108 protein-coding genes and 1 pseudogene (2 of these 109 cut by a window edge) are annotated in these 113217 nt (G+C 73.1%); 45 read left to right on the forward strand and 64 right to left on the reverse strand.

Annotation, left to right across the window (positions count from 1 at the left end; translation table 11 throughout):
- Both PH191_RS21280 and PH191_RS21285 read right to left on the reverse strand, forming a co-directional pair.
- On the reverse strand, positions 1-112 hold the beginning of the coding sequence (locus PH191_RS21280; RefSeq protein ID WP_274196629.1) for a hypothetical protein. 416 nt of this gene lie to the left of the window's left edge; the window shows 112 of its 528 coding nt (coding positions 1-112); the start codon lies at positions 110-112; its stop codon lies off the left edge, out of view.
- A 176-nt stretch (positions 113-288) separates the two neighbouring features.
- Positions 289-1671 carry a diacylglycerol/lipid kinase family protein gene (locus PH191_RS21285; protein ID WP_274196630.1) on the reverse strand — a complete coding sequence of 461 codons (1383 nt, stop codon included), beginning with the start codon at positions 1669-1671 and terminating at the stop codon, positions 289-291.
- A gap of 253 nt (positions 1672-1924) precedes the next feature.
- Here PH191_RS21285 and PH191_RS21290 point away from each other — a divergent pair, with 253 nt between their 5' ends.
- Both PH191_RS21290 and PH191_RS21295 read left to right on the forward strand, forming a co-directional pair.
- Positions 1925-2389 carry a DUF7144 family membrane protein gene (locus PH191_RS21290; protein ID WP_274196631.1) on the forward strand — a complete coding sequence of 155 codons (465 nt, stop codon included), beginning with the start codon at positions 1925-1927 and terminating at the stop codon, positions 2387-2389.
- Between the two features lie 25 nt (positions 2390-2414).
- On the forward strand, positions 2415-4037 hold the full coding sequence (locus tag PH191_RS21295; protein ID WP_274196632.1) for an alpha/beta hydrolase: 1623 nt from the start codon (positions 2415-2417) through the stop codon (positions 4035-4037).
- Positions 4038-4044: 7 nt separating this feature from the next.
- Here PH191_RS21295 and PH191_RS21300 read toward each other — a convergent pair whose 3' ends face one another.
- Positions 4045-5640 (reverse strand): MFS transporter, encoded by a 1596-nt coding sequence (locus PH191_RS21300; protein WP_274196633.1) that lies wholly within the window; start codon positions 5638-5640, stop codon positions 4045-4047.
- A 128-nt stretch (positions 5641-5768) separates the two neighbouring features.
- Between PH191_RS21300 and PH191_RS21305 the strand changes: the two genes are divergently transcribed.
- Together PH191_RS21305 and PH191_RS21310 are read left to right on the forward strand one after the other, a co-directional pair.
- Positions 5769-6242, forward strand: a complete 474-nt coding sequence (locus PH191_RS21305) for a DUF7144 family membrane protein (RefSeq protein ID WP_274196634.1) — start codon at positions 5769-5771, stop codon at positions 6240-6242.
- 26 nt (positions 6243-6268) lie between these two features.
- Positions 6269-8044 carry a BCCT family transporter gene (locus tag PH191_RS21310; protein WP_420791834.1) on the forward strand — a complete coding sequence of 592 codons (1776 nt, stop codon included), beginning with the start codon at positions 6269-6271 and terminating at the stop codon, positions 8042-8044.
- Between the two features lie 20 nt (positions 8045-8064).
- On the opposite strand, the gene PH191_RS21315 is transcribed toward PH191_RS21310, so the two are convergent.
- Both PH191_RS21315 and PH191_RS21320 read right to left on the reverse strand, forming a co-directional pair.
- Positions 8065-8883 (reverse strand): M48 family metallopeptidase, encoded by an 819-nt coding sequence (locus tag PH191_RS21315; protein WP_274196635.1) that lies wholly within the window; start codon positions 8881-8883, stop codon positions 8065-8067.
- A 278-nt stretch (positions 8884-9161) separates the two neighbouring features.
- Positions 9162-9368: a hypothetical protein gene (locus PH191_RS21320; RefSeq protein WP_274196636.1), complete on the reverse strand. Its 207-nt coding sequence runs from the start codon at positions 9366-9368 to the stop codon at positions 9162-9164.
- 293 nt (positions 9369-9661) lie between these two features.
- Here PH191_RS21320 and PH191_RS21325 point away from each other — a divergent pair, with 293 nt between their 5' ends.
- On the forward strand, positions 9662-12274 hold the full coding sequence (locus PH191_RS21325) for a winged helix-turn-helix domain-containing protein (RefSeq protein ID WP_274196637.1): 2613 nt from the start codon (positions 9662-9664) through the stop codon (positions 12272-12274).
- An 82-nt stretch (positions 12275-12356) separates the two neighbouring features.
- Here the strand turns inward: PH191_RS21325 and PH191_RS21330 are convergent, their stop codons facing one another.
- Positions 12357-12599, reverse strand: a complete 243-nt coding sequence (locus tag PH191_RS21330) for a hypothetical protein (RefSeq protein ID WP_274196638.1) — start codon at positions 12597-12599, stop codon at positions 12357-12359.
- Between the two features lie 286 nt (positions 12600-12885).
- Here PH191_RS21330 and PH191_RS21335 point away from each other — a divergent pair, with 286 nt between their 5' ends.
- The 3 genes from PH191_RS21335 to PH191_RS21345 all read left to right on the forward strand — a co-directional run bounded on the left by PH191_RS21335 (position 12886) and on the right by PH191_RS21345 (position 14570).
- Complete coding sequence (locus PH191_RS21335; RefSeq protein ID WP_274196639.1) at positions 12886-13317, forward strand: DUF7144 family membrane protein; 432 nt, start codon at positions 12886-12888, stop codon at positions 13315-13317.
- Positions 13318-13442: 125 nt separating this feature from the next.
- On the forward strand, positions 13443-13925 hold the full coding sequence (locus PH191_RS21340; protein ID WP_274196640.1) for a DUF1269 domain-containing protein: 483 nt from the start codon (positions 13443-13445) through the stop codon (positions 13923-13925).
- Between the two features lie 168 nt (positions 13926-14093).
- The gene (locus PH191_RS21345) at positions 14094-14570 is read left to right on the forward strand and encodes an ATP-binding protein (protein ID WP_274196641.1); all 477 of its coding nucleotides are present in this window, start codon (positions 14094-14096) and stop codon (positions 14568-14570) included.
- Positions 14571-14599: 29 nt separating this feature from the next.
- On the opposite strand, the gene gvpO is transcribed toward PH191_RS21345, so the two are convergent.
- Both gvpO and PH191_RS21355 read right to left on the reverse strand, forming a co-directional pair.
- A complete protein-coding gene (gvpO, locus tag PH191_RS21350) occupies positions 14600-14872 on the reverse strand; it encodes a gas vesicle protein GvpO (RefSeq protein WP_274196642.1) in 273 nt (90 codons plus the stop codon).
- A 76-nt stretch (positions 14873-14948) separates the two neighbouring features.
- Positions 14949-15341 carry a DUF5997 family protein gene (locus PH191_RS21355; protein WP_274196643.1) on the reverse strand — a complete coding sequence of 131 codons (393 nt, stop codon included), beginning with the start codon at positions 15339-15341 and terminating at the stop codon, positions 14949-14951.
- Between the two features lie 42 nt (positions 15342-15383).
- On the opposite strand from PH191_RS21355, the gene PH191_RS21360 reads away from it, so the two are divergent.
- Both PH191_RS21360 and PH191_RS21365 read left to right on the forward strand, forming a co-directional pair.
- Entirely contained in the window at positions 15384-16085 is a 702-nt protein-coding gene (locus PH191_RS21360; protein ID WP_274196644.1) for a LysR family substrate-binding domain-containing protein, read from the forward strand.
- A 49-nt stretch (positions 16086-16134) separates the two neighbouring features.
- On the forward strand, positions 16135-16614 hold the full coding sequence (locus PH191_RS21365) for a cupin domain-containing protein (RefSeq protein WP_274196645.1): 480 nt from the start codon (positions 16135-16137) through the stop codon (positions 16612-16614).
- Positions 16615-16641: 27 nt separating this feature from the next.
- Here PH191_RS21365 and PH191_RS21370 read toward each other — a convergent pair whose 3' ends face one another.
- Positions 16642-17499: an MBL fold metallo-hydrolase gene (locus PH191_RS21370; protein WP_274196646.1), complete on the reverse strand. Its 858-nt coding sequence runs from the start codon at positions 17497-17499 to the stop codon at positions 16642-16644.
- A gap of 149 nt (positions 17500-17648) precedes the next feature.
- On the opposite strand from PH191_RS21370, the gene PH191_RS21375 reads away from it, so the two are divergent.
- Positions 17649-18623, forward strand: a complete 975-nt coding sequence (locus PH191_RS21375; protein WP_274196647.1) for an AraC family transcriptional regulator — start codon at positions 17649-17651, stop codon at positions 18621-18623.
- Positions 18624-19287: 664 nt separating this feature from the next.
- Here the strand turns inward: PH191_RS21375 and PH191_RS21380 are convergent.
- From PH191_RS21380 to PH191_RS21390, 3 genes are read right to left on the reverse strand one after another with little or no spacing between them, the layout of a single operon-like run.
- Positions 19288-19662, reverse strand: coding sequence for a hypothetical protein (locus tag PH191_RS21380; protein WP_274196648.1), 375 nt, complete (start codon positions 19660-19662; stop codon positions 19288-19290).
- 47 nt (positions 19663-19709) lie between these two features.
- Positions 19710-20879, reverse strand: a complete 1170-nt coding sequence (locus tag PH191_RS21385) for a zinc-dependent alcohol dehydrogenase (RefSeq protein WP_274196649.1) — start codon at positions 20877-20879, stop codon at positions 19710-19712.
- A gap of 20 nt (positions 20880-20899) precedes the next feature.
- Positions 20900-21763, reverse strand: a complete 864-nt coding sequence (locus tag PH191_RS21390; protein WP_274196650.1) for an SRPBCC family protein — start codon at positions 21761-21763, stop codon at positions 20900-20902.
- Positions 21764-22211: 448 nt separating this feature from the next.
- On the opposite strand from PH191_RS21390, the gene PH191_RS21395 reads away from it, so the two are divergent.
- Together PH191_RS21395 and PH191_RS21400 are read left to right on the forward strand one after the other, a co-directional pair.
- Positions 22212-22970 (forward strand): ANTAR domain-containing protein, encoded by a 759-nt coding sequence (locus tag PH191_RS21395; protein ID WP_274196651.1) that lies wholly within the window; start codon positions 22212-22214, stop codon positions 22968-22970.
- 108 nt (positions 22971-23078) lie between these two features.
- Positions 23079-24536 carry a PucR family transcriptional regulator gene (locus PH191_RS21400; RefSeq protein WP_274196652.1) on the forward strand — a complete coding sequence of 486 codons (1458 nt, stop codon included), beginning with the start codon at positions 23079-23081 and terminating at the stop codon, positions 24534-24536.
- 21 nt (positions 24537-24557) lie between these two features.
- Here PH191_RS21400 and PH191_RS21405 read toward each other — a convergent pair whose 3' ends face one another.
- The 5 genes from PH191_RS21405 to PH191_RS21425 form a co-directional block, all read right to left on the reverse strand.
- Positions 24558-25730, reverse strand: a complete 1173-nt coding sequence (locus tag PH191_RS21405) for a zinc-dependent alcohol dehydrogenase (protein WP_274196653.1) — start codon at positions 25728-25730, stop codon at positions 24558-24560.
- On the reverse strand, positions 25727-26176 hold the full coding sequence (locus PH191_RS21410) for a hypothetical protein (protein WP_274196654.1): 450 nt from the start codon (positions 26174-26176) through the stop codon (positions 25727-25729). The genes PH191_RS21405 and PH191_RS21410 overlap by 4 nt, the downstream gene beginning before the upstream one ends.
- Before the next feature lie 17 nt (positions 26177-26193).
- Complete coding sequence (locus PH191_RS21415; RefSeq protein ID WP_274196655.1) at positions 26194-27342, reverse strand: glutathione-independent formaldehyde dehydrogenase; 1149 nt, start codon at positions 27340-27342, stop codon at positions 26194-26196.
- 39 nt (positions 27343-27381) lie between these two features.
- Complete coding sequence (locus tag PH191_RS21420; protein WP_274196656.1) at positions 27382-27942, reverse strand: type 1 glutamine amidotransferase domain-containing protein; 561 nt, start codon at positions 27940-27942, stop codon at positions 27382-27384.
- Between the two features lie 457 nt (positions 27943-28399).
- On the reverse strand, positions 28400-28666 hold the full coding sequence (locus PH191_RS21425; protein ID WP_274196657.1) for a GlsB/YeaQ/YmgE family stress response membrane protein: 267 nt from the start codon (positions 28664-28666) through the stop codon (positions 28400-28402).
- A 442-nt stretch (positions 28667-29108) separates the two neighbouring features.
- Here PH191_RS21425 and PH191_RS21430 point away from each other — a divergent pair, with 442 nt between their 5' ends.
- On the forward strand, positions 29109-29246 hold the full coding sequence (locus PH191_RS21430) for a hypothetical protein (protein WP_274196658.1): 138 nt from the start codon (positions 29109-29111) through the stop codon (positions 29244-29246).
- A 125-nt stretch (positions 29247-29371) separates the two neighbouring features.
- On the opposite strand, the gene PH191_RS21435 is transcribed toward PH191_RS21430, so the two are convergent.
- A complete protein-coding gene (locus PH191_RS21435) occupies positions 29372-29782 on the reverse strand; it encodes an ester cyclase (RefSeq protein WP_274196659.1) in 411 nt (136 codons plus the stop codon).
- A gap of 151 nt (positions 29783-29933) precedes the next feature.
- Between PH191_RS21435 and PH191_RS21440 the strand changes: the two genes are divergently transcribed.
- Complete coding sequence (locus PH191_RS21440; RefSeq protein ID WP_274196660.1) at positions 29934-30287, forward strand: ArsR/SmtB family transcription factor; 354 nt, start codon at positions 29934-29936, stop codon at positions 30285-30287.
- The gene (locus PH191_RS21445; protein WP_274196661.1) at positions 30259-30717 is read left to right on the forward strand and encodes an SRPBCC family protein; all 459 of its coding nucleotides are present in this window, start codon (positions 30259-30261) and stop codon (positions 30715-30717) included. Before PH191_RS21440 ends, PH191_RS21445 begins: the two co-directional genes overlap by 29 nt.
- A gap of 229 nt (positions 30718-30946) precedes the next feature.
- Here PH191_RS21445 and xylA read toward each other — a convergent pair whose 3' ends face one another.
- Positions 30947-32131 carry a xylose isomerase gene (gene xylA, locus PH191_RS21450; RefSeq protein WP_274196662.1) on the reverse strand — a complete coding sequence of 395 codons (1185 nt, stop codon included), beginning with the start codon at positions 32129-32131 and terminating at the stop codon, positions 30947-30949.
- A 130-nt stretch (positions 32132-32261) separates the two neighbouring features.
- Here xylA and PH191_RS21455 point away from each other — a divergent pair, with 130 nt between their 5' ends.
- The gene (locus PH191_RS21455; RefSeq protein WP_274196663.1) at positions 32262-33386 is read left to right on the forward strand and encodes a class II histone deacetylase; all 1125 of its coding nucleotides are present in this window, start codon (positions 32262-32264) and stop codon (positions 33384-33386) included.
- Between the two features lie 12 nt (positions 33387-33398).
- Here the strand turns inward: PH191_RS21455 and PH191_RS21460 are convergent, their stop codons facing one another.
- Complete coding sequence (locus PH191_RS21460; protein WP_274196664.1) at positions 33399-33848, reverse strand: SRPBCC family protein; 450 nt, start codon at positions 33846-33848, stop codon at positions 33399-33401.
- Between the two features lie 186 nt (positions 33849-34034).
- Here PH191_RS21460 and PH191_RS21465 point away from each other — a divergent pair, with 186 nt between their 5' ends.
- On the forward strand, positions 34035-35207 hold the full coding sequence (locus PH191_RS21465) for a hypothetical protein (RefSeq protein WP_274196665.1): 1173 nt from the start codon (positions 34035-34037) through the stop codon (positions 35205-35207).
- A gap of 238 nt (positions 35208-35445) precedes the next feature.
- On the opposite strand, the gene PH191_RS21470 is transcribed toward PH191_RS21465, so the two are convergent.
- A complete protein-coding gene (locus tag PH191_RS21470) occupies positions 35446-36576 on the reverse strand; it encodes a nitroreductase/quinone reductase family protein (RefSeq protein ID WP_274196666.1) in 1131 nt (376 codons plus the stop codon).
- A gap of 62 nt (positions 36577-36638) precedes the next feature.
- On the reverse strand, positions 36639-38036 hold the full coding sequence (locus PH191_RS21475) for an FAD-dependent monooxygenase (protein WP_274196667.1): 1398 nt from the start codon (positions 38034-38036) through the stop codon (positions 36639-36641).
- 88 nt (positions 38037-38124) lie between these two features.
- On the opposite strand from PH191_RS21475, the gene PH191_RS21480 reads away from it, so the two are divergent.
- Positions 38125-38739 carry a TetR/AcrR family transcriptional regulator gene (locus PH191_RS21480; RefSeq protein ID WP_274196668.1) on the forward strand — a complete coding sequence of 205 codons (615 nt, stop codon included), beginning with the start codon at positions 38125-38127 and terminating at the stop codon, positions 38737-38739.
- Between the two features lie 57 nt (positions 38740-38796).
- Here PH191_RS21480 and PH191_RS21485 read toward each other — a convergent pair whose 3' ends face one another.
- Positions 38797-39150 (reverse strand): DoxX family protein, encoded by a 354-nt coding sequence (locus tag PH191_RS21485; protein WP_274196669.1) that lies wholly within the window; start codon positions 39148-39150, stop codon positions 38797-38799.
- Between the two features lie 78 nt (positions 39151-39228).
- Here PH191_RS21485 and PH191_RS21490 point away from each other — a divergent pair, with 78 nt between their 5' ends.
- On the forward strand, positions 39229-39870 hold the full coding sequence (locus PH191_RS21490; RefSeq protein WP_274196670.1) for a TetR/AcrR family transcriptional regulator: 642 nt from the start codon (positions 39229-39231) through the stop codon (positions 39868-39870).
- Between the two features lie 45 nt (positions 39871-39915).
- Here the strand turns inward: PH191_RS21490 and PH191_RS21495 are convergent, their stop codons facing one another.
- Positions 39916-40401, reverse strand: coding sequence for a cupin domain-containing protein (locus PH191_RS21495; protein ID WP_274196671.1), 486 nt, complete (start codon positions 40399-40401; stop codon positions 39916-39918).
- Positions 40402-40448: 47 nt separating this feature from the next.
- Here PH191_RS21495 and PH191_RS21500 point away from each other — a divergent pair, with 47 nt between their 5' ends.
- Positions 40449-40931, forward strand: coding sequence for a MarR family winged helix-turn-helix transcriptional regulator (locus PH191_RS21500; protein ID WP_274196672.1), 483 nt, complete (start codon positions 40449-40451; stop codon positions 40929-40931).
- A gap of 73 nt (positions 40932-41004) precedes the next feature.
- Here the strand turns inward: PH191_RS21500 and PH191_RS21505 are convergent, their stop codons facing one another.
- Positions 41005-43656, reverse strand: a complete 2652-nt coding sequence (locus PH191_RS21505; protein ID WP_274196673.1) for an ATP-binding protein — start codon at positions 43654-43656, stop codon at positions 41005-41007.
- Positions 43657-43796: 140 nt separating this feature from the next.
- On the opposite strand from PH191_RS21505, the gene PH191_RS21510 reads away from it, so the two are divergent.
- Positions 43797-45515: a DUF6777 domain-containing protein gene (locus tag PH191_RS21510; protein WP_274196674.1), complete on the forward strand. Its 1719-nt coding sequence runs from the start codon at positions 43797-43799 to the stop codon at positions 45513-45515.
- Between the two features lie 77 nt (positions 45516-45592).
- Here the strand turns inward: PH191_RS21510 and PH191_RS21515 are convergent, their stop codons facing one another.
- The 6 genes from PH191_RS21515 to PH191_RS21540 form a co-directional block, all read right to left on the reverse strand.
- Complete coding sequence (locus tag PH191_RS21515; RefSeq protein ID WP_274196675.1) at positions 45593-46366, reverse strand: alpha/beta fold hydrolase; 774 nt, start codon at positions 46364-46366, stop codon at positions 45593-45595.
- Positions 46367-46430: 64 nt separating this feature from the next.
- Positions 46431-47267, reverse strand: a complete 837-nt coding sequence (locus tag PH191_RS21520) for a CPBP family intramembrane glutamic endopeptidase (RefSeq protein ID WP_274196676.1) — start codon at positions 47265-47267, stop codon at positions 46431-46433.
- A 204-nt stretch (positions 47268-47471) separates the two neighbouring features.
- A complete protein-coding gene (locus tag PH191_RS21525; protein WP_274196677.1) occupies positions 47472-47885 on the reverse strand; it encodes a DUF6640 family protein in 414 nt (137 codons plus the stop codon).
- A gap of 26 nt (positions 47886-47911) precedes the next feature.
- Positions 47912-48526, reverse strand: coding sequence for a TetR family transcriptional regulator (locus PH191_RS21530; RefSeq protein WP_274196678.1), 615 nt, complete (start codon positions 48524-48526; stop codon positions 47912-47914).
- 158 nt (positions 48527-48684) lie between these two features.
- Positions 48685-50073, reverse strand: a complete 1389-nt coding sequence (locus PH191_RS21535) for an MFS transporter (protein WP_274196679.1) — start codon at positions 50071-50073, stop codon at positions 48685-48687.
- A 91-nt stretch (positions 50074-50164) separates the two neighbouring features.
- Positions 50165-51379, reverse strand: coding sequence for an epoxide hydrolase family protein (locus PH191_RS21540; protein ID WP_274196680.1), 1215 nt, complete (start codon positions 51377-51379; stop codon positions 50165-50167).
- Between the two features lie 672 nt (positions 51380-52051).
- Here PH191_RS21540 and PH191_RS21545 point away from each other — a divergent pair.
- From PH191_RS21545 to PH191_RS21565, 5 genes are all read left to right on the forward strand, one after another.
- Entirely contained in the window at positions 52052-52282 is a 231-nt protein-coding gene (locus tag PH191_RS21545; protein ID WP_274196681.1) for a putative signal transducing protein, read from the forward strand.
- Positions 52283-52350: 68 nt separating this feature from the next.
- Positions 52351-53553, forward strand: a complete 1203-nt coding sequence (locus tag PH191_RS21550) for an epoxide hydrolase family protein (RefSeq protein WP_274196682.1) — start codon at positions 52351-52353, stop codon at positions 53551-53553.
- On the forward strand, positions 53550-54530 hold the full coding sequence (locus tag PH191_RS21555) for a thioredoxin family protein (protein WP_274196683.1): 981 nt from the start codon (positions 53550-53552) through the stop codon (positions 54528-54530). Before PH191_RS21550 ends, PH191_RS21555 begins: the two co-directional genes overlap by 4 nt.
- Before the next feature lie 332 nt (positions 54531-54862).
- The gene (locus PH191_RS21560; protein WP_274196684.1) at positions 54863-55726 is read left to right on the forward strand and encodes an alpha/beta hydrolase; all 864 of its coding nucleotides are present in this window, start codon (positions 54863-54865) and stop codon (positions 55724-55726) included.
- Between the two features lie 22 nt (positions 55727-55748).
- On the forward strand, positions 55749-56531 hold the full coding sequence (locus PH191_RS21565; RefSeq protein WP_274196752.1) for an SDR family NAD(P)-dependent oxidoreductase: 783 nt from the start codon (positions 55749-55751) through the stop codon (positions 56529-56531).
- A gap of 24 nt (positions 56532-56555) precedes the next feature.
- On the opposite strand, the gene PH191_RS21570 is transcribed toward PH191_RS21565, so the two are convergent.
- A complete protein-coding gene (locus PH191_RS21570) occupies positions 56556-56852 on the reverse strand; it encodes a hypothetical protein (protein ID WP_274196685.1) in 297 nt (98 codons plus the stop codon).
- 185 nt (positions 56853-57037) lie between these two features.
- On the opposite strand from PH191_RS21570, the gene PH191_RS21575 reads away from it, so the two are divergent.
- Positions 57038-57802, forward strand: coding sequence for an SDR family oxidoreductase (locus PH191_RS21575; RefSeq protein WP_274196686.1), 765 nt, complete (start codon positions 57038-57040; stop codon positions 57800-57802).
- Between the two features lie 17 nt (positions 57803-57819).
- On the opposite strand, the gene PH191_RS21580 is transcribed toward PH191_RS21575, so the two are convergent.
- Positions 57820-58434, reverse strand: a complete 615-nt coding sequence (locus tag PH191_RS21580) for a dihydrofolate reductase family protein (RefSeq protein ID WP_274196687.1) — start codon at positions 58432-58434, stop codon at positions 57820-57822.
- Positions 58435-58552: 118 nt separating this feature from the next.
- Entirely contained in the window at positions 58553-59770 is a 1218-nt protein-coding gene (locus PH191_RS21585) for an FAD-dependent monooxygenase (protein WP_274196753.1), read from the reverse strand.
- A gap of 475 nt (positions 59771-60245) precedes the next feature.
- On the opposite strand from PH191_RS21585, the gene PH191_RS21590 reads away from it, so the two are divergent.
- Both PH191_RS21590 and PH191_RS21595 read left to right on the forward strand, forming a co-directional pair.
- Complete coding sequence (locus PH191_RS21590; RefSeq protein WP_274196688.1) at positions 60246-60503, forward strand: PASTA domain-containing protein; 258 nt, start codon at positions 60246-60248, stop codon at positions 60501-60503.
- A 56-nt stretch (positions 60504-60559) separates the two neighbouring features.
- Positions 60560-60829, forward strand: a complete 270-nt coding sequence (locus tag PH191_RS21595) for a DUF2277 domain-containing protein (protein ID WP_274192013.1) — start codon at positions 60560-60562, stop codon at positions 60827-60829.
- A 16-nt stretch (positions 60830-60845) separates the two neighbouring features.
- On the opposite strand, the gene PH191_RS21600 is transcribed toward PH191_RS21595, so the two are convergent.
- Together PH191_RS21600 and PH191_RS21605 are read right to left on the reverse strand one after the other, a co-directional pair.
- Positions 60846-61934: an SEC-C domain-containing protein gene (locus PH191_RS21600; protein ID WP_274196689.1), complete on the reverse strand. Its 1089-nt coding sequence runs from the start codon at positions 61932-61934 to the stop codon at positions 60846-60848.
- Between the two features lie 37 nt (positions 61935-61971).
- Positions 61972-62799, reverse strand: coding sequence for an SCO6745 family protein (locus PH191_RS21605; protein ID WP_274196690.1), 828 nt, complete (start codon positions 62797-62799; stop codon positions 61972-61974).
- Between the two features lie 195 nt (positions 62800-62994).
- On the opposite strand from PH191_RS21605, the gene PH191_RS21610 reads away from it, so the two are divergent.
- The gene (locus tag PH191_RS21610; RefSeq protein ID WP_274196754.1) at positions 62995-63897 is read left to right on the forward strand and encodes a slipin family protein; all 903 of its coding nucleotides are present in this window, start codon (positions 62995-62997) and stop codon (positions 63895-63897) included.
- 10 nt (positions 63898-63907) lie between these two features.
- Here PH191_RS21610 and PH191_RS21615 read toward each other — a convergent pair whose 3' ends face one another.
- The 3 genes from PH191_RS21615 to hrpB form a co-directional block, all read right to left on the reverse strand.
- Positions 63908-65518, reverse strand: coding sequence for an AMP-binding protein (locus tag PH191_RS21615; RefSeq protein ID WP_274196691.1), 1611 nt, complete (start codon positions 65516-65518; stop codon positions 63908-63910).
- 1450 nt (positions 65519-66968) lie between these two features.
- Complete coding sequence (locus tag PH191_RS21620; protein ID WP_274196692.1) at positions 66969-68435, reverse strand: protein kinase domain-containing protein; 1467 nt, start codon at positions 68433-68435, stop codon at positions 66969-66971.
- Positions 68436-68557: 122 nt separating this feature from the next.
- Entirely contained in the window at positions 68558-71011 is a 2454-nt protein-coding gene (gene hrpB / locus PH191_RS21625; RefSeq protein ID WP_274196693.1) for an ATP-dependent helicase HrpB, read from the reverse strand.
- 102 nt (positions 71012-71113) lie between these two features.
- Here hrpB and PH191_RS21630 point away from each other — a divergent pair, with 102 nt between their 5' ends.
- Positions 71114-72418, forward strand: a complete 1305-nt coding sequence (locus PH191_RS21630) for a hypothetical protein (protein ID WP_274196694.1) — start codon at positions 71114-71116, stop codon at positions 72416-72418.
- On the opposite strand, the gene PH191_RS21635 is transcribed toward PH191_RS21630, so the two are convergent.
- Positions 72404-74812 (reverse strand): DUF1254 domain-containing protein, encoded by a 2409-nt coding sequence (locus tag PH191_RS21635; RefSeq protein WP_274196695.1) that lies wholly within the window; start codon positions 74810-74812, stop codon positions 72404-72406. The two genes, PH191_RS21630 and PH191_RS21635, sit on opposite strands and share 15 nt — an antisense overlap.
- 132 nt (positions 74813-74944) lie before the next feature.
- Here PH191_RS21635 and PH191_RS21640 point away from each other — a divergent pair, with 132 nt between their 5' ends.
- Together PH191_RS21640 and PH191_RS21645 are read left to right on the forward strand one after the other, a co-directional pair.
- Positions 74945-76414: a linalool dehydratase/isomerase domain-containing protein gene (locus tag PH191_RS21640; protein ID WP_274196696.1), complete on the forward strand. Its 1470-nt coding sequence runs from the start codon at positions 74945-74947 to the stop codon at positions 76412-76414.
- Positions 76411-76932: an SCO family protein gene (locus PH191_RS21645; RefSeq protein WP_274196697.1), complete on the forward strand. Its 522-nt coding sequence runs from the start codon at positions 76411-76413 to the stop codon at positions 76930-76932. The genes PH191_RS21640 and PH191_RS21645 overlap by 4 nt, the downstream gene beginning before the upstream one ends.
- Positions 76933-76937: 5 nt before the next feature.
- On the opposite strand, the gene PH191_RS21650 is transcribed toward PH191_RS21645, so the two are convergent.
- From PH191_RS21650 to PH191_RS21660, 3 genes are all read right to left on the reverse strand, one after another.
- On the reverse strand, positions 76938-77498 hold the full coding sequence (locus PH191_RS21650) for a TetR/AcrR family transcriptional regulator (RefSeq protein WP_274196698.1): 561 nt from the start codon (positions 77496-77498) through the stop codon (positions 76938-76940).
- Between the two features lie 9 nt (positions 77499-77507).
- Positions 77508-79079, reverse strand: coding sequence for an FAD-dependent monooxygenase (locus PH191_RS21655; protein WP_274196699.1), 1572 nt, complete (start codon positions 79077-79079; stop codon positions 77508-77510).
- Between the two features lie 132 nt (positions 79080-79211).
- On the reverse strand, positions 79212-79991 hold the full coding sequence (locus PH191_RS21660; protein WP_274196700.1) for a bestrophin-like domain: 780 nt from the start codon (positions 79989-79991) through the stop codon (positions 79212-79214).
- A 245-nt stretch (positions 79992-80236) separates the two neighbouring features.
- Between PH191_RS21660 and PH191_RS21665 the strand changes: the two genes are divergently transcribed.
- The gene (locus PH191_RS21665; protein ID WP_274196701.1) at positions 80237-81694 is read left to right on the forward strand and encodes an APC family permease; all 1458 of its coding nucleotides are present in this window, start codon (positions 80237-80239) and stop codon (positions 81692-81694) included.
- Here the strand turns inward: PH191_RS21665 and PH191_RS21670 are convergent.
- Positions 81660-82526 (reverse strand): helix-turn-helix transcriptional regulator, encoded by an 867-nt coding sequence (locus PH191_RS21670; protein ID WP_274196702.1) that lies wholly within the window; start codon positions 82524-82526, stop codon positions 81660-81662. The two genes, PH191_RS21665 and PH191_RS21670, sit on opposite strands and share 35 nt — an antisense overlap.
- Positions 82527-82758: 232 nt before the next feature.
- On the opposite strand from PH191_RS21670, the pseudogene PH191_RS21675 reads away from it, so the two are divergent.
- Positions 82759-83004, forward strand: a pseudogene (locus tag PH191_RS21675) (polyphosphate kinase 2); the annotation flags it as partial.
- Between the two features lie 134 nt (positions 83005-83138).
- Here the strand turns inward: PH191_RS21675 and PH191_RS21680 are convergent.
- Together PH191_RS21680 and PH191_RS21685 are read right to left on the reverse strand one after the other, a co-directional pair.
- A complete protein-coding gene (locus PH191_RS21680) occupies positions 83139-83795 on the reverse strand; it encodes a hypothetical protein (protein ID WP_274196703.1) in 657 nt (218 codons plus the stop codon).
- Positions 83792-85255, reverse strand: coding sequence for an Nramp family divalent metal transporter (locus tag PH191_RS21685; protein ID WP_274196704.1), 1464 nt, complete (start codon positions 85253-85255; stop codon positions 83792-83794). The genes PH191_RS21680 and PH191_RS21685 overlap by 4 nt, the downstream gene beginning before the upstream one ends.
- A 94-nt stretch (positions 85256-85349) precedes the next feature.
- Here PH191_RS21685 and PH191_RS21690 point away from each other — a divergent pair, with 94 nt between their 5' ends.
- The gene (locus tag PH191_RS21690) at positions 85350-86048 is read left to right on the forward strand and encodes a GntR family transcriptional regulator (protein ID WP_274196705.1); all 699 of its coding nucleotides are present in this window, start codon (positions 85350-85352) and stop codon (positions 86046-86048) included.
- A 14-nt stretch (positions 86049-86062) separates the two neighbouring features.
- Here the strand turns inward: PH191_RS21690 and PH191_RS21695 are convergent, their stop codons facing one another.
- The 6 genes from PH191_RS21695 to PH191_RS21720 form a co-directional block, all read right to left on the reverse strand.
- The gene (locus tag PH191_RS21695; protein ID WP_274196706.1) at positions 86063-86824 is read right to left on the reverse strand and encodes a dihydrodipicolinate synthase family protein; all 762 of its coding nucleotides are present in this window, start codon (positions 86822-86824) and stop codon (positions 86063-86065) included.
- A gap of 26 nt (positions 86825-86850) precedes the next feature.
- Positions 86851-88557 (reverse strand): IlvD/Edd family dehydratase, encoded by a 1707-nt coding sequence (locus PH191_RS21700; protein ID WP_274196707.1) that lies wholly within the window; start codon positions 88555-88557, stop codon positions 86851-86853.
- On the reverse strand, positions 88554-89258 hold the full coding sequence (locus PH191_RS21705; protein ID WP_274196708.1) for a FadR/GntR family transcriptional regulator: 705 nt from the start codon (positions 89256-89258) through the stop codon (positions 88554-88556). The genes PH191_RS21700 and PH191_RS21705 overlap by 4 nt, the downstream gene beginning before the upstream one ends.
- The gene (locus PH191_RS21710) at positions 89245-90558 is read right to left on the reverse strand and encodes an enolase C-terminal domain-like protein (RefSeq protein WP_274196709.1); all 1314 of its coding nucleotides are present in this window, start codon (positions 90556-90558) and stop codon (positions 89245-89247) included. The genes PH191_RS21705 and PH191_RS21710 overlap by 14 nt, the downstream gene beginning before the upstream one ends.
- 92 nt (positions 90559-90650) lie before the next feature.
- Positions 90651-92012, reverse strand: a complete 1362-nt coding sequence (fucP, locus tag PH191_RS21715; protein ID WP_274196710.1) for an L-fucose:H+ symporter permease — start codon at positions 92010-92012, stop codon at positions 90651-90653.
- Between the two features lie 112 nt (positions 92013-92124).
- Positions 92125-93681: an acetolactate synthase large subunit gene (locus tag PH191_RS21720; RefSeq protein ID WP_274196711.1), complete on the reverse strand. Its 1557-nt coding sequence runs from the start codon at positions 93679-93681 to the stop codon at positions 92125-92127.
- Between the two features lie 238 nt (positions 93682-93919).
- Here PH191_RS21720 and PH191_RS21725 point away from each other — a divergent pair, with 238 nt between their 5' ends.
- On the forward strand, positions 93920-95566 hold the full coding sequence (locus PH191_RS21725; RefSeq protein WP_274196712.1) for a flavin-containing monooxygenase: 1647 nt from the start codon (positions 93920-93922) through the stop codon (positions 95564-95566).
- 25 nt (positions 95567-95591) lie between these two features.
- On the opposite strand, the gene PH191_RS21730 is transcribed toward PH191_RS21725, so the two are convergent.
- Positions 95592-96392, reverse strand: a complete 801-nt coding sequence (locus PH191_RS21730; protein WP_274196713.1) for an SDR family NAD(P)-dependent oxidoreductase — start codon at positions 96390-96392, stop codon at positions 95592-95594.
- A gap of 107 nt (positions 96393-96499) precedes the next feature.
- On the opposite strand from PH191_RS21730, the gene PH191_RS21735 reads away from it, so the two are divergent.
- Positions 96500-97882, forward strand: coding sequence for an HNH endonuclease signature motif containing protein (locus tag PH191_RS21735; protein WP_274196714.1), 1383 nt, complete (start codon positions 96500-96502; stop codon positions 97880-97882).
- A 34-nt stretch (positions 97883-97916) separates the two neighbouring features.
- Positions 97917-99833: a S9 family peptidase gene (locus PH191_RS21740; RefSeq protein WP_274196715.1), complete on the forward strand. Its 1917-nt coding sequence runs from the start codon at positions 97917-97919 to the stop codon at positions 99831-99833.
- 11 nt (positions 99834-99844) lie between these two features.
- On the opposite strand, the gene PH191_RS21745 is transcribed toward PH191_RS21740, so the two are convergent.
- The 5 genes from PH191_RS21745 to map form a co-directional block, all read right to left on the reverse strand.
- Positions 99845-100504, reverse strand: coding sequence for a SanA/YdcF family protein (locus PH191_RS21745; protein ID WP_274196716.1), 660 nt, complete (start codon positions 100502-100504; stop codon positions 99845-99847).
- 142 nt (positions 100505-100646) lie between these two features.
- Complete coding sequence (locus PH191_RS21750) at positions 100647-101858, reverse strand: RNA polymerase sigma factor (protein WP_274196717.1); 1212 nt, start codon at positions 101856-101858, stop codon at positions 100647-100649.
- Between the two features lie 18 nt (positions 101859-101876).
- On the reverse strand, positions 101877-102212 hold the full coding sequence (locus PH191_RS21755; RefSeq protein WP_274196718.1) for a YciI family protein: 336 nt from the start codon (positions 102210-102212) through the stop codon (positions 101877-101879).
- A gap of 54 nt (positions 102213-102266) precedes the next feature.
- Entirely contained in the window at positions 102267-102695 is a 429-nt protein-coding gene (locus PH191_RS21760) for a DUF6069 family protein (protein ID WP_274196719.1), read from the reverse strand.
- Positions 102696-102817: 122 nt separating this feature from the next.
- Complete coding sequence (map, locus tag PH191_RS21765) at positions 102818-103609, reverse strand: type I methionyl aminopeptidase (protein ID WP_274196720.1); 792 nt, start codon at positions 103607-103609, stop codon at positions 102818-102820.
- 48 nt (positions 103610-103657) lie between these two features.
- Between map and PH191_RS21770 the strand changes: the two genes are divergently transcribed.
- The 3 genes from PH191_RS21770 (at position 103658) to PH191_RS21780 (ending at position 105028) form a co-directional block, all read left to right on the forward strand.
- Positions 103658-103927, forward strand: a complete 270-nt coding sequence (locus PH191_RS21770; RefSeq protein WP_274196721.1) for a helix-turn-helix domain-containing protein — start codon at positions 103658-103660, stop codon at positions 103925-103927.
- 121 nt (positions 103928-104048) lie between these two features.
- Positions 104049-104258 carry an ANTAR domain-containing protein gene (locus PH191_RS21775; RefSeq protein ID WP_274196722.1) on the forward strand — a complete coding sequence of 70 codons (210 nt, stop codon included), beginning with the start codon at positions 104049-104051 and terminating at the stop codon, positions 104256-104258.
- A gap of 23 nt (positions 104259-104281) precedes the next feature.
- Positions 104282-105028, forward strand: coding sequence for a GAF and ANTAR domain-containing protein (locus tag PH191_RS21780; RefSeq protein WP_274196723.1), 747 nt, complete (start codon positions 104282-104284; stop codon positions 105026-105028).
- Positions 105029-105172: 144 nt separating this feature from the next.
- On the opposite strand, the gene PH191_RS21785 is transcribed toward PH191_RS21780, so the two are convergent.
- The 3 genes from PH191_RS21785 to PH191_RS21795 all read right to left on the reverse strand — a co-directional run bounded on the left by PH191_RS21785 (position 105173) and on the right by PH191_RS21795 (position 108071).
- On the reverse strand, positions 105173-105943 hold the full coding sequence (locus PH191_RS21785; protein ID WP_274196724.1) for an N-acyl homoserine lactonase family protein: 771 nt from the start codon (positions 105941-105943) through the stop codon (positions 105173-105175).
- Complete coding sequence (locus PH191_RS21790) at positions 105940-107295, reverse strand: MFS transporter (protein ID WP_274196725.1); 1356 nt, start codon at positions 107293-107295, stop codon at positions 105940-105942. The genes PH191_RS21785 and PH191_RS21790 overlap by 4 nt, the downstream gene beginning before the upstream one ends.
- A gap of 89 nt (positions 107296-107384) precedes the next feature.
- Positions 107385-108071 carry a TetR/AcrR family transcriptional regulator gene (locus PH191_RS21795; RefSeq protein ID WP_274196726.1) on the reverse strand — a complete coding sequence of 229 codons (687 nt, stop codon included), beginning with the start codon at positions 108069-108071 and terminating at the stop codon, positions 107385-107387.
- A 100-nt stretch (positions 108072-108171) separates the two neighbouring features.
- Between PH191_RS21795 and PH191_RS21800 the strand changes: the two genes are divergently transcribed.
- Positions 108172-109083: a shikimate dehydrogenase gene (locus tag PH191_RS21800; protein ID WP_274196727.1), complete on the forward strand. Its 912-nt coding sequence runs from the start codon at positions 108172-108174 to the stop codon at positions 109081-109083.
- Complete coding sequence (locus PH191_RS21805) at positions 109073-110914, forward strand: sugar phosphate isomerase/epimerase and 4-hydroxyphenylpyruvate domain-containing protein (protein WP_274196728.1); 1842 nt, start codon at positions 109073-109075, stop codon at positions 110912-110914. The genes PH191_RS21800 and PH191_RS21805 overlap by 11 nt, the downstream gene beginning before the upstream one ends.
- Here the strand turns inward: PH191_RS21805 and PH191_RS21810 are convergent.
- From PH191_RS21810 to PH191_RS21820, 3 genes are all read right to left on the reverse strand, one after another.
- Complete coding sequence (locus PH191_RS21810) at positions 110901-111491, reverse strand: DUF3159 domain-containing protein (protein ID WP_274196729.1); 591 nt, start codon at positions 111489-111491, stop codon at positions 110901-110903. The genes PH191_RS21805 and PH191_RS21810 overlap by 14 nt on opposite strands.
- 3 nt (positions 111492-111494) lie before the next feature.
- Positions 111495-111623, reverse strand: coding sequence for a hypothetical protein (locus tag PH191_RS21815; RefSeq protein WP_274196730.1), 129 nt, complete (start codon positions 111621-111623; stop codon positions 111495-111497).
- Between the two features lie 136 nt (positions 111624-111759).
- Positions 111760-113217 carry the 3' portion of a PP2C family protein-serine/threonine phosphatase gene (locus PH191_RS21820; RefSeq protein ID WP_274196731.1) on the reverse strand. The gene runs 144 nt beyond the window's last position, so the window shows 1458 of its 1602 coding nt (coding positions 145-1602); the start codon falls outside the window, past its right edge; its stop codon occupies positions 111760-111762.

Genomic DNA, 113217 nt, shown 5'->3' on the forward strand with positions numbered 1-113217 from the left:
ACATGGCGAAGATCGACCCGGTCAGGGTCGCGCGGAGCTTGGCCCGGGCGTGGGGGCCGAGATCGCCGTGGCCCCCCGTCGCGGTGCCCGATCCGTCCGGGGCGACTGCCATCGGTGCTCCTCCCACCTTCGTCCCGCTCGCGTGCCCGGTCCGTCAGGTGAAGGCCTGCCGAGTGGCCGTGGACGTCGCGGTGGGCGTGACCTCGATCAGCCTGCGTCGGACGGGGCCGCCCGACCTCACCCGCGATGTATGAGGCGCAGGAGTCGTGGAGCGCCGACAGCCTGCCGCTACGCGACGCCGCGCGTCCTGTCGGACGGATACCCGGCCGCTCGACGGAACAGCTCGACGGACGCCGCGCCGGGTCTCGGAAGTGGTGCTCTGGCCGCTGCTCCGCGGGACTCCCGCGGAACCCGGACGCGGAGGGCGCCGGCCATCGACCGGAAACGCAAGGGCGGTGCGAGCCGCAGCGCCTCCCCGTCCACCCCCACCGCGATGAGCTCGTCCCCGGAGTCGACCACGAGCTCCTCCGTGCTCCATTGCCGGAATCCTCGGTGACGGCTGAGGTCGCCGCGCGCCTCGGCCGCGAGCAGGGCGGACACGTCGGCGGTGCTGTCGAGGGTGAGCGTGACGACCCCGAGCACCCCCTCGTCGAGGCGCGCCCTCGTGCCGAAGCCGCTGAACCGTTCGACGCGGTAGACGTTGTTCGAGACCAGGAGCAGATCGGTGTCGATCTCCCGGTCCGGCTCCTCGGGGTCGAGACGCAGGCCGAGGCCGCGGGCGTCCGGTCCGAGCAGATCCGGCAGCATCTGCGCCGCTGTGCGGATCTTCGCGTTCCGGTACGAGTCAGCCTGGACGACCGTCGCGTAGATCCCCAGCGAGGCGTTGTTGACGAAGACCCGATCGTTCACGCAGGCGAGGTCGACACGCCCTTCGGCAGCGTCGCCGAAGGCGTCGAGGGCGCCGACCACGTCATCGCGGTCGAGCCCGAGGTCCAGCGCGAAGTGGTTCCGGGTCCCGGCGGGAACACAGACCATCGCCACCCCGTGCCTCTGGGCCACCTCGGCGATCAGGGCCTGCGAGCCGTCGCCGCCGGCCATACCGAGCACGTCGGCCCCCTGGGCGACAGCTCGCTCGGCCAGCGCTCGCAGGTCGTCGCCCGGTTGCAGCATGATCGGGGTGATGCCTCGGGCGTGGGCTTCGTTCTCGAGGTCGAACCGGACGACCCGACCGCCCCCGGAGCGGGGGTTCATCAGCAGCACCCCGCGCGCGGCCGGTCCGACCGGCCCGGTCGCGAAGGAGGGCGCCTGCTCGACGTCGTGCAGCGCCACTCGGGCTGCGGCCAGCGAAGCCACCACCAGCACGATCACTCCGAGGACCCGCCACAGGGCGTGGAGGTCGAACAGGAGTACCCCGCTGATCAGTGCAACGGCGGCGATCGCGCCGGCGACGTACCGCCGGACCCCGCGATGGACCACCGCGTCCCACCCGGCCAGGGTCGCGAGGACGACCGCCGCCAGGACGAGCGGGAGCCTCACCGGTTCACGGACGAGACCGGCCACCGCGATCGCCGCGGCCCCCAGCGCGGCCGCCAACGACGCCCCGGCGGCACACCGCGTCCGCAGGGGGACCTCATCCGATCCCGCGGTCTGGGGCTCCCCCGTACCGCCCATCCGCGGTCGTCCTCTCGCGTCGTCCGGCCTCGGCACGTGAACCGGGAGCCTCGTGACCTCCCGGTCCCGGTCAGGATCGCGAGAACCGAACGGCGTGGGCTCGCCCGCAGGAGGTGAGGCGGACATCCGCCTCGTCGGTGCCGGGCCCGGTCGCCGGCCCGGGACCTCATCCGCCGCAGGTGACGCGCCGATCCAGGAGCGGCAGGACCCTGATCACACCAATGGCAGCGTCCGTGCATCCGAGGAGCCCGCGGTGACCGATCAACAGACTCCGACCGGACGATCGACCCACTCCCGCGCCACGCACGGCAGATCCCCGTCCGGTCTCTCGGACGCATGGACCGGCTGGGTCCACTTCGGCGGCGTCCTCATGATCGTGGTCGGCGCGTTCGCCGTGATCGAAGGCGTCATCGCCCTCCTCCTGCCCACGACCTACGTGGCCACCAACGAGCTCGTGCTGACCGTCACCTTCGCCGGCTGGGGCTGGCTCCACATCGTTCTCGGTGCTCTCGTCCTGGCCGTCGGTGCGAGCCTCGTGCGCGAGGAGGTGCCCTCCTGGGCGCGCGGCACCGCCATCGTGCTGGTCGCACTCAGCACCGTCGTCCAGCTCGCGTGGCTGCCCGCCTATCCGATCTGGTCCGTCGTGATGATCGTGCTCGACGTGCTGATCATCGGCGCGCTCGCCGCGACCGGGGACCCGGCCGCCCGGTCGCGCTGAGCCCCGACCCACGACGAAGGATGCCGTGCGCCGGCCCACGCTCCTCACGCTGACCCTTCCCGGCTGCTGGGGCGCGCTGATCCTCAGCTGCTTGTCGTTCACGCCGTCCCTCCTTCCCCGCGGCGGGATCGTCCAGGGTCTGGTGTGGGGCATCGGTGCCGTCATCGGCTACGGCCTGGGAACGCTCGCCGCCTGGATCTGGCGGGCCTTCGCCGATCGCGACCCACGGCGACCGAGGCACCGTGCCTGGCTCGTCCTCGGGGTCGTGGCGGGTCTCCTGCTCGCGGTGTCGTTCGCGCTCGGGCAGTACTGGCAGTCGGAGATCCGCGAGCTCGTCGGGGTCACCGACCACGACGTCGTCCTCGTGGTCGCGTCGCCGTTCGTCGCTGCGATCACGTTCGTCCTGCTCCTCCTGCTCGGGCGAGGACTCCGCGGTCTGTACCGGTGGTGGGCGAGCCTGTTCCGCCGATGGATCGGGCGGCGGGCCGCCGACGCCGTGGGCTGGATCGTCGCCGTCGGGCTGGCCTACCTGGTCGTCAGCGGTCTGCTCCTCGGCGGGTTCGTCGACGCCGCCAACGCGACGTTCTCCCTGCGGAACGGCACCACGTCGGAGGGGACCGACCGACCCGCGAGCAGCGTGCGCTCGGGCGGCCCCGATTCGCTGGTGCCCTGGGATTCACTCGGTCAGCAGGGGCGGGACTTCACGGGCCTCGGCCCGACGATCAGCGACATCCAGGGGTGGACCGCCGGGCCGGCTCTCGAGCCCGTCCGCACCTATGCGGGCCTCGACTCCGCCCCCGATGCCGAGACGCGCGCGAGTCTCGCGGTCCGGGACCTGGAGCGGGCCGGCGGCTTCCAGCGCAGGAACCTGGTGGTGGTCACCACCACCGGCAGCGGGTGGGTCGACCCCGCGCTCGTCGACTCGGTCGAGTACCTCAGCGGCGGCGACTCCGCGACCGTGGCGCTCCAGTACTCCTACCTGCCGTCGTGGATGTCGTACCTGGTCGACCAGTCCAAGGCCCGCGAGGCCGGCCGTGCCCTCTTCGACGCGGTGTACGGGAGGTGGTCGACCCTGCCCCCGGACCGGCGACCCCGGCTCTTCGTCGCCGGGGAGAGTCTCGGATCGTTCGGGGCCGAGACGGCGTTCAGCGGTGAGTACGACATGGCCAACCGCACCTCCGGCATCGTGTTCGCGGGGCCGCCCAATTTCAACAGCTTGTTCCGCGAGTTCACCGATCACCGCGAGCCGGGCAGCCCCGAGGTGGCGCCGGTGTACCGGGACGGCCGGGTCGTGCGGTTCACGAACGACCCGGAGGTGGCCATTCCACCGGAGGGTGCCTGGCCCCGGAGCCGGGTGCTCTACATGATGAATCCGTCGGATCCCATCGTCTGGTGGAGTCCGCGGCTCGCGCTGCACCGGCCCGACTGGATTCGTGAGCCGCCCGGTGACGACGTGCTCCCGGGCATGATCTGGATTCCGTTCGTGACGTTCTGGCAGGTGACCGCCGATCTGCCGTTCGCCGTCGATCCGCCGGGAGGTCACGGGCACCACTACACCTCCGCCTACGTCGACGGGTGGTACACCGTCATGCAACCGGCCGACGTGACGCCGGACGAGCTGGCGGAGCTGCGCGCACGCATCGGCTGAGGCGCGGTCAACCGAGGGCCGTCTCGGCGGCCCCGCTCTGTTCGGGGTCACGCAGCCGCGTCATCGGGAACGACAGCAGCAGACCGAGCACGCCCGCCACGAGCGGGACGAGCAGGGCGGCCTGCAGCGCGGGCGGCCGCGCCACCGTGTTGATCCGGAGCACCTCCTCGCGCGCCGCGGGAGGCTCGTCGGCGAGGAGCGCTCCGAGGCCGGTATTGCTCATCACCTCGGCGTCGTGCTCCAGCGCCGCGGCGACGCGTTCCTGGTCGCCGGGCGCGAGCACCGAGCTGGCGCGCGCCTCGGCGGTGAACGTCGTCGCGAGCGTGGCCAGCATGACGGCGCCCGCGAGCGCCAGGCCGAGCGAGAGCCCGAACGAGCCCGCGGCGGAGTTGACCCCGGCGGCCTCGCTCGCGCGCTCCTCGGACATCGGTCCGAGCGTGTAGGCGTTCAGCTGAGAGACGAGCAGTCCGAAGCCGGCACCCACGAGCGCGAGCGGGAGGATGAGCGCCCAGCCGAAATCCGCGCGCGGCACGGTCGCGATGAGGACGGCGTTGCCGATCACGAGGAGCAGGAAGCCGACCCGGATCACCGTGGCCGGGCGTCGACGTCCCGCTCGCCGCCCCGCGACCAGGGCCACCGCGAACATCGTCAGCGACAGCGGCGCGAGCGAGAGGCCGGCGAGCAGGGCGCTGTACTCGAGGACCATCTGCAGATAGATCGGCAGCGCGATCATCGTGCCGCCGAGGGCGGTCTGCTGGAGCAACTGGGCGGAGATCCCCAGGCGGAACCACGGGGACTCGAAGAGCCCGGCGTCGAGCAGCGCGGCCCGGCCACGACGGCGACAGCGGATCAGCCAGACGGCGAGCAGGCCGAGCGCGACCACACCGGTGACGACGAGGGCACCGACGGCCTCGCCGCCCTCCTGCCAGACGAGGATGCCCAGCACGACGCTGCCCATCCCGACCACCGAGAGCACCGACCCGAGGACGTCCACGCGACGCGGGCCGAGGTAGGGCACGTCGTGCACCAGGCGCAGGCCGCAGAGCACGGCGCCGATGATGAGCACCTCGAGGGCGAAGCCGAGCCGCCACGACAGGAACGTCGTGATGAACCCGCCGAGGAGTGGGCCGACCGCCGCGGCGATGGCGGCCGCTGCCCCGACCAGTGCGTAGGCCTGCTTGCGCTCGGCGCCGGCGAAGTTCCCGTGAATCAGCGACTGCATGGCGGGCAGCAGCAACGCCGCGCCGAGCCCGCCGATGACGGCCCAGAAGATGATGATCGCCGTGAGGCCCTGCGCCAGGGTCATCGCCACGGCTCCCGTCGCATAACCCAGGAGGCCGAGCACATAGGCCCTCTTGCGGCCGATCAGGTCACCGACCTTGCCGCCGATGATGATGAACGCCGCGGACACGAGGGCTTCGAGGGCGATCGCCGACTGCACACCGCTGACGGTCGTGTCGAGGTCGCGCACGACCGCCGCGATGGAGACGTTCATCAGCGACGTGTCCACGACGAGGACGAACATCGCCATCGCCAGGAGCAGCGCGAGCAGCCGGCTCCGACCGCCGGTGGGTGCGCTCCCCTCGCTCGACACCTCGGCCATGGGGACCTCCTGGACCCACCGTGCGTCGGTCGTCCCTGAACGGCATCACCCGCCGTGGGCGAGGCTCCCGAGTGCCGCAGGGCGGAAGGTCGTCCTCCTGAGGAGCCGGATTCGCGGAAGAGGTCGACATGGCGGAGGCAGACGTCGCCCGCGCGCAGGCGCGTGAGGACGCGGCGGCGCGCAGGAACGACGACGCACCGGTCGTCCCCACGACGCCCGCGAGGGAATGGGTGCGTTTCGGCGCCATCGTGATGGTGATCGTCGGCGGGTTCTCCGTGCTCGAGGGCGTGATCGCCCTGGCGGCGCCGGACACCTACGTCACCCGCGAGGGGACCGTCCTCGCCATCGACCTCGCCGGCTGGGCCTGGCTGCACATCGTCCTCGGTGCGCTCGTGCTCCTCAGCGGCCTCGCCCTGCTCCGCGACGCCCTGTCCGGTCGCGCTCGCGCCGCGGGAGTCACGGTGGTCGGGCTCAGCGCGATCGTGCAACTGGCCTGGCTCCCGGCCGCGCCGATCTGGTCGATCATCATGATCGCCCTGGACGTGCTCGTCCTCGGCGCGATCGTCGCGGTCGGCAACGAGCACAGCGCGGGCAGGCGGTGACCGTCCACGGGGACGGCCGGGCACCCGTGCCCGACGCGCCCGAGTCACGCCGCAGCACCGACGACCACCCTCCTTCGCCGCGCTCGGCCGGGCCTCCGGGTGGCCCCGGCGCCGCCCGTCCCGACTGGGTCGTGTTCGGCGTCGGGGGGGCGCTGGTCCTGGCCTTCGTCGGCTGGGGCGTCGTCGACCCCACCTCACTCGCGTCGGTGACCGGTTCACTGCTCGACGGACTCATCCGGTCGGGCGGATGGGCGTTCAGCCTCGCCGCGCTCGGGTTCGTCGTCTTCGCCCTGTGTCTCGCGTTCAGTCGGTTCGGGCGCATCCGCCTCGGCCGGGACGACGAGCGGCCGGCGTTCCGGACGTCGTCGTGGGTGGCGATGATGTTCAGCGCGGGCATGGGCATCGGGTTGATGTTCTACGGCGTCGCCGAGCCGCTCGCCTTCTACACCAGTCCCCCGCCGGGTTCCGTGCCACGGGGCGACGACGTCGAGGCCGTGCGCACGGCGATGGCGACCTCGCTGTTCCACTGGACCCTGCACCCCTGGGCGATCTATGCGGTGGTCGGCCTGGCCATCGCGTACTCGACCTTCCGCAAGGGCCGCAGACAGCTCATCAGCTCCGCCTTCGTCCCGCTGATCGGCCAGCGGGCGGCCGAGGGCTGGCTCGGCAAGGTCATCGACGTCATCGCCATCTTCGCGACCGTGTTCGGGTCGGCCGCGTCCCTGGGACTGGGCGCCCTCCAGATCGGTGGCGGGCTCGAGGCGACCGGGCTGGTCGCCTCCGTCGGCAACAGCGTCCTCGTCCCGATGATCATCGTGCTCACCGCGGCGTTCGTCCTCTCCGCGGTGTCGGGCATCGCGCGCGGCATCCAGTGGCTGTCGAACATCAACATGGTGCTCGCGGGCCTGCTCGCGCTGTTCGTGTTCGTCCTCGGCCCGACCGTGCTCATCCTCGACCTCCTGCAGACCGGGCTCATGGCCTACTTCAGCGACTTCTTCGAGATGGCCGGCCGCTCCGAGGCGACCGGCGGCCCGGCGATGCTCGAGTGGCTGAGCGACTGGACGATCTTCTACTGGGCCTGGTGGATCTCCTGGACGCCGTTCGTCGGCATGTTCCTGGCGAAGATCAGCCGGGGGCGCACGATCCGGCAGTTCGTCGGCGGCGTCATCCTGGTGCCGAGCGTGGTCAGCCTCGTCTGGTTCGCCATCTTCGGGGGCTCGGCCATCGCCCAGCAGAAGATCGGGCTCGACCCTGCGGCCGAGGGCACCGAGCAGCAGCTGTTCGCGGTGCTCTCGCAGTACCCCGCCGCCTCGTTCACCGGGTTGCTCGTCATGGTCCTCGTCGCGATCTTCTTCGTCTCCGGGGCGGATGCCGCATCGATCGTGACCGGCACACTCTCCCAACGGGGCACCGACGAGCCGAAGCGCTGGGTGGTCGTCTTCTGGGGCGCGATGATGGGCGCGGTCGCGGTGGTGATGCTGCTGGTCGGCGGGGAGGACGCGCTCAAGGGCCTGGAGAGCCTCACCATCCTCGTCGCCGCGCCCTTTGTGGTGATCATGGTGCTCCTCTGCGTCGCGTTCGCGCGCGACCTGAGGAACGACCCGCAGGTGAGGCTCGAGGACAAGAGCGCCTCGGTCGTCGAACAGGCCGTCGGCTACGGCACCAGCCACTACGGCGACCACTTCACCCTCCGCGTGCTGGCCTTCCCGGGAGCACGACCTCGACGTGGGGCGGACGACGCGGAGGCGGTCACCGTCGGCGACGGGGACGGGGACGGGGACGGGACCGAGACGCCGCCCTGAGCCGGGTGGGCGCCCCGTCCCTAGGCGGACTTCCCCAGCGTGGGGTCGGCGACGGGGTGGGTCGGTGACGTCGCGAGGAGTCCGAGCCCGACGAGACGCTCCAGCCTGCGCACCGTGAACGGGTGCGATCGCGGGAGCTGGGCGAGGCCGACCCAGAACCCGGTGAGACGGCGGCCCTGATCGAGGAGCTGCTCGATGTCGACCTCGGTCTCGGTGTAACGGCCGGAGGCGAGGAGGACGAGACCGGAGGCGCCGTGCGGCGCGAGCGCGGCGCCGAAACGGTCGCAGGAGTACTCCCGCAACCGGGACAGCGTCGGACCGAGGATCGGTATCCGCTGGGAGTAGGCCACCGCGAGCTGGTACCAGAGCGAGACGTGGTGCAGACGGATGTGTGCCATCTCGTGTCCCAGGATGAAGCGCAGGCCGTCGCGGTTCTCGTCGTGCAGGTGGGCGAACAGCTCGCTCGACACGACGACGTAGTCCTGGCCGGCCGCCTGGGCGGCGAAGGCGTTGAGCGCGCCGTTCCCGTTGGCCAGGAAGACGACGGGTCGCCGGCCGAGGCCGAGGGCCTCCGCGAACTCCTGCGCGGTGCCGTAGAGGGCCGGGTACTGCCGCTCCGACAACTGCACGGCCGTGCCCAGGACCGAGGCGCGCTGCACCTCCCGCACGACGATCAGGGCGGGAACGAAGAGCAGGAGCCCGACCAGCGCGGCGCGGACGGTGTTCGCGACACCGGAGTCCTGCATCTCCGCCGGCACGAAGGGCACCACGAGCGCCGATCTCACGATCACCAGCACGAGGGCCAGGTTGAGGACCACCATCGCGACGAAGAACGGCACCTCGGCCGGGTGCCTCGATCCTCGGGTCCGGCCGGTCCTCACGAGGTCGAGATCCGGGGGTTCCAGGTCGCGACCAGGGCGTCGAGCACGACGACGTCGAGGACGACCGGGACACCGCCGACGTCGACCCTGGGGGTCGATGCCTGCTGGTCGCTCATGACGGCCTCCGGACGGCAGATCGGTCTCGCGCCGATGGTGGGCGGAGACGCAGCGCGCGGCCTCGTCTCCCACGGATGAGGGCGATCGGCCCAACCCGCAGTCCGCGCCCCCTCGGGGGCCTACCGCGGCATCGCGCGCAGGGAGACGAGATGCAGCCCGAACGACTCGAGGCGGGCCAGGACGCCGTGGAGGTGGGCCCCGTCGACGACCTCGCCCAGCAGGACGGTCTCGGCCGGGGCCTCGGACACGTCGAACTCCTCGAAGTCCCGACTGACGTCGGGGGACAGTCGTCCCTGGACCCGGAGCTCGTAACGGGTGGATGCCATGGAAAGCCCTCACCGACCTGCGCGCGTAGTGGTGGCCGGAGCTCGTGACGCCTCCGGGGAGCACAGCGTGGCTCGCCGACCCCTCGAGCGGCCTCATGCCCCAGAGGTGACCCGACGACGGGACCCGGGTCGTCCGTGGAGCGGACGACCGACGGCGTGAACGCTTGCCGCTGCGTGCACGGACAAATCGGGCGTTCGGTCGAAGAACCCACTCACAGCTGTCCCCGGCGCCACAACCAGGTCACACTGGCACACCCACTCCGACTGACCGAGCAGTTGGCGGTGAACGGGCCATGCGACTCTCGAAGACCACGGTGCCGCTACTCCCCGCCGAGATCGTCGAACGCCTCCGGGTGCGGCAGGCGCTCGACGATCCGGCCGGCGCGACGGGCTCCTGCCCGGTGGTGCTCGTCAGCGCCCCGCCGGGCCACGGGAAGACCGTGGCATTGGCCGACTGGGTCCGCGCCACGCCCGCCGTCCCGACGGCCTGGCTGTCGCTGGACGCGGCGGACCGGGACGAGGCCACGTGGTGGCGATCGGTGATCACCGCACTGTGCGGGTGCGCACAGGTCCCCGCGGACAGCGCACTCCACGGCCTGCACGTGGCCCCCGCCGCCGGGCACCGGCATGACGATGCCTTCCTCGCCACGGTCCTCGATGCGCTCGACGCCCTGCCCGATCCGGTGCGGCTGGTCCTCGACGACGTCCACGAGCTCCTGGGGCATCCGGCCGAGCGTGAGCTCCGTGCCCTGGTCCGGTATCCGATCCGGGGCCTCACGATCGTCCTGTGCAGCCGGTTCGACCCACCCGTCGGACTGGATCGGCTCCGTCTGGACGGCCGCCTACGTGAGGTGCGGGTCGACCGGCTCGCCTTCACGATCGCGGACACCGCGCAGCTGTTCGAGCAGACGTCGATCGACCTGACCTCGGAACAGATCGGCAGTCTCGTGGAACGGACCGAGGGCTGGGTGGCCGCGCTGCGTCTGGTGGCGAGGTCCCTGCAGAGCTCACCCGACCCTGCCGCAGTGGTGCAGGACTTCGCCGGCGACGACCGCTCGGTGGCCGACTACGTGGTGGACGAGGTCCTGTCCAAATTCGACGATCGGGAGCGCCGCCTCGTCGAGGCCGCCAGCGCGTGCTCGCCGATCTCGGTGGAACTGGCCGCCGTCCTGACCGGCGATCCCGAGGCGGCCGAGGGCCTCGAGCACGTGGAGGCGTCCACGAGCATGGTCACCGCCATCGACCGTCGGCGCGAGCAGTTCCACACCCACGAGCTGCTGCGCAGCCACGTCGTCGCCAGGTTGCGACGCACCCGCTGGCAGGACCTCCGCAACCTCTACCAGCGCGCGGCCGCGTGGTACGAGGCCCAGGACGACCCCGACGCCGCCCTCCACCACTCCGCCCTCGCGTGCGACGTCGCCGGGACCGAGGCCCTCCTCAGGGCCCGCGCGATCGAGCTGCTGGCCCGTGGTGCGTTCCGGTCCCTCGAGGAGCCCGACCGTCTGCTCGAGGCCCGCGGTGAGGACCACCGCGCACGCATCGTGCTCGCTCTCGCGGCGCTCGAGCACGACGAGCTCGACCGCGCGGCGACCCTCGCGCGGGACGTCGGGGACGAGACCGGCGAGGACGACGCCAACCTCGGCACCGTCCGCGCCGTGCTGCAGACCCGTCTGGCGCTCGCTCGTGGCCGACCGGTGGACGCGCAGGCCGCGGCCCTGCGGATCGCTCCGGAAGCCGTCACCGGAGCTCCGCTGCGGACCCTCTCCCTGGCGACCCGCGGTTACGCGTCGGTCACCTCGGAGCCGGACCGTGCTCGCGCCGACGCGGAGAAGGCCCTGTCGCTGGCCGAGCGGCACGGATGGCCCTACGCCGTCGTGCAGGCCAGGACCGTCCTGGCGCTCGCCCACGCCCACCGCGACGACCTCCTCGTGGCCGTCGAGCACGCCCAGGCCGTCCTGCGATCGGTGGCTCACGAGGGGTGGAAGCACACTCCGTGGGCGGTGGGCGCCCTGGTGGTGCTGGCCGGCGCCGATGTCCTCGGTGGGCGCCCGGAGCATGCTCTCGCCGGGGTCGCCCGGGCCGAGGGGATGGCTGCCCTCAACCATGTGGAGCACCGTCGGTCGCTCGAGGTCCTGCGTGGCACCGCGGAACACGACAGCGGCCGGGAGCTCGACGGATGGCACCGCCTGCGTGCCTGCCGCGCTCGACACGACACGGACCAGCTCGACGTTCGCCAGGTCGCCCTGGCCGCCCTGCTCGAGCACGAGATGGCGCTCGGTCTGGGGCGGGCACACGAGGCCGCGGAGATCGTGCGTGACGTCGAGGCCCGGCTCGACGGGACCGGCGACGCGGTCCTCCTGCGGGCCCGCGAGCTCTGGGCCACCACCCGGGACGTGCGTGCACGCCAGCTCCTCGCCCCGGGGTGCAACGGCAGCCTCCCGTTCGTCACCGCTCTCGGCGCCGTCGAGTCCGCCGTGCTCGATGCGGAGATCGCCCTCGCGCAAGGAGCGCACCCGTTCGTCCGCCGGCGGCTGCACGAAGCACTCCGGCGTGCGGCCACGCAGGGTGTCGTCCGTCCCCTCCTGCGAGCAGCACCGGCGATCCACCAGTACCTCGAGCAGCGACGCGGGAGCTTCGACGACCTGGACCGGATGGTCGGACGCGTACTGTCCGCCGGCCCGTCGGGGTCCGCACCGCCGGTCGTCGCGCTCACCGAACGGGAACGGGAGGTCCTCGAGCTCCTGCCGAGCATGCGGTCCGTGGTGGAGATCGCCGAGGACCTCGCGGTCTCCGCCAACACGGTGAAGACCCACCAGCGCGCCATCTACCACAAGCTCGGCGCCGAGACCCGTCGCGCCGCCGTGCTCCGGGCTCGCCGGGCAGGCCTCCTCTCCAGCTCCGACTGAGGCTCGACGAGCCGCCGGGAGGAGTGCCGGCCGGGCCGGCGGGAAGGGGTCGTCGGCGCTCGAGCCGACATGTGGCGGCCGGTCATCCGGCGGCCTTCAGGCCCGCGCCGATCTCGCTGACCACGCGGTGGTCGCGATCGCGCGCCAGGACATGGCCCAGCCCGAGGAGGCCGGCGACCGGCCAGGGGATCACCGCGAAGGCGGCGAGGGCGCTGACCGTGATCAGGTAGCTGAGGCTGCCGGTGAGGGGCCAGCCCACCGGACCGATGTAGGGGATCTCGACGTGCCACTCCCAGTGGGCCGACTCCTCGGTGGTGCTGTCCATGAGCTCCTCCGTGCGTAGGTCCATCGTGGGGTTCGCGGATCCCCCTCGGGACACCGTGGACCGCCGAATCCGCGTCACCCTCGCCCGCTGTGGGCGACCCTCGCGCCGTACCGGATCGACGGTCCGGACAGCCACGTGCTGCCGGTCGGAGAGCTCACCCGCGCAGGGCGAGGAGGGGCCCCGCGGCAGGGAGCACCGTGCAGGCAGACCTCGTCCACCCAGCTCTGCCGCCCGTGCGGAGGCGATGATGACCGAACAACAGACGCCGAGACCCTCGCAGGACCGCGTGTCGATCCCTCGGCAGCGGCAGGCCGACCCGCCGGCGAGCGGCTCGCCCGGGTCCTGGTCCGGCTGGGTCCGCTTCGGCGGCATCGTGATGGCGGTGACCGGCACCTTCTCGGTCCTCGAGGGCATCCTCGCGCTGGCCGCCCCCACGACGTACGTGGCCGTCGACGGCGCTGTGCTCGCCATCGACCTCGTGGCCTGGGGCTGGCTCCACCTGGTCCTCGGCGTGCTCGTCCTGGCCACCGGAGTCGCCCTGCTCGGACGCGACGTCCCGGGCTGGGCCCGCGCGTTGGGCATCGGGCTCGTGACGGTCAACATGATCGTGCAACTGGCGTGGCTGCCGGCCTACCCGATCTGGTCGATCCTCGTGCTCGCGCTCGACGTGCTCGTCCTCTATGCCCTGATGGTGACCTGGGACGACACACGCGCATGAGCCCGAGCCGGCGGGCGGTGTCGGATCCCTCGTGGGGGGGTCTCACCCGACGTGTGTGAGGTGGCCGAGCGTCCGCGCGGCGAGCCTGGCTCGCGGCTCGACCCCTCCAGAAAGGCTCACCGACCATGGCGACGCTGACAGTGTGGAAGTTCCAGACGACCGATGGCGCGGACGGAGCCGTCGACCGGCTGAAGTCATTGGAGAAGCAGGAGCTGATCCATGTCCACGATGCCGCCACGATCTCGTGGGAGGAGGGCGCCAAGCGCCCGACCACCCGACAGCTCCACAACCTCGTGGGGGCAGGCGCGATGGGCGGCATGTTCTGGGGCATGCTCTTCGGCCTGATCTTCTTCGTTCCCCTGCTCGGGGCCGCTCTCGGGGCGGCCACCGGCGCAGCGAGCGGAGCTCTGGCCGACGTCGGGATCGACGACGACTTCATCAAGAAGGTGCGGGACCAGGTCACGCCGGGCACGTCCGCCTTGTTCGTCATGACCTCGGGAGCGGTCATGGACAAGGTCCACGATGCCTTCCGGGGCGATCGTGTGGAGCTGATCCACACGAACCTCTCCGAGGACCAGGAGAAGGCCCTCAAGGAGGTCTTCGCCTGACTCCCCGGAGCCGGGAACGTTCGAGATCGCTCGCGGCGGACCGCCGCCCTGAGGCGCCGGGCACATGACGGTTGCCGGCACCGTCCTCGTGGCATCCGCAGAGTTGGCCCTATCGTCGGCGAACGTCGGTAGCGCCCACGACGAGGAGGACTGGTCGACATCACGGCCGTGCGAACAGGGAGAACCGCTGCCGGCGGAGGCCCCGGCTGCGACTGCCGTCCCGAGTCGGAACAGGCGTCGCCCGAGGGACTCCGGCTCCGCGAGGCCGCGCTCCCGGGGGCCGTGCGGTCGCTGCGGCGGTCGTTCCGCCGGTGGGCCGCGGCGAGCGGAGCCGACGAGGACACCGTGGACGCGATGGTCCTGTTGACCGACGAGGCCGTCACCAACGTCGTCGAGCACGCCGCGCGCGAGCATCCGTGCACCGTCGAGCTCCTCGCCGGCGCGAGGGGCTGCAGCGGCGGCCTGGCCGTCACGGTGCAGGACGACGGACGGTGGCGCCCACCGCCCGAGGATCCCGGCTACCGCGGCCGCGGCACCACCCTGATCGCGCGCCTGGCCGACCGCTCCACCATCACGACCTCCCCGCACGGCACGACGGTCCGGATGTGCTGGAGCACCCGGCGGCCCGGAGCCGACGCAGCCTGAGCTGCCTGCCGAACTCCCCGTCGCCGTCCTCAGCTGTCGTCGCCGACCCACGCCCGGACGTAGCGGCGGACGCGGCGGAGCTCCAGGACGTTGTCCGCGTCGTCGAGGTGGACCCGATAGGTGGCCATGAGGTCGGTGGACTCCGGGACCCGCCGCAGGTCGACGACCTCGACGTCCAGCACCCACACCTCGCCGTCCCGGCGCAGGGCCACGACCTTCTCGACGTCCTTGCCGGTCAGCCCGGCGACCTCGGCCAGCGCGGCCCGTGACACGGCGTGCACACGCTCACGGGAGAGGGCCATCCCGCCATGCTCCTCGCTCGAGCGCTCGTCCGGATCGCACAGGTGACGGTCATCCCCACCGGGAACGGTCGGCGGCCTACGACCCGGTGCCCCCGCCGCCGGCCCGCTCGGCGCGCAGTCGGGCCTCCTCGCGCTGCACCTCGGCGCGGAGGCTGCGCTCGCGGCGCAGCCACTCCGGCTGCTCCTCCTTGAGCGCCGTGATCTGGGCGGTGGTCAGCGGCTCCGTGATCTCGGCCCGGGCCAGACCGGAGATCGACACCCCGAGCCGGTCCGCGACGACGGGGCGCGGGTGCGGGCCGTCGCGACGCAGCTCGCGCAGCCACGCGGGCGGGTCGGCCTGGAGGGCGTCGAGCTCGTCGCGTGAGACCACGCCGTCGCGGAACTCCGCGGGCGTCGCGTCGAGGTGCACGCCCAGCTTCTTCGCCGCCGTCGCGGGCTTCATCGTCTGCGTCGCCCTCTGCCGCGTCATCGGCCCAGATTATCGGGCCCCACCGGCCGCTAGCCTGAGCCCGTGACCGAGCCGGGCGGGACCGCGTCCTTCCGGCTCGGCTACGTCCCGGGTGTCACGCCCGGCAAGTGGGCGCGGATCTGGGCCGAGCGTCGTCCCGACGTCCCCCTCGAGCTCCTCGGCGCGACCACGGACGACGTCATCGACCGGATCCGGGACGGCGCGATGGACGCCGGCGTGGTCCGGCTGCCGATCGACCGGGCCGGGTTGCACGCGATCCCGCTCTACACCGAGACCACCGTGGCCGTCGTGCCGAAGGACCACGCGTTCACCGCGGTCGACGAGGCAGGGCTCGACGATCTTGCCGACGAGATCGTCCTCCGTCCCCGGGACGACACCCTCCCCTGGCCCGGCGACCCCCCGGGCCACGCCCCGGCCTTCGAGGCCACGACGACGGCCGAGGCGATCGAGCTCGTCGCCGCGGGTGTCGGCCTGCTGGTCCTCCCCCAGTCCCTGGCGCGCCTGCACCACCGCCGCGACCTCGCCCACCGGCCGGTGACCGACGCGCCGCAGTCCAGCGTCGTCCTCACCTGGCCGGATGCGGAGAACACCGAGCTGATGGAGGAGTTCATCGGCGTCGTCCGCGGACGCACCACCAACAGCTCCCGCACCCCCCGCCGTCGGGACGACCCGCCACCGGGCGCCCCCACCTCCGCGAAGAAGGGATCGGGACCTACCCGGCGCCGCGCAGCCCGTCGTCGGTGACCGCCGGCGACCCTGGTGACCGGTGCCGTCGGAGCACTACGGTCCGGCCATGTTCGACGGCGACGAGATCGTGCTGGGTCCCCTGCCCAAGGGCATCGTGCGTGCCGGGGAGGGTCAGCACCGACGGGTGTGGAACGTGCTCGGCCACACCTACTGGGCGCGGGCCGTCAGCGAGTCCAGCTTCGCCTTCGAGACCCTCGACCCGCCCGGCACCGGCGTGCCGCCGCACGTCCACCCCACCCAGGACGAGCACATCCACGTCCTCGACGGGGTCTTCACGCTCTACCTCGACGGGGAATGGGAGAAAGCGGGCCCCGGAGACACGGTGCTCATGCCGCGCGGCCTCCCGCACGCCTACTACAACCGCAGCGAGGCCGACTCCCGAGCCCTGTTCTGGGTGAGTCCGACCGGGAAGCTGGCCCACCTGTTCGACCAGCTGCACGACCTCACCGACCCCGCCGAGGTCGTGCGGCAGTCCGCGCTCCACGACGTCGAGTTCCTCCCGCCCGGCTCGGTGCCCGGCGCCTGACCGGCGCTCCTGCGGACCTCATCGGGATCACGGGCGCCGTGAAGTGTCCCAGCTCGCGACGTGCACCTCGGCGACCTCGTTCGGACCGACCTTCCAGCTCGGGTGCCGATCGAACACCAGCGTGTCGTGACCGGGGACGATCCGGTCGATCTCGCCGTCGAGGTACTCGTGGATCTGGCCGTAGGTCATCAGCATCGAGTAGGTGTTCCCGTTGGTGTAGCCGCTCGGCCACATCTCCTCGACGTTCGAGTACCACATGACCGCGTCGCCGGCGACGACGTAGCGACCGCCGGAGGTCTCCACCGAGATCCACTGGGTGCCGAAGGTGTGACCGTCCTTCGACAGGTGACCGCGGATGCCGGGGACGAGCTCGTGGTCGTCGCCGACGAACTTCAGGCGCTGATCCCGTGCGAGCTCGCCGAAGACACGGGCGTCGTCGCGGTCGAACGACGAGGTGATCCAGCTCTCCTCGCCCAGCGGGGTGTAGAGGTCCGGGAGGGCCAGCGCCTTCAGCCAGCCCTGGTACTCCTCCCACTGCACGTGGACGTCGGCGTTCACGAACGCTCCGACGTTGTTGGCGTGATCGAAGTGCATGTGGGTCAGGAAGACGTTCTCGATCTCTTCCGGGCGCACCCCGACCTTGTCCAGGACCGCCTCCGGGGACTCCCAGTCGTAGAACCCGAACCGATGGATCCACTTGTCGGCGTGGAAGCCCGCGTCGACGAGGTGGTGGTGCACCACGCCGACCGCGTCCTGACCGCTGAGCAGTACGTAGATCATCGGCGAGGAGGAGACGCCCTCCCCGCTGTGGATCGGCACCCCTCCGAAGAACTCTCGCGGGAGGTCGACGTGGGAGAAGCACAGAGGGCGGATCGAGTAGTCCATGGCGGCCTCCACCGGTGATCGGACGCCCCCCGGTCGACTCCCGGCATCCCACCGCGCGCGCCGACGCCCGGTCGAGCGTGGTGTCCGGCGGTGCGGGACACGCACTGCGGCGTCGAGCCGCAGGCCCGGGCTGTGCCTAGGGTGACCGGGTGGCACCGGGGCCTGCGGCGTTCTTCTCGTTCCGCGAGCACGACCTCGACGGCGCCAAGGCGGCCGTGGGGGAGGACTTCTTCACGACGTCCATGGACCTCGTGGACCGCGGAGCGAGCTACGACTTCCGCTTCGACGGGGTCGTCCTCGGTGCCCTGGCGGTCGGGGTGGCCCACGTCAGCTCCGGGCTCGAGATCGGTATGGCCGACCTGGAGGACTGCTACTACGTCAACTACGCCGCCTCCGGCGCGATGCACGCCCGCCACCGCCGGCGAGCGGTGGAGGTGACGCCGGGGTACGGGGCGGTGTACCACCCGGTCGGTCCCGTGGCGATGACGACGAGCGACGAGTACGGCTCGTACGCCGTGCGGATCGACCGGGGGGCCGTCAACGCGGTGCTGGAGGAGCAGCTCGGTCACCCGGTGCCGCCGGACCCCGTGCTGGACCCGCACATCGACCTGCGCAGCACACCGGGACGGCGGTGGGACCGGCTGGTCCGGCTCCTGTGCGACGAGGCCCGCGCGACGTCGAGCGTGCTGTCGCACCCGACGATCGCCGCGCCGTTGCACGACGCCGTGGTCACCGGTTTCGTCCACGCCACCGAGCACCGGTGGCGTGACGCGCTGGGGCGCCCGTCGCGGTGCTGGAGCCGGACGCCGGTGCGTCGCGCCGTCGAGGCGATCCGCAGCGATCCGGCGCAGCCGTTCACCCCGACCACCCTCGCCCACCTCGCCGGCGCCTCCACCCGCACCCTGCACGACGGCTTCCGACGCCATCTCGGCACGACACCGATGGCCTACCTGCGGCTCGTCCGGCTCGAGCGCGCCCACGCCGAGCTCCGCGCCGCGAACCCGCGCGGGACGACCGTGGCGGCGGTCGCGCACCGCTGGGGGTTCAGCCACGTCAGCCGGTTCTCCCAGGCCTACCGCCGGACCTACGGCCGTCCGCCGGGGGCGACGCTGCGCCGCGGTTGACCAGGCCTGCCGGTCGCCGAACGGTCGAGGATTGCCGTGGACGGATCGACCGCGGCACGTCGCTCTCGGTACATCTTCGGGCGTCCACCGAGCTCCCGGTCCGGACCCCGACCACGACGGCGTGAGAGCGAGCGATGATCACCGACCCCGGCGCGACCGCCCCCGACAGCGGGCCCTCGGTCTCGGTCGTCGACACGGCCTGGGGGACGGTGGTGCGCACGCGGGACGTGGTGGGCATCGCCGCCGCGGTGATGCTGCGTCGCGTCGTCCTCCGCCGCCCCGTCGCGGTCGTGGTCCTCGACATGAGGGCCACCCACACCGCAGCGCCGGTGGTGGTGGCGGCGGTCGCAGACCTCGCCGCGGGCCTGTGGGCGCAGGACGCGGCGCTGCGGATCGTGCGGTCGCCACGCACGCCGCAGGCCCTCGTCGCTGCTGTGGACGCTCCGGAGTGCGCCTCGCTGGCGGAAGCCTTCGGTTGTCGATCGTCCCCCTCCGAAGCAACGATCGATCCCCTGACCCGGCCGTCCGGTCGTCGCCCCCCGGCGACCGGCGGTCGTGGCGGGATGGGTCCGGGCAGGTCGCCCCTACCCCCGGGTGCTCCGGTCCGGACCCATCCCGCGCCCTTCCCGGTGCCCCTCCCCCGTCGTCCTCGGAGCGACTGGTGTCAGGACGACGAGGACACGGGACGCTCGTCGTCCTGACCGACCTGGAGAGCGTGCCCGCGGCGGGCTTCCGCGGCGAGCGCCCGAGCACGCTCGTCGTCGCGCTGCTCGTCCTGGAGCTTCACGTAGCCGTCGTCGTCCCCGCCGACGGGCTTCGCGGCTCCTTCGAGGGTCTCCCCGAGGAAGCGGACCGGCGCCGGGAGCGATCGATGGGTCAGCATCACGAGGAAGGGGGCCGCGGCGATGAACGTCGCGAGCGGCGGATCGACCAGCCCGAGGACCACCGCCGCGCCGACGCCACCGAAGTAGCCGATCGAGCGGGGGACGTCGACGAGCACCGGCCCCACCTGGATCTCGTAGGTCCCGGGATTCGACACTTCCGTCTCCCCGTGGCGTCGTGGACAGGGCGTACAGGGCCACGCCGTCACGGCGTGAGGACGACCTTCTCGCATCCGTCGGCCTTCTCCAGGAAGGTCTGGTAGCCCCTGGGGGCGTCGTCGAGCGCCATCCGGTGGGTGATGACGAAGGAGGGGTCGATGTCGCCGTTGCGGATGTGCTGGAGCAGCTTCGGCATGTAGCGGTGGACGTGGCACTGACCGGCCCGCATCGTGAGGTACCGGTTCATGAACGACCCCATGGGGAACTTGTCGGTGAACCCGCCGTAGACGCCGATGACCGACACGATGCCGCCGTTGGCGCAGCTCATGACGGCCTCGCGCAGCACGTGCGGCCGTTCGGTCTCGAGACCCACGGCCTGCTTGGTGCGGTCGTACGCGTGGAGCGCCCCGTTGGCGTGGTGGGCCTCCATCCCCACCGCGTCGATGCACTTGTCCGGCCCCCTCCCCCCGGTCATCTCCGTGAGCGCCTCGGGTACCGACACCTGCTCGTAGTCCAGCGTCTCGGCGCCGGCCTCCTGCGCCATCCGCAGGCGGTGCTCGACGCGGTCGATCGCGAAGACCCGCTCGGCACCGCGCAGGAAGCAGCTCGCGATCGCGAACTGGCCCACGGGGCCGGCGCCCCAGACCGCGACGACGTCGCCGGGACCGACCTCGGCCATGTCGGCACCCATGTAACCCGTGGGGAAGATGTCGGAGAGGAAGAGGACCTTCTCGTCGGAGAGGTCGGACTCCACCTTGAGGGCCCCGAAGTCGGCGAACGGCACCCGGGCGTACTCGGCCTGGCCACCGGGGTAGCCACCGAGCATGTGGGAGTAGCCGAACAGCGCGGCCGGCGAGTGGCCCATGAGCTTCTCGGCGACGCCGGCGTTGGGGTTGGAGTTCTCGCACAGCGCCGTCATCCCGCGCTCGCAGGCTCCGCACACGCCGCAGGCGATGGGGAACGGGACCACGACGCGGTCCCCGACCGCCAGGTCGTCCACCCCCGGACCGACCTCGACCACCTCCCCCATGAACTCGTGGCCGAGGACGTCACCGTCACGCATCGTGGGGATCAGCCCGTTGTACAGGTGCAGGTCGGAGCCGCAGATGGCCGTCGAGGTGATCTTCACGATGGCGTCGCGCCGGTTGAGGATCGCCGGGTCGGGAACGTCCCGGACCTCCACCGATCGCTTGCCCGTCCAACAGTTGGCCCGCATGGGTCTCTCCCTCCTCGTCCTCAGGCGACCGGCTCGGCCGGACGCTGGGCGAGCTGCTGACCGGTGGACTGCCCGGACGGGCTGCCCTCGGAGCGGACCACCTCGCCGACCTCCACGACCTGCTTGAAGCGCCGCAGGTCGTCGCGTAGCTGCTGGTTCGGCTCCTCGCCGAGCAGCTTCGCGACGACGGCGCCCGCACGCCCGCCCGGCGGGCGGTAGCGCAGGTCGACCACGACCTCCGTGCCCCGTCCGCCCGCGGCGTCGCTGAAGCGCACCGAGCCGGTGTTCTCGACGTCGGCGCCCTCGAGGGACCTCCAGGAGATCTCCTCGCCCTCGCGGTCCTCCACGATCTCGGCGTCCCAGCGGACGGTGGATCCGGCCGGACCGGTGGCCTCCCAGTGCGAGCGTCCCGACTCCTCGGTGGTCACCGAGCGGAGGTGCGCCATGAACTCCGGGAGGCGCTCGAGGTCGCGCCACTGTCGGTACGTCTCCGACCGGGACCGGTTGACGGTGACGGCCGCGGAGGCCCGGCACTCGCCGGCGCCGTCGTCGCTCCGGCGGGAGAGCGCGCGGGCGATCGCGACGTCCGCGACGGTCACCCCCGCGAGCGCTGCGAGGGCCGACCCGAGCCGTGCCGGCGCGGCTCCCATCCGCCGCGCACCGGCCATCACCGTGGCGATGTCGAGCACGTCGCCGGCGACCCGGCTCCAGACCCATCCGGCCGTGCTGTGCCCGCTGAGGATGCCCGTGCCGTGCGCCAGCTCCCGGGCCCCGTACAGACACGTGACCGTCCGGACGGCCGGGCTGTCCTCCCGGAGACCCACCAGCCGTACGACCTCGCCCGGCGCGGCGAGCTCCGCCGCCCCCAGCGCCAGACTCAGCACCCCCAGGCCCCTCGCGAGACCCGCCGACACGTCCCGTCCCGATCCACCGTCGCCCGACAGCCGCGCCCTCATCGAACGTCTCCCTTCGTGCTCCCGTCGGGCGAGGGTGCAACCGGCTCGGCGACGCCGGGACCGGGGACGGACGAATCTCGTGCTCCCAGGTGGACGTCGCGCCGACGAGCCCGGTCCGCCGGGCCGAGGTGGCGGCCGGAGCGTTCCTGTCGAAGCTCGTCCCCGCAGGCGAGCCCCGGCCCTCAGGTTGTGACCGGCGGGGCCGGTGCCCCGACCGTCGCCCGGAGCGCATGGTCGGACGGACTGTGACGACGGGCGTGACGACGGGCGTGACGACGGGCGTGACGACGGGCGTGACGACGGGCGTGACGACGGGCGTGACGACGGGCGTGACGACGGGAGTGACGACGGGCGTGACGACGGGCGGAGGTGGCACGTGACGAGGCACGCGGAGAACCCGGTGGTGACGGTGTGGTCCTCCGACGTCGAGGACGAGGACGAGGACGAGGACGACGGGGACGAGCTCCTGACAGCGCTGCTGACGTCGGCTCGCGACATCGCCGCGGCCGAGAGGGTCGCGGACGCACTCCCGCGGATCGCGTACGGCGCCGTGGCGATCGTGCCGGACGTCCGCGACGCCGGTGTCGCCGTGCGGGCCCGCCGCGGGGTACTGGCCTGTGGCGGCCACACCACGGAGACGGCGGCACGGGTCGATCAGGCCCAGATCGGGATGGGCGAGGGCCCGTGCATCGACGCGGTCGCCGGTGCCGACACCGTGACCCTCTCCAACGCCGCCACCGAGACGCGGTGGCCCCGGTTCGTCCCGGAGGCGGTCCGTCACGGCGTGCGGGCCAGCCTGTCGGTGCGTCTCACGAGCAGAGCTCCGGTGGGGGCGCTGAACCTGCACGTGACGCGACACGCCCTCGACGACCGCTCGGCGCGGGTGCGGACCCAACGGTGCGCCCGGATGTTCGTCGCCCACGCCTCGCTCGCCCTCGCCGGCACCGACCGGGTGGAGAACCTGGAGAAGGCGGTCGTCCGCCGCGACGTCATCGGACAGGCCAAGGGCATCCTCATGAACCAGTACGACGTGGACGCCGACGAGGCCTTCGCACGCCTGCGTCGCGCGTCCCAGACCACCAACACGAAGCTCTACGACGTCGCCGCCTGGGTCGTCGCCTGCCGGACCCTCTGACAGCCCCTCATCCGTATTCGGAACACGTGAGCCACGATCCGCATTGCGAAGTACGGTGACTATTCACCCGTGCTTGACCAGCCAAGATCGTTGCGGTCACGTGTGTAGATGACGGGTAGCGATCGCTCTGCGGACAGCTCCGGAGACACGGACGCCCGCCGCGACCGCGAGGCCCGCACCGAGGTCGAGGCCGCCCTGGCCCGGGAGTACCGCTTCCAGGAGCAGCTCAGCCAGGCCCTGCTCACCGACGTCCCGGAGCAGGGGATCGCCGACGTGCTCCACGACCACCTGGGGCTCGACGTGACCGTGGAGGACCCGTTCGGCCGCGTCCTCGCCCGGGCCGGAGCGGACGGCCGCGAGCCGTTCCCGCGATTGACGCGCGGGCAACGGGACCGCGTGATCGACGCGGCGCGGAGGATGTCGGGCCCCCAACGGGCCCGGGACCAGCTGGCGAGCGTGGCCGCGTCCCACGGCACCGTGCTCGGCCTGCTCGTCGTCCTCGACCTGGAGGCCTCGCTCGAACCCTCCGACGACAAGACACCGGAGTCCGACACGCGCCCCGGGAGCCCCCGGGCCGGGGCCCTGCACGCGATCGGTCTCGCCACGAGCGCGCTCACCCTGCACCTGCTGCACCGCCGCCACCTGGCGAGGACCGAACTACGGCTGCGCCACGATCTCGTGGAGATGGTGCTGCTCGAGCCCGCGGAGGCCGACCTCGTGGCCGAGATCGAGCGTCGGGTGGGGCGCGCGTCGGCGCTGAGCCACGACCTCACCGGTCCCCACCGCGTGATGGCGCTCCAGCCCCGCGACGGGCGCTGGCCCGACGGCGAAGCCGTGGGCGACCTGGTCGAACGGGCCGCACGCGACCTCGACATGCCCTACCTGGGCACCTTGCGGGGGAAGATCGCGATCCTCGTGTGCGGGACCCCCAGCGCGTGGCTCGACGGTGGCGGGAACGCGATGACCCCGTGGTCGGACCGTGCCCACTCCGGGGGTGGATGCGAGGACGAGCGGGCCGGCCGACGCGACGGGCGTCCTCGGGCGGCCTGGCGGGTCGTGCACGACGCCTTCACCCGGGTGCTGCGCAACGCCCCCGCCCTCGGGGTCGGCGGCTTCGTCGAACGGCCCGAGCACCTCCCCCGCTCGTACCGCGAAGCGATGCAGGCACTCACGGTCCGACTGCGGCAGGACGAGCCACGGGGGCTCGTCACGTTCGAGGACCTCGGGCTCTACCGACTGCTGGCCACCCCGCAGGGCCGCCGCGAGGCGCGCGCCTTCGTCGACGACTGGCTCGGCACCCTCCTCGCCTACGACGCGGAGCGACAGGCCGACCTCGTGCACACCCTGGAGACCTACCTCGACCACAGCGGCAACTACGACGACACCGCCGCGGCGCTGCACATCCACCGCTCCACGCTGCGGTACCGCCTCCAGCGCATCCGGGAGCTCTCGGGGCACGACCTCGCGCACGCCGACACCCGGCTGAACCTGCACGTTGCCGTTCGTGCCGCCGTGGTGGCCGACCCACCCGTCCTGCCCAGGTCGGAGCACCTGGCGCCCGGGTGAGCCGGCCGTCCCGGCACGTGGTCACCCGGGCTGGAAGACCGCGCGGACGCAGCCGTCCTGCTTGTTCTTGAACATGTCGTAGCCGTGCGGGCCCTCGTCCAACGACATGACGTGGGTGGCGAGGTGGCTGGTACTGATCTCGCCCCGGGCGATGCGGTCGAGCAGCTCGGGGACGTAACGCTGACCGTGCTGCTGGGCGCCGCGCAGGGTTAGGCCCTTGTTCATCAGCGCCCCGAGCGGGAACTTGTCGACCAGCCCGGCGAACACCCCGAGGGAGAACACCGACCCGCCCTTGCGGCAGGCCATGATCGCCTCGCGGATCGCGGGGGGCCGGTCGTTCTCCAGGCGCAGCTGCTGCTTGACCTTGTCGTAGAGGTACTCCGGGCCGTAGGTGTGCGCCTCCTGGCCGACGGCCTCGATGCACACGTCCGGCCCGCGTCCTCCGGTGCGCTCGCGCAGCTCCGCACCGACGTCGGTGCTGCTGTAGTCGAGGGTCTCGGCACCGATGTGGGTCGCGGTCATGGACAGGCGCTCGGGTATCCGGTCGATGACGACGACCTGCTCGGCGCCGAGCAGCATGGCCGCGCGTGCGGCCATCTGCCCGACCCCTCCGGCGCCCCACACCGCGACCGTGTCGCCCGGTCCGACCCCGCCGAGGTGCGCGCCCATCCAGCCGGTCGGGACGCCGTCGGAGGCGAACAGGGCCGAGAGGTCGTCGACCGCCTCGGGAACGGTGAAGGCGCCGTGGTCGGCGAACGGGACCCGGACGTACTCGGCGTGGCTGCCCATGAACCCGCCCATGGCGTGGGAGTAGCCGAAGATGCCTCCCGGATCGGAACCCCAGAGGGCCTGGGTGATGCCGGGGTTGGTGTTGGTGTTGTCGCACAGCGACCACAGGTCGTTGTCGCAGTACCAGCAGGTCCCGCAGCCGATGAACGACACCACGACCACCCGGTCCCCGACCTGGTGTTTCGTCACCTCGGGTCCGATCTCGACGATCTCGCCCATGAACTCGTGGCCGATCACGTCGCCGGACTCCATGGCCGGGATGTAGCCGCCGAGCAGGTGCAGGTCCGAGCCGCAGGTGACGGTGTAGCGGACCTTGACGATCACGTCGTGGGCGTTCTGGATCCGGGGGTCGGGAACCTGCTCGATCGCGAGCTTGTTGACGCCCTCCCAGCACAAGGCCTTCACAGTCGCCCCTCTCCCCACGCCCGGCGGGTGACCGCGCGCAGCACCTGTCCGGCCGGGCCGGGATGACTCGATCCCGGGCGCGACGGTTCGACGACCTCGCCGCACTCGAGGATCGACTTGGTCTCGCGCAACGCCGCACGCAGCCGGCGGCGCACGTCGACCGAGCCGCCGTCGGGTGCCGTCGGGCGCACCGCCAGCTCGGTGCCCTTGTCGCCCGGTGCCGGGCGGACGGTCAGCTCGATCTCGCCCCTCATCCGGCTCAGCGGACCGGAGGCGTCCACCTGGGTCTGGACGTCGTCGATCTGCCGGTAGATCGTGACCACCAGCCACCGCCCCGGACCATCGGCCCCGTCACGACCCTGGTCGGCGGACCCGACCAGCCCCCGCACGGCGCCGATCGCCCGCTCGGCCCAGTTCGTCGGATCGACCACGGTTCTGCTCGTCATGTTCTCCCCCTCCGGGTTCAGGCGCTCTGGCCGGGGTGGAGGACGACCTTGGTCCAGCCGTCCTCGCGGGCGTCGAAGTGCTTGTAGGCCTCCGGCGCCTGCTCCAGCGGCAGGTCGTGGGACACGATCCAGGAGGGCTTGACCTTGTCGGCGGCGATCAGGCTCCGCAGGTGGCGGTTGTAGCGCTTGACCGGGGCCTGCCCGCAGCCCATCTGCTGGCCCTTGAACCAGAAGTTGCCGAAGTCGAAGCGGGCCTTGCCCTGCTGGGCCAGCTCGTCCGGGGCGCCGGGGTCCTGCGGGACGAACACCCCGACGGTGCCGATGCCGCCGGTGAACCGCACCGAGGACACCAACTTGTTCAGGGTGTCGGCGTTGTCCTCGTTCCCCTGCGGGTCGTGCGCCTGGTAGCCCACGCACTCACATCCGCGATCCGCGCCCCGGCCCTTGGTGTGCTCCATCACCTGGTCGACCGGCGAGCCCTGGGAGTCGTCGATCGCGATGGCGCCGATCTGCTCTGCCAACCGCAGCCGGTCGGGGTGGCGGTCGACGACCATCACCTGCGCGGCACCCCGGGTGACGGCCGAGAGCGCGGCCATCTGCCCGACGGGACCACCGCCGTAGATGACGATGCTCTCCCCGGGCTTCATGCCGGACATCTCCACCGCGTGCCAGCCGGTGGGGAAGATGTCGGAGAGCATGACGTAGTCGTCCTGCTTCTCACGGGCGTCCTCGGGCAGGCGCAGGCACTGGAAGTCGCCCCACGGGACGCGCAGGTACTCGGCCTGCCCGCCGGGCCACGGACCCATGTCGGCGAACCCGTAGGCGGCGCCGGCCATCCCCGGCTCGTTGGCGCGCAGGCAGTAGTTGGTCAGGCCGTGCTCGCAGTTCTCGCAGTGCCCGCAGCTGACGTTGAACGGCGCGGAGACCATGTCCCCGACCGCGACCTTGTCGACGGCGTCACCGACCTCCACGACCTCGCCGAGGTTCTCGTGGCCGAAGATCCGGCCCTCCTCGAAGTCGGTGCGCCCCTCGTACATGTGCAGGTCCGAGCCGCAGATGTTCGTGGACGTGATGCGGACCAGGACATCGGTGGGCTTCTCGATGCGCGCGTCGGGGACGTCGTCGACGCTCACCTGGCGCGGCCCGTGGTAGACGAGTGCTCTCATGATCGCTTCCTTCCGTGGCGCGTGCCCGGGACGGGGCCGTCAGCTCCGGCCGGCGGGGACGGCGGCGAACTGTTCGACGATCGCGGCGCAGAACGCGGCCATGTCCTGCGGGCTGCGGCTGGTCGTGAGCTGGCCGTCCACGCAGACCTCCTCGTCGACGACCTCGGCCCCGGCGTTGCGCAGGTCGGTGCGGATGCTCGGCCACGAGGTCAGCCGCTTCCCCCGGACGCAGTCGGCCTCGGCCAACGTCCACGGGCCGTGGCAGATCGACGCGACCGGCTTCCCGGTCTCCATGAACGAGCGCACGAAGGCGACCGCGTCGGGGTCGGTGCGCAGCTGGTCGGGGTTCATCGTGCCCCCGGGCAGGAGCAGCGCGTCGTAGTCGTCCACCGAGGCGTCGCCGACCTGACGGTCGACCGGGAACGTGCCGGCCGGGTCGAGGTCGAACTGCCGCGCGGCGATCTCGCCGTCGTGGATCGACAGCAGCTCGGTGCGGGCGCCCGCCCCGTAGAGCGCGCCGCGCGGTGCTTCGAGCTCCACACGCTCGACGCCGTCGGCGGCCAGGATCGCGACGCGGAGGCCGCGTAGCTCGTCTGCCATGGAGATCTCCTCCGGGAGTGACAGCAGGATGTCGTTCGGAGGCGAGGGTGGGTCACGTCGGCGGCACCGCAGACGGGGCGCGGGCGATCTCGTACGACCGGATGGACACCGCGGCGACGATTCCGTCCCGCCGGGTCGAGATGTGATCCGTTCCGTGTACGGCTCCCGACGATCGGGTGCCGAGCCTCGGCCCGGAGAGATCGGCGCCGTCTGACCCGGTGCCCGAGGGACGGCTCGACCCGACGGGCGGGGGGCCGCGTCGCTCGAATGCGGGCACGGCGGCACCCCGCTGCGCGTCGCCCGTGGCGTCGACGTCACCCTCCTGGCCCGGGACAGCACAGGACCACGGCGTGTTCCACCGGATCGGCCCGGTCGCCGACTCCCGTCTGGTGCGCCGGGCGCAGCCCGAGGTGGTCCAGGCGGCAGGGCTACCCGGACTGCTGGGCGCCGGCCCCCCTCACGTCCGAGCGCGCCGTCGCGTCACCAGGCGGTAGACACCGAGCACGATCAGCGCACCGACCAGGGCGAGCACCCACGTCCGGAGGTCGAAGAACTCGCCGAGACCGGCCCCGAACAGCGCACGGCCGACGAACCCGCCGAGGAGGGCGCCGACGACCCCCAGGAGGCCGGTCACGATGACGCCGCCGGGGTCGTCACCAGGCATGATCAGCTTGGCCAGCGCACCCACCACGAGCCCCAGCACGATCCAGCCGAGAATTCCCATGGTCCCGCTCCCCTCGCCCGCGATCCCGATCCGCCCGCCGGCGCCCGCGTGACCCGGCCGGGTGGGCCCGCGGAGCCGTTCCGCGAGGCGCACCCACGATGCGCCCGCCCACGGCCGGTCGTCCCGGTCACGTCGGGTCGAGGCCGAGGGGCGCTGCTCGACCTGACGTGCGAGGTCCCCGCTGCGCGAGGGGGTCGTGGCGAGGGATCCGCGATCTCCGGCGTGGCTCGGCACCACTCGGTCCGTTCGCGGGCTGCGGCAACGCGCATGCTCCATCTCGGACTCCGCGTCACCGATCTGGAACACTCGCCGACCTTCTCAGCGCCCTCGGCTACGCGGAGCTCGGCCGCGTCCCCGAGACCCGTTCGGCAGCCTCACCATGCTCCGGCTACCCGACGACCCGTTCGTCAGCCTCGAATTCGTCCACGTCCCCACCCGGCCCGTGACCAGTACCGAGGCCGTCAACCACCTCGTCGTCCATGCCGACGACCTCGACGCGACGATCACCGATCTCGCCGCGCGAGGCGTCCCGCCCGAACTGCCGGCCGAGCTCACACCGGGCTGCGGACGCCCTGGCTGACCGACCCGGACGGCTACCGGATCGAGCTCGTGCAGTGGCCGGCCGGACCCCCCGCCGGCATGACAGCAGCCGACATGGGGGCGCGTGAGGCGGGACCCGGAAACGCTCGTCAGCCATTCGCAGCGTCAGCCGTTCGCAGCATCGACGGCCTCGATCACGCTGAGGTCGTCGCGGACCGCCCAGTGCTCGGTGAGGTGCTCGCCGTCGGTGGCGAAGACGTGGAGCTGCTTCCAGGCGACCTGCGCGCCGCTCGGCGCCCGGTCCCCCAGCCAGGGCATCCCGCGGCCGACGTGCCGGCCGTGCAGCGTCACCCACACCGCGATCCGCCCGTCGTCGAGCCTGCCCCAGCCGTGCAGCTCCGCGCGGCGCTCCTCGAAGCCGGCTTCGATCCAGCCCCAGACCATGTCCCAGGTCTCCGGCCCGCGTCGTCCACTGACGTGGTCGTGCAGATCGCGCCGCATCATCGCCTGGAACTCGGGCTCGCGGTGCGCGATCCAACCGGCGTAGGCCTGCGCGACCTGCTCTGCTTCGAGCACGGACCCACTCTGGCACGGGGTCGCCGCCCTGGTCACGGTCGCGGCCGAGGCAGCGCGAGCTCACCGCTGATCGGAGTCTTGCCACGGGGATGGCCAGCGGATTTAATCGAGACCGCAATTAACAACATTGTTTGATACGTCTTGGGGTGACATGGCCACCGACCAGCTCAGCCTGACCTTCGCCGCGCTCGCCGACCCCACCCGACGCGCCATCCTGACCCTGCTCGCCGAGGACGAGGCGACGGTGAACGAGGTCGCCGCGCAGTTCCCCATCAGCGTCCCGGCGGTCTCACGACACCTCAAGGTGCTCGAACGCGCCGGACTGATCGTGCGCAGCCGAGAGGCCCAGTGGCGGCGCAGCCGCCTGCAGGCCGAGCCGTTCGACGACGCCGTGGCGTGGATGCAGTCCCGGACACGGACGTGGCAGGCCCGCATGGACCGACTCGAGGCGCACCTGCGCCGGCAAGGAGCCCACGATGAGCGAACAGACCCCGACAACATCTGACCAGCACATCCTGATCACCCGCGTGTTCGACGTGCCCCGCGAGCGGGTGTTCCGGGCCTGGACCGACCCCGACGCGCTCGCTGCGTGGTACGGCCCGGCGCACGTCGAGACGCCTCGCGAAAGCATCCGCGTCGACCTGCGTGTCGGCGGACGCTACGAGCTGACGATGCTGATGCCCGGCGGGGGCGAGTTCGCGATCGGCTACGAGGTCGTCGAACTCGTCGAGCCGGAACTCCTCGTGCTGCGCTCCGACCCGATGCCCGAGATGGGCATGCACGAACCCACCGTGCTGCGGTTGGAGTTCCACGACCACGGCCCCAAGACGCGGATGACCCTCAGCGACGGGCCCTACCCCGCCCACGGCCGCGGCGGCGCCGAGGCCGGCTGGACGGCCGCCTTCGAGAAGCTCGAGGCGCAGCTGGCCGAGTGAGCACGAGCAGCTTCCGCGGTACCCCTCGGCGGACGGACGACTCCGGTCTCGGCAACGCGTCCAGGACGCCGACCCCGGCGTCGCGCACGGAGGGTACGCAGGGCACCATGCCGGGCGGTTGACTCAAGCAGCCGCAGTACGGCGGCCCCGCCTCGGTAGGTGGCTCTTCCCGAGCGGGGCCGTCGTTGCAACGCCTGTCCTGTCGCGGGCCGCGGCAGCCCGGGCCGGGTCAGCGCACTCCGAGCAGGTGCTCGAGGGCGAGTCGCTGCACGTGGGCGAAGCCGTAGCCCTGGGTGCGGGCGCGGTCGATGTCGAAGTCCTCGTACGCGCTGCGGTCCGCCAGCAGGTCGGCGTAGCCCTCCTGCTCGCCGAGGGTGGGCCGCGCGAGCTCGGGGACCCCAGCGGCCGCGAGCGCCTCCTGCACCTCGGGGTCCGCGCGGAACGCCCGCGCCTTCACCCGCAGGGCGAGGTAGGTCTCCATGTTCGCCAGCGCCGACTCCCAGACGCCCTCCATGCTCTCGGTGCGCAGCGGCTTGTAGTCGAAGTGGCGGGGGCCGTCGTAGCCCGGCCCGCCGCCCGGGGAGCCGTTGTCGAGCAGGTCGACGGTGGAGAACGCCTGCAGCAGGTCGCCGTAGCCGAAGACGAGGTCCTGGTCGTAGCGCGGGCCCTTCTGCCCGTTGAGGTCGATGTGGAACAGCTTCCCGGCCCACAGCGCCTGCGCGATGCCGTGCGTGTAGTTGAGGGTCGCCATCTGCTCGTGCCCGGTCTCGGGATTGATCCCGACCATGTCGGCGTGCTCGAGCTCGTGGATGAACGCCAGCGCGTGGCCGATCGTGGGGAGCAGGATGTCGCCGCGGGGCTCGTTGGGTTTGGGCTCGAGCGCGAACCGCATCCCGTAGTCGTTGTCGATCACGTACTGCGCGAGGGTGTCGATCGCCTCGCGGTAGCGGTCCAGAGCGGCGCGTGCGTCCTTGCCGAAGTCGACCTCCGAGCCCTCCCGTCCACCCCAGAACACGTACGTGTGGGCGCCGAACTCGGCGGCCAGGTCGAGGTTGCGCATGACCTTGCGGATCGCGTACCGGCGCACGCTGCGGTCGTTGCTGGTGAACCCGCCGTCCTTGAACACCGGGTCGCCGAACAGGTTCGTCGTGGCCATCGGCACCACGAGCCCGGTCTCGTCGAGCGCGCCCCGGAACTCCCGGACGACCTTCGACCGCTCGTCGGGGCTGCTGCCCGGCGGGATCAGGTCGTCGTCGTGGAAGGTGATGCCGTAGGCGCCGAGATCGCTGAGGCGGTGCACCGCCTCCACGGCGGCGAGCACGGGGCGGGTGGCCTCACCGAACAGGTCGCGAGCCTGCCAGCCCACGGTCCACAGGCCGAAGCTGAACTTGTCCTCGCGGGTCGGCGTGGCCATGGGCCATCCCCTCTCTGGGCGTCGAGGGCAGGATCTCGTCGCGGCGCCGACCCGGCAACCAGCAGACCTCGTCGAGATGTGGTGGAAGCATCCGGCACGACGTCCCGCGCACCACCGAGGAGCCGCCCTGATGAGCACCGGTTATCTCTGGCACGAGGTCTTCGGCTGGCACGACACGGGGACGGGGACGCTGTTCCCCGCCGACCCCGCCGCCGGTCACCAGCCGATCAGCCACCACGTCGCCCACCCCGACACCAAGCGACGGATGCACGAGCTGATCTGCGTCTCGGGACTGATCGACCACCTGACCCGCGTCACCGGTCGGGAGGCGACGCGCGAGGAGATCACGCGCGTCCACACCCCCGCCCACGTCGACCGGATCGCGGCCGAGAGCGAGCAGCCCAAGGGCGGCGACGCCGGCGACGGCATCTCCCCCTTCGGCAAGGGCGCCTACCGCATCGCCGCCCTCGGCGCCGGGAGCGCCATCGCCATGACCGAGGCCGTCGTGCGCGGCGAGATCGACAACGGCTACGCCCTGGTCAACCCGGCCGGCCACCACGCCCTGCCCGAGACCGGTCTCGGATTCTGCATCTTCAACAACGTCGCCATCGCCGCGAAGCACGCGCAGGCGGTGCTCGGGATCGAGCGACTCGCGATCGTCGACTGGGACGTCCACCACGGCAACGGCGCGCAGGCGATCTTCGCCGACGACCCCTCGGTGCTGACCATCTCACTGCACCAGGACCGTTGCTTCCCGCCGAACTCCGGGCTCGTCGAGGAGCGCGGCACCGGCGCCGGCGAGGGCTACAACGTCAACATCCCGATGCCCGTCGGCTGCGGCGACGGCGCCTACCAGTACGCCGCCGAGACCGTCATCGGCCCGGCACTCGACGCGTTCCGACCCGAGCTGATCCTCGTCGCGTCCGGCTTCGACCCCAACGCCATGGACCCGCTGGCCCGCCAGCTCGTGACCACCCGCGGCTTCACCACCCTGACCCGCACGGTCATGGACGCCGCCGAGCGGCACTCCCAGGGACGCCTGGTCCTCACCCAGGAGGGTGGCTACAGCCCGGTCTACGTGCCCTTCTGCGGCCTCGCGACCATCGAGACCCTCGCCGGGGTCCACGTCCTCGACGACGCCATCCTCCCCGTCGTGGGCGGCATGGGCGGCCACGACCTCGAACCCCACCAGCGAGCCCTGGTCGACCGCGTGGCCACCCATATCGGCGACATCGCGTCCCCGGCGTCGGCCTGACCCGTCCGGCCCTCAGGCGTGGTGGCGGTTCACCGCGAGATCGCGGAGGCGGCTCAGGCACTCGGTGTTGCGGACATGGACGGCGGGAGCCTGGAGGGCCGCCGGCATGAACCAGCCGGGGCCGCTGTCCGCGTACTCGTACATGGTCACCTCGCACCGATCGTCGCCGAGCGGTTCCACGGTGATCTCCACCCTGGCCGAGCCGATCACGAAGGCACGCGCCTGGAGGACCAGCCGGCTCCCCGGGTCGACCTCGAGCACCTCGGTGTCGTCGCTGATCTGCAGGGGCCAGACGCCGGCGCTGTGGTGCAGCTTCGTGCCGACCTGCGGCCAGCCGTCGTCCACCGCACGCATGTGCGTCGCTCCGACCACCCACAACGGATAGAGCCATCCGTCGGCCAGGACCGCCCACACCTGCTCGCAGGTGCACGGCATCACCATGCTGGCTTCCGGTCGGAACACGACGACCTCCCCGGCGCCGCCCGGCACCGTGATCTGGATGTGGACACGACAGGTACCTGGACCACGAGCGGGAGAAACGTCCGAGGCAGCGATCGGCGCTCGTGACGGGTTTGCCGTCGGGCCTCCGCCGTTCATCCTCCGGGCCACGCCGGAGGAGAGGCCCGCGGCGCGGGCGGAGGAGGACCGATGACCGACCTCGACCAACGACAGCACTCGAGATCGGTGGACGGCCGTGGCCGCACCCTCGTGGTGGGCCTGCTCGCCGACCCGGACACACCCGCCGAGGTCGCCGCGAAGCTGGTCGACACCCTGCCCGACATCCTCGGCGCCCGCGTCGACGGCGAGGTCACCTGGGACGTCCGCACCATGACCCACTCGGTCACCGCCTCGGTGCAGGACCCCGAAGAGGTCCTCGGCGCCGTCGCCGACCAGACCGCCGACACCGAGTGGGACATCGGGGTCTATCTCACCGACCTGCCCATGCAGCACGGCGAGCGCCCGATCCTGGCCGACCTCGACCACGACCGCCGTGTCGCCGGGCTCTCCCTGCCCGGCTTCGGCCCGTTCCTGCAGCACCACAAGGTCCGCAACGCCATCGTCCGCCTGGTCGCCGACCTCACCGGCAAGGCCGACGCCGGCCTCGAGGCCGGCAAGCACCACCCCAGCCGCGTCGGGCGGGCCATGGCGCGGACTCTGCAGCCGGTCCACCTCGTCCACGACGACAACGGCCAGCACACCCGCCGCTACGTCACCACCCCCTGGCGCGGGCGGGCCCGGCTGCTCGCCGGCATGGTGCGCACCAACCAACCCTGGCGCCTCGTCGTCGGCATGCGCAGCGCGCTCGCCGCCGTCCTGGGCACCAGCGCCTACCTGACCCTCACCTCCACCACGACCTGGCTGCTGGCCACCCGCCTCGGCGCCGGCAAACTCACCCTCACCCTGCTGGTGGCGATCGCCCTCATGGTCGCCTGGATCATCGGCGCCCACCACCTCTGGGAACGCGCTCGCGACCCCGGCGAACGGGAGGAGACCATCCTGTTCAACGCCTCCACCGTGATCACCCTGAGCATCGGCGTGTTGACCATGGCCGTCGCGGTGTACGTGCTCACCCTGCTCGGATCGCTGTTCTTCCTCGAACCCTCGGTCCTCGGCTCGACCCTGGGCCGCCCACCCACACTCGGCGACCACCTCGCCCTCGCGTGGCTCGCCACCGGCCTGGCCACCATCGCCGGCGCCCTCGGCTCCGGGCTCGACAGCGAGGACGCCGTCCGCCGCGCGGCCTACGGGTACCGCGAACGCCAGCGCCGCGAGGAGATCGGTCAGGACGAGGAGGACAGCGAGAGTTCGTCGTCGTCCTGACCGGCCCTCAACTAGCCACAGAACGAATGAACCACGAAGCACCTGGCCGAATACGGACGACTTGTCGCGGGTGAAACTTGACCCGAGACCAGTTAGTGGAGAACCGTGACGGGGCCTGGCTCGTCGAGAGCCCGACCGTCGCCCCCGGCTCCGGTCGGCGCAGGAGCCGAGTGGGGGCGGCCCAGACCCCGTCATCCCCCCGACGTCGGTCTGGGCCGCCTTCCCGCGCCGTCCCGCGCTACGTCGTGTGCGACCGCAGCCGCACCAGCGCGATGCGACGCCGAACCTTCGCCTGGTAGCCGGCGAAGCCGGGCCAGGCGGCGACGAAGCGTGCCCACAGCTCCGCGTGCTCGTGGACGCCGACCTCGGTGGCGACCACGGCGATGCGCTCGCCGCGGAACGTGACCTGCGCCTGTGGATCGGCCTGCAGGTTGAGCCACCACGGCGGCTCGCGGTCGACCCCGCCGTGGGAGGCGGCGACGAGCAGATCGTCGCCGTCGGGGAGGACCAGCACCATGACCGTGCGCGGTTCCCCGCTTCGGCGTCCCGTCGTCGTGAGGGCGATGACCTCGGTGCCCGCGATCCACCGGTGGCCCCACCGGCTGCGGGTGGCGCGCACGATCGCGACCTGCGCCCGCGTGATCGCCTTCATGAGGCGGACCATCCGCTGGTCGGCGGGCGACAGGCCCGTCCCGAACAACAGCGCTGCTCGAGCGCGGAAGCGGCGCTCGGTGACGGCGAGCAGCACCCGCAGCGGCGTCGGGGCGTCCGCGAGCAGCGTCGCTCGCTCGTCCGGGGTGGCGTGCCCGACCACCCACGGCACGACGAAGGTCAGGACGCGGAGCCCGAGCGTGCCCCGGAACCGTTCCTGCAGCCGGGCGTAGTCCTCGACCCGCACCCGCTCGGTGATGATCGGGAAGACGTCCCGCTCCTCGTCGCCCACGTGCCGGGCGAGCAGGTCCGCCAGCTCGTGCAGCGTCCCGGCGAGCTCCGGGGTCGCGGTGTCGGCGGCCGCCAGCTCGCCGGCCCGGGCCAGCAGCGGGTCGAGGCGCTCGTGATCCTCGGTCAGTGCCACCAGCGCCGTGCGGTCCGCGGCGACCGCTTCGAGCAGGGGCCACACGTCGTCGTCCTCCACCCGGTGGTGGTTGACGATCTCCGCGGATACCCCGCGCAGATACCACTGCAGCAGGCGCAGGCGCGGCGGGTCCGGGGAACCGGCGAGGTCGTCGGCAACCGCCGCGAGCCGGGCGAGGTCACGGGTCATCGCGCGGTGGACCACCCGGTAGTCGCACAGATCCGGTGCTGGGTCCTCCGGGGTCCGGGGCGTGGCGGTGCGGGTCGTGGTCCCGGTGCGCTCGATGGTCGTCATGGTGGGCTCCTTCGTGGATCAGGCGCGATCAGGCGTGGGTCAGGGTGTTCGGGCGGTCGTGATCAGGCGGCTGTGGCGATCGCGGTCGCCTCCCGGACCGCTGCGCGGGCCTGCAGCGCGCCGGGGACGCCGTCGGGGCGGGCGACCAGCGCCGCGTCGGGGGACAGTCCCAGAGCACGCGCGCTCAGGGCGTCGAGGGTGTGGACGGTGACGGGTGCGGAGCCGGCACGTCCGGCGGCCAGGGCACGGGCCGAGGCGTCGGCGGCGGGTCCCGCGAACACGGTCCACCCCGGGCCGAGCAGGTCCAGGGACGAGCGTCCGTCCGGGAGCGCGACATGGGACAGGCGGGGGCCGAGGTCGACGGCGAGCTCGTCGCGGACGCTGCGCCGGCTGCCGTCCGGGTCGAGCGAGCGCGCGACGACGTGCTCGGCGACGGGCCGGCGCTCGGCTTCGTAGGTGTCGAGCAGCTCGGGGCCGGCCCAGCCCGCCAGGACCCAGGCGAGCTTCCAGGCGAGGTCGGCCCCACCTTGCAGGGCGATGTTCATGCCGGTGCCGCCGCGCGGCGTCACTCGGTGGGCGGCGTCGCCGGCCAGGAAGACGTCACCGTCGCGGAACCGCTCGGCGAGCTGGGCCGGCGAGCGGAATGCCCGGAGGCTCTCGAGGTGGACCGGCAGGTGCGCGAGCCCCGCGCCGCGGCGCAGGCGCTCGATGATCTGGTGCGGGCGCGGGGCCGCGACGCCCGGCTCGACAGCGGGCGCGTACACCCATCGGTCGTCGGGGCCGGCGGGCAGGAACAGCCCGGGCGTCTCGGTGACCGAGTAGAGGCCGTAGAGACGCGGCCCCAGCAGGGGCAGCAACGGGGCGTGGACCACGGCCTGGATCCCGCTCACCGCGCCGGCGTCGCCCCCGTGGACCGTGACCCCGAGCTGTCGACGCACGGTGCTGTGCGCACCGTCGGCGCCGACGACGTAGCGAGTCCACAGGGAGCGCCCGTCTCCCGTGGTGACGTGCACACCGTCGGGAAGCGAGCGCACCGAGGCGACCTCGACGCCGGCCTCGACCCGGACCGTGGGCAGGGTCGCGAGGTGCTCGCGCAGCACGGTCTCGAGCCGGTCCTGGGCCACGACCGCGGGGGCCGCCGGGCTGACCAGGGCGGCCTGCTCGCGGGAGGGGTAGCCCACCGCGTGGGCTCGCCCGGCGTCTGCGCTGATCAGTGTTGCGCACTCCCAGAGCCAGACGTCGGCGTCGACGCTCTGCGCGCGGACCGCCGCCTCGAGGCCCCAGGACCGGATCAGCTCCATCGAGCGGGTGCTCGCGACGGTGGCCCGCGGGCGGGTGGACGGCACCGTGCGCTTCTCGACCAGCACGGTCTCGATGCCGTACCGGCCGAGGGTGAGGGCGGCGGCGAGGCCGGCGGCTCCGCCACCGACCACGAGCACGGGTATCTGATGAGCACTCATGACCAACTCCATCGGACGTGTTGTCTATTAGAAGACAGAGTGTTTAGCGAAATACAGGCTGTCAAGCGAAAGTGCTAACGTCCCGTCCGTGACCACCCGGAAGTACGAGCAGCGGTTGCGGGCGGAGTCGGCGGAGCAGACCCGCCGCGACGTCCTCGCCGCGCTGGAGAACCGCCTGCGGGAGGCCCCGGGCGCCTCGGTGAGCATCGAGGACGTGGCCCGTCGCGCCGGAGTGTCCCGATCGACCGTCTATCTCGTCTTCGGCTCGCGTGCCGGGCTCTTCGACGCCCTCGCCGACGACCTGTGGGACCGCTCCGGGCTCCCACGGCTGACCGAGGCGGTCGCTCACGCCGACGCCCGCGAGCACCTGCGCGGGGGCCTCCGCACCGGTGCAGAGATCTTCGCCGCGATGCGGGACGTCGCGGCGGTGCTGTACCGCATGTCGGCCCTGGACCCGGAGGCTGTCGGCGGCTCGATCGCCCGCAAGGAGGAGCACCGCTGGGGCGGCATGCTGCACCTCGCCACCCGTCTCGGCGAGCAGGACGTCCTGCGACCCGACGTCACCGTTGATGAGGCCGCCGAGACCCTCTGGGTGCTCGCGAGCTTCGAGAGCTTCGACGCGCTCTACACCGGCCGGGGCCTCCCCGCCGATGAGGTCGCCCGCGTCCTGATCGCCATGGCGGAGCGCACCCTCTGCCGCTGAGGCGCGCGCCCCGGGGTGCACCGAAACCTCCGTCGCCTCGACCGTGAACCGCGGCGATCAGATCGAGCCCCCGTGGGCGACCGCGACGAGGACGGCCACTGTGAGCAGCGCTGCCGGCGGCAGCAGCGGGCGGCCGGCGATGCCGGCGCGGAGGTGGGCAACGATCGCCCCGAGCATCAAAAGCACCACTCCGACCGCCGCGGCGCTGCCCACCGCCGGGCGGACCAGACCCACCAGCAGGCCGACGGCCGCGCAGCCTTCGAGTGCACCGATGCCAAACCACAGGCGGGGCGGCACCTCGAGCCGGTCGCGCAGCTCGACCGACGACGGTGCTCGCCGCGCCTTGCGCACGAGGGACGCGGACAGGGCGGCGGCGAGCAGGCCGGATGGGACGATGATCCACCACGACACGGGCAACCTCCCGAGAGATTGAGTGCAGCATTGGTATAGTGAAGTAACGGTAGCTGCACCGAATATCGGAGGGCAAGGATGTCTCCGCGCAAGTACGACGCGCCCCGGCGCCAGGAGCAGGCCGCCGCCACGCGCGCCGCGATCATCGATGCGGCTGAGGAGCTCTTCGTCGAGCGCGGCTACGGAGCCACGACCATGGCGGCGATCGCCTCGAAGGCCCGGGTCGCGCCGAAGTCCGTCTACGGGCTGGGCGACAAGGCCCAGCTCCTGACCCTGGCACTCGACCGGGCCATCGTCGGCGACGACGAGCCGATCCCCCTCGCCGACCGGCCGCCGCTACAGGGTGTCCTCGGCGCCAGCGACGGACGCGGCCAGGCCCGCCTCGGCGCCACGTTCGCCGCCCCTATGCTGCTGCGCCTCTATCCCCTCTACCGCGCCTTCGAGCAGGCCGCGGGCATGGACCCGGACCTCGCGGGCCGGTGGCGGGAGTACCAGGAGCGGCGCCGGCAGGACGTGCGCCGGGTCGTGGAAGCCGTCGAGGCGGTCGCTCCTCTGCGTGCGGGGCTCGACACCGATCGGGCGACCGACAGCCTGTGGGCCCTGATCGGCTGGCACCCCGTCGCCCTCCTCGTCGAGGAGCGCGGCTGGGACGAGGAGGACCTCCGACGCTGGATCGAGGACGTCTTCGTCGCACTCCTACTCGGCGACGCGCCGACCTGAAGGCCACGACGTCGACCCGTCCACCCGGCAGCGCACCGCGAGAGGTCAGCGAACCTCGGCGGGCGGTACCGGGCCGAGCATCTCGATCCCGTGCCGCTCCGCGAGCACGAGCACGTCCTCCATCGCCGGCGGACCGTCGGCCGCGAGCGCCGCCGCCGCCCGCGTGAACCCCTCCATCACGCCGCCGGGCGCGTGGACACCGAACGCCACGGCTTCCTGCGCGGATTCGTTGCGGATCGTGTGCGGGGTGTCGCCGGCCATCGTCACCGTCTGCCCGACGCCGGCCACCTGGCGCCTCGTCCGCCCGTCGGTGTCCGTGATGTAGAAGGTCAGTTCCCCGGCGAGCACCCGGTAGACCTCGCTGGGCGCGTGCCGGTGCATCACCGGTGGGCCGCCGCCCGGCGGCATCCGGAGCTCGACGGCGAACAGATCGCCGCCGGTGTCCGCGCTGCCGGCGAGCACGGTGATCTCGTCGGTCCCTACGCGGAGGGTCTCGATGTCGGCCGGAGATTCGACAGGTAGCATGTCCATAACCGGACGATAGACAGGCGGCTTGTCTGATGTCAACGAGGATCCCCGTGCTCGCCGGGCACGCACGTCCCCACAACCTCGTGGTGCAGCTGCGTGAGGCCTTCACCGCGCTCAACGACCTGGTCGTGCCGCACCTGGTCGAGCACGGCTTCACCGACTTCCGCCCCGCCCACGGGGCGGTGTTCCAGTACCTCGACGACACCGGCACGACGGTGAGCACGCTGGCCACCCGGGCCCAGATGACCAAGCAGGCCATGGCTGAGCTGGTCGGCCATCTCGAGCGCGGCGGTTACGTCGTGCGGGTGCCCGACCCCGACGACCGGCGCGCCAAGCGCGTCGTGCCGACCGAGCGTGGCCGCGAGGTCGTCGACGTGGCCCAACAGCTCGCACCGGAGATCGAGGAGCGGGTGGCGCGCCTCATCGGCGCGACCCGGCTGTCCGCGCTCAGGGCCGACCTCGAGGCGATCCGCGCGGACGTCGATGCGGCCGAATCCCGGTCCGACGAGGAGCTCGGCAACAGCGCCACCTGACGGTCCGGGCCGGAGGAGCACGACCGGCCTCCGATCCCCCGGCCCGTCGGTGACGCGCTCACCGGGCGGGGCGCTACGGGCGCGGGGTGACCGGAGCGGAGGCGGTCTCGTCGCGGGGCGCGCGGCGACGCTCCGGGGCGATGCCCATGGTCCGGGCCGCTGAGCCGGCCTCGCGGCGCGTGCGGACCCCCAGCTTGGTCAGGATCGCCGAGACGTGGTGGTCGGCGGTCTTCTCGGAGATGACCAGGCGCGCGGCGATCTCGGCGTTGGTGAGCCCCTCGGCGAGCAGGCGCACCACGTCGACCTGGCGGGACGTCAGGCCCGCCGGGTTGGCCCGGGTGCTCGTCCGCGGCCGTGCGGGGACCCGGGCGACACCGCGCCGACGCAGGTCCCGCCGCACCGTCGCCGCCACGGCGTCGGCGCCGAGCCGGTCGAGGATCTCGAGGGCCGCGTACGTCTCCGCGAGCTCACCCGAGTCGACCATCGCGAGCGCTCGCTCGTAGGGGCAGCCCAGCGCCTCCCAGCACTCCGCGGCGGCCAGGGGACGCCCGTCGAGCAGCAGGCGATACGGCCGGGCGACGTGCAGGTGCGAGGTGTCCACATCACGGCCGAGGCGCACGAGCCACACCGCGAGGTCGCCCGCCGACCACTCGGTGCCGGGCAGGGAGGCGGTCGAGAGCAGAGCGGCTGCGTCGTCGAGGCGAGGGTCGGGCGTCCCGGTCGTCCAGCACCGCTCGGCAAGCGCGGCGGCGGCGGGCAGCAGCCGGAGCGGCTCACCGAAGCGTTGCGCGAGCTCCCAGCCCCGCGCGAGGTGCTCACCGGCGCCGGCCCGCCCGCTGCGCAGCTCCACCAGCCCGCGGACCAGGCACGGCCAGGTGTGGGTCACCGGCGAGCGACTCCCGCTGAGCACCGTCGACGCGTCGAGCCGCGCGTCGTCCCAGGCCCCGCGCAGCAGGTGCAGCCGGGCCCGGACGCCGAGCTGCAGGCCGTGCGCGATCCGGACGTCGCGCTCCGCGATCAGCGGCAGGCTGTGGTCGAGGACCTTCTCCGCGTCGTCGAGCCGACGCTGCTCGACGTCGAGGTCGACGAGGCTGCCGGCGACGGTGGATCGGGCCTCCTCGTCGAACCGCTCGCGGGCGTGCTCGAGGACGGCGACGAGCCTGTCGCGGCCGCCCTCGTCCCCGGACATCACGGCGACCACCGACTCGATCACGCCGAGCCGGATCTCGAACGCGCGGTCCGTGACCCCGTCGGCGACCTCCCGGGCTCGCGCACATCGCTCCCGGGCGCCGACCAGGTCGCTCACCTGCATGGCCAGGAACGCCTGGATCGAGTAGGCGTGCCCGAGCACCGCCTTCTCGGGTGGGGCAGGGTCCGGCCTGCCGTCGAGGACGTCGACGGCTGCGGCCGCGTACTCCTCGGCGCGGCGGCGGTTGCCGAGGCACCACTCGAGCACGGCCAGCAGCCGGCGGCCCGCGCTGACGCCGCAGAGGTCGCCCTCCGCGTGACGCCACGAGACCGCTCGGCGGCCGGCGGCGACCGCCTCGTCGAGACGGTCGGTGAGGTAGAGCTCGACGGCGAGCAGCTCGGCCAGCCCGGCCCCGGCGGCAGGGGCGGCGCTCGGGGCCGCGTCCAGGGCGGTGCGGAAGAGCCGGACGGCCTCGGTGTGGGCTCCCGACCCGGCCGCGGCGCGCCCGGCGCGTTCGGCACAGGAGAACACGCGCTCGGCGTCGCCGGCGGCGAGCGCGTGGTGCACGAGCACCACGGGGTCCGGGTCGGGCTGCGTCTCGAACGCCGCGAGGATCCGCCGGTGCAGCGCCACCTCGCCGCCCGGGGGGATCGCGTCGGCGACCGCGAGCCGGCAGATGTCGTGCCGGTAGGTGATCCGGCGCCGCTCGCGGGCGACCAGACCGGCGGCGTCGAGCGTGCGGAGGGCTCCGCTGCCCACGCCGAGCGCCGACAGCAGGACGTCCGGGATGCCGGTGGGCGCGCAGGCGATCAGCTCGGCGAGGTCGCGCGCCGCGGCGTCGAGCCCGGCGGCTCGCGCGAGGACGGCGTCACGCACCGTCGCGGGCAGGACCTCCCCGTCCTGGCTGACGATCTCGGTGACGAAGAAGGAGTTGCCGCGGGTGAGCCGGTGCAGGCGCGCCGGGTCGATGTCGCGTGCCCCGACCAGGGCGGTGACCGCCTCGACGCTCAACGGCGCGAGGTCGAGCCGGGTGGCTGCGGGCTCCCGGGCCACGTCACCGAGCAGCCCCCGCAGCGCGTGCTCCTGGTCCAGGTCGTCGTCGCGATACGTGGCCAGCACCAGCGACCGGGTCCCGGAGATCCGGCGCAGCAGGAAGCGCAGCAGGTCGACCGTCGCCTCGTCGGCCCACTGCAGGTCGTCGACCACCAGCAGCACCGAGCGGGTCTTCAGGAGGCGCAGGACCTCAGCGGAGATCTCGTGCAGCGGCGCGCCGTCGGCCAGCGACCCGGCGAGGGTGTGGCCGAGGTCGGCCTCGACGTCGTGCAGCGGGCCGAGCGGGCGCGGTACGCCCAGCGGGTCGCAGACGCCCCACAGGACCAGGGCGTCGTCGAGCCCGTCGACGAACACCCGGGCGAGCTGGGTCTTGCCGATCCCGGACTCCCCGGCCAGGACGACGAGCGACCCCGACCCGCCCAGCGCGTCGTCCCAGGCCCGACGGAGGAACTGCAGCTGGTGGTCGCGCTCCAGCAGGGGCACGACGATCACGGTACGTGATCACCTCGGAGTGCGGAACGCCCGATCGGACCACCGTGATCGGCGGAGTAGGGAGTCGTCTCCCGCAACGTGGGCACTCGGCACCGATGAGGGACGGGCGGTCGGGCCACATCGTTCTCGGCATGACCTTCACCGACCGGCCCGTGACCCGTACCCCCGTGCCCCCGCACGGCGCGAACGCGCAGCCGGGACCGCCGCCGACCCGCCCGTTCTCGACGCCGGGTGCAGCGCCGCCGGGCCGATCGCGGGGGGTGAAGCTCGCCGCCGCGGCGGTCGCGCTCGCCATCGCGGCCGGCACCGGTGTCGCGCTCGCGCGGCTGGACCCCGGTCCGGAGAACGAGCACCAGACCGTCTCCTACGCCGGGGCGGACCCGTTCACCGCGCCGGTGGGCACCGACGTCCCCGGCACGGCGCCGGTGGACGCCGGCGGCGAGCAACCCGCGGAGACGCCGCAGATGTACGCCGCAGACCCGGCCGCACCGGCCTGCGACGCGACCGCGCTGCTCTCGGCACTGCAGACCGACCCGGCCCGGGGCACGGCGTGGGCGCAGGTCCAGCGCATCGCCCCCGACCAGGTGCCGGTCTACGTCCAGGGCCTGACGCCGGTGGTGCTGCGCGCGCCCACCGCGGTGGTCGACCACGGCTACCGGGACGGGACCTTCGTGCCCACCCCCGCGGTGCTGGCGGCGGGTACGGCGGTGTTCGTCAACAGCTACGGCCAGCCCACCGTCAAGTGCTTCTCCGGCAACCCCCTCACTCCGGGCCAGAGCTCCGACCCCACCGTGACGACCGTGGTCCCGGCGGCCGCACCGATCGCGACCCACACCTTCCGCCACCCGGCCACCGGCGGGCCCGTGAGCCGCCCGGGCAAGCCCGACACCACCGGCTCGGGCCCCACCCCGATCCCCACCGACATCGACGGCGGCATCGGCAGCGGCGGCACCGCCGACCCCGGCGCGCCCGGCAACCCGAACCCCGGCACCCCCGGCACCCCGGGCACTCCCGGCACGCCCGGCACGCCCGGCACGCCCGGCACGCCCGGGCCCGCGACGCCGCCGATCACCGGCACGTTCAACTACGACGGGTCGATCACGCTCTCCGACGGGCGGCTCCAGCGCGCCGACGGGACGATCGTCGCCCTCCCCCAGCGGCCCCCGCACAGCATCCCCCTGCCCGACGGCGGCTACCGGGGCACGGACGGCCTCTACTACAACCGGGACGGCTCGCAACGGGCGATGCTGGACTTCGTCGGGAACGACGGCGAGTCCGTCTACCTGATGCCGGACGGGCAGGTCGTCGACGGCCTCGGCCGACCGACCACGCTCACGCGCACCGCGTCGATCATCCGCAACTACGACGGCACGGTGACCTACGTCTACGAGCCCATGCCCGGGCTCGTGACGCTGCAGGTGGTGGGCAAGGACGGGAGGCCCGGGCCGGCCATCGAAGGCCGCGGGTTCATCGACGGCACCTTCGTCGACCGGGAGGGCAGGTACGTCAACCACGACGGCACCGAGCGCACCGGAGCCACCCTCCCCGACGGCGGGAAGATCCAGCCGAACGGGAGCCACGTGCCCTCGCCGCCGGCGGGCACGCCGAGCACCACCGACCCGGACGCACGGCCGGGCGACCCGGAGCAGCCGCAGAACGGCGGGGTCGTCGGACCACGCACGCCGACCACCGAGGCCCCGCCCATCGACCCGCCCTTCGAGCCTCGCTCGCCGCAGAACGGCGGCGTCGTCGGACCGGACGTGGACACCGACGGGACCGCCGACGAGACCGGCGGCACCGAGAGCGGCGGCACGACCGGCGGCTCCGCCGAGGGGGGCAGCGGCACCTGATCCGCACGACCCGGCACGGAGCCCGGGGCGGCCGGGAGGCGGCCCCGGGCTCTGCCGTGCAGCAGCACCCAGCCCGGTCAGGCGGTCGCGCGCGCGGCCTCCCCGATCAGGTCCGCGACGGCATCGGGCTGCGAGACCGTGACGGCGTGGGACGCCGTGATCTCCACGGTGTGCGCCCCCGCCCGCTCGCCCATGAACCGCATGGAGGCGGCCGGGATGGCGAGGTCCTCGGTGGTGACCAGATTCCAGGACGGGATGGTCTTCCAGGCGGCGCTCGTGGCCGGCTCGTCCAGCGCGGCCGAGGTGATCGGTCGTTGGGTGGCCGCCATCAGGTCCGTGACGTCCTCCGGGACGTCGGCGGCGAACACCTTCCGGAACTCCTCCTGCCTGATGTAGAGATCGTTGCCGGTACCCCCGTCGGGGAGAGGGAACGGCACGGCGTCGAGAGCGGCACCCAGCCGGGCGCCGGGGAACTTCCCGGCCAGCTCCGACGTGCTCTCCCCTTCCTCCAGGATGAAGCTGGCGACGTACACGAGCGCCCGGACGGCCGAGTGACCGTCGGCGGCCTCACTCATCACCGACCCTCCGTAGGAGTGGCCGGCCAGCACGACCGGGCCGGCCACGCCGTCCAGGACGCTCCGCACGTACTCGGCGTCGGTGTGCAGGCCGCGCAGCGGGTTGGCGACGGCGACGACGTGGTGACCGCGCCCCTCGAGGTTCCGGATCACGCCGTTCCAGCTGGAGGAGTCGGCGAACGCCCCGTGGACCAGCACCACCGTCGGCCTGACGTCCGATGGAGGCTGCTCGTCCGACGAGCTCGGGGTGCCCTCACTCCGATCATCTGTACTCATGACCTCACGGTCGGGTCTCCCCCGGGGAGAGGGTCAAGGAGGCGGACGACAGGTCGGCGCCCGCTCAGCCGCCCGCGGACCGGTCGAGCGGCGCCGTGCTCTGCACCAGCATCTCGGGATCGCGCACACGGCGCACGAAGCTCGGCCGCCCCGAGAGCACCACCGCGCCGACGACGACCCACTCGAGGATCACCGCGAGGAGCGGCAGCGCCTCGTCACCGGCACTCGTCGCCGCCAGGGGAAGGGCGAAGACGTTCATGCTGGCGTGCAGGAGCACGGCGATCAGGACGCTGCCCCGGGTGTGCAGGAAGACCCACGTGAAGATCATCGCCTTCGCCATCAGGTCCGCGACGAGCAACCAGAGGGGACGTTGGTGGAGCGCTGCGCCGGGCGTCCACACGAGCGGCAGATGCCACGCCGCCCAGACCGCGCCCAGCACGAGACTCGCCACCAGGGGCGTCTGACGCGACAGCAATCGGGGCAGGGCGAAGCCCCGCCAGCCGAGCTCCTCCCCCAGCCCGTCCGTGAGGGCCGCGACGAGGAGGAAGACCGGCAGCGCCGCCCAGTCGCCGCCCGTGAACACGAGCGGGCCCCACGCAGCGCCGAGGACCGTGCCCAGGCCGGCGACGAGGGCGGCGAACACCGCGGGACCGAGCAGGACGACGACGTACCAGCGCCAGCCGACGCGCCACCGCACCACGCGGGAGAGCAGGTCGCGGAGCGCGCCCCGACCCCCGGTCACCAGCGCCACGAGGATCGCGACCAGGGAGACGGTCCACGTCCAGAGCAGCCCGACGGCACCCACCGGAGCGCCGAGTGCCCGGGGTATCCACACGGCCCAGGTCGCACCCACGGCGAGGACGACGAAGGTGACCAGGGGATACCGGCGGAGAATCCTCATGCCGGTCCGGTGAGGGCCCGCGCCGTCCCCCTCGGGAGAGGAGCCGGCGTCGTCATGACCGCACCCTGCGCCCGAGGACGTCGCCGCACCATCAGGCCAGCCCTCGTCCTCGCGAGGGTTGTCCCCGTGGCCGGACGCCGGCGGACGGTCCACCGCTGCCGTTCGGGAACGCTGACCACGGTGAGGACGGCCCCTGGAAGAGGGTCACGAAGGCCGACGACGCCCCAGTGCGAGCGAGGCTCCGAGCACGGCCAGGCCGATCGAGGCCGAGAGGAGGTTGACCTCGACACCCATGACGGTGTTGGCCGGCGAGTCGCTGAACTCCTCATCGCTCAGTGCCGTGCCCGGGAAGGCAGCGGCGCCGAACATGCCCACGTGCGGTACGGACACGAGCGCCGTGGCGATGACCCGATTGTGGTCCGGATCGCCGTTCGGTGAGCTCAGCAGCCGCAGGCCGAGACCACCGAGCAGGGCGCTCATGACGATGTACTGCGCGTTGTGGAACTTGGCGTGCGCGGGCCAGCGGGGATTGCGCATGTGCTGTCGGGCCGTCTCCGGTAGGAGGGCGTCCACGACCAGGGCCCCGGCGGCCGTCCCCGCTGCCACCAGGCCGACCATCGCACGTGACGCCGTCTTCGTCGCACTCATGGGAGATACCTCGCTCGTGATCGTGGCTCCGCCGGGGACGGCCCCGACGGATCGGCCGGTAGGAGGGTCCGGAGGAGGGCCGTCGCGGCGTCGGTGAGTTCCCTCAGGTCGGCGCCGTCGTCCCCCTCGACCCAGTGGGCGTACGCAGTGGCGAACACCTGCATCCCGGCGCGCGTCGCGAGTCGGGCCGCAGCCTCCTCGACACCGCGTCGTTGCAGGGCGTGGATGAACTCGATCGCGATGTCGTTCTGCTTGATCAGCTCGCGTTCCAGCAGTCCCGGGTTGGCCGCGATCACGGCGTGACGCCGGCGCTGGAGCTCCCTGCCGGGACCGGTCCAGTCGAATCCCGTCAGGGCGGTGATGACCACCTGGAGCGGCTCCGTGACCTCGGGGGCATCGAGGATCGCCTGCACGAGCGCCGTGCGGATGCGATCCGACTCGGCGAACAACACCTCGCGCTTGTCCGGGAAGTACCGGAAGAACGTGCGCGTGGTGACACGCGCGCGGTCGGCGATCTCGACGACGCTCGTGTCCTCGAACCCTTGTTCCTCGAACAGCTCCAGGGCGGCCTTCGTGAGTCGGTCCGCACTGCCCTGTTCCCACCGGGGCATGGCGTCCCCCTCGCGCTGTCCTCGTCACCGCGACTCCGATGTCGCGGTGTGACATCGACCGTAGCACCTGATGTCACACCATGACATCGGGGCCGTTGCCGGAGCGGCTCCGGAGTGCTGCGACGGCGGAAGGTCGTCCTCCCGAGGAGCCCGCTCCCCTACCGCCGCAGCGCGGGGACGCTCACCACGGTGAGGACCGCGGCGAGGAGGTAGCCGGCGGCGCCGATGGCCATGAACGTGGTGACGCCGGCGGGCAGCCCGGCGGCGGCGACGAGCGACCCGGCGATCGCGACCCCGGCGGCCGACCCGGTCTGCCGCGCAGTGTTGAGGGTCGCCGACGCCGTCCCGGCGTAGTCGGCCGGGGCCGCTCCCATGACCGTCGACGTCGCCCCGGTGAGCGTGAACGACGTGCCGAAGCCGCAGGCCACCATCGCGATGACGAGGACCGCGTAGCTCGCCGCGTCGCCCACCACGGCCCACAGCGTCAGGCCCAGGCAGGCCGTCAGGAGGCCGACGAGCATGAGGCGCTGGTGGGGGAAGCGGTCAGCCAACCGCCCCGACAGGGCGGAGGCCACCATCGTCACGGCCATCGCGGGCAGCAGGGCGAGCCCGGCCAACGCGGCGCTGAAGCCCTCGTGCTGCTGGAAGTAGACGCTGGCCGCGAAGATCATCCCGTAGAAGCCGAAGTTGAACAGGAGTCCGATGACGGTCCCGCCCACCAGCGGTCGCGATCCCACCAGGGGTCTCGGCAGCGGCGGGTGGGCGCCGTAGCGCTCGCGCAGGACGAACACGCCCGCGGCCACGGCGGCGACGAGGACCCCGGCGATGACCGCGGGCCCCCGGATGCCCTGGCGACCCACCTCGTTGAGGGCGGCGATCAGGGCGGCCACGGTCACCACGACGGCGGCCTGTCCCAGCGGATCGATGACACGGCGGGGGTCGCGTGGCGACGAGCCGACCGTCGCGAGGGTGGCCCCCAGGCAGAGCAGCCCCACCGGGAGGTTGATGACGAAGACCCAGCGCCACCCGACCGTCGAGGTCAGGACCCCGCCCACGAGCGGGCCGGCCGTGGCGGCGACGCCCGCGATCGCGCCCCACAGCCCGAACGCACGTGCCCGTGCCTCCGGCGTCGGATGGACCTGTTGCAGCAGCGCCAGCGAGGCAGGCACCAGCAGGGCCGCGCCGCAGCCCTCGACGAGACGGAACACCGTGAGCGTGAGGGCGTCGCCCGCGACGACACAGCCGAGGGACGCGCCGGTGAACACCGACACGCCGAGGCAGAACACGCGGCGATGACCCCAGCGGTCGCCCAGCGCCCCGCCGAGCAGCAGCAGGCCCGCGAACGCGACCGAGTAGCCGTCCACGATCCACTGCAGGTCCGTCAACGACGTGGTGAGCTCGCGCCCGATCGCGGGCGCCGCCACGTTCACGATGGTCACGTCGAGGATGACCATGAAATAGCCGCTGCAGACCGCCAGCAGAGGCGCCAGCGCGACACCGGCACCGGGCTCGGCAGGGTCACCCACGGAGCCCCGGCTCGCCGTCACGTCGACATCATCCACCCGCCACCGAACGGTTCAGCCGCGCTGACATCGTGTTCCGGCGAAGGGCTGGTGACGAGTGCCGCCCCGGCGTCGGTCAGCGCAGGGAGCGGAACGCGGCGCGGACCTCGGTGGAGAAGAGCGCCGGTTCTTCCCAGGCGGCGAAGTGACCGCCCCTGTCGACCTCGTTGAAGTAGGCGAGGCCGGGATAGACGGTCTCGGCCCAGCTCTGCGGAGCAGCCCAGATCTCGTCGGGGAAGGTCGTGAAGCCGACCGGGACCGAGACCGGCGGAGGAGCGTGGCCCGCCGCACGCGCGACGAACTGTCCGAACTCCCAGTACCACCGGGCGGCCGAGGCGCCGGTGCCCGTGAGCCAGTACAGCGTGATGTTGTCGAGAACGCTGTCCCGGGTCAGATGGCCGACGGGCGTGCCGTCGACGAACGCGCGGGAGATCTTGTAGTAGCTGTCCGTGTCGTGGTCGAGCATCCAGGCCGCCAGCCCGACGGGTGAATCCAGCAGGGCGTAGCCGATCGTCTGGGGTCGGGTGGACTGCTCGAGGAAGTAGCCGAAACCGTCCGTCGTGAAGGTGGTGAGCGCACCGAGCGCCATCCGTTCCGGCTCGGACACTGCCGGCAGCACGTCCTTGATACCGATCGCCCCGGCGAGCAGGTTGACGTGGATGCCGAGCAGTCCCTCGGGTGCCTGGCGCCCCATCGCGTCGGTCACGGCGGCGCCCACGTCGCCGCCCTGGGCCACGTAGCGGGTGTAGCCGAGGCGGTCCATCAGCACCGCCCACGCCCGGGCGATGCGGCCGGCGTCCCAGCCGAGCTCGGTCGGCTCGCCCGAGAAGCCGTAGCCGGGCAGGGACGGCAGCACCAGGTGGAAGGCATCCGCCGAGGTCCCGCCGTGTGCGGTCGGGTCGACCAGCGGGCCGACCGCGTCGAGCAGCTCGACGACCGAGCCGGGCCAGCCGTGCGTCATGATCAACGGCATCGCGTCCTCGTGTCGCGACCTGACGTGGAGGAAATGGACATCGACGCCGTCGATCGCGGTCGTGAACTGCGGGAGCGCGTTCAGCCTCGCCTCGCAGCGCCGCCAGTCGTACTCGTTCGTCCAGTAGCGCGCGACTTCCCGGATCGTCTCCCGTTGCACGCCCTGCGAGCGGTCGGAGACGAGTTCCCGGGTGGGCAGACGTGTCGCCAGTACGCGTCGGCGGAGGTCGTCGAGGTCCTCCTGCGCGACCTCGACGCGGAACGGGTGAATCTCGGGCCGGGTGGCGGTGGGGATCGGGGTATCGGTGGGTGCCGACATGGCATCTCCTGACAGGGGATACAGCGGATGGCGTCGAGGTGTGCCCACGGCCCGGCGTCGAGACGATTGCGCCTGAGCCCGAGAGCCCCACGCGGCAAGACTCGAGGGACGACTCACGAGGGCGCCGGCTCGCCGTCCTGCGACACAGCCGACCGCCAAGAGGCGCTACGCCGACACGAAAGCGACGTCGCGCGCCGATCTCCGCGAGCACTGACTCCGATCGCCGGACACGCCGACAGCAGAATCGGAGGGAGTCGTCCTGGCCACTACGTCGCTCTCTCCGAGCAGACCCGCGAATGGGAGACCGTACTCCTGGACGTACGCCCGAGGGAGGCGTCGACCGCAGGTGGGAACGGGTGCCGAGGTTGTTCCACTCGTCGGCGGCACCATCTCTCCTCCATCGGAGGGAGCACACGGGAATCCACACACGCGGAGTGCCGGAAACGACACGCTCGGGCACGAATTCACCGATCGATTTCTCGGATGGTGATCGCTGACATATCGCCCGGCCGGTCGGCGGCTGTTCGGCGGTAGGCCCGAGCAGTTCGCGGACGCTAGCGTTCGCCGGCGCGACACGTGGCGCATCCGTCAACGCAGGGGGGCGGCGCCGGTGTTCGGCGCCCATGACCCCGGTGCCTCGTCCCGGTCTCCTGCGCGCGTCCCGGAGCGAGCATGTCTCCCACCGTCTCCGCTGCTGTCGTCACCAGCCGCATCGAGGCCGAACTGATCGCCGGCTTCCTGCGGGACCACGACATCCGGGCCGCCGTGGCGGCGGACGACGCCGGGGGCCAGGAACCCGAGCTGCAGCTGCAGGGAGTCCGCGTCCTCGTCGACCACTCCGACGAGGCCGCCGCGCGTCGTCTGCTGGCCGCCGTCGAGGCCGGCGCTGATCCCGGCGAGTAACGCCGCCGACCCGAACCCCACCGCGACGGACCACGGGGCTCCCGTCGCAGGACCGCAAGGAGCACCTCATGGCCACGCGCGCATCGAGCACGGCGACCGCCGAGCGGGAGATTCGACCCTTCGCGATCGACGTCCCCGAGGAACAGCTCGCCGACCTGCGGCGGCGCATCACCGCGACGAGGTGGCCCGACCGGGAGACGGACCCCTCGCAGGGCGTGCAGCTCGACACGATCCAGGCGCTGGCCGACTACTGGGCGAGCGAGTACGACTGGCGCGCCTTCGAACGCCGGTTCGCCGCCCTGCCGCACTTCGTCACCGAGATCGACGGCGTCGACATCCACTTCATCCACGTCCGCTCCGAGCACGCGGACGCGATGCCGCTCCTCGTCACGCACGGGTGGCCGGGCTCGACGATCGAACAACTGAAGATCATCGACCCGCTCACCCGCCCCACGGAGCACGGTGCGAGCGCGTCGGACGCCTTCGACCTGGTGATCCCGTCGCTGCCCGGCTACGGGTTCTCGGGACGGCCGACGGAGACCGGCTGGGACCCCGTGCGCATCGCCCGGGCGTGGGTGGAGCTGATGGGCCGGCTCGGCTACACGAGGTTCGTCGCGCAGGGGGGCGACTGGGGCAACGCCGTGACGGAGCAGATGGCGCTCCTGAAGCCGCCGGGTCTGCTCGGCATCCACACCAACATGCCGGCGACGGTCCCGCCGGAGATCTCGAAGGCGCTCGCCGTCGGGGACCCGGCGCCGCCCGGCCTCGCCCCCGCCGAGGAGAAGGCGTACGAGGTCCTCGCCCACTTCTTCGCGACCGGCGTCGGCTACGCCGGTGAGATGGCCAACCGGCCGCAGACGCTCTACGGCATCGCGGACTCCCCCGTCGGCCTGGCCGCGTGGATGCTCGACCACGACGTCCGCAGCTACGAGCTCATCGCGAGCGCCTTCGCCGGCCGACCCGGCGGACTCTCGCGGGACGACGTCCTCGACAACATCACCCACTACTGGCTGACCAACACCGCGATCTCCTCGGGTCGGCTCTACTGGGAGAGCAAGCTCGCCTTCTTCGACGTCAAGGGCGTGGAGATCCCGGTCGGCGTGACGGTCTTCCGTGACGAGCTCTACCCGGCCCCGAGGAGCTGGGCGGAGCGGGCCTATCCGCAGCTCATCCACTTCAACGAGATCGACGAGGGCGGCCACTTCGCCGCCTGGGAGCAGCCGCAGGCCTTCGCGGAGGAGATGCGGACGACCTTCCGGCCGCTGCGGTGACCAGGACCGCGGAGCTCCCCGTCGAGGGCGTGTTCCCGCCGCTCGACGGGGCGACGACGTGGCTGAACTCCGCACCGCTGACGCCCGAGCGCCTGCGCGGGAAGGTCGTCGCCGTCCAGTTCTGCACCTTCTCCTGCATCAACTGGCTGCGCACGGTGCCCTACGTGACGGCGTGGGCCGAGGAGTACGGGCCCGGGTTGGTGGTCGTGGGCGCCCACTCCCCCGAGTTCCCGTTCGAGCACGACCCCGAGAACGTCCGGTCGGCGCTCGCCGCGATGGGCGTCGGCTACCCGGTGGCCGTCGACGACGACTTCGCGATCTGGCGCGCCTTCGACAACGCCTACTGGCCGGCGCTCTACGTCGTCGACGCGCAGGGGCGGGTCCGCTACCACCACTTCGGTGAGGAGGCCTACGAGCGGTCGGAACGCGTCATCCGGCAACTGCTCGCCGAGGCCGGGCACGACGTGGACCCGGAGCTGGTCCACGTCGAGGCGGACGGGGTGTACCTCGCCGCCGACTGGCCGCGATTGGGCTCGCCGGAGACCTACGTCGGCTACGCCCGGGCCACCGGGTTCGCCTCGCCGGGCGGAGTGGCCCTGGACCGGAGCCGGGTCTACCCCGAGGCGGAGCGGCTCCGGTTGAACCACTGGTCGCTCTCCGGCGCCTGGACGGTGGGCAGGCAGGTCATCGCCCTGGACGAGCCCGGCGGCCGGATCGTGCACCGGTTCCGGGCTCGGGACGTCAACCTCGTGATGGGCGGCCGGGCGGACGGGGGGCCGGTGCGCTTCCGGGTGACGCTGGACGGCGAACCACCGCGCGGCGCCCGGGGGCTCGACGTCGACGAGGACGGCTCCGGGATCGCCCGCGAGGAGCGGCTCCATCAGCTGATCCGGCAGGACGGGGCGATCCACGACCGGACCGTCGAGATCACCTTCGACGACGCCGGCGCCCGGGCCTACGTGTTCACGTTCGGCTAGGGGCGAGGTCGCCCCTGCCGGCCGGCGCACGCCTGACGCGCCGTCGAGAACGACCCCGGCCGCCGCCGCGGGGGCGTAGGTTCGAGGGGTCGGCCCCGAGGTGCCGGCGTCCGTTCTCCGGGCACCCGTGATCCGGGCGAGCCCGTGCCCCCGACCCCGTCGCTCACCAGTGGTAGCGGCGGGGTCGTGTCGTGAGGTCTCCCGCCGAGGCGATCGCCGGTAGTCAATCGTCACCTGCCCGGCATGCGGTGCCGCTAGCGTCGGCCTTCGTACCCCGGACCCGGTGCTCACGTCCCACCCAGCCCGCTCTGCGGGCATCCCCAGGGAGCTCCATGTCCGTTCCGGACGCACCGGCCGACACGATCACCCCGACCGACCTCGCGGAGATCGAACGCGCGAACGCCTCCGGCCGCACGCCGGTGGTGTTCATCCACGGCCTGTGGCTGCTGCCCAGCAGCTGGAACCGCTGGGCCCAGGTGTTCGAGGATGCGGGCTACACGTCGCTGACGCCGGGCTGGCCGGACGACCCGGTGACCGTCGAGGAGGCCAACGCCCACCCCGAGGTGTTCGCCGACAAGACCGTCGGCCAGGTGGCCGACCACTACGCCGCCGTGATCGCCCTGCTCGACCGGGCCCCGGTCCTCGTCGGGCACTCCTTCGGTGGCCTGCTCAGCCAGATCCTCGCCGGGCGAGGACTCGCGGCGGCGTCGGTCGCCATCGATCCCGCACCCTTCCGCGGGGTGCTGCCCCTCCCGATCTCGGCGCTGAAGTCGGCGTGGCCGGCCCTGCACAACCCGGCCAACCGTCACCGCGCCGTGCCGCTGACCTACGAGCAGTTCCGGTACGCGTTCGCCAACGCCGTCGACGAGGTCGAGGCCAAGACGCTCTACGCCACCTTCGCGGTGCCGGCCGCCGGCGTCCCGCTGTTCCAGGCGGCGGCGGCGAATCTCAACCCCTGGACTGAGGCCGCGGTCGACACGGAGACCCCGTCGCGCGGCCCGCTGCTGCTGATGTCCGGGGAGAAGGACCACACCGTGCCCTGGGCCCTCACGCACGCGAGCTACAAGCAGCAGGCCCACAACGAGGGCGTCACCGAGATCGTGGAGATGCCCGGTCGCGGCCACGCCCTGACCATCGACGCCGGCTGGCGCGAGGTCGCCGACACCGCCCTGACGTTCGTGCGCCGCTTCGCCTGACCTGAGGAGACCTCTCGTGGACATGCACCTGGCGGGCAAGGTCGCCGTCGTCACCGGCGCGAGCAAGGGCATCGGGCTGGCCGTGACCCGGGCGCTGGTCGCGGAGGAGGTGCGGGTGGCCGCCGGCGCCCGCACGACCAGCGACGAGCTCGCGGCACTGGCGGCGGACGGGACGGTGGTGCCCGTCCTGGGCGACCTCTCGGCCCCCGACGGGCCGGCCGCGCTCGTCGACGAGGCGGTGCGGACGTTCGGGGCCATCGACGTGCTGGTCAACAACGTCGGTGCCGTGACGCCGCGGCTCGACGGCTTCCTCGCCATCGACGACGCGGAGTGGGAGCGCACCCTCGCGATCAACTTCCTCACGGCGGTACGGGCGACCCGGGCGGCGCTGCCCCACCTGCTCGAGCGTGCCCCGTCCACCATCGTCACCGTCTGCTCGGTGAACTCCTTCCTGCCCGACCCGACGGTGGTCGACTACAGCGCCGCGAAGGCCGCGCTGGCCAACCTGAGCAAGTCGCTGTCGAAGGAGTTCGGGCCCCGCGGCGTCCGGGTCAACACCGTGAGCCCGGGGCCGGTCGAGACCGCGCTGTGGCTCGGGGACCAGGGCGTGGCCGCCACGCTCGCGGGTCCCGGTGGGCGGGATCCGGAGGCCATCGCGAAGGAGGCCGTCGCGGGGACCGCCACGGGGCGGTTCACCCGTCCCGACGAGGTCGCCGACGTCGTCGTCCTGCTCGCCGGCGGCCGGGCCGGCAACGTCACCGGCTCCGACGTCGTCATCGACGGCGGCCTCGTGACCACCCTGTAGTGACGACGAGGCAAGCGGCCCGTCTCAGTTCGACAGCTGGTCGAGGGGACTGCCCACGGTATCCAGGTGCTGCCGGAGGATGGCCAGGGTCCGGTCGCCGAGCTCCGACGGCACGGTGCCGGTGTCGTCGAGCCGCCGCTCGTGGTCGTCGAGGACCCGGCGGGCGGCCTCGACGAGCGGGACGCCGCCGAACTGGGCTGTGAAGTCGAGGCTCACGGCGGCCTGCTCGGTCGGCACGCCGAGCACGACCGCCAACGCACCCTCGGCCCGGTGGACCGTCGCCTGCTCGCGAACGGCCTCGGTGATCTCGCTGGTCTCCATCGACAACCCCGACGTACTCGTGCCGCGACGGAACGCGGCTGGTGGTCGGCGGGGGCTGGGCCGAGAGATCGACACTCTCACCATCGCTCATCGCCGGGGTCGATGCCACCCGCTGTGCGGCAGCGCACGACGTCGCCGCGGGACGATGCGCCACGGGACGCCGGGGACGACGGAGGAGAGCGCGGATGGACGGGCAACGAGTGCTGGTGACCGCGGGCGCGGCGGGGATCGGGCTGGCGGTCACGGAGGCGTTCGTCGCCGCCGGAGCGAGGGTGCACGTCGTGGATCTCGACGAGGCCGCCCTCGCCGAGGCGACCCGCCGCTCCGCGACGACGACAGGCACGGTCGGTGACGTCACCGACCCGGCCGTGGTGGAGCGCCTGTTCGCCGACGTCGAGCGCGAGCTCGGCGGCCTGGACGTCCTGGTCAACAACGCGGGCGTCGCCGGCCCGACGGCGCCCGTGGAGGACTACGACGCCGAGGCCTGGAACAGCGTGCTGGCCGTCAACCTCACGGCCACCTTCGTGATCACGCAGCGGGCGATTCCGCTGCTCAAGCGGTCCGACCGCGGGTCGATCATCGTCATGAGCTCGGTGGCGGGACGCTTCGGCTACCCGAACCGTGTGGCGTACTCGACGACCAAGTGGGGGCTGGTCGGCTTCGCCAAGACCCTCGCCCTCGAGCTCGGCCCCCACGGCATCACCGCGAACACGATCCACCCCGGGGCCGTCGCCGGCCCCCGCATCGAGCGCGTGCTCGCCGGTCGCGCGCAGGCCGCGGGGACCGACGTCGAGACCGAGCGCGCCAAGGCCCTCGACAACCAGTCGATCCGGGAGCTCACCGATCCCGCCGACGTCGGCGCCCTGGCCGTCTTCCTCGCCGGGCCGCACGGTCGCTCGATCTCGGGCCAGGTGCTCCCGATCGACGGCGACTCGAAGTCCGCCCAGTGATCGCCTCGACGTCGCGGTCAGCTACCGGCGGCGACCTTGCGGTAGCGGATGTGCGTGGCCAACGGTGAGTGGAGCACCTCGACGGGCTCGAAGTCGAAGGAGTCGACGCCCTCGAACATGCGCTCGCCGGCACCGAGCAGGGTGGGGGCGATGTCGAGGGTGAACTCGTCGATCACGCCGGCGTTCAGCGCCTGCCGGACGGTGGAGGCGCCCCCGGCGATGTCCACACCCTTGTCGGCCGCGGTCTCGGAGGCCTGCGCGTAGGCGGCCTCGAAGCCCTCGGTGACGAAGTGGAACGTCGTCCCACCCTCCATCTCGATCGGCTCATGAGCGTGATGGGTCAGCACGAACACCGGCGCGTGGTACGGCGGCTCGGCGCCCCACCAGCCGCGCCAGTCCTCGTCCCACTCGCCGCGGACCGGCCCGAACATGTTCCGGCCCATGACGTAGGCCCCGCGGGGGCGCATGAGCCACCCGGTCGCGATCTCGTCGGCCTCGGTCGCCCGCGGGTCCCCGATGTGCCACCCGTGCACCTCGATGCCGCGCTTCCCGAGCGGGTCGTCGCGGCTCTGATCCGGCCCGGCGACGAAGCCGTCGAGTGAGATCGACATGTGGCAGGTGGTGTCCGTCATCAGCGCTCCCGAGTGATTGCGAGTTGCAACCGGTCGGGACACCGTAGCAGCCGGATCGGCCCAGCGGACGCGAGAGCACGAGGACGGCTCGACCGTCGTGGTCAGCGAGTCCGTGCCGTCACCACGGAGATCGACAGCGACCGTGGAGGCTCCCTGACCATCGGTGCGGCCCGGAGTCCGGCACCGCGGCGTAGTCAGGCAGCTCGGGGCCGGTGACCGCACGCTCGATGAGCTCGGTGAACCACTCCGAGGTGAAGTCCGGGGGCGGTGCGGCGTCTGGCCCGGGGACGTCGCGGGTCTGCGCGTTCAGCCGGCCGATCTCCTGGTTGGCCTCGACGAACGAGCGCATCCGCGCCTCGTACCCGGCGAACCCGGCCTCCGGATCCCATCCGGCGGCGGCCAGCTCCCCGGCGAGCACGTAGGCGCCGACCAGGGCCAGCCCGGTGCCCTGCCCGGACATCGGCGACGAGCTGAACGCCGCGTCCCCGAGCAACCCCACCCGTCCGTTCCACCAGCGGTCCATCACCACCTGGGCGACCTGGTCGAGGTAGAAGTCCGGGGTGTCGTCCAGGTGCTCGAGGATGCGCGGGGTCCACCAGCCGTAGCCCGCCATCCGCTCGCGCAGCAGCCGCTTCTGGGCCGCGACGTCGCGGTGGTCGACATCGTGGTCGGCAGCGGGGAAGGAGAACATCGCCATGGCCTCGTGGGCCTCGTGGATGGGCCGCAGGGCGGCGGAGCGCCCGTTCTCCTGGTACTCGATCAGCCAGCGGTCGAGGCCGAACTCGTTGGGCACGCTGTAGAAGGCCAGCACGTGACCGAGGTGGCGGACGAATCGGTCGCGCGGCCCGAAGACCATCGCCCGCAGCGCCGAGTGCAGCCCGTCGGCCCCGATCACCAGGTCGAAGCGCCGCCGGTCGCCGCCCTCGAAGGCCACGTCGACCCCGTCCGCGTCCTGGGTGAGCTCGACGATCCGGTCGCCGAAGACGTACTCGACGTCGTCCCGGGTGTCGTCGTAGAGCACCCGGGACAGGTCCCCGCGCAGGATCTCGATCTCCGCGATGAACCCGTCGCCGCCGTCGTCCTCGGCACTGAAGGTCTCCAGCACGTTCCCGTCCGCGTCCACGCTGTGGGCGCCGGCGGTCACGGTGCGGACCGCACGCACCTGCGCGTCCAGCCCCATGAGCCGTATGACCTCCTTGGACACCCCGCGCGCGTCCACCGCCTGCCCGCCGGGACGCAGCCCGGGGGCCCGCTCCACGACGGTGACCTCGGCTCCTCGCCGGCGGAGCCAGTGGGCCAGCGCGGGCCCCGCGATGCTCGCCCCCGCCACCAACACCCTCGTGCCGCTCACTGCGCCCCCTGCTCGCCCGCTCGGACCACGGTCGGGACCCTACGGTGGCCGCCTGACAGGGAGGCCTCGGCGACGGCGGCCCGGACGTGGTCCGACGGGAGGGTGAGCACGTGAACGACGAGCACCTCCGGTTCTGCGCGAGCGCCGAGTGGGCGGCCCTGGTCCGCGACGAGCTCCTGCCCTGCCGAGCTGCCCGCACGCCTGCGGACCGCCGGGTTCGTCGACGTCGTGGTCGCCAGCACTAGCGACCGCTTCCGGTTCGGGCCGCCGTCCCCTGACGTCTTCGGGCGCCGATGCGGGATCCCGCCGTCTCAATCCCCTCGGCACGGTGACGTTCGGCCGACCGGTCCGGGGATGACCGCACCGCGCGACGGCGTTGCACAGGACAACGGGCCCGGGTACCCCATGCAGTCCCCCGGTCCCCTGTCCGACCGGCACCACCGGTCAGGAGGAGCACCACATGACCGACGTCAGCCCCGTCGCCACCGAGCCCACCACCGGGTCCACCACCGGCAGCGTCCGCATCGTGCGGGTGCCCGAGCTCGTCGGGGTGCCGGCCATCGACGCCCACGACCGTGCCCTCGACGCCGGCGTGCTCGCCGTCGCGGAGAACGCCACGCACACCGCGAGCGGCCGCAGCCTCATCCAGCGCCAGGACCCCGACCCGGGCGCCGAGGTCGAGCACGGGGCGATCGTGCGGATCTGGGTCAGCTCCTGACCCGGTAGCCACGCCGGGGGCTCGAACCGCAGCCCCCGGTGGGGCACGATCGCAGGATGTGCCGCAACATCCGGGTCCTGCACAACTTCGAGCCCCCGGCCACCGACGCCGAGGTGCACGAGGCGGCCCTGCAGTACGTCCGCAAGATCAGCGGTGCGGCGCGGCCCTCGAAGGCCAACGAGGACGCCTTCGCCCGGGCCGTCGCCGAGGTCACGGCGAGCACCCGCGTGCTCCTGGACCAGCTGGTCACCACCGCCCCACCGAAGGACCGCGAGGTGGAGGCGGACAAGGCACGGGAGCGGGCCCGAGAGCGCTACGCCCGCTGACCAGCCCTAGGCACCTTCAGCGCGCCCTGCTCCGCGGCCCGGGACGGCGCTGGATGACGCGTTCCGACGACTTCGGCGCCGCGCTCGGTGCGGGGGTGGCCTCCGGCTCGACGGGCTCCGGGCGCTCGGCGGGCTGCGGCGCGGCGGGCTCCGGCGCGCCCGCGTCCTCGGCCCGCTGGCGCCCGCGGGGCAGGCAGCACTTCTTGTACTTCGCCCGGGAGCCGCACCAGCACGGGTCGTTGCGGCCCGGGGGCCACGGGAGGCGGGGGCCGGGCTCCGGGGCGGTGGCCGCGTCGCCCGCGGCGTCGTCGTCCGACAGCATCGCGGCGAGCAGCTCCGGGGTCGCGACCTCGACCTCCAGGACCTCGCCCTCGGCGTCGGCGGCCTGCAGCTCGCCCTCGACGATCGCCCGGTGGGCGTCCCAGTCGCGCCCGAGCTCCCCGGCCGCCTCCGGCTGGGCGGCCAGGAGCCGGGTGAACGCCGCCTCCGGGAAGAACACCAGGTCGGGCGCGGCGCCGAGGTCGTCGGCGAGCGTGTCGTACTCGTCGGGGACGCGACCGAGCCCCGCGCGGACGTCACGGCGGGTCATGACCAGCTCGTCCACCACCGCCGCCACCTCGAGCTGCTCCTCGGAGCCGTCGGTCGCCCGGTCCTCGCGCTCCATCGCGGTGAGCATGGCGGCCGTGACCCACTGCTCAGCGAGCTCGGCGCGCCCCGTCTCGGTGAGCGCCTCGACGATCGGCCCGACCGCATCGACGTCGCGGTGCAGGAGCGGCCGCAGCGCCGCGAGCGCCGCCATCCCCTCGTCCTCGCGTCCGAGACGCAGGAGGCGCTCCGCATGGATCGCCTGCAGCCACGTCGCGTCGACGGTCCCCTCGCCCCTCGTGGCCGCCCGGGCCGAGAGGGCGAGGGCCTCCTCGTGGTCCCCGGCGAGCTCGCGGGCCTCGGCGGCGAGGCTCAGCGCATAGCCGGCGTCGTCGGGGTCGGCCAGCCTGCCCCCCTCGACGGCGGCGACCAGCTCGACGGCGAAGGGCCGTGGATCGCGCGCGGCCTGCGCGTCGGCGCCGATGCCGTCGAGATCGTCCGCGGTCAGGAGAAGGGCCACCGGCGCAACGTAGTCCTGGCCCGCCCGCCGCCGCCCGTCACTGCGAGCCGGCGGCCACCAGCGTCGCGGTGAGGGGCTCGAGCTCCGCGATCAGCTCGTCGAGCTCGGCGGGGGTGAGGGCGTCGTAGGGCGGGGTGGCGAGCTCGTCGGTCATGGCCTCGATGCGTTGCTGGGTCTCGCGCCCGGCATCGGTGAACCGCCCGTCGGCGTCGACGAGCCCGCGTTCGCGCAGGCCGGCCATGACCGCGGCCAGCCGCTTCTTCGGCAGGTGGTGGATGCGTCCGAACGACTCCGCCGGGTAGATGCCGTGCGCCAGCGCACTGAGCACGTGGGCTTCCGTGCCGCCGACGCCCGCCGCGAGCAGTGCGGCGACGTGCCCGTCACCGCGGTGCTCGCGCAGCATCGTGGCGGCGTGCCACAGGCGGGTGACCGGGTCTCCGGGCACCTCCAGGGCGCGCCATCCGGCGTACATCACCCGACCCTCGGTGGGCGCGCCCGTCGCGGCCTTCGTCGTCAGGTCGGCGGCGCGCACCAGGCCCGGGGAGTCGGCCAGCTCAGCACCGAGGATCCGGCGCACCGACGCCGCACTCCCCCGCCGCCACGCGGCGAACGACGTCTCGGGCGGGACCGTCTCCCACGCGCTCGGGATGTGCCGCGCCGCCTCCCCCTCGGCGAAGCTGTAGAACGCCGCGTGCACGACCTGGGCCGGCACCCGTCCCAGCGGCGCGGCGCGGGCGGCGAAGTAGCCGTCCCAGTAGGTGCGGTGCCCGAGCGCCGCCAGCTCCTCGTTCGACTCGTCGGCGAAGTAGGTGACCAGGCAGATCGGCTCCAGGAGCTCGAACATGCGACGGGCGGTGCGGGCCATGGCGGGCGCCTCTCCCTCGGTTGCGGGCCTCCACCACGACGACGAACCCGCTCCCCCTGTTTCGACACCGAGCCTCGGTGCTCACACCCCCCGGGGCAGGTCCGGTCGGCGTACGGTCGATCCCACCGGCGGAGTTGGCCCCGGACCTCGGCAGACCCCGCCCCTTTCTCGTTGGGCGGAGTTCCCGTGAGCGCCTTGTTGATCTCCCTGATCGTGGTCGTCCTGGTCCTGCTGGTGCTCGTCACGGCGAGCGTGCGGCTCGTGCAGCAGTACGAGCGGGGTGTCGTGCTGAGGTTCGGCCGCCTCCTGCCGGAGATCCGCCAGCCGGGCCTGCGCCTGCTGGTGCCGTTCGCCGACCGGATGGCCAAGCTCTCCGTGCAGACGGTCGTCCTCGACGTGCCGTCGCAGAGCACCATCACCCGCGACAACGTCACCATCGGGGTCGACGCCGTCGTCTACTTCCGCGTCCACGACCCGGTGCGAGCGGTGATCAACGTCCAGAACTACCTGCAGGCGACCTCCCAGGTCGCGCAGACCTCGCTGCGCTCGGTGATCGGCCGCGCCGACCTGGACACGCTGCTCTCCGACCGCAACCGGATCAACGGCGAGCTCAAGGACGTCATCGACGCCCCCACCGAGGAGTGGGGCATCAGCATCGACCGCGTCGAGATCAAGGACATCTCGCTCCCGGAGGGCATGCGGCGGTCGATGTCGCGCCAGGCCGAGGCCGAGCGCGACCGGCGGGCCCGCGTGATCCACGCCGACGGCGAGCTCCAGGCCTCGACCAAGCTCTCTCAGGCCGCCGCGGCGATGGGCGAGACGCCGGGCGCGCTGCAGCTGCGTCTGCTGCAGACCGTGGCCGACGTGGCGTCGGAGAAGAACAGCACGCTGGTGATGCCGTTCCCGGTCGAGCTGCTCCGCTTCTTAGAGCGAAGCGGCGACCCCGTGCCGACGACCACCGCCGGTCCGGCGCCCTTCTCCGCCGCGGAACCGGACGACCCGGCCGGCCTCGGGACCACAGCGACGCCGGACACGCCGAGCAACGGCGCCGCCGTCCCGTCCCCCGGCACCGACCTCCGGGACCAGGGCGAGCGCTGACGGCGCGGGCTCAGTCGTCCCGCAGCGCGCGGCGCAGGATCTTGCCGGTGGTGGTGCGGGGCAGCTCGTCCAGGAACTCGATCTCCCGCGGGACCTCGTGGGCGGCCAGCCGCGACCGCACGTGGGCGCGCAGCCGGTCGGCGAGCTCCGCGGACGCGGTGACCCCGGGGCGCAGCACGACGAAGGCCTTGGGGACCTGCCCGCGCCGCTCGTCCGGCACGCCGACGACCGCGGCCATCGCGACGGCTTCGTGCCCGCCGAGGCTCTGCTCGATCTCGCCGGGGCCGATCCGGTAGCCGGCCGAGGTGATGACGTCGTCCTTGCGGGACTCGAACCAGACGTAGCCGTCCGCGTCCTGCCGGGCCAGGTCGCCGGTGAGCAGCCAGTTCCCGAGGTACTTGGCCTCCGTCGCCTCCGGGTTGCGCCAGTACTCCAGCATCGTGGAAGGCGTTCGGCGGTCGAGGGCGAGCTCGCCGACCGTGTCGATCACGGGCGCGCCGTCGTCGTCGAGCACGACGGCGGTGAACCCGGGCAGCGCCTTGCCCAAGGATCCCGGACGGACCGGGTACACCGACGCGCAGTTGCCGATGCAGGCGTTGAGCTCGGTCTGCCCGTAGCCCTCGTTCACGGTCGCGCCGAAGAACTCCTCGCTCCACTTCAGCAGGTCGGCGCCCAGGGCCTCGCCGCCCGACGCGACCGAGCGGAACACGAACCCGTCGCCGTCGATCCCGGACGCGCGGATCACCCGCAGCGCGGTGGCCGGCAGCAGGGTGAGCGTCACGCCGAACTCGCGCATCAGCCACACCGCGCGCTCGGCGGTGAACGCCGGTTCGCGGTCGACGACCACGGGCAGGCCGTGGAACCAGGCCGGCACCAGGATGTCCATGATCCCGGCGATCCACGCCCAGTCGGCCGGGGACCACAGCACGTCGTGGGCCTTCGGGTAGAACTCGAAGATCGCCTCGAAGGCGGGCAGGTGCCCGAAGACGATGCGGTGGGCGTGCAGCGCGCCCTTGGGATCGCCGGTCGTGCCCGAGGTGTAGATCAGGAACGCCGGGTCCTCCGCGGCCGTGTCCACCGGCGTGAACTCCGGGGACGCCGCGGCCAGCGCGTCCTCGTAGGAGTCCGCGCCCGCGCCGCCGATCACCAGCAGCGGCACCTGCTCGCCGCCGTCGTCGAGCGCCTCGCGCACCCGGTCCGCGTTCGCTGCGGCCGTCACCACGGCCTTCGCGCCGGCGTCGCGCAGCCGGTAGCGCAGCGCGTCCGGGCCGAACAGCGCCGACAGGGGCAGCGCGATCGCGCCCATCCGGAACATCGCGACGAAGCCGACACCGGTCTCGAACGAGGCCGGGCTGACGAGACCCACGACGTCGCCCCGCCCCACCCCGAGCGCGGTCAGCGCGTTCGCGAGCCGGTTCGAGGCCTCGGTCACCTCGCCGAACGTGTGGTCGCGTGAGCTCCGGTCCACCTCGACGACCGTGAGCGCCCGCGCGCCCGGGTCCTGCCGGTCGGCGCACGCCACCCCGAGGTTGAATCGTTCCGGGATGTCCATGGTGGCGAAGTCGACCTGGCGCCACAGCTCGTCGTAGCCCGGGGCCGGGGTCAGCAGCGGACGCTCCACGACGACTCCCGCAGGTCCACGACGATGAGGACCGCTCCACGGTAGGGCGCGGACGGTGGCGTGGATAGCTCCGGTCGGCGGTCGAGAGCCGATCCGAATCGGTTGCCAGCTCCGCGGACCCACCACCCGCCGCGTCACCGCGTCGCCGCGAAGCACGAGGCCACGAGCACGGGATGTGGGGCGGTCCGAGCCGGAAAGGCCGCGGCGACCGCCGTCGGCGATCGGTGCACGCCGACGTCAGCCGACGGCGGTCGCGTCCCGGTCGCGCACTGTCGTCGTGGTCGTGGCGCCCGTCGATCGAGAACGCGTCCGGGCGTCCGCCGAGACCGGAGCGCGGTGTTGGCCGTGCTCACGCAGGACCCTTCCTTCCCCCACCAGCACGGAGCCGTCGCGGATGGCCGCCGGCTGCGCGCCCTGGGGCTCCCCGATCGGCGCGGGGACCACGCCGGGGCCAGAAGCCGGGCCCGACGCGACATCGGGCTCAGCACCCGGAACGGGTTCACCACCCGGAACGGGCTCACCACCCGGAACGGGCTCGGGACCGGGGCGAGGTTCGGGACCGGGGCGAGGTTCAGGCTCGGCCCCGGGGCGGGGTTCGGACTCGTCCCCCGAGCCCACGTCCGGTAGCGCGACGGGCCCGGAGACGGCTCCCGAGGAGTCCTCCGCGCCCGCGGCGGCGGGCAGGACGTCGGACTCCGGGGCGGCCTGGTCCCTCGGCATCGTGGGCCCCGCAGGCTCGTCGAGGGCCAGCACCGGCGCGTCACCCCTCGAATCGGCGCAGCTCACGATCGAGGTGCGGTCGGGGACCTCGACGTAGAGGAGTGAGACGTACAAGCCGTCGGCGGTCCGGAGCCACATGTCGGAGTGCGCGCCGGACTCGTCGGTGACCACGTCTCCGGTCCGGGCACAAGTGAGCGCCAACCGCGATCCGCGGGCTGCCGTGTCGCGCGAGGTCTCGGCGATCGCTTGAGGCGCCGACCGGAGGTTGACCCCCGCGGCCCCGACGTCGTGCACGACGCCCGTCCACGAGACGGGAGCAACGGCAACGGCCTCCGTCGACTGTCCCTGGCCCGTCCACCACGCGATCGCGCTGGCCAGGACGAACGCCTGCGCGAGACCGGCCACACCGATCAGGCACCGACGTACACCCCGCCGCCGCGTCTGCAGGCGCACACGCCTCCCCGCGTTCCCGAGCCTGTCGGAGAACGTGGGCTCCCCCGGAGGGTGCGCGGAAAGATCGTTCGAAGGCGTGGCTGCTGCGGCGGCGACGGGCCGCCGCACCGGCGTCATTGTGATCAACCCTCGCTGGCTCGGTCCCCGCACCGGCTCCGACAGGGACGTCGTCGCCGCGTCCAGGCTCCGCTGCGACGGACCCTGCGCCCCATCCCCCTTGGACGTCACCATGGAACTCCCCCTGATCGAACTCGTGATCGCACCCCGTATCGGTGGATCACCCGGAAGAGTTACCTGATCCTTGAGATTGATCAGCGACGACACCGAAAGTGACCTGCTCGCCCACGACGGACGTCACGGTCGCCCGGAGCGTCTGGGACCGCTCGCGCACCGTTGCCGTGCAGTCGAGGGTGGCGCCGACCACGGCCGGAAGAGATTCCGGGCACTTCACGGCGCCGGCAGGGAGGCCCGTCGTCGCCACCATCTGGCTCTCGACCCGCGCCGCGGACACGAAAGGCTGCCTGCTGTTCCTCGCGGCGAGGACGCCGCCGACCGAGACGACGAGGGTGAGCAGCACCCCGAGAACCACGGCCGACGTCGCTGCGCGCCGGGTCACGCCGGTCGATCGGCGACGCACTGCGACTCCCACGACCGCGCCGACCGGCGGGAGCACCACGGCGAGGACGATCGCCATCAGCATCGTCCGATAGCGCGGCGGGGCCGGTCTCGTCGCGGTGTCCTGGTTCCGTTCGATCTTGCCAGCGGCGGGTCCCGGCGACGGAACGTCTCGGAGCGGAGAGGACGGAGGGACGAGTGGCGAACCTCGACGACGGGAGACCGACGCGACATCGGGTGCCTCGCGCGTTGCTCGGCGCGTCTGCATCGGCGGCGGCGGCGCTGCCGTGACCGCATGTGCCGTCGCGGCAGGTCGAGGACGACCGACGAGGGTCCGCCGCGACGCCGCGACGAACTCACCCACGCTCGACGGCCGCCCGTCGGCCCGCTTGGCCAGGGCGGCCAGCACGACGTCGTCGAGGCCGGCGGGAAGGTCGTCAACCAGCGCCGAGGGCCGAGGCGGCGGTTCCTGCAGGTGAGCCACCATGATCGCGGCCTTGTGACCCACGAAGGGCGGCCTGCCCGTCACGAGTTCGAAGAGCACGCAGCCCAGCGCGTACACATCGAGGCGATGATCGAATCGCTCCGCCCGGAGCTGCTCCGGCGCCATGTACGCAGGCGTCCCGGGAGAGGCACCCGACGCGGTGAGGCTCCCGGTCGACTCGCGGATGTGGACGATGCCGAAGTCGGCGAGGTACGCGAAGTCGCGGCGCCCGAGGAGCACGTTCGACGGCTTGACGTCGCGATGGACGAGCCCCGCCCTGTGGGCCGCTCCCAGGGCATCGGCCACCTGCTCGATGATCTCTATGGCCGAGATCGGCTGAAGTCGGCCGGCACGCGCAAGCCGGGCGCCGAGGTCCTGCCCCCTCACCAGGCGCATGTCGATGAACATGCGGTCGTCGATCACCCCGAAGTCGTGGATCGGGATGACGTGGGGGGAGTCGAGCTCTCCGACGGTTCGGGACTCGCGGCGAAAGCGCTTCCGAGTATCCGGGTCGCTCTGCGCCTCGGGGTGGAGGCGCTTGAGGGCGACGGTGCGCTCGCGTCGCGTGTCGAACGCCTCGTGGACCTCCCCCATCCCCCCGCGACCGAGCAGGCGGCGCAGGCGGTACGGCCCGAACTCCTCCACCGACGGACCCACCTCCCCCGCAGTCCGCGTCACGCGGGGTGATCGCATTCACCGCGCCGATCGTTAGCCGGGCCTCTGGCTGACGGAGGCGGGGTGGCGACCGGCCAGGAGCCGCCGCGTCGTCAGCGCCTCGGGTCCTCCGGCCACGCGTGCTTGGGGTAGCGGCCCCGCAGCTCCGCGCGCACCTGCGGGTAGCCGGAGTCCCAGAACGACGCGAGGTCGGCGGTCACCGCCACCGGCCGTCCCGCGGGTGAGAGCAGGTGGACGACGACCGGGACCCCGGCCAGGACGGGGGCCCGCTCCCACCCGAACGCCTGCTGGACCTTGAGCGCCACGACGGGGGCCGCGGGGTCGGTGTAGTCGACGCGGACGCTGCGTCCCGACGGGGTCGTGACCGTGGTCGGCGCGAGCTCGTCGAGCCGGCCGGCCTCCGACCACGGCACGAGGTGGCGCAGCGCCGACGCGACCTTCACCCGCGCGGCGTCCGCCCGGCGGCGCACCCGCGTGAGGTCGAGCCACTCGTCGAGACGGGACAGCAGGGCCTCGTCGTCGACGGCGGGCCACGGGTCGCCCCGCGCCGCGTGCAGGAACGCCAGCCGGGCCCGCAGCGCCGTCGCCGCGTCGTCCCAGCGCAGCAGCCCGAGCCCCTCGGCGGCCAGGCCGTCGCGCACCGCGGCCGCGACCGCCGCCGGGTCGGGGTGGGCCAGGGGCCGGCGGGTCAGCACGATCGCGCCGAGGCGCTCGCGGCGCTCCGCCACGACGTCGCCGCCCTCCCAGGCCACCACCGCGTCGTCGTGCCACCAGCCCGCGGCGGCCTCCCGGGCGAGGTCCTCGTCGACCGGCACGGCGAGCCGCACCCGCGCCACCCGGTCGCCGGGACCGCGTACGGCGTCCGCCACGGCGATCCACGGGCTGCCCCGCAGCCGCGACCCGGCGGCGAGCTCGACCCCGGTGCCCCCCGTCGTCAGGTACTCCCGGGCGTCGGCCCCGCGGGCGCGGGCGAGGCGGTCGGGGTAGGCGAGGGCGACGACCGAGGCCACGCCCCGCGAGCGCGTCCCACCGCTCCGGCGACGGGGACCGCTGTCCTGCCGAAGCCTCCGGACCTCCGCCCGCCACCGCGGATCGTTCGTGGCCCGGGCCGTGCGCAGGAGCTCCTCGAGGTCGTCGGAGTCGCCCCGCACGTCGGCGGCGAGCAGCGCCACCACCTCGGTCGCGGTGTCCGCCCCGACGGCCTCCGCGCCGTCGAGCAGCGCGCGCCCGAGCCGGGGGTGCACGCCGGCCGTCGCCACCGACCGCCCCCGCTCCGTGATGCGACCGTCGTCGCCGACCAGCCCCAGCCCGCGCAGCACCTCCCGCGCGGCGTCGAACGCCACGGCCGGCGGCGGGTCGAGCAGGGCCAGCCCCGCGGCGTCCGGCGTGCCCCACCGCGCGAGCTGCAGCGCGAAGCCGGCCAGATCGGCGTGCGCCACCTCCGGGGCGTCGTCGCGGTCGCGGTGCGCGTGCTCGGCCTCCGACCAGCAGCGGAACACGGTCCCGGCGGCCTCCCGACCCGCGCGCCCGGCGCGCTGCGTCGCCGACGCCTGGGACGCGAGCACCGTGACCAGGGCGTCGAGGCCGCGCGCATGGTCGGTCCACGGCCGCCGCGAGAGCCCGGCGTCGACGACGACCCGCACCCCCGGCACGGTCAGGCTCGTCTCGGCGATCGACGTCGCGAGCACGACACGGCGACGGCCCGTCCCGCCGCCCAGCACGGCGTCCTGGTGCGCCGCGTCCTGCCCGCCGTGCAGCGTGAGGACCTCGGCGTCGACGCGGCCCAGGCGGCGGGCGACGTCGTCGATCTCCCGGCGACCGGGCAGGAACACGAGCACGTCGCCGACGGCCTCGGTCACGGCGCGCCGCACGACCGCGCTCACGTGGTCGAGGAACGCCGGCTCCACCCGCATCCCACGCGGCGGCGGGACGGGACGCGGGGGCGGGCTCCAGACGACGTCGACGGGGTGCATCGGGTCGGGGGCGGTGACGACCGGTCCGTCGAGGGCGACGGCCAGGTCGTCGGCGGCCGCCGTGGCGGACGTGGCGAGCAGGCGCAGGTCCGGGCGCAGGGCGGCGCGCGCGTCGACGCCGAAGGCGAGCGCGAGGTCGGTGTCGAGGTGGCGCTCGTGGCACTCGTCGAGGACGACGGCGTCGACCCCCGCGAGCTCCGGGTCGCGCTGGAGCCGGGCCACGAGCAGCCCCGTCGTGACGACCTCCACCCGCGTCTCCGGTCCGGTGCGCCGCTCGCCGCGGATCGCGTAGCCGACGCGCCCGCCCACCGGCTCGCCGAGCAGCCACGCCATCCGCTGGGCCGCGGCACGGACGGCGACGCGACGCGGCTCGGCGACGAGGACCCGCCCGCGCACCGACCCGGCCAGCGCGAGCGGCACCAGCGTCGTCTTGCCGGTGCCGGGCGGGGCGACGAGGACGGCGGCCCCGCGCTCGTCCAGCGCCGCCTCGAGCTCCGGGAGCGCCGCGCGCACCGGAAGGTCGAGGTCGACCTCGTCGATCACACCTGCCGGTCTACCAGTCCCTCGACTCATCCGAGCCGGGTGATGCGGGCGTGGGCCGGCACGACTTGTCTCGACCCTGATGACGGACCCACGCACCTCCGCCGCGATCTGCCGTCGTCCGAGGGAGTCGCGATGTCCGCCGTCGATGATCTGACGGAGCTGGTCGAGCGCGCGGGTGCCGCCGAGCGGACCGCCCTCGCGTCGAGATGGAAGGAACGCGAGGACGTCGACGCTCTCCGGCGCCGTGTGGAGGGCGCCATCACCGAGCAGCACCAGCTGGAGAAGCTCTCCCCCGGGCCCGTCCTGAGCGATCGGCGCGCCCGTCTCCGGGACGCCTTCCTCGACGAGGGGCTCCGCAGCGCGCCACCTCCGGCGGTCGATCACGCCGACGCCGCGCGGGCCGAGGCGGAGGCCGCCGGCGCCGTGACCGTCGCGCGGCTGGCGTTGTTCGAAGCGCATCTCGCGGTCCTCGACGCCCGGCTCGCCCGCATCGACGCCGGCGAGGCCGAGCCCGGCGCGGAGGCGATCGACGGCCACACCCCGCTGCAGGGACGCAACGCGGTCACCCGGCACGGGCCCGCGCTGGCGAACGGCGTGCGCGGCGAGATCGTGTACATGCTCGCGCGCAAGCCGCGCTCGCTCCTCACGAGCCTGGCGATCGGCCTCGCGCTGGGCCTGCTCTACCTCGGCTTCATCCGGGTGTTCCAGTGGGACAGGGCCCAGGCGTGGCTGCCCTACCTCGGGCTGTGGGCGATCTCGGTCGTCATGGGCGGCGCGGTGTGCCTCAACGCCATGAGCTTCGACGCCATGCGCGTGCGGGCCGCTCTGGACAGCGGGGCGCGGCTCTGGCATCTGCTGGTGACCAAGAACCTGGCCCTGGTCTGTCTCGTCGCCCCGATCGGCTTCCTGCTCAGCGGCCTGCTCGCCTGGCGGGCCGGCAACCTCGACGCGTTCTTCAAGGCCTGCGCCCTGATGATCTCGTTCATCCTGCTCTGGCTGGGGGTCGGCAACGTGCTGTCCGTCGTCGTGCCCATCCGGGACGAGCCGATCCTGCGTCGCCGGAAGGACGGCACCCTCAAACAGTTCGCGATCGTCTTCGCCGTGTCCTACGCGATCGGCTACATCGTGAACATCATGCTGATCTGGCGTGTCTTCGCGGCCCAGGAGTGGGCGGCGCGCCTGGGCAGCGCGATCCTTCCGGCGATCTTCGTCATCGTCAGCAGCGCCTCGATGTGGATCCTCCTGACCATCGTCGCGGTCGCGCTGTCCCAGCAGCCGAAGATCCGACGGGCCCTGATGAAGGAGCTCGCCGACTTCCAGTCGAACGCCGAGGCACAGGCGCTCGCCCGGGAGACCGACCAGGCCCGGACGAGCGTCGCCTCGGCGGCGGAGCCGACGACGGAGACGGCGGAACCGGGAGCGTCAGCCGCGCGGTGACCGCGTCCGGCAGGTCATCGGGGGCTCCTGCCAGGTGCCGTCGATCACCGGGGGCTCCGGTCCGTAGAGACGGAAGATCGCGGTGAACGCGCCCGCCGGCGCGGGCAGCCAATTGGCTCGTTCCTCGGGCGCCGACGGTTCGTCGTGCTGCACGGTCAGGGTCAGGGAGCCGTCCGGCCCGAACACCAGGCCCTCGGTGCGGTCGCCGATCGAGTACCGGTCGATCGGGTTGTCGACCAGCAGGCGGCTCGGGAGCGCGTACATCGTGATCGACCAGAAGAGCTTGACCGGCGGGAGCCGGTCGGCCGGGAAGTGCACCGTGTAGGAGTCCCCGCCCGTCAGCGGACGACCCTGCTCGTCGGCGTGCCAACCGATGTAGATCGCTTCCTCGACGTCGTTGCCGTAGATGCCCATCGCCGCGGCCGTGGCGCGACGCAGGTAGTCCTGGCCCAGGCTCGCGCGACTGCCGAAGAGCCCGACCGAGGAGTGCGTCGCGTGGATGGCATCGTCCAGCCGACGGCGCCCGTCCTCGACGCCGGCGTCGAGCGCGGCTCGCTGCTCGTCGGTCAGCGACGCGGCGTCGAACGACCATCCCGGACCGATGCCCGCGCGGGCGAACGTGCTCATGAGCTCTCGCTCGGAGGGGTCGGGCGGCTGGCAGAACTGCAGCAGGAAGTTCAGGTAGGCGATGAACTCGCGGCTCAGGGCCCGCTGCTCGTCCCACGCCGGCCAGTCCACGGCCGGGGCGGGCGGGGGTGGCTCCGTGCCGGCCACGGCGTGCCGTGGCGCGAGCCCGTACTGCTCCTGCAGCGCCTCGACGTTCGCCAGGTCGTGCGGTCCGTCGAGGCCCGTGCGACCCAGGCAGCCGATGAACTCGGTCTCGGACCGGAACACCCCGTCGATGCCCTCGGGCACGTCCCCGTCCCAGCCCGGGCCGGCGAACAGGTAGCGGCCCCCGGCCCGGCCGGTGCTGAGGACGCCGGCGTAGGCGAAGTTGTAGGTGAACAGGTCGAACCACTGGAACGTCACGTACCGGTCCCCCGGGACCGGCGGCACCGTGAGCACCCACGGTTCGGCGCGCAGGTCCAGCCAGGCCCAGGAGTACGGGGTGTCGTTGTTGGCCGTGACGATGTCGGTGTCGGCGGGGGTGTAGACGCGGTCGTAGTGGCGGAACCGACCGAAGCCCCCGACGTAGCCGGGGAACGTCTCGTCCACGGCCTGCTCGTAGAGGGTCTTGTAGTTGAACAGCATCGCGTAGGCGTAGACGAACGCGTCGGCCGTCGTGGCCCTCAGCTCGTCCGGTCCGGCGTCCACCCGATGGCCTCCCCCGATCCGCATCCCTGACCCGCGCACGGTAGGGAGGCGCCCGGTGTCGTGGCCTCCTCCTGAGCGGGTGAGATCGAGTTCGACCTGGCCCGCCTCAGCCCACCCGTCGACGACCACCCGCACCTCGTGCACGGCGTTGCGCGCCGCGTCGAGGGGCTGGACGCGCCCCTGTGTGTCGGTGGCGCGGGCGGCGAGCACGTGCTCGCCCGGCGGCAGCTCGAGCGCGAGGGCGAAGTGCTGCCACGTCCGGTGCTCGCCCCGCGCCTCCAGGGTCGCCGGACGCCACCGGCCGTCCACGCCGACCTCGAGCGACGCCACCGGGAACGCTCCCCACGCCCACCCGCTCACCTCGACGGCGCCGCCGACGCGTGCTCCCTCGACCGGGGTCGTGATCACGCTGGTGACGTCGAGGTCGCGTACCGGCTGCGGCCGGGGCTCGCCGGGCACGCTGCGCTGGTAGAGGCGGGTGGTGAACAGGTGCTCGGGACGCCGGTCGGCGACGGTGAGCGCGCGGAGCCACTTGACGTTGTTGGTGCCGAAGTACCCGGGCACCACGAGCCGCGCCGGCCCGCCGTGCTCGTCGTCCAGCGGCGCCCCGTTCATCCCCAGCGCCACGATCCCGCGCTCGCGGGCGACCTCGAGAGGCACGTCCTTGCGGTACTCGGTGCACGCGACGTCGGCGAAGACCCCGGCGTCGGCGCCGGTCGCCCACAGCGCCGACGCCGGCGCCGCGCCGGCGGCCTCGAGGAGCGCCGCGACCGGGACGCCGTGCCACACCACGTTCGCGGCCCGTCGTACGAAGACGCCCGGCTCGAGCGGGTTGCCGAAGCACTCGAGGACGGCCGGCACGTCGACGGTGGGCAGGGCGCGCAGCGCGGGCAGGTCCAGCTCCCGCGGCGTCGCGACGTCGCCGTCGATCCACAGCCGCCACGACCCGCGGTCGACGTGGGCGATGCCGAAGTGCCCGATGACGTAGACGTCGTCGATCGCCGTCACGCGCTCGCCGAGGCGCTCCGGGCCGGGGATCCACTTCGTCGTCGACGCGGGGTCCATGGGCGTGGCGGTCACGACGGGACCTCCCGGGTGGTCACGGTCCGGCGGCGGGCCTGCCCAGGCTCCCGGTGCCGGGCGCCCCGGGTCCAGAGGACGGCACCGCGAACGGCTGTGGTGGCGGGCCGGACCTGCGTAGCGTCAGGGCGCATGACGACGCCGTCGGTGCTGGACGAGACGCAGCTGGGCCACCTGCGCCACTGGGACAACCTCTCCCGCCGTCTGCCCCACGACTGGTCGCTGATGCAGGGCAAGGGCGCGGGCGAGGACGACTTCGGCAGCTACCGGTTCCAGCTCGCCTACATGATCTACGGGCTGGCCCTCACCCACCGCCACCGGCTCCCGGCGGCCCCGGGCCTGTTCCGCCCGATGATCCAGCGCCTCATCGAGAAGCTGCTGATGCCCGACGTCTGGCTCTACTGGCGCGACGTCTCGCGCGGTGGGATGGTCGCGAACGCGCACCTCTCCGAGGGCTACCACGAGGAGTGGGACCCCGTGGTGCGCGACAACATCATGTACTCGGCGTACGTGCAGTCCTGCGCCCTGCTGCACGACCACCTCTTCGCCGAGGACCGCTACGCCGAGCCGGGCGCGCTGACCTTCCGGCACTGGTCGTTCTTCTGGGGCGGCGAGGAGAAGCGCTTCTCCTACGACCGCGACTCGCTCAACGAGCACCTCTACTGGCAGATGGTCGAGAACGGCTACCTCGGCGTCGCCTGCGAGCCGAACTGCGTGTTCCAGATCTGCAACCAGCCGGCGATCCTCGGCTTCCGGCTGCACGACGTCCTCACCGGCGGGGACCGCGCCACCGAGGTGGTGGCCGGCTACGAGAAGGCCTGGGCCGACTTCGGCCGCCTCGACGGGGCCGGGCACTACAACCAGATGGTCCTCGAGGACAGCAAGGTCGTGGCGCCGAACGCCATGCTCGCGCCCTGGGTCGACGCCTGGTGCGGGGCGCTGATGAACACCTGGAACCGCGACTTCGTGCGGGAGAACTACCCCCGCCAGGTGGCGGAGTTCCTCGTCCCCGGACCCGACGGCACCCTCTCGGTGCGCTCCGCGCCGGCGAGGAACGTGATGGGCCAGGCCGTCATCACCGACACCTGCGACACCGGGTGGGTCGCCGCCTGGGCCTCCGAGATGGGCGACCGCGCCACCCTCGACGGCCTGCTCGCCCACGCCGACCGGTTCATGGCGCCCGCCCGGCAGGACGGCGGTCTCTACTACCCGCGCAACGACACCCCGGCCGACGCCGACGGCCACCGCACCGAGGTCGAGCCGATGACGGGCAACGTCCTGCTCGGCTACGCCCGTCTGAACGTCCCCGACGGGCTGCACGAGCTCTACCAGCGCCCGTGGGGACCCGACCACTTCACCGAGCCCGCGCTGACCGAGGTCGGACGCGACGTCGAGGTCCACCGCGCCGAGGTCGTCGACGGGGTCCTGCACGCCCGTCTGCGACGCACCGGGGACGGCGAGCCGACCGTCGTCGTCGGACGTGTGCCGGAGGGCGCGCGGCTGCGGATCGACGGCCGGGAGGTCGAGGCACGCCCGGTGCCCGAGGGCCTGCGCGTCGACGTCACCCCCGGACCGGCGCACGACCTCGAGCTGGTGCCGTGAGCGCGCCCACCGACGTCGCCTTCGACCTCGTCGACCACCACGGCGACCCGGTCGACGCCCGGTCCTACCCCGGCGCGTGGCTCCTGGTGCAGTTCGGCTTCACCTCGTGCCGCGTCGTGTGTCCCCGGGCGCTCACCCGGCTCACCGCGGCCCTCGACGCGCTCGACGACGTCGTGGCCGACCGGGTCCGGCCGCTCTACGTGAGCGTCGATCCCGAGCGCGACACCCCCGACGTCATGCGGGACTTCCTCGCCGCGTCCTACCCGCGCTTCACCGGGCTCACCGGCACCCCGGAGCAGGTCGAGGCGGCCAAGCGGGCCTTCCGCGTGTTCGCCCGCCGCCGCGCCGACCCCGAGGACCCGGACGGCTACGCCGTCCCGCACACCGCGATCACCTACCTCGTCGACCCCGACGGACGCCTCGCCCACCACTGGCCCGACACCGCCGACGCCCCGACCGTCGCCGCCGGACTGACCGCGCGCGTGGCGGCCGGGATCGGGGCGAGCCCGTCACCCTGACCGCGTCAGGGAGGCCCTGACGGGGTCGCGGCGAGCCGGTCGAGGAGCAGGGCGAACAGCTGCTCGGCGAACGCCACGTCCCTGCCCCGTGCGAGGGACAGCACGGCGATGCCCGTCGAGGTGGCCTGCAGGAGCGCGAGCGACACCGAGTCGGCGTCCCTCCCCGCGGTGGCGAGCACCTCCGCGCCCAGCGGCGCGACGCCGGCGGCGAGGGCGCCGAAGGCGGTGCGGACCGCCTCGTTCTGGTCGGCGGCCTCGGTCAGGGCCAGCAGCACGCGGGTGTCCTCGGGCGAGCTGAACACCCGCGCCAGGGCCGTGACCTGCTCGGCCCTGCCGTCGGCGCCGGAGAGGGTCTCGGTCAGCAGGGCGACGCGACGGCGCACCGCCTCCTCGGCGACCGCGACGAGCAGGTCGTCGCGGGTCGGGAAGTAGTAGGTGAGGTGGCTCTGGCGCATCCCGGCCCGGGCGGCGACCCGGGGCTGGGTGAACCCGCCCGGCCCCGACTCGCCGATCACCTCGAGCGCCGCGTCGACGAGGGCGCGGCGCCGGTCGGGCTTCGCCGTCACGACGATCCTTCAGACCGCCGCCGGCTCGGCGGCGGGCGCGGCGATGTGCAGGGTCTCGGCGAGGTAGCGGCGCACGACGGCCGGGTCGGCCGTGTCGGCGACGAGGCCGAGGTAACCGTCGGGCCGGATCAGCGCCAGCCCCTCGGCTGCGAGCCCGTAGGCGCGGCCGACGACGTCCTCGGGGTCGAACACGTCCTCGCCGATCCGGACGACCGACCCGAGGTCACCGAGGGCCTCCGCCGGCCCGGCGGCCTCCCCGCGCACGAGCAGCAGGAAGCCGGGCCGCTCCGCCAGCTCCTCGACCGCGACGGGCGTGCCGTCGGGACGGGTGAGGCCCTCGGGGTCCGGGGCGTGTTCGCCCGCGCGGGCCGCGCCGTGGTGGTGGCCGCCGTGCTGGACCGAGAGCGGGCTGTCGCGGTAGCTCACCCGCAGCTCGGCGGTCGTCGTCGCCGCGGCGGTCCCGAGCGGGTGGACGTGGCCCACGACGAACAGGGCGGCGTCGCGCAGCGCCGCGCCGGCACCCTGCGCCGTGCCGACATCGGTGAGCAGCGTCGTCGCCTTCACGACCTGCGCGCCGACCGGGTGCCGCTCGTCGTGGTAGCTGTCGAGCAGGACGGCGTCGGCGCGGCCCTGCACGACCAGCGCGAGCTTCCAGGCGAGGTTCGCGGCGTCCTGGATGCCGGTGTTCATACCCTGCGCCCCGGCCGGGCTGTGGATGTGCGCGGCGTCGCCGGCCAGCAGGACCCGCCCGAGGCGGTAGCGCGGGACCTGGGCGTGGTGGACCTCGAAGTAGGTCAGCCAGCGCGGGTCGCGCACGGTGACCTGCCCGCCCATGCGGGCGTCGGCGAGGGCCTGGATCTGGGCGAGGGTGGGGTCCGGCGCGTCCGGCCCGGGGTCGTCGACGAGGAACATGATGCGGGCGCGGTCGCCGGCGAGCGGGAAGAGGATCCCCATCCCCTCGGGGTGGGTGAACATCCGGATCGTGTCGGGCGACAGCTCGGTGTCGACGTCGACGTCGGCCATGGCGAAGTGCTGGCCGTGGAAGGCCCCGTCGAGGTGCGTGCCCGCGAGGTGCCGCGCGGCGCTGTGGCCGCCGTCGGCGCCCACGACCCAGCCGACGCGCGCCGTCCGCTCGCCCTCCGGTCCACGCAGGGTGACCTCGACGCCGTCGTCGTCCTGGGACAGCCCGGTCAGCGAGACCCCCCGCTCCACGACGATCCCGAGCTCGGTGGCGCGCTCGGCGAGGACGGCCTCGGTGTCGGGCTGGGCGATGTCGAGCAGGAAGGGGTGGCGGCTGGGCACGTCGTCGAACGGGACGTGCGCCCGCGTCTCCCCGGTCCGGCCGTCGACCATGGCGATCGCGGGGATGCGTCGTCCCCGGGCCTCGAGCCGGGGCAGCACGCCCATCGCCGCGAGCATCTCCATGCTGCGGGCGTGGAGGGTCACCGCGCGCGACTCGGTGGTTGGCGCCGGCAGGGCGTCCACGACGCGCACCGGCACGCCGAGCCGCGCCAGCTGGGAGGCGGTCGTCAGCCCGACCGGCCCCGCGCCGACCACCAGTACGCCGTCCGTCGTGCTCATGTCCCGTGTCCTCCGCGCCCTTGTTTGGTGACCCAACCAAGTAGAGAGCGCCTGCTCAGAGGGCGTCAAGCGGCACTTCACCGGGTGCTCGACCGGACACGGAGGGCACGCGACGCCCCCGCGGTGGCGCCGTCAGGCCGGCGGCCGGCCGAAGTCGACGAGGACGCGCTCGAGGGGCGCGGGATGGACCGAGACGTCACCGGCGAAGGGGTGGTCGAGGGCCAGGGCGACGACCAGGAGGACCCCGATGAGCGCCGTGAGGCTGCCGGTCATGATCGTGTGCAGCAGCGCGCTGCGCAGCCCGAAGATCATGGTGAAGCCGATGGTCACCGCGGCGCCGACGATCAGCGCCACCCAGAGCACCGCGGGCACGCCCTGGTCGACGAAGTCCAGCCGGGCCGACCTCGCGGAGACCAGGTCGTTGAAGCGGTCGGCCTCGATGCCCTTGTACAGCAGTTCGTCCTGGGTCGTGGTGACCAGCGCGGCCAGGTGCTCGGACGTCTCGTCGAGCACGCGGGCCGTCTCGGGGGAACCGGGCTCGCCCCGCGCCATGGCCGGCCACTCGTCCTCCACCGCCGCGGCCGCGTAGTCCCGGACATCGGCGTGGATCTGCTCGCGGACCAGCGGCGGGAAGGCGACGCTGTCGCGGTACATCGTGCGCAGCGCGCTGGCCTCCTGTCCGACGACGTCCTCGGCCTCGGCGAAGTTCTCCCAGCTCACGATGACGACGAACCCCAGCAGGACCGCGTAGATCACCCCGACCACTGCGATGATGAAGCCCGCCACCTCGTTGTGGTCGCCCTCGCGCAGCGCGGGCCAGACCCGCCGCAGGCCGACCTGCGCGGCCACGACCAGGGCCGGGAGCACGACGACCAGCAGCAGCCCGATGAGCCAGATCGGCACGGCGTTCACGGGCGGCGAGCGCCGGTGGACCTCGTCCCGTCGTGCATGTCGGCCCCCCCGATCGCGTCCCGGGCTCACCCTTCCGTGCGCACGGGCACCCGCACGAGCGGGCATCCGGACCAACCACGACGTTCGATCGGCCGCACACGGATGGGCGACCTCGGTAACGGTGTCGCCCCTGCCCCGATGAACCCCTGCTGGGCCGCGCGTGCGCCGGACGCCGCGCGGCCGTCCCGTCCTCGGAGGAGCTCCTCGTGACCGTCACGCCCCACGCCGGCTCGGTCGACGATCCCGACCGCTCCTTCGGCTACGCGCCCGAGCTGAAGCGGACGCTGACCTCCTTCCAGATGTTCGCGATCTCGTTCGCCTCGGTCTCGGTGGTCATCGGCATCTTCGGGACCTACGACGACGTGCTCCAGTCGTCCGGCCCGGTCGGCATCTGGCTCTTCCCCGTCGTCGCGGTCGGCCAGGTCCTGGTGGCCCTGGTGTACGCGCAGTTCGCGGCGCGCATCCCGCTGAGCGGATCGTCCTACCAGTGGGCCTCCCGGCTGGCGAACCCGAGGATCGGCTGGCTGTTCGGTTGGCTCGTGGTGTGGAACGTCGGGCTCTCGACGGTCACGATCGACAACGCGCTGGCCAGCCAGTGCCTGATGCCGTTGCTCGGCATGGCGCCGGACGAGGGCATCGCCCGCGTGATCACGGTGCTGCTGCTGGTGGTCCAGGCGGTCATGGTCATCGTGTCGGTGCGCATCGTCGGCTGGACGAACTCGCTGGCCGTCGGCGTCGAGCTGGCGATCGTCGTCCTGCTCGGCATCGCGCTCGTCGTCACGGTCCTGCTCACCGGCGACGGCTCCACGGACACCCTCTTCTCGCCGGGGATCGCCGCCGGCGACCCCCGCTACTTCGCGATCGGCGGCGGACTGGCCGCGGCGATGATCATGGGCATGTCGACGCTCGTCGGCTTCGAGGCGTCGGCGAACATGGCCGAGGAGGCCAAGGACCCGTTCCGCACCGTCCCCCGGGCCATCGTCGGCTCCGTCGTCGTCGCGGCCGTCCTCGGGATGCTGTTCGTGGTGGCGCTCACCGTCTCGATCACCGACATCGACCGCGTCTCGCAGAGCGGGGCGGCCGTCGCGCAGATCCTGACCGACCAGTTCGGGCCGGCGGTGGAACGCCCGCTGCTGCTCGTCATCGCGCTCGCGTTCTTCGCGGCGGCGCTGGCCGCGATGGCCGCCACGTCCCGCATCGTCTTCGCCATGTCCCGCGACGAACGCTTCCCGGCGCACGGGCTCTTCCGCCGGGTCGGGCGCCGGACCCGCACCCCGATCCCCGCGACGCTGCTCGTCCTGGTGCTGGGCGTCGTCCTGATGGCCGTGGTGCCGGGTGCCGCGCTGCTCCAGCTGATCCTGACCGGCGCCATCCTCATGTTCCTGCCGTACGGCATGACGATCGTGCTCTACCTCTCGGTGCGCTCCCGGCTCGATCGACGGGAGGGGGCGTGGGACCTCGGGCGGTGGGAGATGCCCGTGGCCGTCGCCGCGCTGCTGTGGGTCGTGGTCGCCCTGGTCATCGCCATCGCGACCTCACCGTCCGCGGGCCCCCTCCTGATCGTGACCGGGCTGATCCTGGTGGGCGGGGTGTACCTCGCCTACCTGCTGATGTTCCGGCGACACGTGCTCAGGACTCCTCGGTCTGGAGCTGACCCGGAGTGACGGTCTGGGGCCCGAGGACGGACAGGAGCTCCAGCTTCTCGTAGCTCGCGCTGCCCGGGACCGCGGTGTACACGAACAGCAGGTGGGACTGCTGGGGGTCGAGGAGCGTCTGGCAGTTGAGCTCCAGCTCGCCGACCTCGGGGTGCACGAAGCGCTTGACGTCGTGGGGTCGCAGGCCGATCTCGTGGGCGTCCCAGAGCGTCCGGAACTCCTCGCTCTGCGCGAGCAGGAGATCGGCGAGGTACGCGGCCCGCGACCCGGGGCCGCGCAGGGTGACCAGCCCGCGCAGGCCCGAGGCGTACATCCGCGAGAGGAACGCGTGCTCCCCGGGCGCGTAGAGCGCCCGGGACGCGGGGTCGGTGAACCACCGGTAGCCGCGGCTGCGCGCGGGACCCGTGTAGGCGGTCGCGTCACCGACGAGGGCCACTCCGAGCGGGCTCTGGCGCAGCGTCTCGCCCAGCTCGGTGACGATCTCGGCGGGGGTGTCGGCGAGGCGGTCGAGGATGCGCAGCAGACCAGGGCTGATGTGCTCGCTGGCCGTGCCCCGCACCGGTGGGTGGTGCCCGGCGAGCCGGAACAGGTGGTCGCGCTCCTCGAGCGAGAGGTGCAGCCCCTGCGCGATCGAGGCGATCATCTGCTCCGAGGGCTGCGGGCCGCGCTCCCGCTCGAGACGCGAGTAGTAGTCGGTCGACATGTGGCACAGCGCGGCCACCTCCTCACGCCGCAGCCCGCTCGTCCGGCGGCGCGCGCCACGCGGCACGCCGACGTCCTCGGGCTGCAGCACCTCGCGGCGCCGCCGCAGGAACGCCGCCAGCCCGGCCCGGTCGATCATCGACTACCGCCCTCTCCTCGGTGCTCCCCCGTTCCTACCGGTGCGCGGCGGTAGGCAGCCACGGATCGTCGATCCCCCTCTCGGGCGATCGGTGGCCCGCGCAGCCACGGATCGGCAGGCCGTGGTTGCGCCGCCTCGCCGGCGGCCCCACCGACTGGCGTGACCACGCCCGACTGCTGCGCGTCTACACCCTCACCACCCTCGCCGCGGTCGGCCTCCACACTCGAAGGCCAGGGACGCCATGCTCGCCGCCACCGACACCGACACCGCGCCCTGGACGGTGGTGGAGTCCGAGGACAAGCGGCGCGCCCGCCTGAACACGATTGCCCACCTGCTCGGCACGGTCCCCTGGACGCCGACCGACCTGTCGCCGCTGTCGATCCCGGCGCGCCCGCCGGGCGAGGGCTACGTGCGCCCGCCCCGCGAGCTCGCCCGTGCCGTCCCCGACCACGCGGCGATGCTGTTCGACGGATCCTGATCCAGAATGGGGTCTCACGAACGCGAGGTGTGGCCCCGGATGTCCGATCTGAACGACCCCCCACCGCCGGAGCGGGCGCGCCCGCTCTCCGACGAGGAGGAGGCGGTGCTCGCGCGGCTCGAGGCCGACCTCGCTCAGGACCCGGCGCCCACCGAGCTCCCTGAGCCCGTGCCGCCCGTGGTGGCGACACGGCCGGGCCCTCGGCCACGCACCCTGCTGGTGCAGGTCGTCGTGGTCGTGGGGCTGGCCGTGGTCCTGGCGCCCAGCGCCGCGGTCGGCGCCGTGATCGCGGTGGTCGTGCTCGCCGGTCCGGTCGCGGCCTCGCTGTGGGCCCTGCGGGGCACGGCCGGCTCCGCGTCCTGACCCCCGTCCTGATCCCCGAGCTGGTCGGCGCCGGGCCGGCCCGGCAGCGTCGCCGCGTAGCGCCGCACCCGGCGGGCCCGGAACACCGCGAACAGCGCCGCGGCGGCACCCAGCACGGCCAGCGGCGGCTCGAGCAGCAGCAGCCCGGCCGCGAGCAGCGCCCCGCCGAGCCCGAGGACCTGCCAGCGGCGCTGCGCCGCGAGACACCGTGCCCGCTCGCGTGCGATCTCGGCGGGGTCCGCGTCGACGACGGCCGGGACCGACTTCCCGTCCGCCCGGTCGCCCCGGAGGGCGAGCCAGGCGTTGGCCGCGCCCGCGAGCGCGAAGACGGCCGCCCACACCGGCGCCCCCTGGGACGCCCGCACACCGGCCAGGGCCAGGAACCCGACCGCGAGCGCGACGTGGCGCCACGACACCGTGGTCCTCATGCGATCGCCCCCAGGAGCTCGAGGATCGCGACCACGCCGCAGACGGTGAGGAACACCGAACCGAGCACGACCAGCGTGCGCAGCGTCCGGCCCATCCGGTAGGGCTCCGGCAGGTTGACCTTGTCGATGTACACCAGCCCGGCTCCGTAGATACCGCAGGCGAAGACGCCACCGAGGATCGACGCCGGCGTGACCAGGTCGGTGAAGCTCAGATCCGAGAGGATCGCGACGAGGGCGATGGCGCCGGTCCATCCGTAGACGACGGGCCGTATCCCGCGCTGCCCGCGCGACCGCACCTTCTCCGAGACCGCGGCGAGGCTCTCGTACGCGGTCCAGGAGTAGGCCTCCCAGAGCGCGTAGATCGTGCCGAAGAGGACCATGACGATCGCGACGATGTAGAAGTACTCGAAGACCGGCGCCACCACGCCGAAGAACTGCGACTGGTAGGTCAGGACGTCGTTCTCCTCGGGCACCTGCTGCTGCGCGCCCAGGATCGTCGCCCCGTTCATCATGAACGCCACGGCGATGACACCCAGGGCCAGGAACGCCGCGAGCATGTCGAAGAACGGGGCGCGGCTCCAGGCGCGCGCGGTCGCGACGTCGTCGGGATCGGTCGACAGCGGGATCGGTGCGCGGTCGTCCTTCGCCGCGAGGTCCTGCTCGATCCGGGCGGCGTCGCGGTGGCCGAGCATCCCCCACTTCTTCTCGCGCAACATGCCGGTGTAGCCGATGTAGTCGTACATCCCGCCGCCGAGACCGCCCATGAACACCGCGAGCTCGACCCACACCGACGTCTCGGCGACCTCGGGATACCGCTCCGCCACGAAGGGCGCGTAGTCGGGGAAGACCGGCAGCAGCCCGCGCAGGGCCGCGAGCCAGTCGGGGTTCGAGACGAACACCGCGATCAGGACCAGCAGCACCATGATCCCGGCGATCGCCACCTGCACCTTCTCGAGCACGGCGTAGCCGCCGACGAAGGACAGCACCGCGGCGACGAGCAGCACGCCGACGGCCCAGAGGGTGGCGTTGCCGAGGCCGAGGGCCTCCAGGTAGTCCCCGAGCGCCGTCGCCACCCCGCTGGCCCAGCCCGGGAACGAGGCGAAGCAGATCACCACCAGCACGATCGGGAACCAGCCGCGCGGCCCCGGCATCACCCGCGCGAAGCGCCGCATCGGGTGCTCCCCGGTGAGGGTGATGTAGCGGTTCGAGGCGTAGACGAGGGCGCCCTTGGCGAAGCAGCCGGCCACGACGGCCCAGAGGACGGCGTAGCCGAAGACGGCGCCCTCGCGGGAGGCGAGGATGGACTCGCCGCTGCCGATTGTGAGCGACGCGATGATCGCCCCGGGTCCGAAGTACCGCAGAGCGGTCGCCACCCCCACCCGTCGCTTGCGCAGGGCCGCCGGCGCCTCGGGCAGACGGAGCACCGGGTCGGTGGCCCGGCTCGTCTCGAATGTCGACATGTCGATCACTCAGATCGTGTAGGAAATTTCCTGTAGGGTGCGTGTGAGGCGGCTCACCCGTCAAGGGGTGGGTCCGGAGCGACGGGGTTCGGACATGAGCAGTGCAGCGACGGTCGGTCCGCTACCCCGCCGTCAGATGCTGGCCGACGACGTCCACGAGGCGATCAAGGCGCTGATCATGGATCACGTCCTCGAGCCGGGCGCCCGGGTCTCGATCGACGGCCTCGCGCGCCAGCTCGGGGTGTCGCCCACGCCGGTCCGCGAGGCGCTGGCGCGGCTGGAGTCGGCCGAGCTCGTGGTCAAGGAACCGCTGCGCGGCTACCGCACCTCGCCGCTGCTCTCCCGCGAGCAGCTCGACGACCTCTACCAGTTCCGGCTGCTCATCGAGCCGTGGGCGGCGGCGCGCGCGGCCGAGCACGCCGACGCCGAGGGGCGGGAACGGCTCGAGGCCGAGATGCGGTCCTGCGCGACGCCCGCGAGCGACACCTACGACTCCTACAAGGCGCTCGCCGCGCACGACACCCGCTTCCACGTCCTGGTGGCCGAGCTGGCCGGCAGCGCGCAGGTCCGGCGGGCGTTCGAACGCACCCACTGCCACCTGCACGTCTTCCGGCTGCACTACGACCGCGGGCTGGGCGAGCGGACCCTCGCCGAGCACCGCCGGATCACGCGCGCGGTCCTCGACCGCGACCCCGTGGCGGCCGAGGCGGCGATGCGCGGCCACCTCGAGGCCGCCTGCTACGAGCGTCTGCGCCCGGTCTCCGAGGAGGCCGGGGGGCCGACCCAGGGCTGACCCCATCCCGTCCCTCATCCCATCCGCAGCACCTCCGAGGTCCCGAACCGCTCCGCGACGAGCTGCTTGACCCCGCGCGGGAAGTCGCGCTCGCAGGCGAGGTGGGTCGGGGTGAACTTCCGCATGGCGTCGGCGTCGCCGGCGTACGCGGCGGCGCAGAGCTCGGGGGCGACGTTGGCCAGGGCGAGGATGCCGCCCGCGCAGCCGAGCGCGCCGGCCATGTGGATCAGCGCCGGGTTCCCGGTCCAGACGGGCCCGGCGTAGGAGTCCACCGTGGCCAGCAGGCGGGTCGGGTCGCCCGACGAGTCCTTGCAGCCCGCGATGGGCAGCGGGGGCAGCATCTCCACCGGGATGCCGGGCGGGGAGACCGCCGGGAAGTGGTAGGCCAGCACCGGGGTCGCGCCCGCGGCGTCGGCGAGCTCGCGGTAGTAGCCGGACGGGTCGGCGAGCCCGCGCGGTGTGCGGGCGATGACCGCGTCCACGCCGGTGTCGGGGGCCCGCGCGGTCAGCGCCACGGCCTGGTGGGTCGACGCGGCCCCGGTGCCGCCCACCACCACGGCGTCCCCGACCGCGGCGCGCACCGCGGAGAACAGCCGCAGCCGCTCGTCGTCGTCCAGCGCGTCGGCCTCGCCGGTCGTGCCGGCCACGACGATCGCGTCGGCGCCGAGGTCGACGAGCCGTGCGGCCAGGTCGGCCGTGGCGTCGGCGTCGAGCGCCCGGTGGTCGTCGAAGAGCGTCACCAGGGCGACGCCGACGCCGGTGAAGACGGGGTCCATGTCGTTCCTCCTCGCGGGGGGTCAGGTCAGTGGGATTCGCGCGGGACCTCGGCGCCGCCGGCCCCGACCAGGAAGTCGAGGTCGGCGCCGTGGTCGGCCTGCAGCACGTGCTCGGTGTAGAGGCGCGTCCAGCCGCGGGACTCCGCCGGCGCGGGCGCCCGCCACCGCTCCCGGCGGCGGGCCAGCTCGTCGTCGTCGACGTGCAGGGTCAGCGAGCGCCCGGGCACGTCGAGCTCGATCTCGTCCCCGGTCTCCACCAGGGCGAGCGGTCCCCCGACGGCCGCCTCGGGCGCGACGTGCAGCACGACCGTGCCGTAGGCCGTGCCCGACATCCGCCCGTCACAGACCCGCACCATGTCCCGCACCCCGCGCTCGAGCAGCTTGCGGGGCAGCCCGACGTTGGCGACCTCGGGCATGCCCGGGTAGCCGCGCGGGCCGCAGTAGCGCAGCACCAGCACCGTCGACTCGTCGATGTCGAGCTCGTCGCTGACCGCCCGGTACTCCTCGGGGGACTCGAAGACGAGCGCAGGGCCGCGGTGGCGCTGCAGCGACGGCGACGCCGCCGACTGCTTGATCACGGCACCGTCGGGGGCGAGGTTGCCCCGCAGCACGGCCGTCCCGCTGCCCGCGGGCGCCATCGGGCGGTCGAACGGGTGGATGACCTCGCGGTTCCAGCACGCCGCGTCCGCGATCGCGTCCCCGAGGGTGCTCCCGGCCACGGTGGGCCGCCCGAGGTGCAGCAGCCCGGCGATCTCCTGCATCACCGCGGGCAGCCCGCCCGCGTAGCAGAGGTCCTCCATGAGGAACCGCCCCGAGGGCTCGAGGTCGACGAGCGTCGGCACGTCACGACCGAGCGCATCGACGTCGTCGAGCGAGAACGGCACGCCCAGCCGGCCCGCGATCGCCGCCAGGTGGATCACGGCGTTGGTCGAGCCGCCGATGGCCGCGTTGACCTTGACCGCGTCCTCGAACGCCTCGCGGACCATGATCGACGACGGGCGGACGTCGGCCTCCACCAGCTCGACGATGCGCTGACCCGCCCGTTGCGCGGTCTGGTCGCGGCGGGCGTCGACGGCGGGCCAGGTCGCCGAGTACGGGAGCTGCATCCCCAGCGCCTCGGCCAGGCAGGCCATCGTCGACGCGGTGCCCATCGTCATGCAGTGCCCGGGCGAGCGGGCCATCGCGCCCTCGGCCACCGCGCACTCGGCGGGCGTGATGGTCCCGGCCGCGAGCTCCTCCTCGAAGCGCCACACCTGCGTGCCCGAGCCGAGCTGACGGCCCTGGTACCGACCGCTGAGCATCGGCCCGCCGGTGACCATGATCGCCGGCAGGTCGACGCTCGACGCGGCCATGAGCAGCCCGGGTGTGGTCTTGTCGCAGCCCGAGAGCAGGACCAGCCCGTCGAGGGGGTTGGCCCGCATCAGCTCCTCGGCCTCCATCGCCAGCAGGTTGCGGTAGAGCATCGCCGTGGGGCGCAGCAGCGTCTCACCGAGCCCGGTGCACGGGAACTCGCGGGGGAACCCGCCGGCCTGCCACACGCCGCGCTTGACCGCCTCGGCGACGCGGTGCAGGTGGGCGTTGCACGGGACGAGCTCGGACCACGTCGTGGCGATCCCGATGACCGGGCGCCCGTCGAAGACCTCGTCGGTGACGCCCTGGTTGCGCATCCACGAGCGGTGGATCATCCCGGACCGGCCTTCGGCGCCGAACCACGCCGCGCTGCGACCGCTCATGGCCGACCTCCCGCGCTCGTCAGGTGGGCCCGGACCCACTCCTCGACCTCGACGACGTGGGTGGAGGCCGCGGTCCACGCGGCGAGCGAGTCGCGCTCGCGCAGGGCGCGCAGGATCGCCACGTGCTGGTCGTGGGTCCAGCTCAGGACGTCGTGCTCGACGATCGCCCGCCAGATCCGGACGCGGGCCGTGCGGCCCGCGACGGCGGCGGTCAGCGAGGCGAGCGTCGCGTTGCCGGCCGCCGCGGCGATCGCGGCGTGGAACTCCAGGTCCTCGGCGACCAGGCGCTCGGGCTCGGTGAGCCCGCGCATCCGCTCGAGCCGTTCCTGGAGGTCCTGCAGGGCCGCCTCGTCGATGCGGGTCGCGGCCAGGGCGGTGGCGCCGGGCTCGAGCACGCGGCGGCACTCGAAGAGCTCGGCGACCCCCTGCTCGCCGACCAGCTCGAGGAACGAGCCGGTGGCGCGCACCAGCCGGTCGGGGCGCAGGTCGGTGACGAAGGTGCCGTCCCCGCGGCGCACCTCGAGCACCCCGGCCCCGGCGAGCGCGCGCACCGCCTCGCGCAGCGACAGGCGCGACACGTCGAGGTCGGCGGCCAGGTCCGTCTCCGGCGGCAGGCGCTCCCCCGCCGAGAACTCCCCGTTCTCGACGCGGGCGACCAGCGCGCCGATCACCCGGTCGACGACGCTGTCAGCTCGCGTCACGGGCCCGGTCCGTCCACGCCGAGCCGTGCGGGAACGCGTACGCGGCCCGGGACGCCGCGAGGATCTCCGCGCTGTAGCCGGGCCGGGTCGGTGGCAGGTAGGACGTGCCGCGCATCCGGACCGGGTCGGCGAAGTGCTCGTGCAGGTGGTCGACATACTCGATCATCCGATCCTGACGGGTGCCGCTGACGGCGACGTAGTCGAACATCGACAGGTGCTGCACCAGCTCGCACAGCCCGACACCGCCGGCGTGGGGGCAGACGGGGACGTCGTGGGCGGCGGCGAGCAGCAGGACCGCGACGGCGTCGTCGACGCCGCCGGGGCGCGCGGCGTCGAGCTGGCAGACCCCCATGGCGCCGGCGGCCAGGAACTGCTTGAACATCACCGCGTTGTGCGCGTGCTCGCCGGTGGCCACGCGGACGGGGGCGATGGCCCGCGCGATCGCGGCGTGCGCGAGGACGTCGTCGGGGCTGGTCGGCTCCTCGAACCACCAGATGTCGTAGGGCTTCAGGGCTTCCGTCCAGCGCACCGCGTCCGCGGCCCCGAGCGTCTGGTTGGCGTCGATCATCAGGCGGCGCCCGGGTCCGATCACCTCCCGGGCGAGCGCGCAGCGGCGCACGTCGTCGGCGAGGTCCCCGCCGACCTTCAGCTTGATCGCGTCCCAGCCGGCGGCGACGGCCTCCCGGCACAGGCGCACCAGCTTGTCGTCGTCGTAGCCCAGCCAGCCCGCGCTGGTCGTGTAGGCCGGGTAGCCCTCCTCGTGCAGCCGGGCCTCGCGCTCCACGCGCCCGGGGAGCCGCTCCTCGAGCATCGCGAGCGCGGCCTCGGGGGTCAGCGTGTCGCGCAGGTAGCGCCAGTCGACGAGGTCGACCAGCTGCTGCGGGGTCATGTCCGCGAGCACCTTCCACACCGGCTTCCCGACGGCCTTGCCGATGAGGTCCCAGGCGGCGTTGACGACCGCGGCGAGCCCGAGCTGGATCGTCCCCTTGCTCGGACCGAGCCAGCGCAGCTGGCTGTCGGCCTGCAGGTACCGGGAGAAGCCGCCCGGGTCGGCCACCAGCTCGGCGATCGACCAGCCCCGCGCCCGCCGGCCGATCGCCTCCGCCGCCGCGAGCGCGAGCTCGTTGCCCCGTCCGATCGTGAACGTGAAGCCGTGGCCCTCCAGGCCCGCGTCGGTGTGCAGGACGACGTAGGCGGCCGAGTAGTCCGGCGCCTCGTTCATGGCATCCGACCCGTCGAGTGCGCGTGACGTCGGGAAGCGGAGATCGACGGTCTCCACGTCGACGATGACCCCGTGCATGGCCCGCTCCTCAGACCTCTCGACCACTCCGGGCGCAGTGCCGCCAGAAGATGTGCGAGTTCCTCACGGTGCCAGGCGCAGACATCAGATGTCTAGCGCTCGCGGTCGCCCTCCCCCGAGGCCGCCATCTCCGGACTCGACGGCTCGTCGGCGACGTGGTGGCGCAGGTTGCTGCGGAAGTAGAGCAGGATCCCGACGAAGCAGAGCGCCGAGACGACGAAGGACACCTGGAGCGAGCCGAGCACGTCGGACACCGCACCCTGCACCACCGGGATCACCGCTCCGCCGACGATGGCCATCACCAGGATCGCGCCGGCGGTCTCCTGGTAGCGCTTGTCCTCGATGGTGTCCAACGTCTGCCCGAAGATCGTCGGCCAGCACGGGCCCATCACGAGGTTGGAGGCGATGACGAACCAGATGGCGGACGAGGCCGGACCGAACGCGGCCAGCGTCAGCAGCACCGCGCCGATCGCGCAGTAGACCACCAGCACACGGGCCGCCGAGTACCGCGCGATGAGCCCGTTGGCCACGAACTTGCCGACCAGGAAACAGGTGAACCCGGCGATCATGTAGTTGGTCGCCTCGCGCTCGTTCATGCCGGGGTACAGCTCCAGCGCCACCCGGATCGTGAACGACCACACCGCCGTCTGCAGACCGACGTAGAGGAACTGCGCGACGATGCCCTTGCGGTACTGCGCGGTGCGGACGAGCACCCGCAACGTCTCGGTCAGCCCGGCCTTCTGCTGTGCCGGCTCGTCCGCCGGTTTGCCCCGGGGGAACTCGGTGACCACGAAGAGCACCAGCAGGCAGACGAGCACGATCAGGATGTACTTGTAGGGCAGCAGGGTGTTCTGCAGCAGGGCCTCGGCGAGGGCGCGCTCGGCCTCCGGCGTCGGTGCCGCGTCCAGCTGCGCCTCGATCGAGTCGCCGGTACCGAAGATCAGGTACTTGCCGAGGATCACGCCCAGCAGGTTGCCGATCGGGGTGAAGGTCTGCGAGATGTTCAGCCGCAGCGTCGACGTCCTGCGCGGACCGAGCATCGACGAATAGGTGTTCGCGCTGGTCTCGAGGAAGCTCAGACCGATCGCGACGGCGAAGATGCTGAACAGGAACATCGCGTAGGTCGCGAGCGTGCTGGCCGGGAAGAACAGCCCGCAGCCGACGATGTAGACCGACAGGCCGATCAGGACGCCGACCTTGTACGACGTCCGGCGCACGATGCGCGACGCCGGGATCGCGATCAGGAAGTAGCCGCCGTAGAACGCCGACTGCACGAAGGCCGTCGCTGCGTCGGACAGGGTGAAGACGTGCTTGAACTGCGTGATCAGGATGTCGTTCAGCCCGGCCGCGGCGCCCCACATCGGGAACAGCAGCGACAACAGGACGAATTGGAAGATCGGTGTCCGGTCGAGGTATCCGGAGGCCAGCTGCCGTGCCGGATTCTTGATCAGCATCGAATCACCCCGTGCGCCGCCGCACCCCCGACGATCAGCAACGTAACCCGACGGTTCGGAGGGCGGCAATCCGCGGGCGGCCCCGGAGGCCCGACGGAGCACCTCGGCGCGCCTACCCCAGCGCCGGGACGATCGCCTCGATGAGGTGCGGGCCGGGCTCGCCCTGCGCCCACCGCAGGGCCGCGAGCAGGCCCTCGGTGGTCTCCACCCGCCGCGCCGGCACGCCGTACCCGCTCGCCAGCGACACGAAGTCCGGCGTCGGGTCGGCCAGCGTCAGCATCCGCCCCGCGCGCCCCGAGTGGGCCGCCTCCCCCGCCCCGGTACGGGCGAGCTCCACCCGCAGGATCGCGTACGCCGAGTTGTTGATCAGCACGGTCGTGACGTCGAGCTGCTCGCGGGCCTGGGTCCACAGCGCCTGCAGCGTGTAGAGCGCGCTCCCGTCGGCCTGCACCGCGACGACCGGGCGGTCCGGGGCCGCGATCGCCGCCCCGAGCGCGGCGGGCGGGCCCTGCCCGATCGCTCCCCCGGTCAGCGCGAGCTGGGTGTGCGGGGCGGCCGTCTGCAGGGCCGGGGCGAGCACGGCGGCGGCGGTCAGCGACTCGTCGACCACGATCGCGTCCTCCGGCAGCGTCGCGGCGACCGCGGCGCACAGCGACCGCACGTCGAGCGGGCCGGGCGCGGGCTCCGGCGCGTCCCGCGGTGCCGGGTCGGCCACGGCGTCCGGCGCCACCTCGGCGGCCAGCGCCTCCAGGGCCGCCGGCGCGTCGGACGCGGCGTCGGCCAGCCCGACCACCGTGCACCCCTCGGGCACGAGATCCCCCGGGACCCCGGGGTAGCCGAAGAACGAGACCGGCGACCGCGCCCCGGCCAGCACCAGCGACGACGCCCCGTCGAGCTGCTCGAGCGCCTGCTCGGCGAAATAGGCCAGCTTGTCCGCCCGCGGGCGGCCGGCGCCGGTGTCCCAGCGCCGCGGGAACGTCTCCGTGAGCAGGCGGGCGCCGGTCGCGGCCTCGACCCGGCCCGCGGCGTCCATCGCCTCCGCGGTCAGCGCCGGACCACCGAGGAGGATCACCGCCCCGGGCTCGCGCACCGCCTTCGCGGCCGCCGCCACCCGCGAGGGCGCGAGTGGGAACGGTGCCGCCACGGGCAGGGCGGGCGCGAGGGCGCCGCCCTCGGACCACGACACGTCCGCCGGCAGGACCAGGGTCGCGACCTGGCCGCCGCGCTCCGAGGTCGCCGCCACCGCGCGCACCGCGTCGTCGGCCACGTCCCGCACGTCGCCGCAGACGTGCACCCAGCCCGACACCGTCCGCGCCAGCGCTCTGATGTCCGACTCCAGCGGCGCGTCGTGGCGCACGTGACTGGTGGCGTGCGCGCCGACGACGCACAGCAGCGGGGTCCCGGCCCGGCGGGCGTTGTGCAGGTTCGCCATCCCGTTGCCCAGCCCCGGGCCCAGGTGCAGCAGCACCGCGGCGGGCCGGCCGGCGAGGCGGGCGTAGGCGTCCGCGGCGCCCGTCGCGACGCCCTCGAACAGGGTGAGCACGCCGCGCATCTCGGGGACGGAGTCCAGCGCCTGCACGAAGTGCATCTCGGAGGTGCCGGGGTTCATGAAGCACACGTCCACGCCGGCCTCGACCAACGAGCCGACCAGCGCCTCGGCCCCCCTCATGCGTCGGGCCCGGGCAGCGGAGCGGGCGGGGAGCACCACGACGTCGTCATGGTGCCCACTCCACACGGTGCGCCCCCGCCGGTGCCAGCCGGGATCGGCGCTCGGCCGTCCGGCGGTGGAGGAACGGAGCGTGTGCGTTCAGAATCGGAGGGTGAGGCGCACCACACCGGCCATCGGGGGCCGGGGCCGCGGAGCACCTGGCCGCGGACCGGTGGACGCCGCGACGAGGAGGACGCCGATGTCCGAGACCGTGTCCACCGATCTCCGTGAGCTCGATGCCCTGGTGGTGGGAGCCGGGTTCTCCGGTCTCTACATGCTCCACCGCCTGCGGAACACCCTCGGCATGTCGGCGCTCGTGCTCGAGGCCGCCGACGACGTCGGGGGCACCTGGTACTGGAACCGCTACCCGGGCGCACGGTGCGACTCGGAGAGCTACTTCTACAGCTTCTCCGACCGGCTCTCCGAGGACCTCCTCGAGGAGTGGACGTGGAGCGAGCGCTTCGCGGGCCAGCCGGAGATCCTGCGCTACCTGCAGACCGTCGCCGACCGCTTCGACCTGCGCCGCGACATCCGCTTCCGGACCACGGTCACGGCGGCGACCTGGGACGACGACGCCGGGCGCTGGCTGGTCGACACCCGGGACGGCGAGCGCTTCACGGCCCGCTTCCTCGTCACCGCCGTGGGCTGCCTGTCCACGACGAACCTGCCCGAGTTCCCGGGCCGCGACAGCTTCACGGGCGACTGGTTCCACACCGGCCTGTGGCCGCACGAGGGCGTGGACTTCACCGGCAAGCGCGTCGCGGTCATCGGCACCGGGGCCACCGGCGTGCAGCTGATCCCCGAGGTCGCGCAGGAGGCCGCGCACGTCACCGTCTTCCAGCGCACGCCCAACTACGACATCGCCGCCGGCAACCACCCGGTGACCCCCGAGTTCGACCGTGGGATCAAGGACGACTACCCGCAGATCTGGGCGCGGACCCGCGAGACGGCGTTCGGCTTCCCCTACGACGTCGCGGACCGCACGGCGCTGTCGGTGCCGGAGGACGAGCGCCAGGAGATCTTCGAGGAGGCGTGGGCGAAGGGCGGCTTCCGTCTCGGCACCACGTTCAACGACCTGCTCCTCGACGAGGACGCCAACGAGACGGCCGCCGAGTTCCTCCGCAACAAGATCCGGGAGCGGGTGGACGACCCGGAGATCGCCGAGATGCTCGCGCCGAAGGACCACCCGTTCTTCACGAAGCGACCGCCCCTCGAGAACGGCTACTACGAGACCTACAACCGGGACAACGTGACGCTGGTCGACGTCAACAGGTCGCCGATCGAGGCGATCACGCCCGCCGGTGTGCGCACGACGGACGGCGAGTACGAGGTCGACAGCATCGTCTACGCCACCGGGTTCGACGCCATGACCGGCACACTGTTCAAACTCGGCATCACGGGACGGGACGGACTGACGCTCGCCGAGAAGTGGGCCGAGGGCCCGCGCAGCTACCTCGGCATCGCCACCCACGGGTTCCCGAACCTGTTCATGATCACCGGACCGCAGAGCCCGTCGGTACTGAGCAACATGCCGGTCTCGATCGAGCAGCACGTCGACTGGGTCGCAGACTGCCTCCGCCACCTCCGCGAGCAGGGTGTCGCGCGGATCGAGCCGACCCGCGAGGCCGAGGACGGCTGGGTCGCCCACCACGACGAGGTCACCGCGATGACGCTGCTGCCCCGGGCGAACTCCTGGTGGGTCGGGGCCAACATCCCCGGCAAGCACCGCAGCCTCTATCCGTACGTCGGCGGGGTGGGGACGTACCGCGGCATCTGCGACGACGTCGCCGCGAAGGGCTACGAGGGGTTCGCGCTGAGCCGGACCGGCGCGGCGGCGCCGGCCTGAGCGGTGGTGTCGGGGCCGGCCGCGGCTACCGCTGCGGCCGGGCCATCGCCCCCTGGCGGGCGGCCTTCTCGGGCTCGGACATCGAGCGGTGGTCGACGACCTGCTGCTTCGTGGCCTCGTCGCCGCCGACGACGTGGTCGTCGCCGGCGAACAGGGCCTCGATGCCATGACGGGCGACCTCGGTCCGGTCGTTCTTCCAGCTGTTGTCGCCGAAGACGGTGTCCCCCATGCCGGCGTTGGCGTGGAACTCGGAGTCGGTGGCGCCGGGCAGCAGCGCGGTGACGGTGATGCCGTCCTCGCGCAGCTCCTCGCGGATCGATTCGGCGAAGGAGAACCCGAAGGCCTTGGTGGGCCCGTAGACCGGCTCGTAGGGCGTGGGGGTGGTCGCCGACACCGAGGAGACGACCAGGATGCGCCGATCGCCCTGGTCGGGGCCCTGGTCGAGCATCGCGCGGACCACGCGCTTGGCCATGTGGACCGTGCCCGCGCAGTTGATGGCGATCATGCGGAGCTCGTCGTCGAGGTCGGTGTCGGCGAAGGCGCCGCCGACACCGATCCCGACGTTGAGGCAGGCGACGTTGATCGGGCGCCCGAGGTCGGCGACGAACCGCCAGAACGCCTCGACCCCGTCGAAGGTGGCGGCGTCGGCGCGGAACGGATAGGCCTCGACACCCAGCTCCTCGAGCTCCTTCGCGGCGTCGTGGACGCGCTCGCTCTGCCCGGAGATCGCGACGTCGTGGCCACGCTCGGCGAGGCGGGCGGCCAGCTGGAAGCCGATCCCCGACGAGCCACCGGTGACGAGGGCGAGGGGGCGGTTGGCAGTCATGGCGCGGGGGTGCCCGGCCGCATCCGTCGCGATCCCCGCGAAGGAGGTCGTCGCGGGTGTTGCCGTTCGGGCCTTCGTCGTCGGGGGTCGACTCTAGGATCGAACCTATGAGCGAACGAGGTCTCGGGGTGGTGGAGCGGGAGGCGCTCGACCGTGCCCGGACGCGCCTGGTCGCTCTGCGCGCCGAGCAGTACCGGTTGCTCGAGGACATCGCCGCGCTCGAGCGCCTCGGGGTCGCCCAGCAGACCGGTGACCGCGCCACCCCACGGCTGCTCCAGGACCTCTCGACGCTGGACCTGCACGAGGCGAAGCGGCCGGCCGACGAGTCCGCCGATCTCGCCCCGCGCCGTTCCCTGCTGGGGCAGCCGTTGCCACCGCGGTTGCCGGTCACGGCGACGGTGTACGCCTCCGGGGAGATCGGCCCGGCGCACGTCGTGATCATCCGCAGGACGATGGCGCACCTTGAACGCCTCGAGACGGTGTCGGTGGAGGACTGGTTCGCCGCGGAGCGGTTGCTCGCCGACGACGCCACCCGCCTGCCGCCGCGGCTGCTCCAGCGGGTGGCGGCCCGGTGGATCCTCCGGTTCGACCCGGACGGCGCGGTGCCCCCGGAGGGGGAGGACTGCCGCGACGAGCTGCACGTGGTGCGCCGCCGCGACGGGCGCCTGGAGTTCAAGGGTCGGTTGCACGACCCGGTCGACGGGGAGGTGTTCCTCGGCGCGATCGACCCGCTCGCCGAACCGTGCGGCCCCGACGACACCCGCAGCCTCGCGCGGCGCCGCATCGACGCGCTCAAGGACATCGTCAGCGACAGCGGGCGCCCCGGCGGCCTCACCGACGACACCATCGCAGGTACCGACGCCGACACCGATACTGCGGCCGACCCGGAGCCCGGTGCCGGCGAGGACGCGCTGATCCCGCAGCCGCGCCGTCCCGAGCCGGCGGGGCCGACCTCGGCGAGCAAGCCGCCGCGGCCCGGGAGGGCACTGGTCACGATCACGATGGACCTGCGGTGGCTCCGGCTCGCGACCGGCCACGGCACCCTCGACACCGGGACCCCGGTCGATCCCGCCACGGTGCGCCGCTGGGCCTGCGACGCCGACGTCGTCCCGGTCGTGCTCGGTTCCCGGTCCGAGCCGCTCGACGTGGGGCGGAGGCAGCGCACCGTCACCGACGCCATGCGCCGGGCCCTCGACATCCGCGACGGGGGCTGCGCGTTCCCCGGCTGCGACCGGCCCCCACGGCGCTGCCACGCCCACCACATCCGGTTCTGGGGACACGGCGGCGACACCAGCCTCGACAACCTCGTCCTCTTGTGCCGACACCACCACCAAGTGATCCACCACGGTCACTGGACCGTGCAGATCGTCGACGGCCTGCCATGGTTCACACCACCGAGCTGGATCGACCCGACCGGCGACCCCGACCCGCGGCCGACCCCGCGTCCCTCTCTGACGGCCGAGTTCCCTCGGTGCCCCAGCGCACCTTGACCATGCCGCGACGGCACGGTGTTCCGTGGACGCCATGACCGTCGCACCGGCCCGCGGGACCGCGCCCGACCTGATCGACGTCGAGGAGTTCTTCGCCGATCCGCCGTTCGCCGACCCGTCGATCTCCCCGGACGGCACCCGGATCGCCTATCTCGCGCCGCACCGGGGACGCCGCAACGTGTGGGTGCGCGGCGTCGACCAGGACCACGAGCAGGCCGTCCCGGTCACGCACGACACCCGCCGCGGGATCAGCACCTACTACTGGACCGACGACCCCCGCTGGCTGCTCTACCGGCAGGACACCGACGGCGACGAGGCGTGGCACCTGCACCGTGTCGACCTCGACCACCCGGACCAGCCGGCCGTCGACCTGACGCCGCTGGCCCCGGGTTCGCGGGTGTTCGCCGTCGAACCGGAGACCACGGTGCCCGGCACGGTGATCGTCTACATGAACCCCCGCCCGCTGTTCGTCGACGTCTTCCGCGTCGACGTGGCCACCGGTGCGACCACCCCGCTCGTGGAGCGGACCGATCCGGCGGAGACCTTCCTGCTCGACCGGGCCGGCCGCCCGAGCTGGCACGTCTCCCAGGACGCCGAGGGCACCCACGAGATCGCGGCCGTGGACCCCGACTCCAGCGAGCGGCGGATCGTGCACCGGGTCGGCGGTCCGGAGCACCCGATGGGCCTCTTCCTGCTGCCCACCCCGGACGGCCGCGGGGCGTTGCTCGGCGACCACCAGGACTCCGACGACCTGCGGCTGACCCGGATCGACCGGGAGACCGGCGAGCAGACCGTGGTCGCCGCCGTGGAGGGCCACAGCCTGGACACCCTGAGCTCGGTCTCCGACACCCTGCCGCCCAGCGTGTTCGTCAGCCGGCGCACCGGGGAGGTCATCGCCGCCCGCTTCACCGGCGACCGGCCCCGCATCGTCCCGCTCGACCCCCACTTCGCGGAGGTCCAGGCGGCGCTGGAGAGGCTCTCCGACGGGGTCCTGAACGCGGTGTCGTCCGACCTGGACGAGCAGCGCTGGATCGCCACCTTCGGCCACGACCGCGAGCCGACGGGGTCGACCTGGTTCTACGACCACGCCACCGGGGAGAGCCGCCTGCTCTCCGGCGGCGACCAGCACCCGGACCCGGCGGTCCTCGCGCCGATGACCCCGGTCGCCTTCCCGGCCCGCGACGGCCTCCCGCTGCACGGGTTCCTCACCCTGCCCGTCGGGGTCGCCCCGGAGGGTCTGCCGCTGGTCCTGCTGGTGCACGGCGGGCCGTGGATGCACGACACCTGGGGCTACAACGCGACCGTGCAGTTCCTCGCGAACCGCGGCTACGCCGTGCTGCGCGTGAATTTCCGCGGCTCCACCGGCCACGGGCGCCGCCACCTCACCGCCGCGATCGGCGAGTTCGCCCGTGCGATGCACGACGACCTCATCGACGCCGTCGACTGGGCCGTCGCCCGGGGCTACGCCGACCCCGACCGCATCGGCATCCTCGGCGGCTCCTACGGCGGGTACGCCGCGCTGGTCGGCGTCACCGTCACCCCGGACCGGTTCGCCGCCGCCGTCGACTACGTCGGCATCTCCGACCTGGCGAACTTCCTGGCCACGCTGCCCCCGTTCGTGCGCGCGAACATGACCAACAACTGGATCCGCTACGTCGGCGACCCCGACGACCCCGAGCAGCTGGCGGAGATGCGCCGACGCTCCCCGATCACGATGGTCGACCGCATCCGGGCCCCGCTGCTCGTCGCCCAGGGCGCGAACGACGTCCGCGTCGTGCAGGCCGAGTCCGACAACCTCGTCGCTCCGCTGCGCGAGCGCGGGGTGCCGGTCGAGTACCTCCTCGCCGAGGACGAGGGGCACGGCTTCGAGAACCCCGAGAACCAGGTCCTGCTGCACCGCGCGATCGAACGGCACCTCGCCACGCACCTCGGAGGGCGCAGCGCCTCCTGACGACCCCGGCACTACCCCGGCACGACGGCCCAGGAGCTCCGGCCGTCGCCGTCGATGGGGACGGCCGGACCTCCGGTGACCTCGGGCCGGACGGTGGCCTGCCCGAGTCCGCGGACCCGCGCGAGCACCTCGCGCCCGGCCCGGCCGCCCTCCCCGGCGACGAGCGCCTGCGCGTCGAGGCCGGCCGCGAGCGCGAGATCGACCGCCCGGGCGGTCGCGGGGCCCTGCGTGACGACCACCGCCGTCGTGACACCGAAGACGTCGCGGGCGCGGCGCATCGTGTGCCAGGTGTCGAAGCCCGCGTAGTCGGTGAAGACGTCGTCGGGTGCGACGCCGGCGGCGAGCGCGGCGTCGCGCATCGCGTCGGGCTCGTTGTACTCGAGGCGGGCGTTGTCGCCGGACACCAGGAGCTTCTCCACCCGCCCGGCGCGGTACAGGCCGACGGCCGCGTCGACGCGCTGCCGCACGACGGCGCCCAGCGACCCGTCCGCCCGCACGAGGGACCCGGGCACGATCGCCACCTGCACCGGCCGCACCGTGGCGGCGTCCGCGGTGACGAGGTGGTCGGTCCGCCGGACGACCACGACGTTCGACACGGCGACCACGAGCACGACCACGAGCAGCACGCCCGCCGCGAGCACGAGCCCCGGGGTCCGCCGTGCTCCGGTCACCGTGGGAACGCCGCGAGGACCGACGACGTCAGCGCGCACCTCACGCACATCAGGATCCTCGCTCTCCTCGGCTGCCCTCGTTCCTACCGCCGGTCCGTCCGCGCGTGCCACGGATCGTCGGTCCGCCCGTCGCTTCGTCCACTCACGACCGGCACCTCCCGGACGCCAGGTCCGCCCGCCGCGTCTCCAGGAACGTCCGTTCCGTGTCGTTCGTGGCCAGGGTGATCGCCTCCGTGTAGGCGGCGACGGCCTCGTCGGTCCGGCCCAGACGCGCCAGGAGGTCGGCGCGGGTGGCGGGCAGCAGGTGGTAGCCCGGGATGTCGAGCTCCTCGACCGCCGCGAGGGCGACCGCGGGTCCGTGCACCTCGGCGACGGCCACGGCGCGGTTGAGCGCGACGATCGGGGTCGGGGTCAGCACCATGAGCTGGTCGTAGAGGGCGAGGACCTGCGTCCAGTCGCTGGCCGGGCCGTCGGTGTGCACGGCGTTGATGGCGGCCTGGATCTGGTACGGACCGGGACGATCACGGCGCAGGCAGCGCCGGACGAGCTCGTGCCCCTCGGCGATCAGCTCCCGGTCCCACAGGGTGCGGTCCTGCTCGGCGAGGGTCACGATCTCGCCGGAGGGCGCCGTGCGGGCCGGCCGGCGGGCCTCGGTGAGCAGCAGCAGCGCGAGCAGGCCGAGCACCTCCGGCTCGTCGGGCATCAGGTCGGCGAGTGCCCGGGCGAGGCGCACCGCCTCCGCGGACAGATCGGTGCGCAGCAGCGGGCCGGTGGTCGCCGTGTAGCCCTCGTTGAAGATCAGGTAGAGCACGGTCAGGACCGGCGGCAGGCGGCGGGGCAGCTCCGCCTCGGCGGGGACCCGGTAGGGGATGCCGGCGTCGCGGATCTTCTTCTTCGCCCGCACGATCCGCTGGGAGATCGTCGCCTCGGGTGCGAGGTAGGCGCGGGCGATCTCGGGGACCTCGAGCCCGCCGAGCAGGCGCAGGGTGAGCGCGGTCTGCGCCAGCGGGGAGAGCGCCGGGTGGCAGCAGGTGAAGATCAGTCGCAGCTGGTCGTCGCGCACCGGTCCCACCTCCTCGGTCTCCTCGGGCTGGTGCAGCAGCAGGGCCTGCGCGTGGCGGGCCTCGCGGGTGGACTCGCGGCGGAGGCGGTCGAGAGCCCGGTTCCGGGCGGTGGTGACGATCCAGGCGCCCGGGTTGCGCGGCACCTCCTCCCCCGGCTGCGCCCACTTCTCCATCGCCACGGCGAACGCGTCCTGCACGGCCTCCTCGGCGAGCCCGATGTCGCCGAGGAGGCGTGTCAGGGTGGCGACGCAGCGGCCGTACTCGGCGCGGTAGACGCTGGTGAGGTCCATGAGGACGGGGCGTCCCGGTCAGGCGAGGCCGTCGAACGGCCGGACCTCGATGGGCGCCTCGCAGGCCTCCGCGCACTTCTCGGCCCAGCCCAGGGCCGCGTCGAGATCCTCGACCTCGATGACCCAGAACCCGGCGAGCTGCTCCTTCGTCTCCGCGAACGGCCCGTCGGTCATGGTGGTGGTGCCGTCCTGCACGCGGACGACGGTGGCGCTGTCGTAGGGCAGCAGGCCCCCGGCGAAGACCCAGATCCCCTGCGCCTTCATCTCGTCGTTCACGGCGCCGACCCGGGCGAAGTTCCGCTCCTGCTCCGCCTCGGTGGGCCGGGGTCCGCTCTGGTCGAGCTCGACGCTCATCAGGTAGTGCACGGTGCTCGCTCCCGTTCGTGAGGTCGTGGTGCGTAGGTCGTGTCAGGCCAGCCGGCGGGCGACGGCGGGGATCACGATCGCGGCGGCCACGACGTGGGTCAGGATCAGCAGCATCTTCGTGGACACCGCGGCGTCGGCGAGGACGTCGGGCACGAAGGAGAGCACGGTCAGCACGACGGTGGTGCGCACCCACGCCGTGCGCGGGTGGCGGGCGAAGCGCCGCAGCGCCGTGGCGATGACCAGCCCGAGGACGGAGAAGATCGCCGTCAGGACGGCGAACCCGCTGGTCGGGATCGGCGCTCCGGAGATGGCGGTGCTGATGCCGATCGCCTGGCCGCCGGCGGCCACGGCCGCGGTGGCGACGGACGCGGCGACGGTGGCCGCGGCACCGGCCAGGAGCATCGACCCGACGCCCGGGGCGGTCGCGGTGGTGTCGTCGGCGTGGACGGTGGCGGTGGTGGTCGTGGACACGGGGACCTCCGGTGGGTGCGGGGACCGGCTCGGTTGCCGCTCCCTCACCCAGGCGACGAACGGGGTCGACCCCTTTTCGACATGCCCCCGGAAATTCTTCCGAGAATCTTCGTCGGGTCCCCTCAGGCGCCCGACCCGGCGAGCTCGCCCTCGCGGCGGGTGAGCACCAGGGGTCCGTCCTCGGTGATGGCGATGGTGTGTTCGGAGTGGGTGGTGCGCGAGCCGTCGGCCGAGCGGATGGTCCAGCCGTCCGGGTCGTAGGTGATCTTGTCGGTGGAGCGGGCGAACCAGGGCTCGAGGGCCAGGGTGAGCCCCGGCCGCAGGCGCAGCCCCCGCCCGGCCCGTCCGGCGTTGGCGACGTGCGGGTCCTCGTGCATCGTGCGCCCGAGCCCGTGCCCGCCGAACTCGAGGTTGACCGGGTAGCCGTGACGGGCGGCGACCGCGCCGATGGCGGCGGAGACGTCGCCGAGGCGCTGACCGGCCTGCGCGGCGTCGATCGCGGCCTCGAGGGCCTCCTCGCCGGCCGAGACCAGCTGCCGGTCCTCCTCCCGCGGGGTGCCGACGATGACGGTGCGGGCGGAGTCGGCGACCCAGCCGTCGACGGCGACGGCGAGGTCCATCGTCAGGACGTCGCCGTCGCGCAGCACGTAGTCGTGCGGCAGCCCGTGCAGCACGGCGTCGTTGACCGACAGGCAGATGACGTTGCGGAAGGGGCCGCGGCCGAAGGAGGGGGCGTAATCCCAGTAGCACGACTCGGCGCCGCGTTCCCGGATGAGCTCGCGGGCGTGGAGCTCGAGGTCGAGGAGGTTGACCCCGACGTCCGCGCGCTCCCCCACGGCGCTCAGGACGTGGGCGACGAAGCGCCCGGTCGTGTGCATCCGCTCGATCTCGGCAGGGGTCTTCAGCTCGATCATCGCCGCACCTCGGAGTGGGATAGTTATCCCGGTATTAGTATCACGGTCATGGTGCGCGTGCCCTTGACCCCGCAGGACCACGAGCGAGGCCGGCGACTCGGCGAGGTCCTGCGCGCAGCGCGCGGGCCGCGGAGCATGACCTCGGTGGCCACCGCGGTCGGGATGTCCCCGGAGACCCTCCGCAAGATCGAGACGGGCCGGGTCCCGACGCCCGCGTTCTTCACCGTCGTCACGCTGTGCACCGAGCTCGGGGTCCCGCTCGACCAGCTCGCCGACCGGTGCGCCGCCGACGACCCGGCGGAGCCGCGCAGCGCCTGACACGGAGACGGGCGGTGGACTTCCCGGCCAGTCGGGAGCACAGTGGCGTCGACCCCGGTCCGGACCCCGCCGTGGCGCCCCTTCGCGACTCCTCACGAGTCGCGAGCCACGATCGCAGCGGGTGACCATGAACGACGACGACCGGCCTTTCGACCCCCGGGTCCACCAGGCCGAGGGCATGCTCACGGCGCGGTACGGCGTGCCGATCACGGAGGCCGCCGTGATGCTGCGCGCGTGGGCGGCGCGGGGGGACGTGACGGTGCCCGAGATGGCGGCCCAGGTCGTCGGCACGCTCGTCGTCCGCCGCGGGAACGGCCACGGGGGTCGGTGACCGGCCACGCGAAGGAGCCCCGGATGGTCGAGCAGCACGTCGTGGGCGCCGGCGAACGTGCGGGCGTCGATCTGGCACGTGCCCTCGAGGACGCGGCCCGCGGGCTGGTCGAACGGGGGGCGGACGAGGACGTCGAGCACACCCTGCAGCTCATCGTGCGGGGCGCGATCCACACCATCCCGCACGTCGAGCAGGCCGGTGTCTCGCTCGTCGAACGCGGCGGGATCGTGACGGCCCGCGCGCCGAGCAACGACGTCGTGCGCGAGCTCGACGAGCTCCAGACCGAGCTCGGCGAAGGGCCCTGCCTCGACTCGATCTGGTTCGAGCAGCGGACGTTGATCGAGGACATGACCCAGGTGCGCGCCCGGTGGCCCCGGTGGGCGGTCGAGGCCGAGCGGCACGGCATCGGGTCGTTGATGGCGTTCCAGCTGTTCGCCGACAAGGGCAGCGCCGGAGCCCTGAACCTGTACGCGTCCGAGTCCGGGGTGTTCGACGAGGCCACGGCGGACACCGGCTCGCTGTTCGCCACCCAGGCCGCCCTGGTGCTCCACAGCGCCCGGCGCGTCCACGGCATGGCCGGCGCCCTGGCCAGCCGCGACCTCATCGGGCAGGCCAAGGGCATTCTCATCGAACGCATGGGCGTGGGTCCCGAGCGGGCCTTCGCGCTGCTCGTGGAGTCGTCCCAGCAGACGAACATCAAGCTCGTGGACGTCGCGGCCTGGCTGGTCGGCGAGGCACAGTCCGGCAGACCGGCCGAGCAGAGACGTTAGCCCGGCACAACGAGGTGGGTACCTGCGCGCCAGGTCGGTCGTGAACCCGCGGGTAGGACGTCGGCTCAGGTCCCGTCGGTTCAGCCTTTCGAGCCGGCGGGACCGTCGTCGTCCCGGGGCTCACACAGCCCGGAACTCCTCCGGTCAGGCCAGGCGGACGACGTCGGCCCCGGCGCCCTCGACCACGCGGGGGTCGTGCCCGGGGACGACGAGACCGTCGTCGCCGGCGAGCTCGACGAGCCGGTCGAAGGCGGCGTGGACGTCGGGCACCGAGTGCAGGATCGGCGGCGGGTGGTCGGCGGTGAGGTTCTCGTGGAAGTGGGCGGCGTCGGAGGCCAGCACCACCGGGCCGGCCGCGGACCGCACGCGGACCACCTGCATGCCCGCGGTGTGCCCGCCGACGTGGTGCACCTCCAGCCCGGGCACGATCTCGGCGGAGCCGTCGACGACGTCGAGCCGGGACCGTGCCGGGCCCGTGAGGTGGCCGACGTCCGCGCCGCTCACCAGCCAGTGCTCGCGGCGGATGCGGGTGGCCACCGGGCCGGTCCAGTAGTCGAGCTCCCGGCGCTGCACGACGTAGCGGGCGGCGGGGAAGGCCGCGACCGTGCCCGTGTGGTCGTAGTGCAGGTGGCTCAGCACGACGTGGTCGACCTGCTCCGGACGGATCCCCAGCTCGGCGAGCCCCTCGACGGGCGAGCGGTGGAACGTGATCCCGTCGATGGGCACGGGCCGGGCGGGGTCGATCCCGGCGTCGACGAGGACGACGTGGTCGGCGTTCGACGCGAGCCAGACGTAGTAGGCGGTGGGGTGGGGCTCGCCCGCGCGCTCGTCGTGGCCGAGGAAGTGCTGGCCCCGCACGCCGGGCCGGCTCGCGAAGCGGACGGCGTGCACCGCGAACGGCGGTGCCCCGCTCACGAGGCCGTCGGGCTGGCCGCGGCGGGCTGCGACCGCGGCACCGGGCTCCCGCCGAGGTCCTCGGTCGGGGTGCGGTAGTAGTCGCGGCCGGTGGCCACGGCGACGATGTTGAGCAGGCAGACCGCGGCGACGAAGCCCGCGACCGCGGGCCAGTTGCTGCCGTCCTCCCCCGCGAGGGCGGCGGCGATCGAGGGCGCGAAGCCGGCGACCGCGAAGCCGATCTGCGTGCCGATCGCGACCCCGGAGAGCCGGACGCGGGCGGGGAACATCTCGCCGTAGAAGGCGGGCCACACGCCACCGGTGGCGCTGTTGCCGAGGCCGAACACCAGGATGCCGAAGACGAAGATCCAGACGTAGTTGCCGGCCGAGATCGCGGCGAGGTAGCAGGCCATCGTCACGGCCATCGCGATCGAGCCGGCGAGGAACACGGGCTTGCGGCCGATGCGGTCGCCCAGCGCGCCGAAGAGCGGGATGACGACGATGGCGACGAGGTTCGCCACCACCCCGACCCAGAGCATCGCGGTGCGCGAGAGCCCGACGTCGTTCACGGCGTAGGACAGCGCGTAGACGGTGAAGATCGTGCTGACGGTGGCGATGGTGGAGGCCAGCACCACCCTGATCACGGCGCCGAGGTGCGAGCTGAACAGCACCTTGACGGGCGCACGGGCGGTCTCGGCGCGACGCTGCTGCTCCTGGAAGACCGGCGTCTCGTCGAGGGTGCGGCGGATGAGGAGACCGGCGACGACCACGATCGCGCTGAGCCAGAACGGCACGCGCCAGCCCCAGCTCAGCAGGTCCTCCGTGGGCAGCGCGGCCACCGGCAGGAAGATCGCGGTGGCGAGCACCTGGCCGAACTGGGTGCCGCCGAGGGTGAAGCTCGTGAAGTAGGCGCGGCGGTTCGACGGGGCGTGCTCGAGGCTCGTCGACGAGGCGCCGGCCTGCTCACCGCCCGCCGAGAAGCCCTGCAGCAGGCGCAGCACGACGAGGATGATCGGCGCGGCGATGCCGATGGACGCGTAGGTCGGCAGGCAGCCGACGGCGAACGTCGCGACGCCCATGAGCAGCACCGTCGACACGAGGATCCGCTTGCGGCCGAAGCGGTCGCCGAGGTGTCCCAGCACGAACGCCCCGACCGGTCGCGCCACGTAGCCCGCGCCGAACGTGGCGAGGGCGAGCAGCGTGCCGGTGGCCGGCTCGGCCCCGGGGAAGAACAGCTTGTTGAACACCAGCGCGGCGGCCGTGCCGTAGATGAAGAAGTCGTAGTACTCCAGCGCGCTGCCGATCCAGGCGGCCAGCGCGGCCTTGCGGGGCTGGGCGGGGGGCCCGGTGGGCGCCTGCGGCGATGCGGTCACGACCACTCCTCGACACGGTGCGTCTATGTACCGTTTGGTTACGTACCGGATGGTGAGTTGAGACGCACGGCCGTGTCAAGCCGCTCGGGTCAGGCTCGGCCGACGTGCGCAGTCAGGTACTCCAGGACGAGGTCGCCGACCATGCGCCGGTAGTGCGCGCGCCGGCCGGGGTCGAGGAGGTCCCGGTCGAACACGGCCTGGAAGGTGTGCCGGTTCGCGAGGCGGAAGATGCAGAACGCGCTGATCACCATGTGCACGTCGAGGGCGTCGACGTCGGCGCGGAAGAGCCCCGCCGCGTGGCCGCGCTCCAGGATGCCGCCCAGCACGTCGACGGCCGGGGCCGCGAGGCCGGGTAGGGCCTCGGACGTGCGCAGGTGCTCGGCGCGGTGGATGTTCTCGATCGCCACGAGACGGACGAAGTCGGGGTGCGACTCGTGGTGGTCGAACGTCAGCTCGGCCAGCGCCCGCATCGCGCGGGCCGGGTCGAGGTGCTCGACCTCCAGCTGGGCCTCGAGGACCCGGATGCCGGCGTAGGCGTGCTCGAGCACCGCCAGGTAGAGGCCGCGCTTGCTGCCGAAGTAGTAGTAGATCATCCGCTTGGTCGTGCGGGTGCGGGCCGCGATCTCGTCCACGCGCGCGCCGGAGAACCCGTGGTCGGCGAACTCGGTGGTGGCCACGGCCAGCAGGTCGGCACGGGTGCGGGCGGCGTCGCGGCGACGCTCGGCCACCCCCTCCTCGGCCACCCCCTCCTCGGCCACCCCTGCCTCCTCGGTCACCCCTGCCTCCTCGGTCACGGCCCCGACCCTAGGCGGCGCGGACCGCGACGGAAGCCCGAGGCGCTGGATAATGAACCATCCGGTACGTAGGCTGCGCGCCGTGAGACTCGTCGCCGACCCCGACACCGTGCACGTCGGCCTCATCGGTGCGGGCATCGGCCCGTCGCTCTCCCCCGCGCTGCACGAGCGCGAGGCGCGCGCTCTCGGGCTGGCGTACCGCTACACGCTCGTGGACCTCGACGTGCGGGGCCTGGGCCCCGCCGACGTCGGCGACCTCCTCGTCGAGGCCCGCGACGCCGGGCTGCGGGGCGTCAACGTCACCCATCCCGTCAAGCAGCGGATCCTGCCCCACCTCGACGCGCTGTCCCCCGACGCCGCGGCGATCGGGGCGGTCAACACGGTGGTGTTCGACGGGCACCGCAGCCTGGGCCACAACACCGACTGGTCGGGCTTCGCCGCGGCCCTGCGGACGGGCCTGCCCGGGGCCGCGCTCGGACGGGTCGCCGTGCTCGGTGCCGGTGGTGCCGGCGCCGCCGCGGCCCACGCGCTGCTCACCGCCGGGGCCGGCGCCGTCGACGTCCTCGATGTCGACGCCGGCCGGGCCCGCGGGCTCGTCGCCCGGCTCGACGCGACCTTCGGCCCCGGCCGCGCGCACGCCGCCGCGGCCGACGCCATCGGCGACGTCCTGGCCTCCGCCGACGGCCTGGTCCACGCCACCCCGACCGGCATGGCCGACCACCCCGGCCTGCCCGTCCCGGCCACGGTGCTGCACCCGCGCCTGTGGATCGCCGAGATCGTCTACCGCCCGCTGCGGACCGCCCTGCTGGACGCCGCGGCCGGGATCGGCTGCCCGACGCTCGACGGCGGCCTGATGGCGGTGCACCAGGCCGCCGACGCTTTGCACCTGTTCACCGGGCTGGCGCCCGACACCACCCGGATGCGACGCCACCTGCACGAGCTCGTCGGTGAACCCCCCCCCCCCCCCCCCCGGGAGGACCACCGTGCCGGCTGACCCCCGCACCGCCGTCGCCACGGTCTGCCTGTCCGGCGCCCTGGAGGACAAGCTGGCCGCCGCCGCCACGGCGGGCTTCGACGGCGTCGAGATCTTCGAGCCCGACCTCGTCGCGTCGCCCATGTCGCCGGGCGAGGTCCGGCTGCGCTGCGCCGACCTGGGCCTGTCGATCGACCTCTACCAGCCGTTCCGCGACCTCGACTCCACCGACGACGACCGCCTCGCCGCGAACCACCGTCGCGCCGAGCACAAGTTCGACGTCATGCGCGCGCTGGGCACCGACACCGTGCTCGTGTGCTCCTCGGTGGCCCCCGACGCCGTCGCGGACCCCGACCGGCTCGCCGGCCAGCTGCACGGCCTGGCCGACCGGGCCGCCGAGCGCGGCCTGCGCCTGGCCTACGAGGCGCTCGCCTGGGGCCGGCACGTCGACACGTGGGAGGCGTCCTGGGACGTCGTCCGGCGGGCCGACCACCCGGCGCTGGGACTCTGCCTCGACAGCTTCCACGTCCTCTCCCGCACGTCCGAGATCGACGGGATCGCCGGGATCCCCGGCGAGAAGATCTTCTTCCTCCAGCTCGCCGACGCCCCGGTGCTCTCGATGGACGTGCTGCAGTGGAGCCGCCACCACCGGCTGTTCCCCGGCCAGGGCGGCTTCGACCTGCCGCGCTTCCTCGCCGCGGTCCTGGACGCCGGCTACGCGGGCCCGCTCTCGCTCGAGGTCTTCAACGACGTCTTCCGCCAGGCCGACCCCGTGCGCACCGCCGTGGACGGGCACCGCTCCCTGCTCGCGCTCGCCGAGGCCACGGCCGCCGGCGGCGCCGGCACCGACCCGGTGGGCGGGCCCGCGCCCGCGGTCGAGGGCACGGCGTTCGTCGAGATCGCCACCGGGGGCGAGGACCCCGCGCTCGACGACGCGCTCACCGCCCTGGGCTTCGTTCGCACCGGGCAGCACCTCACCAAGCCCGTCGACCGCTGGGAGCAGGGCCGCGCCCGCATCCTGGTCAACCGCACCGAGGGCCCCTCCGCGGCGATCAGCGCGCTCGCGGTCGAGTCGGCGGACCCACCGGCGGCGGCCCGGCGCGCGGCCCGGCTCGGGGCGCCCCGCCTCGCCCGCGCGCACGGTCCCGCCGAGGCCGACCTCCCCGCCGTCGCCGCCCCCGACGGCACCGCGCTGTTCTTCTGCCGACCCGGTGTCGACGCGGACTGGAGCGGCGACTTCCGGGCCACCGGGAGCACGGCCGGGGGCCTGGGCATCACCGGCGTGGACCACGTGGGGCTCGCCCAGCCCTTCGACCACTTCGACGAGGCGACCCTGTTCTACCGCGCGGTCCTCGGGCTGCAGCCCGGCAGCGCCGGCGAGTTCGCGGCCCCGTTCGGCCTCGTGCGCAGCCGCGCCCTCGCCGATCCCGCCCGGCGCGTCCGCCTGGCCCTCACGGTCTCGCTGCTGCGTCGCGGCGAGTGGGCCCCCGGCATCCCGGAGCCGCAGTACATCGCGCTCGCCGTCGACGACGTCGTGGCCGCCGCCCGCGCCGCGCGGGCGGCCGGGGCGCCCCTGCTCGGCATCCCGGACAACTACTACGACGACCTCGCCGCGCGCGTCGACCTGCCCCCCGACCGGCTCGCGGCGTACCGCGAGCTCGGCGTCCTGCACGACCAGGGCCCGGGCGGCGCCTACCTGCAGGTCTGCACCGAGGTCCTCGCGGGGCGCATCTTCGTCGCCCTCGTCGAGCGGGTGGGCGACGACGACGGGTACGGCTGGACCGACACCCCGGTGCGCATGAGCGCCCACCGCCGGCAGCGCCTCGCGCGCCGGGCGCTCACCCCCGGATGAGACGACCCTCGCGCCCCCGGGTCGTCGGGGTGATCAGGCGCCGGGTCGACCGGCGGAAGGCCCAGAAGGCGACGACCGCGGCCACGAGGGTCATCGGCGTGCCCATCACGACCTTCGCGATCGCGAGCCCGCCGGTCGAGTCGATGCCGTAGAGCCACTGCGTCACCACGAAGCGGGCGCCGAACACGGCCGCGGCGGCCAGCGTCGCGACGTCGTGGGCGCGCCGGGCCGGTCGGTCCTGCCGCCACGCGTGGCCACCCCCGTGCAGGGCGTTCCACGCGAGACCGGTCAGCGGCCGGCGGACGACGACCGACGCCGTGGTGGCGACGAGGCCGACCAGGGCGGCCACGATGCCGACGAGGAAGAAGTTGCTGGCCGAGCCGGTCCAGACCGCGATCCCGCTCGCGATCGCGACGCCGAACACGCCGCCGAGCACCGTCGACGTGGGCTCCCCGCGCACCCGGAAGATCGCGGCCTGCACCAGGGCGACGGCGAGGGCGATGCCCGCCGCCGCGAGCAGCGGGACCACGACGATCGCGACGGCGAACACCACCTGCGGGATCGCCGCGCCCAGCACGCCTCACGGCCAGCCGACGCGCTCGAGCAGCGTCATGGGCCGGTCCCCGGGGCCCGGGACGGGCACCTCGTCGGTCGGGGTCGCGTCGACGTCCCCGGCAACGGCCCCGGGGTGCGACGGACACTGCGGCATCGGCGCTCTCATGGCGGTCCTCCGTCGTCGGAGCGGGCCCGGACGAGCTCGCTGCCCCCGACGAGACGCCGTGCCGCCGCGGCACACTCAACCGCTCGCGCGCGTGAGCGCCGTCACCCCCCGAGCGGGGTGGGTCTCACGGGGCCGCCCCGTCGGCGCGGTGGACGTGGACGAGCGCGACGTCGTCGTCGTGGACACCGCCGGTGAGGCTCGCGACGAGGTCGTCGCAGGCCGCGGCGGTGACCGGGCGGGGCAGCGCGGCGACCGCCTCGAGCAGCCACTCGATGCCCTGGGTGAGGTCGCGGGTGCGGCTCTCGACGAGCCCGTCGGTGTAGAGGAGGAGGTCGGCCCCGGGCGGGAACCCCGCGCTGCGCTCGGAGAACGCTCGGCCGACGCCGAGCGGCTGCGCCATGGCCTCCCCGAGCTGCTCGATCGTGCCGTCGGCGCGGCGCAGCACGGCCGGCAGGTGCCCGGCGTTGGCGTAGACGAGCCCCTCGTCCGGCCGGAGCACGGCGTAGAAGCAGGTGACGAAGGTCGGCTCGGCGAAGGTCTCGAGCAGCGCCGAGACGTAGCGCAGCACGTCCGAGGGCGCCAGGCCGAGCACGGCGTACGCGCGGATCGCGGTGCGGACCTGGCCCATGATCGTGGCGGCGGTGACCCCGTGCCCGACCACGTCGCCGATGACGATCGCGGTGCCGCCGCCGTCGAGGGGGATGACGTCGAACCAGTCGCCGCCGATCTTGTGCCCGGTGGCCGCCGGCAGGTAGCGGGTGACGACGTCCAGTCCCGGCACGGCGGGCGCCTCGGGCAGCATGCTGCGCGAGAGCTCGCGGGTGAAGTTCCGCTCGCGCTCGTAGAGCTGGGCGTTGTCCAGCGCGATGGCCGAGTAGCCGGCGATGCCCTCGGCCAGGTACTCGTGCCGGCTCGTGAACCGCGCGCGCCCGGGGTGGCCGAAGAAGAACCCGCCGAGCACCTCGCCGCTGGTCGGGCTGATCACCGAGACCGCGAGGTAGCTGCTCACGGGCAGGTGTCCCTCGGGCATCCCGCGGTACGGGGCGTTGCGGCCGAAGCGCGGGTCGGCGGTGATGTCGTCGCTGCGGACGGTGCCCTCGCCGTCGAACGTCGGCGCGAACACCAGGGTGTTGCGCGGCATCGGGAAGCGGGAGAAGGCCTCCCGGGGCACCCCGGAGAGCGTGTAGAGGGTGTACGACTCGCCGAACTGGTTGATCAGGTTGTAGAAGAAGGCGCCGAACGCCGCCCCGACGGCCGTGGTCGCCGCGTCGGTGGCCTCCTGCACGAGCTGGTCGATGTCGAGCTGCGCGGTCAGCCGCCGGCCCACGGACTGCAGGGCGTCGATCACGGCGGCCTCGGCGCGCAGCGCCGCGAGGGCGCTGCGCAGCCCGTCGGTGGCGGTGACCACCGCCTCGGCCGCGACCAGGTGGGTGCGGTCCACCGGGACCCGGGTGACCAGAGCCGTCGCGCCGCCGGGGTCCTCACGGTCGACGACGACGAGTCCGGCCGTCGCCCCGGGGACCAGCACGGCGAGCTGCGCGTCGTCGGGGACCAGGACACCCGAGCCCCCCGCGGCGGGCAG

The organism is Actinomycetospora callitridis, assembly GCF_028737265.1.
GTDB classification, from domain to species: domain Bacteria; phylum Actinomycetota; class Actinomycetes; order Mycobacteriales; family Pseudonocardiaceae; genus Actinomycetospora; species Actinomycetospora callitridis.

Bases quoted from the DNA above. Each gene is read 5' to 3' on its own strand.
- PH191_RS21285 (WP_274196630.1), bottom strand. From the start codon at position 1,671: ATGGGCGGTACGGGGGAGCCCCAGACCGCGGGATCGGATGAGGTCCCC.
- PH191_RS21300 (WP_274196633.1), bottom strand. From the start codon at position 5,640: ATGGCCGAGGTGTCGAGCGAGGGGAGCGCACCCACCGGCGGTCGGAGC.
- PH191_RS21305 (WP_274196634.1), top strand. From the start codon at position 5,769: ATGGCGGAGGCAGACGTCGCCCGCGCGCAGGCGCGTGAGGACGCGGCG.
- PH191_RS21320 (WP_274196636.1), bottom strand. From the start codon at position 9,368: ATGGCATCCACCCGTTACGAGCTCCGGGTCCAGGGACGACTGTCCCCC.
- PH191_RS21325 (WP_274196637.1), top strand. From the start codon at position 9,662: ATGCGACTCTCGAAGACCACGGTGCCGCTACTCCCCGCCGAGATCGTC.
- PH191_RS21330 (WP_274196638.1), bottom strand. From the start codon at position 12,599: ATGGACAGCACCACCGAGGAGTCGGCCCACTGGGAGTGGCACGTCGAG.
- PH191_RS21340 (WP_274196640.1), top strand. From the start codon at position 13,443: ATGGCGACGCTGACAGTGTGGAAGTTCCAGACGACCGATGGCGCGGAC.
- gvpO (WP_274196642.1), bottom strand. From the start codon at position 14,872: ATGGCCCTCTCCCGTGAGCGTGTGCACGCCGTGTCACGGGCCGCGCTG.
- PH191_RS21355 (WP_274196643.1), bottom strand. From the start codon at position 15,341: ATGACGCGGCAGAGGGCGACGCAGACGATGAAGCCCGCGACGGCGGCG.
- PH191_RS21365 (WP_274196645.1), top strand. From the start codon at position 16,135: ATGTTCGACGGCGACGAGATCGTGCTGGGTCCCCTGCCCAAGGGCATC.
- PH191_RS21370 (WP_274196646.1), bottom strand. From the start codon at position 17,499: ATGGACTACTCGATCCGCCCTCTGTGCTTCTCCCACGTCGACCTCCCG.
- PH191_RS21385 (WP_274196649.1), bottom strand. From the start codon at position 20,879: ATGCGGGCCAACTGTTGGACGGGCAAGCGATCGGTGGAGGTCCGGGAC.
- PH191_RS21400 (WP_274196652.1), top strand. From the start codon at position 23,079: ATGACGGGTAGCGATCGCTCTGCGGACAGCTCCGGAGACACGGACGCC.
- PH191_RS21410 (WP_274196654.1), bottom strand. From the start codon at position 26,176: ATGACGAGCAGAACCGTGGTCGATCCGACGAACTGGGCCGAGCGGGCG.
- PH191_RS21415 (WP_274196655.1), bottom strand. From the start codon at position 27,342: ATGAGAGCACTCGTCTACCACGGGCCGCGCCAGGTGAGCGTCGACGAC.
- PH191_RS21420 (WP_274196656.1), bottom strand. From the start codon at position 27,942: ATGGCAGACGAGCTACGCGGCCTCCGCGTCGCGATCCTGGCCGCCGAC.
- PH191_RS21425 (WP_274196657.1), bottom strand. From the start codon at position 28,666: ATGGGAATTCTCGGCTGGATCGTGCTGGGGCTCGTGGTGGGTGCGCTG.
- PH191_RS21440 (WP_274196660.1), top strand. From the start codon at position 29,934: ATGGCCACCGACCAGCTCAGCCTGACCTTCGCCGCGCTCGCCGACCCC.
- PH191_RS21445 (WP_274196661.1), top strand. From the start codon at position 30,259: ATGAGCGAACAGACCCCGACAACATCTGACCAGCACATCCTGATCACC.
- xylA (WP_274196662.1), bottom strand. From the start codon at position 32,131: ATGGCCACGCCGACCCGCGAGGACAAGTTCAGCTTCGGCCTGTGGACC.
- PH191_RS21455 (WP_274196663.1), top strand. From the start codon at position 32,262: ATGAGCACCGGTTATCTCTGGCACGAGGTCTTCGGCTGGCACGACACG.
- PH191_RS21465 (WP_274196665.1), top strand. From the start codon at position 34,035: ATGACCGACCTCGACCAACGACAGCACTCGAGATCGGTGGACGGCCGT.
- PH191_RS21470 (WP_274196666.1), bottom strand. From the start codon at position 36,576: ATGACGACCATCGAGCGCACCGGGACCACGACCCGCACCGCCACGCCC.
- PH191_RS21475 (WP_274196667.1), bottom strand. From the start codon at position 38,036: ATGAGTGCTCATCAGATACCCGTGCTCGTGGTCGGTGGCGGAGCCGCC.
- PH191_RS21490 (WP_274196670.1), top strand. From the start codon at position 39,229: ATGTCTCCGCGCAAGTACGACGCGCCCCGGCGCCAGGAGCAGGCCGCC.
- PH191_RS21495 (WP_274196671.1), bottom strand. From the start codon at position 40,401: ATGGACATGCTACCTGTCGAATCTCCGGCCGACATCGAGACCCTCCGC.
- PH191_RS21510 (WP_274196674.1), top strand. From the start codon at position 43,797: ATGACCTTCACCGACCGGCCCGTGACCCGTACCCCCGTGCCCCCGCAC.
- PH191_RS21515 (WP_274196675.1), bottom strand. From the start codon at position 46,366: ATGAGTACAGATGATCGGAGTGAGGGCACCCCGAGCTCGTCGGACGAG.
- PH191_RS21520 (WP_274196676.1), bottom strand. From the start codon at position 47,267: ATGAGGATTCTCCGCCGGTATCCCCTGGTCACCTTCGTCGTCCTCGCC.
- PH191_RS21525 (WP_274196677.1), bottom strand. From the start codon at position 47,885: ATGGTCGGCCTGGTGGCAGCGGGGACGGCCGCCGGGGCCCTGGTCGTG.
- PH191_RS21530 (WP_274196678.1), bottom strand. From the start codon at position 48,526: ATGCCCCGGTGGGAACAGGGCAGTGCGGACCGACTCACGAAGGCCGCC.
- PH191_RS21540 (WP_274196680.1), bottom strand. From the start codon at position 51,379: ATGTCGGCACCCACCGATACCCCGATCCCCACCGCCACCCGGCCCGAG.
- PH191_RS21545 (WP_274196681.1), top strand. From the start codon at position 52,052: ATGTCTCCCACCGTCTCCGCTGCTGTCGTCACCAGCCGCATCGAGGCC.
- PH191_RS21550 (WP_274196682.1), top strand. From the start codon at position 52,351: ATGGCCACGCGCGCATCGAGCACGGCGACCGCCGAGCGGGAGATTCGA.
- PH191_RS21560 (WP_274196684.1), top strand. From the start codon at position 54,863: ATGTCCGTTCCGGACGCACCGGCCGACACGATCACCCCGACCGACCTC.
- PH191_RS21565 (WP_274196752.1), top strand. From the start codon at position 55,749: ATGCACCTGGCGGGCAAGGTCGCCGTCGTCACCGGCGCGAGCAAGGGC.
- PH191_RS21570 (WP_274196685.1), bottom strand. From the start codon at position 56,852: ATGGAGACCAGCGAGATCACCGAGGCCGTTCGCGAGCAGGCGACGGTC.
- PH191_RS21575 (WP_274196686.1), top strand. From the start codon at position 57,038: ATGGACGGGCAACGAGTGCTGGTGACCGCGGGCGCGGCGGGGATCGGG.
- PH191_RS21580 (WP_274196687.1), bottom strand. From the start codon at position 58,434: ATGACGGACACCACCTGCCACATGTCGATCTCACTCGACGGCTTCGTC.
- PH191_RS21590 (WP_274196688.1), top strand. From the start codon at position 60,246: ATGACCGACGTCAGCCCCGTCGCCACCGAGCCCACCACCGGGTCCACC.
- PH191_RS21595 (WP_274192013.1), top strand. From the start codon at position 60,560: ATGTGCCGCAACATCCGGGTCCTGCACAACTTCGAGCCCCCGGCCACC.
- PH191_RS21605 (WP_274196690.1), bottom strand. From the start codon at position 62,799: ATGGCCCGCACCGCCCGTCGCATGTTCGAGCTCCTGGAGCCGATCTGC.
- hrpB (WP_274196693.1), bottom strand. From the start codon at position 71,011: ATGAGTCGAGGGACTGGTAGACCGGCAGGTGTGATCGACGAGGTCGAC.
- PH191_RS21630 (WP_274196694.1), top strand. From the start codon at position 71,114: ATGTCCGCCGTCGATGATCTGACGGAGCTGGTCGAGCGCGCGGGTGCC.
- PH191_RS21640 (WP_274196696.1), top strand. From the start codon at position 74,945: ATGACGACGCCGTCGGTGCTGGACGAGACGCAGCTGGGCCACCTGCGC.
- PH191_RS21655 (WP_274196699.1), bottom strand. From the start codon at position 79,079: ATGAGCACGACGGACGGCGTACTGGTGGTCGGCGCGGGGCCGGTCGGG.
- PH191_RS21670 (WP_274196702.1), bottom strand. From the start codon at position 82,526: ATGATCGACCGGGCCGGGCTGGCGGCGTTCCTGCGGCGGCGCCGCGAG.
- PH191_RS21680 (WP_274196703.1), bottom strand. From the start codon at position 83,795: ATGAGGACCACGGTGTCGTGGCGCCACGTCGCGCTCGCGGTCGGGTTC.
- PH191_RS21685 (WP_274196704.1), bottom strand. From the start codon at position 85,255: ATGTCGACATTCGAGACGAGCCGGGCCACCGACCCGGTGCTCCGTCTG.
- PH191_RS21690 (WP_274196705.1), top strand. From the start codon at position 85,350: ATGAGCAGTGCAGCGACGGTCGGTCCGCTACCCCGCCGTCAGATGCTG.
- PH191_RS21695 (WP_274196706.1), bottom strand. From the start codon at position 86,824: ATGGACCCCGTCTTCACCGGCGTCGGCGTCGCCCTGGTGACGCTCTTC.
- PH191_RS21700 (WP_274196707.1), bottom strand. From the start codon at position 88,557: ATGAGCGGTCGCAGCGCGGCGTGGTTCGGCGCCGAAGGCCGGTCCGGG.
- PH191_RS21710 (WP_274196709.1), bottom strand. From the start codon at position 90,558: ATGCACGGGGTCATCGTCGACGTGGAGACCGTCGATCTCCGCTTCCCG.
- fucP (WP_274196710.1), bottom strand. From the start codon at position 92,012: ATGCTGATCAAGAATCCGGCACGGCAGCTGGCCTCCGGATACCTCGAC.
- PH191_RS21720 (WP_274196711.1), bottom strand. From the start codon at position 93,681: ATGAGGGGGGCCGAGGCGCTGGTCGGCTCGTTGGTCGAGGCCGGCGTG.
- PH191_RS21725 (WP_274196712.1), top strand. From the start codon at position 93,920: ATGTCCGAGACCGTGTCCACCGATCTCCGTGAGCTCGATGCCCTGGTG.
- PH191_RS21730 (WP_274196713.1), bottom strand. From the start codon at position 96,392: ATGACTGCCAACCGCCCCCTCGCCCTCGTCACCGGTGGCTCGTCGGGG.
- PH191_RS21735 (WP_274196714.1), top strand. From the start codon at position 96,500: ATGAGCGAACGAGGTCTCGGGGTGGTGGAGCGGGAGGCGCTCGACCGT.
- PH191_RS21740 (WP_274196715.1), top strand. From the start codon at position 97,917: ATGACCGTCGCACCGGCCCGCGGGACCGCGCCCGACCTGATCGACGTC.
- PH191_RS21750 (WP_274196717.1), bottom strand. From the start codon at position 101,858: ATGGACCTCACCAGCGTCTACCGCGCCGAGTACGGCCGCTGCGTCGCC.
- PH191_RS21755 (WP_274196718.1), bottom strand. From the start codon at position 102,212: ATGAGCGTCGAGCTCGACCAGAGCGGACCCCGGCCCACCGAGGCGGAG.
- map (WP_274196720.1), bottom strand. From the start codon at position 103,609: ATGATCGAGCTGAAGACCCCTGCCGAGATCGAGCGGATGCACACGACC.
- PH191_RS21770 (WP_274196721.1), top strand. From the start codon at position 103,658: ATGGTGCGCGTGCCCTTGACCCCGCAGGACCACGAGCGAGGCCGGCGA.
- PH191_RS21780 (WP_274196723.1), top strand. From the start codon at position 104,282: ATGGTCGAGCAGCACGTCGTGGGCGCCGGCGAACGTGCGGGCGTCGAT.
- PH191_RS21815 (WP_274196730.1), bottom strand. From the start codon at position 111,623: ATGCCGCAGTGTCCGTCGCACCCCGGGGCCGTTGCCGGGGACGTCGAC.